100 protein-coding genes, 1 tRNA gene, 2 pseudogenes and 1 riboswitch (1 of these 104 only partly in view) are annotated in these 115343 nt (G+C 43.2%); of the genes and pseudogenes, 50 read left to right on the forward strand and 53 right to left on the reverse strand.

Going from position 1 to position 115343, the window contains the following annotated elements; all coding sequences use genetic code 11:
- Together glyQ and JMX07_RS01520 are read right to left on the reverse strand one after the other, a co-directional pair.
- Positions 1 to 696 carry the 5' portion of a glycine--tRNA ligase subunit alpha gene (glyQ, locus tag JMX07_RS01515; protein ID WP_227684589.1) on the reverse strand. The gene continues 306 nt to the left of window position 1, outside the view, so the window shows 696 of its 1002 coding nt (coding positions 1–696); it begins with the start codon at positions 694 to 696; its stop codon lies beyond the left edge, outside the window.
- A 460-nt stretch (positions 697 to 1156) separates the two neighbouring features.
- Positions 1157 to 1369, reverse strand: a complete 213-nt coding sequence (locus JMX07_RS01520; RefSeq protein WP_057761485.1) for a PspC domain-containing protein — start codon at positions 1367 to 1369, stop codon at positions 1157 to 1159.
- Positions 1370 to 2116: 747 nt separating this feature from the next.
- Here JMX07_RS01520 and nadR point away from each other — a divergent pair.
- From nadR to JMX07_RS01535, 3 genes are all read left to right on the forward strand, one after another.
- Entirely contained in the window at positions 2117 to 3175 is a 1059-nt protein-coding gene (gene nadR, locus JMX07_RS01525) for a multifunctional transcriptional regulator/nicotinamide-nucleotide adenylyltransferase/ribosylnicotinamide kinase NadR (protein WP_201605753.1), read from the forward strand.
- Positions 3176 to 3301: 126 nt separating this feature from the next.
- Positions 3302 to 4033 (forward strand): nicotinamide riboside transporter PnuC, encoded by a 732-nt coding sequence (pnuC, locus tag JMX07_RS01530; protein ID WP_101205749.1) that lies wholly within the window; start codon positions 3302 to 3304, stop codon positions 4031 to 4033.
- A 222-nt stretch (positions 4034 to 4255) separates the two neighbouring features.
- Positions 4256 to 4690, forward strand: a complete 435-nt coding sequence (locus JMX07_RS01535; RefSeq protein WP_102091859.1) for a DUF962 domain-containing protein — start codon at positions 4256 to 4258, stop codon at positions 4688 to 4690.
- 213 nt (positions 4691 to 4903) lie between these two features.
- Here the strand turns inward: JMX07_RS01535 and JMX07_RS01540 are convergent, their stop codons facing one another.
- From JMX07_RS01540 to JMX07_RS01550, 3 genes are all read right to left on the reverse strand, one after another.
- Positions 4904 to 5515 (reverse strand): nitroreductase family protein, encoded by a 612-nt coding sequence (locus JMX07_RS01540; protein ID WP_057761493.1) that lies wholly within the window; start codon positions 5513 to 5515, stop codon positions 4904 to 4906.
- A gap of 105 nt (positions 5516 to 5620) precedes the next feature.
- Positions 5621 to 6334, reverse strand: a complete 714-nt coding sequence (locus JMX07_RS01545) for a pirin family protein (RefSeq protein WP_102091858.1) — start codon at positions 6332 to 6334, stop codon at positions 5621 to 5623.
- Positions 6335 to 6680: 346 nt separating this feature from the next.
- Positions 6681 to 7061 carry a DoxX family protein gene (locus tag JMX07_RS01550; protein ID WP_102091857.1) on the reverse strand — a complete coding sequence of 127 codons (381 nt, stop codon included), beginning with the start codon at positions 7059 to 7061 and terminating at the stop codon, positions 6681 to 6683.
- A gap of 137 nt (positions 7062 to 7198) precedes the next feature.
- On the opposite strand from JMX07_RS01550, the gene JMX07_RS01555 reads away from it, so the two are divergent.
- Positions 7199 to 8104 carry a LysR family transcriptional regulator gene (locus tag JMX07_RS01555; RefSeq protein WP_101205745.1) on the forward strand — a complete coding sequence of 302 codons (906 nt, stop codon included), beginning with the start codon at positions 7199 to 7201 and terminating at the stop codon, positions 8102 to 8104.
- 34 nt (positions 8105 to 8138) lie between these two features.
- On the opposite strand, the gene JMX07_RS01560 is transcribed toward JMX07_RS01555, so the two are convergent.
- The gene (locus tag JMX07_RS01560; RefSeq protein ID WP_201605755.1) at positions 8139 to 9545 is read right to left on the reverse strand and encodes a Na+/H+ antiporter NhaC family protein; all 1407 of its coding nucleotides are present in this window, start codon (positions 9543 to 9545) and stop codon (positions 8139 to 8141) included.
- Positions 9546 to 9754: 209 nt separating this feature from the next.
- Positions 9755 to 9829: transfer RNA gene (locus JMX07_RS01565), tRNA-Gly, on the reverse strand.
- Positions 9830 to 10359: 530 nt separating this feature from the next.
- Here JMX07_RS01565 and JMX07_RS01570 point away from each other — a divergent pair.
- The 4 genes from JMX07_RS01570 (at position 10360) to JMX07_RS01585 (ending at position 12793) form a co-directional block, all read left to right on the forward strand.
- Complete coding sequence (locus tag JMX07_RS01570) at positions 10360 to 11172, forward strand: M48 family metallopeptidase (RefSeq protein ID WP_102091855.1); 813 nt, start codon at positions 10360 to 10362, stop codon at positions 11170 to 11172.
- Positions 11173 to 11477: 305 nt separating this feature from the next.
- Entirely contained in the window at positions 11478 to 11798 is a 321-nt protein-coding gene (locus JMX07_RS01575) for a BolA family protein (protein WP_201570681.1), read from the forward strand.
- A 74-nt stretch (positions 11799 to 11872) separates the two neighbouring features.
- On the forward strand, positions 11873 to 12232 hold the full coding sequence (locus JMX07_RS01580; RefSeq protein WP_101205742.1) for a SirB2 family protein: 360 nt from the start codon (positions 11873 to 11875) through the stop codon (positions 12230 to 12232).
- 165 nt (positions 12233 to 12397) lie between these two features.
- Positions 12398 to 12793 carry a hypothetical protein gene (locus tag JMX07_RS01585; RefSeq protein ID WP_102091853.1) on the forward strand — a complete coding sequence of 132 codons (396 nt, stop codon included), beginning with the start codon at positions 12398 to 12400 and terminating at the stop codon, positions 12791 to 12793.
- A 203-nt stretch (positions 12794 to 12996) separates the two neighbouring features.
- On the opposite strand, the gene trxC is transcribed toward JMX07_RS01585, so the two are convergent.
- From trxC to JMX07_RS01600, 3 genes are all read right to left on the reverse strand, one after another.
- A complete protein-coding gene (trxC, locus tag JMX07_RS01590; RefSeq protein ID WP_102091852.1) occupies positions 12997 to 13434 on the reverse strand; it encodes a thioredoxin TrxC in 438 nt (145 codons plus the stop codon).
- 159 nt (positions 13435 to 13593) lie between these two features.
- Complete coding sequence (locus tag JMX07_RS01595) at positions 13594 to 14214, reverse strand: class I SAM-dependent methyltransferase (RefSeq protein WP_102091851.1); 621 nt, start codon at positions 14212 to 14214, stop codon at positions 13594 to 13596.
- Positions 14215 to 14373: 159 nt separating this feature from the next.
- On the reverse strand, positions 14374 to 15246 hold the full coding sequence (locus JMX07_RS01600; protein WP_102091850.1) for an MBL fold metallo-hydrolase: 873 nt from the start codon (positions 15244 to 15246) through the stop codon (positions 14374 to 14376).
- Positions 15247 to 15624: 378 nt separating this feature from the next.
- Between JMX07_RS01600 and JMX07_RS01605 the strand changes: the two genes are divergently transcribed.
- The 6 genes from JMX07_RS01605 to JMX07_RS01630 all read left to right on the forward strand — a co-directional run bounded on the left by JMX07_RS01605 (position 15625) and on the right by JMX07_RS01630 (position 20790).
- Entirely contained in the window at positions 15625 to 15912 is a 288-nt protein-coding gene (locus tag JMX07_RS01605; protein WP_057761516.1) for an ArsR/SmtB family transcription factor, read from the forward strand.
- Between the two features lie 46 nt (positions 15913 to 15958).
- The gene (locus JMX07_RS01610; RefSeq protein WP_201605757.1) at positions 15959 to 17662 is read left to right on the forward strand and encodes a SulP family inorganic anion transporter; all 1704 of its coding nucleotides are present in this window, start codon (positions 15959 to 15961) and stop codon (positions 17660 to 17662) included.
- 236 nt (positions 17663 to 17898) lie between these two features.
- Complete coding sequence (locus JMX07_RS01615) at positions 17899 to 18225, forward strand: beta-lactamase hydrolase domain-containing protein (protein WP_057761519.1); 327 nt, start codon at positions 17899 to 17901, stop codon at positions 18223 to 18225.
- Between the two features lie 67 nt (positions 18226 to 18292).
- Positions 18293 to 18625, forward strand: coding sequence for a TIGR01244 family sulfur transferase (locus tag JMX07_RS01620; RefSeq protein WP_057761521.1), 333 nt, complete (start codon positions 18293 to 18295; stop codon positions 18623 to 18625).
- Between the two features lie 376 nt (positions 18626 to 19001).
- Positions 19002 to 19859: a bile acid:sodium symporter family protein gene (locus JMX07_RS01625; RefSeq protein ID WP_201605759.1), complete on the forward strand. Its 858-nt coding sequence runs from the start codon at positions 19002 to 19004 to the stop codon at positions 19857 to 19859.
- A 178-nt stretch (positions 19860 to 20037) separates the two neighbouring features.
- Complete coding sequence (locus JMX07_RS01630; RefSeq protein ID WP_227684583.1) at positions 20038 to 20790, forward strand: glutathione S-transferase family protein; 753 nt, start codon at positions 20038 to 20040, stop codon at positions 20788 to 20790.
- Between the two features lie 73 nt (positions 20791 to 20863).
- Here the strand turns inward: JMX07_RS01630 and JMX07_RS01635 are convergent, their stop codons facing one another.
- Together JMX07_RS01635 and ahpF are read right to left on the reverse strand one after the other, a co-directional pair.
- The gene (locus JMX07_RS01635) at positions 20864 to 22312 is read right to left on the reverse strand and encodes an alanine/glycine:cation symporter family protein (protein ID WP_201605761.1); all 1449 of its coding nucleotides are present in this window, start codon (positions 22310 to 22312) and stop codon (positions 20864 to 20866) included.
- 258 nt (positions 22313 to 22570) lie between these two features.
- Positions 22571 to 24148 (reverse strand): alkyl hydroperoxide reductase subunit F, encoded by a 1578-nt coding sequence (gene ahpF / locus JMX07_RS01640; RefSeq protein WP_201605763.1) that lies wholly within the window; start codon positions 24146 to 24148, stop codon positions 22571 to 22573.
- 439 nt (positions 24149 to 24587) lie between these two features.
- Between ahpF and JMX07_RS01645 the strand changes: the two genes are divergently transcribed.
- On the forward strand, positions 24588 to 24836 hold the full coding sequence (locus tag JMX07_RS01645) for a YdcH family protein (RefSeq protein WP_201605765.1): 249 nt from the start codon (positions 24588 to 24590) through the stop codon (positions 24834 to 24836).
- 169 nt (positions 24837 to 25005) lie between these two features.
- Here JMX07_RS01645 and ahpC read toward each other — a convergent pair whose 3' ends face one another.
- Positions 25006 to 25572 (reverse strand): alkyl hydroperoxide reductase subunit C, encoded by a 567-nt coding sequence (ahpC, locus tag JMX07_RS01650; RefSeq protein WP_057761534.1) that lies wholly within the window; start codon positions 25570 to 25572, stop codon positions 25006 to 25008.
- A gap of 268 nt (positions 25573 to 25840) precedes the next feature.
- Between ahpC and JMX07_RS01655 the strand changes: the two genes are divergently transcribed.
- Both JMX07_RS01655 and JMX07_RS01660 read left to right on the forward strand, forming a co-directional pair.
- Positions 25841 to 26752, forward strand: coding sequence for a hydrogen peroxide-inducible genes activator (locus tag JMX07_RS01655; RefSeq protein WP_101206008.1), 912 nt, complete (start codon positions 25841 to 25843; stop codon positions 26750 to 26752).
- A 39-nt stretch (positions 26753 to 26791) separates the two neighbouring features.
- On the forward strand, positions 26792 to 27463 hold the full coding sequence (locus JMX07_RS01660; RefSeq protein WP_201605767.1) for a hypothetical protein: 672 nt from the start codon (positions 26792 to 26794) through the stop codon (positions 27461 to 27463).
- Here the strand turns inward: JMX07_RS01660 and JMX07_RS01665 are convergent.
- The 7 genes from JMX07_RS01665 to JMX07_RS01695 all read right to left on the reverse strand — a co-directional run bounded on the left by JMX07_RS01665 (position 27441) and on the right by JMX07_RS01695 (position 36213).
- Positions 27441 to 28043 carry a methyltransferase domain-containing protein gene (locus tag JMX07_RS01665; RefSeq protein WP_201605769.1) on the reverse strand — a complete coding sequence of 201 codons (603 nt, stop codon included), beginning with the start codon at positions 28041 to 28043 and terminating at the stop codon, positions 27441 to 27443. The two genes, JMX07_RS01660 and JMX07_RS01665, sit on opposite strands and share 23 nt — an antisense overlap.
- Positions 28044 to 28266: 223 nt before the next feature.
- The gene (locus JMX07_RS01670) at positions 28267 to 28818 is read right to left on the reverse strand and encodes a M48 family metallopeptidase (protein WP_320157997.1); all 552 of its coding nucleotides are present in this window, start codon (positions 28816 to 28818) and stop codon (positions 28267 to 28269) included.
- Between the two features lie 197 nt (positions 28819 to 29015).
- Positions 29016 to 30578: a DUF1513 domain-containing protein gene (locus JMX07_RS01675; protein WP_201605771.1), complete on the reverse strand. Its 1563-nt coding sequence runs from the start codon at positions 30576 to 30578 to the stop codon at positions 29016 to 29018.
- 3 nt (positions 30579 to 30581) lie between these two features.
- The gene (locus JMX07_RS01680) at positions 30582 to 31733 is read right to left on the reverse strand and encodes an imelysin family protein (RefSeq protein WP_201605773.1); all 1152 of its coding nucleotides are present in this window, start codon (positions 31731 to 31733) and stop codon (positions 30582 to 30584) included.
- Positions 31734 to 31802: 69 nt separating this feature from the next.
- Positions 31803 to 33455: a di-heme oxidoredictase family protein gene (locus JMX07_RS01685; RefSeq protein WP_413786649.1), complete on the reverse strand. Its 1653-nt coding sequence runs from the start codon at positions 33453 to 33455 to the stop codon at positions 31803 to 31805.
- Positions 33456 to 33740: 285 nt separating this feature from the next.
- Entirely contained in the window at positions 33741 to 35201 is a 1461-nt protein-coding gene (locus JMX07_RS01690; RefSeq protein ID WP_201605775.1) for an imelysin family protein, read from the reverse strand.
- A 355-nt stretch (positions 35202 to 35556) separates the two neighbouring features.
- Entirely contained in the window at positions 35557 to 36213 is a 657-nt protein-coding gene (locus JMX07_RS01695; protein ID WP_057761553.1) for an OmpA family protein, read from the reverse strand.
- 375 nt (positions 36214 to 36588) lie between these two features.
- Between JMX07_RS01695 and JMX07_RS01700 the strand changes: the two genes are divergently transcribed.
- From JMX07_RS01700 to minE, 5 genes are all read left to right on the forward strand, one after another.
- A complete protein-coding gene (locus JMX07_RS01700; protein WP_201605777.1) occupies positions 36589 to 37551 on the forward strand; it encodes an acyltransferase in 963 nt (320 codons plus the stop codon).
- 351 nt (positions 37552 to 37902) lie between these two features.
- Complete coding sequence (locus JMX07_RS01705; RefSeq protein ID WP_227684585.1) at positions 37903 to 39000, forward strand: hypothetical protein; 1098 nt, start codon at positions 37903 to 37905, stop codon at positions 38998 to 39000.
- Between the two features lie 71 nt (positions 39001 to 39071).
- Positions 39072 to 39896: a septum site-determining protein MinC gene (gene minC, locus JMX07_RS01710; RefSeq protein ID WP_201605781.1), complete on the forward strand. Its 825-nt coding sequence runs from the start codon at positions 39072 to 39074 to the stop codon at positions 39894 to 39896.
- A gap of 289 nt (positions 39897 to 40185) precedes the next feature.
- Positions 40186 to 40998, forward strand: a complete 813-nt coding sequence (minD, locus tag JMX07_RS01715; protein WP_057761560.1) for a septum site-determining protein MinD — start codon at positions 40186 to 40188, stop codon at positions 40996 to 40998.
- A gap of 2 nt (positions 40999 to 41000) precedes the next feature.
- On the forward strand, positions 41001 to 41291 hold the full coding sequence (gene minE / locus JMX07_RS01720) for a cell division topological specificity factor MinE (protein ID WP_057762631.1): 291 nt from the start codon (positions 41001 to 41003) through the stop codon (positions 41289 to 41291).
- Positions 41292 to 41376: 85 nt separating this feature from the next.
- Here the strand turns inward: minE and JMX07_RS01725 are convergent, their stop codons facing one another.
- The 9 genes and pseudogenes from JMX07_RS01725 to pilG all read right to left on the reverse strand — a co-directional run bounded on the left by JMX07_RS01725 (position 41377) and on the right by pilG (position 54535).
- On the reverse strand, positions 41377 to 41904 hold the full coding sequence (locus JMX07_RS01725) for a cytochrome b (protein ID WP_201605783.1): 528 nt from the start codon (positions 41902 to 41904) through the stop codon (positions 41377 to 41379).
- A 139-nt stretch (positions 41905 to 42043) separates the two neighbouring features.
- The gene (locus tag JMX07_RS01730; RefSeq protein WP_201605785.1) at positions 42044 to 42541 is read right to left on the reverse strand and encodes a hypothetical protein; all 498 of its coding nucleotides are present in this window, start codon (positions 42539 to 42541) and stop codon (positions 42044 to 42046) included.
- Positions 42542 to 42558: 17 nt separating this feature from the next.
- A complete protein-coding gene (locus JMX07_RS01735; RefSeq protein WP_201605787.1) occupies positions 42559 to 43554 on the reverse strand; it encodes a chemotaxis protein CheB in 996 nt (331 codons plus the stop codon).
- On the reverse strand, positions 43544 to 50419 hold the full coding sequence (locus tag JMX07_RS01740) for an Hpt domain-containing protein (protein ID WP_201605796.1): 6876 nt from the start codon (positions 50417 to 50419) through the stop codon (positions 43544 to 43546). Before JMX07_RS01740 ends, JMX07_RS01735 begins: the two co-directional genes overlap by 11 nt.
- Positions 50420 to 50449: 30 nt before the next feature.
- Positions 50450 to 51307, reverse strand: coding sequence for a CheR family methyltransferase (locus tag JMX07_RS01745; RefSeq protein WP_201605799.1), 858 nt, complete (start codon positions 51305 to 51307; stop codon positions 50450 to 50452).
- 184 nt (positions 51308 to 51491) lie between these two features.
- A pseudogene (locus tag JMX07_RS01750) lies at positions 51492 to 52778 on the reverse strand (methyl-accepting chemotaxis protein); the annotation flags it as partial.
- A 303-nt stretch (positions 52779 to 53081) separates the two neighbouring features.
- Entirely contained in the window at positions 53082 to 53612 is a 531-nt protein-coding gene (locus JMX07_RS01755) for a chemotaxis protein CheW (protein ID WP_160022438.1), read from the reverse strand.
- A 3-nt stretch (positions 53613 to 53615) separates the two neighbouring features.
- Positions 53616 to 53978, reverse strand: coding sequence for a response regulator (locus tag JMX07_RS01760; RefSeq protein WP_201605814.1), 363 nt, complete (start codon positions 53976 to 53978; stop codon positions 53616 to 53618).
- 179 nt (positions 53979 to 54157) lie between these two features.
- The gene (gene pilG, locus JMX07_RS01765; RefSeq protein ID WP_057761576.1) at positions 54158 to 54535 is read right to left on the reverse strand and encodes a twitching motility response regulator PilG; all 378 of its coding nucleotides are present in this window, start codon (positions 54533 to 54535) and stop codon (positions 54158 to 54160) included.
- A 687-nt stretch (positions 54536 to 55222) separates the two neighbouring features.
- Here pilG and JMX07_RS01770 point away from each other — a divergent pair.
- The 7 genes from JMX07_RS01770 to JMX07_RS01800 all read left to right on the forward strand — a co-directional run bounded on the left by JMX07_RS01770 (position 55223) and on the right by JMX07_RS01800 (position 63707).
- A complete protein-coding gene (locus JMX07_RS01770; protein WP_201605816.1) occupies positions 55223 to 56452 on the forward strand; it encodes an efflux RND transporter periplasmic adaptor subunit in 1230 nt (409 codons plus the stop codon).
- A 260-nt stretch (positions 56453 to 56712) separates the two neighbouring features.
- Positions 56713 to 57435, forward strand: a complete 723-nt coding sequence (locus JMX07_RS01775) for a response regulator transcription factor (RefSeq protein ID WP_057761578.1) — start codon at positions 56713 to 56715, stop codon at positions 57433 to 57435.
- Between the two features lie 85 nt (positions 57436 to 57520).
- Positions 57521 to 59650: a sensor histidine kinase gene (locus JMX07_RS01780; RefSeq protein WP_201605826.1), complete on the forward strand. Its 2130-nt coding sequence runs from the start codon at positions 57521 to 57523 to the stop codon at positions 59648 to 59650.
- 256 nt (positions 59651 to 59906) lie between these two features.
- Positions 59907 to 60677 carry a methionine ABC transporter ATP-binding protein gene (locus JMX07_RS01785; RefSeq protein ID WP_201605827.1) on the forward strand — a complete coding sequence of 257 codons (771 nt, stop codon included), beginning with the start codon at positions 59907 to 59909 and terminating at the stop codon, positions 60675 to 60677.
- 49 nt (positions 60678 to 60726) lie between these two features.
- A complete protein-coding gene (locus JMX07_RS01790; protein ID WP_413786650.1) occupies positions 60727 to 61383 on the forward strand; it encodes a methionine ABC transporter permease in 657 nt (218 codons plus the stop codon).
- Positions 61384 to 61553: 170 nt separating this feature from the next.
- Positions 61554 to 62531, forward strand: coding sequence for a MetQ/NlpA family ABC transporter substrate-binding protein (locus JMX07_RS01795; RefSeq protein WP_201605829.1), 978 nt, complete (start codon positions 61554 to 61556; stop codon positions 62529 to 62531).
- Positions 62532 to 62858: 327 nt separating this feature from the next.
- Positions 62859 to 63707, forward strand: a complete 849-nt coding sequence (locus tag JMX07_RS01800; RefSeq protein ID WP_201579144.1) for an aldo/keto reductase — start codon at positions 62859 to 62861, stop codon at positions 63705 to 63707.
- A 100-nt stretch (positions 63708 to 63807) separates the two neighbouring features.
- Here the strand turns inward: JMX07_RS01800 and ccmE are convergent, their stop codons facing one another.
- The 5 genes from ccmE to ccmA form a co-directional block, all read right to left on the reverse strand.
- Entirely contained in the window at positions 63808 to 64308 is a 501-nt protein-coding gene (gene ccmE / locus JMX07_RS01805) for a cytochrome c maturation protein CcmE (RefSeq protein WP_102091822.1), read from the reverse strand.
- 243 nt (positions 64309 to 64551) lie between these two features.
- Positions 64552 to 64782, reverse strand: coding sequence for a heme exporter protein CcmD (gene ccmD, locus JMX07_RS01810; protein ID WP_102094072.1), 231 nt, complete (start codon positions 64780 to 64782; stop codon positions 64552 to 64554).
- A 16-nt stretch (positions 64783 to 64798) separates the two neighbouring features.
- Entirely contained in the window at positions 64799 to 65587 is a 789-nt protein-coding gene (ccmC, locus tag JMX07_RS01815; protein ID WP_057761594.1) for a heme ABC transporter permease CcmC, read from the reverse strand.
- Between the two features lie 300 nt (positions 65588 to 65887).
- On the reverse strand, positions 65888 to 66544 hold the full coding sequence (locus JMX07_RS01820; RefSeq protein ID WP_201606124.1) for a heme exporter protein CcmB: 657 nt from the start codon (positions 66542 to 66544) through the stop codon (positions 65888 to 65890).
- Positions 66545 to 66679: 135 nt separating this feature from the next.
- A complete protein-coding gene (gene ccmA / locus JMX07_RS01825; protein WP_201605831.1) occupies positions 66680 to 67309 on the reverse strand; it encodes a heme ABC exporter ATP-binding protein CcmA in 630 nt (209 codons plus the stop codon).
- Positions 67310 to 67455: 146 nt separating this feature from the next.
- On the opposite strand from ccmA, the gene JMX07_RS01830 reads away from it, so the two are divergent.
- The 3 genes from JMX07_RS01830 to JMX07_RS01840 all read left to right on the forward strand — a co-directional run bounded on the left by JMX07_RS01830 (position 67456) and on the right by JMX07_RS01840 (position 70456).
- Positions 67456 to 68565, forward strand: coding sequence for a hypothetical protein (locus JMX07_RS01830; protein WP_227684587.1), 1110 nt, complete (start codon positions 67456 to 67458; stop codon positions 68563 to 68565).
- Between the two features lie 30 nt (positions 68566 to 68595).
- Positions 68596 to 69414 (forward strand): YbjN domain-containing protein, encoded by an 819-nt coding sequence (locus tag JMX07_RS01835; RefSeq protein ID WP_201605834.1) that lies wholly within the window; start codon positions 68596 to 68598, stop codon positions 69412 to 69414.
- A gap of 127 nt (positions 69415 to 69541) precedes the next feature.
- Positions 69542 to 70456 (forward strand): histone deacetylase, encoded by a 915-nt coding sequence (locus JMX07_RS01840; protein ID WP_201605836.1) that lies wholly within the window; start codon positions 69542 to 69544, stop codon positions 70454 to 70456.
- A 58-nt stretch (positions 70457 to 70514) separates the two neighbouring features.
- On the opposite strand, the gene JMX07_RS01845 is transcribed toward JMX07_RS01840, so the two are convergent.
- Together JMX07_RS01845 and coaBC are read right to left on the reverse strand one after the other, a co-directional pair.
- A complete protein-coding gene (locus tag JMX07_RS01845; protein ID WP_101206033.1) occupies positions 70515 to 71297 on the reverse strand; it encodes a sulfite exporter TauE/SafE family protein in 783 nt (260 codons plus the stop codon).
- 80 nt (positions 71298 to 71377) lie between these two features.
- Entirely contained in the window at positions 71378 to 72787 is a 1410-nt protein-coding gene (gene coaBC, locus JMX07_RS01850; RefSeq protein WP_201605844.1) for a bifunctional phosphopantothenoylcysteine decarboxylase/phosphopantothenate--cysteine ligase CoaBC, read from the reverse strand.
- Positions 72788 to 72915: 128 nt separating this feature from the next.
- On the opposite strand from coaBC, the gene radC reads away from it, so the two are divergent.
- From radC to JMX07_RS01865, 3 genes are all read left to right on the forward strand, one after another.
- Positions 72916 to 73599: a RadC family protein gene (radC, locus tag JMX07_RS01855; RefSeq protein ID WP_201605847.1), complete on the forward strand. Its 684-nt coding sequence runs from the start codon at positions 72916 to 72918 to the stop codon at positions 73597 to 73599.
- Positions 73600 to 73958: 359 nt separating this feature from the next.
- Positions 73959 to 76889: an acyl-CoA dehydrogenase gene (locus JMX07_RS01860; RefSeq protein WP_201605848.1), complete on the forward strand. Its 2931-nt coding sequence runs from the start codon at positions 73959 to 73961 to the stop codon at positions 76887 to 76889.
- Positions 76890 to 77412: 523 nt separating this feature from the next.
- Complete coding sequence (locus JMX07_RS01865) at positions 77413 to 78789, forward strand: dicarboxylate/amino acid:cation symporter (RefSeq protein WP_057761609.1); 1377 nt, start codon at positions 77413 to 77415, stop codon at positions 78787 to 78789.
- A 118-nt stretch (positions 78790 to 78907) separates the two neighbouring features.
- Here JMX07_RS01865 and JMX07_RS01870 read toward each other — a convergent pair whose 3' ends face one another.
- Positions 78908 to 79663, reverse strand: a complete 756-nt coding sequence (locus tag JMX07_RS01870; RefSeq protein WP_101206038.1) for a TSUP family transporter — start codon at positions 79661 to 79663, stop codon at positions 78908 to 78910.
- Positions 79664 to 80128: 465 nt separating this feature from the next.
- On the opposite strand from JMX07_RS01870, the gene nhaA reads away from it, so the two are divergent.
- The 3 genes from nhaA (at position 80129) to JMX07_RS01885 (ending at position 83615) form a co-directional block, all read left to right on the forward strand.
- A complete protein-coding gene (gene nhaA, locus JMX07_RS01875) occupies positions 80129 to 81331 on the forward strand; it encodes a Na+/H+ antiporter NhaA (RefSeq protein ID WP_102091810.1) in 1203 nt (400 codons plus the stop codon).
- A gap of 200 nt (positions 81332 to 81531) precedes the next feature.
- Complete coding sequence (locus tag JMX07_RS01880; RefSeq protein ID WP_201605850.1) at positions 81532 to 82134, forward strand: DUF2799 domain-containing protein; 603 nt, start codon at positions 81532 to 81534, stop codon at positions 82132 to 82134.
- Between the two features lie 77 nt (positions 82135 to 82211).
- On the forward strand, positions 82212 to 83615 hold the full coding sequence (locus JMX07_RS01885; protein WP_201605852.1) for an oxygenase MpaB family protein: 1404 nt from the start codon (positions 82212 to 82214) through the stop codon (positions 83613 to 83615).
- A gap of 132 nt (positions 83616 to 83747) precedes the next feature.
- Here JMX07_RS01885 and JMX07_RS01890 read toward each other — a convergent pair whose 3' ends face one another.
- The gene (locus JMX07_RS01890; protein WP_201605854.1) at positions 83748 to 84482 is read right to left on the reverse strand and encodes an NUDIX hydrolase; all 735 of its coding nucleotides are present in this window, start codon (positions 84480 to 84482) and stop codon (positions 83748 to 83750) included.
- 542 nt (positions 84483 to 85024) lie between these two features.
- On the opposite strand from JMX07_RS01890, the gene JMX07_RS01895 reads away from it, so the two are divergent.
- Positions 85025 to 85588, forward strand: coding sequence for an NUDIX hydrolase (locus JMX07_RS01895; protein WP_101206043.1), 564 nt, complete (start codon positions 85025 to 85027; stop codon positions 85586 to 85588).
- An 82-nt stretch (positions 85589 to 85670) separates the two neighbouring features.
- On the opposite strand, the gene JMX07_RS01900 is transcribed toward JMX07_RS01895, so the two are convergent.
- Positions 85671 to 88751 carry an insulinase family protein gene (locus tag JMX07_RS01900; protein WP_201605862.1) on the reverse strand — a complete coding sequence of 1027 codons (3081 nt, stop codon included), beginning with the start codon at positions 88749 to 88751 and terminating at the stop codon, positions 85671 to 85673.
- A gap of 296 nt (positions 88752 to 89047) precedes the next feature.
- On the opposite strand from JMX07_RS01900, the gene JMX07_RS01905 reads away from it, so the two are divergent.
- Positions 89048 to 89509 (forward strand): universal stress protein, encoded by a 462-nt coding sequence (locus tag JMX07_RS01905; protein ID WP_201605864.1) that lies wholly within the window; start codon positions 89048 to 89050, stop codon positions 89507 to 89509.
- A 99-nt stretch (positions 89510 to 89608) separates the two neighbouring features.
- The gene (locus tag JMX07_RS01910; RefSeq protein ID WP_057761630.1) at positions 89609 to 90070 is read left to right on the forward strand and encodes a universal stress protein; all 462 of its coding nucleotides are present in this window, start codon (positions 89609 to 89611) and stop codon (positions 90068 to 90070) included.
- A gap of 119 nt (positions 90071 to 90189) precedes the next feature.
- Here JMX07_RS01910 and JMX07_RS01915 read toward each other — a convergent pair whose 3' ends face one another.
- Entirely contained in the window at positions 90190 to 91125 is a 936-nt protein-coding gene (locus JMX07_RS01915) for a LysR substrate-binding domain-containing protein (RefSeq protein WP_201605866.1), read from the reverse strand.
- 231 nt (positions 91126 to 91356) lie between these two features.
- Between JMX07_RS01915 and JMX07_RS01920 the strand changes: the two genes are divergently transcribed.
- The gene (locus tag JMX07_RS01920; RefSeq protein ID WP_201605868.1) at positions 91357 to 92481 is read left to right on the forward strand and encodes a YeiH family protein; all 1125 of its coding nucleotides are present in this window, start codon (positions 91357 to 91359) and stop codon (positions 92479 to 92481) included.
- A 301-nt stretch (positions 92482 to 92782) separates the two neighbouring features.
- On the opposite strand, the gene JMX07_RS01925 is transcribed toward JMX07_RS01920, so the two are convergent.
- A complete protein-coding gene (locus tag JMX07_RS01925; protein ID WP_045453470.1) occupies positions 92783 to 92992 on the reverse strand; it encodes a cold-shock protein in 210 nt (69 codons plus the stop codon).
- Positions 92993 to 93235: 243 nt separating this feature from the next.
- Positions 93236 to 93658, reverse strand: coding sequence for a YbaN family protein (locus JMX07_RS01930; protein WP_102094045.1), 423 nt, complete (start codon positions 93656 to 93658; stop codon positions 93236 to 93238).
- A gap of 434 nt (positions 93659 to 94092) precedes the next feature.
- A riboswitch (TPP riboswitch) is annotated at positions 94093 to 94209 on the forward strand.
- A 170-nt stretch (positions 94210 to 94379) separates the two neighbouring features.
- On the opposite strand from JMX07_RS01930, the gene JMX07_RS01935 reads away from it, so the two are divergent.
- The gene (locus JMX07_RS01935) at positions 94380 to 95276 is read left to right on the forward strand and encodes an ABC transporter substrate-binding protein (RefSeq protein ID WP_201605877.1); all 897 of its coding nucleotides are present in this window, start codon (positions 94380 to 94382) and stop codon (positions 95274 to 95276) included.
- 109 nt (positions 95277 to 95385) lie between these two features.
- Here the strand turns inward: JMX07_RS01935 and JMX07_RS01940 are convergent.
- From JMX07_RS01940 to JMX07_RS01950, 3 genes and pseudogenes are all read right to left on the reverse strand, one after another.
- Positions 95386 to 96683, reverse strand: a pseudogene (locus JMX07_RS01940) (VWA domain-containing protein).
- Positions 96684 to 96858: 175 nt separating this feature from the next.
- A complete protein-coding gene (locus JMX07_RS01945) occupies positions 96859 to 97545 on the reverse strand; it encodes a hypothetical protein (protein WP_201605879.1) in 687 nt (228 codons plus the stop codon).
- A 147-nt stretch (positions 97546 to 97692) separates the two neighbouring features.
- Positions 97693 to 100662 (reverse strand): valine--tRNA ligase, encoded by a 2970-nt coding sequence (locus tag JMX07_RS01950; protein WP_201605887.1) that lies wholly within the window; start codon positions 100660 to 100662, stop codon positions 97693 to 97695.
- 260 nt (positions 100663 to 100922) lie between these two features.
- Between JMX07_RS01950 and JMX07_RS01955 the strand changes: the two genes are divergently transcribed.
- Positions 100923 to 102017 (forward strand): formate/nitrite transporter family protein, encoded by a 1095-nt coding sequence (locus JMX07_RS01955; RefSeq protein WP_201605890.1) that lies wholly within the window; start codon positions 100923 to 100925, stop codon positions 102015 to 102017.
- 188 nt (positions 102018 to 102205) lie between these two features.
- On the opposite strand, the gene JMX07_RS01960 is transcribed toward JMX07_RS01955, so the two are convergent.
- The 6 genes from JMX07_RS01960 to JMX07_RS01985 form a co-directional block, all read right to left on the reverse strand.
- Complete coding sequence (locus JMX07_RS01960) at positions 102206 to 103129, reverse strand: bile acid:sodium symporter family protein (RefSeq protein ID WP_201605893.1); 924 nt, start codon at positions 103127 to 103129, stop codon at positions 102206 to 102208.
- A gap of 306 nt (positions 103130 to 103435) precedes the next feature.
- On the reverse strand, positions 103436 to 103942 hold the full coding sequence (locus JMX07_RS01965) for a YbjQ family protein (RefSeq protein WP_201605895.1): 507 nt from the start codon (positions 103940 to 103942) through the stop codon (positions 103436 to 103438).
- 93 nt (positions 103943 to 104035) lie between these two features.
- Positions 104036 to 104476, reverse strand: coding sequence for a YbjQ family protein (locus JMX07_RS01970; protein ID WP_201605897.1), 441 nt, complete (start codon positions 104474 to 104476; stop codon positions 104036 to 104038).
- A gap of 108 nt (positions 104477 to 104584) precedes the next feature.
- The gene (locus JMX07_RS01975; RefSeq protein ID WP_201605899.1) at positions 104585 to 105142 is read right to left on the reverse strand and encodes a UPF0149 family protein; all 558 of its coding nucleotides are present in this window, start codon (positions 105140 to 105142) and stop codon (positions 104585 to 104587) included.
- Between the two features lie 298 nt (positions 105143 to 105440).
- Positions 105441 to 105677 carry a PA3496 family putative envelope integrity protein gene (locus JMX07_RS01980; protein WP_057761656.1) on the reverse strand — a complete coding sequence of 79 codons (237 nt, stop codon included), beginning with the start codon at positions 105675 to 105677 and terminating at the stop codon, positions 105441 to 105443.
- A 186-nt stretch (positions 105678 to 105863) separates the two neighbouring features.
- The gene (locus JMX07_RS01985) at positions 105864 to 107309 is read right to left on the reverse strand and encodes a hypothetical protein (RefSeq protein ID WP_201605901.1); all 1446 of its coding nucleotides are present in this window, start codon (positions 107307 to 107309) and stop codon (positions 105864 to 105866) included.
- 417 nt (positions 107310 to 107726) lie between these two features.
- On the opposite strand from JMX07_RS01985, the gene serB reads away from it, so the two are divergent.
- The 6 genes from serB to hemJ all read left to right on the forward strand — a co-directional run bounded on the left by serB (position 107727) and on the right by hemJ (position 113662).
- Positions 107727 to 108917, forward strand: a complete 1191-nt coding sequence (gene serB, locus JMX07_RS01990) for a phosphoserine phosphatase SerB (protein WP_191114239.1) — start codon at positions 107727 to 107729, stop codon at positions 108915 to 108917.
- A gap of 300 nt (positions 108918 to 109217) precedes the next feature.
- A complete protein-coding gene (locus tag JMX07_RS01995; protein WP_201605903.1) occupies positions 109218 to 110213 on the forward strand; it encodes a DUF368 domain-containing protein in 996 nt (331 codons plus the stop codon).
- 454 nt (positions 110214 to 110667) lie between these two features.
- A complete protein-coding gene (aciT, locus tag JMX07_RS02000) occupies positions 110668 to 111060 on the forward strand; it encodes an AciT family ciprofloxacin tolerance protein (protein WP_227526637.1) in 393 nt (130 codons plus the stop codon).
- Positions 111061 to 111265: 205 nt separating this feature from the next.
- On the forward strand, positions 111266 to 111772 hold the full coding sequence (locus tag JMX07_RS02005; protein WP_201605913.1) for an SCP2 sterol-binding domain-containing protein: 507 nt from the start codon (positions 111266 to 111268) through the stop codon (positions 111770 to 111772).
- A gap of 245 nt (positions 111773 to 112017) precedes the next feature.
- Positions 112018 to 113181, forward strand: coding sequence for a biotin synthase BioB (gene bioB, locus JMX07_RS02010; protein ID WP_102090479.1), 1164 nt, complete (start codon positions 112018 to 112020; stop codon positions 113179 to 113181).
- Positions 113182 to 113227: 46 nt separating this feature from the next.
- Positions 113228 to 113662, forward strand: a complete 435-nt coding sequence (gene hemJ / locus JMX07_RS02015) for a protoporphyrinogen oxidase HemJ (RefSeq protein WP_201606134.1) — start codon at positions 113228 to 113230, stop codon at positions 113660 to 113662.
- 178 nt (positions 113663 to 113840) lie between these two features.
- On the opposite strand, the gene JMX07_RS02020 is transcribed toward hemJ, so the two are convergent.
- Together JMX07_RS02020 and JMX07_RS02025 are read right to left on the reverse strand one after the other, a co-directional pair.
- Positions 113841 to 114479: a hypothetical protein gene (locus tag JMX07_RS02020; RefSeq protein WP_201605915.1), complete on the reverse strand. Its 639-nt coding sequence runs from the start codon at positions 114477 to 114479 to the stop codon at positions 113841 to 113843.
- A 265-nt stretch (positions 114480 to 114744) separates the two neighbouring features.
- Positions 114745 to 115236: a hypothetical protein gene (locus JMX07_RS02025; protein WP_201605917.1), complete on the reverse strand. Its 492-nt coding sequence runs from the start codon at positions 115234 to 115236 to the stop codon at positions 114745 to 114747.
- Positions 115237 to 115343: the final 107 nt, after the last annotated feature.

A 115343-nucleotide genomic window follows, 5' to 3' on the forward strand; every position in this document is an offset into this window, starting at 1 on the left:
CAATCCTGCATCGACCAATTTGTCGGCTTGTTGCTCATAAAAGTCAAACATCTCGCCCATCATCGGCACATCAGCGTGCTCAAAGTTATAGGTAGACTGCTCGACTTCATTTTGATGAAAAACATCGCCATACGTGACACGGCCAAATTCACCGTCTGCCCAGACCAAATCATAAACGCTGTCGACGCCCTGTACATACATGGCCAAACGCTCAAGTCCGTAAGTGATTTCGCCAGTGACTGGGAAACATTCAATACCGCCGACTTGCTGGAAGTACGTGAATTGCGTGACTTCCATACCGTTTAGCCAAATCTCCCAACCAAGTCCCCACGCACCAAGCGTTGGCGATTCCCAGTTGTCTTCTACAAAGCGCACGTCATGCACCAATGGATCAATACCAATGGCTCGTAGTGAGTCCAAATACAGCTCTTGAATGTTCGGTGGGTTCGGCTTTAATACAACTTGGAACTGATAATAATGCTGCAGGCGGTTCGGGTTATCACCATAGCGCCCGTCAGTAGGACGACGTGATGGCTGTACATAAGCCGCATTCCAGCGCTCAGGACCTAACGAGCGCAAAAACGTCGCGGTATGAAAAGTACCTGCACCGACTTCCATGTCGTAAGGCTGCAATACAACGCAGCCTTTATCGGCCCAATAATTTTGCAAAGTTAAGATTAAATCTTGAAAAGTCATCGGTTGAGAGTCTTTATCTTGTGTCATCGGAGTTATCGCTTGGGATGTCATAGTTTCGGTTTTCATAGTAAAGCCACTGTGAAATGAGTATTATTAAATAAATCTCTGATAGCGCTCGCGCGACCTATTCGGCAACGACTCTATCTGCCTGCTCACCTTACTAAAAATTGACTATTTTATCCATATTTACATCAACTAAATTTGCATAGTGGGCACAAAACCTCGGTTGTATAGCGTATTTTTAGGCAAATCATCATGGAAGTCGCACTAATACAATAAATAAAAAAATACCCAAATGCGCTAGCATTCGGGCAGGAGGAAAATTGTATCTTGGGCATCCTGATTGATCAGGCTTTTTATTTTTTGGAGGTCTACTGTTTTTAGCAACTAGGTCTAACTTAAACTTGACTCTTTAACTGGTTCAGAAAAGCTAATTTTAAAAATAACTATTAGGCTCTTATTACTGATAAGACTGACTATTGGCTTTTGGCATAATTATCCATAGGATGATATAAATTAAAATGCCCGGTACAGCTGCGCTCAACGATGAAATGATTACAAATAATACTCTCACCCATGTTGGCGACCAACCAGCATATTCTGCAATGCCACCCATCACACCTGCTATCATGCGATTGTTTGGTGAGCGATGTAATTTTGCTAACTTAGCCAAATCAAATACCTCTCTTTTTTCTATTCTTGTTTATTTTTTTATTCTATATTTTTGATTGTCTTACGTATTTAGCTAAAACATTATCTTGCTTTGTTAACTTACGAATCAGTATATCAATAATTCAGGATTTATCTGTTGAAGGTATAGCAGTACTTTGTGAGTTTATGCTACTCAAGCTTACCCTAATCTGTCATAGCACCATGCAAGTCCCTGATTTTAAATATTTATTTCAAAATGTTTCAAAATCATCTTTGTTGCTATAACCTTGCAATCTAGCTTCACGTATCTCGTTATTTTTAATTTAATCAAAGAGATAAGCTCGCTTTATAACGCTAAAATCAAGTGAAACTTTTGATAGTCTGAATAATTTTTTAGCTAACCAACTTTACTCGATTAAAAGAACCCTCGATTAAAAAACCTGCGATTCCTTGTACGTGCGATATACCTTATTTTTACAATAACCCACCTGCAAATCATCCAAAAGCTTTATACCATGCTGATAAGCAACTTAAGTTTTCAGATATTCTATAATGAAAGTTATAACACTGCTCAACTATTAGATAAGAATACCTTTACGAAGAATAGTAGAAGTAAAGAACGTGGTTGGTATTACGATTCTTAATAGATTTCTGCTTTAGATCTTGATAGATGTCTAATTTGGCTCGTTTAACTTAGACAGCATTAGTCGCATTTTTTGGAATAGACATAGAACGCTGAGATTAAAATAAAAAAATAATAAGGATAACTATGTACGATACTGGATTAATGATTGGACATTTTGAGCCCCTGCACTTAGGGCAGATGCGCAGCATATTGGATGCAGCAGGACAAGCCAAAACCTTACATATCGTTATTATGGCGCATCCATCGCCGCATCCAGATTTTGCTATTACCTTGCAAGACAAAGCACGTTGGCTACAGATGGCCTGTGCCGACTTGGCATTTATTCATATTCATACTACTCATGAGATAGAGCTACCGCTGCACGAACATCTGTATAGCACTAGCGATGATGTCAGTATTGATGTCGCTGCCAGTAATGCCAAATTGCAACGTTTGATGGACGCACTATCACTATCAGCAGAGACTGTATTGTTTATGGCGGACAACCATCCGCTCACTCACAATGACATACAAAAGCAGCTGCTTTTGCCAGTCGTTACTACGCCGCTACAGCCTAAGTTTGACTCTTATGCGATTGCGCGTGATCCAGTCGCCCATTGGTCAGCACTTCATCCGCAAGCCCGCGTTGACTATACCAAGACTGTCGCTATCGTCGGCGGTGAAAGCTCAGGTAAAACAACGCTGGTACATAAGCTTGCCAATTATTATGGTGCTAGCTTTGCCCTAGAAATGGGACGCCTATATGTCGGTACGGATTTGGGTGGTAGCGAGGTCGGATTACAGTACAGTGATTATGGCCCTATTTGTCTTGATCATGCTGAGGCAATCCGAGAAGCTAAAGCGAATGCAACGGCCCCTATTACCATCGTTGATACTGACTTTGTCACTACGCAAGCATTTTGTGAAGAGTACGAGGGTCGCACGCATCCTTTCGTGGCTGCTTGTATTGATGAGTTTCGCTTAGACCACACCATCATGCTAGATAACAATACGCCATGGGTTGATGATGGTATGCGCTCTTTAGGAACGCCTGAGGCACGCGGACGCTTTGAGCAGCGTTTGATAGATATTTTTGCGCGTCACGATATTGCGCCGCATATGATCGATCAGCCCGACTATGATGCTCGCTATCAGCAGGCATTGTTATTGATTGATCAATACATCTATGGCAAAAAATCATAAACTGTACTGAGCATATTTATAATAATTTATTCACTAGCACACGTTATTTAACTAGCACACTTTATTTAACTAATACATGACAGTTAGCACTATATTGATATCAGTATTTACTTTAGGGGAAAAGCGATGCGTATTCAGCTATTGGACAACATCACCGGAAAATGGGCGATGCAATGGATTATCATTTGGTTTATTTGCGGTGTCATTGCCTTATCTGCGGGTTTTTGGCTCACGACAGACCATACCACGCTTGATTGGTTTTATTTAGCAGTCTCGTTCATTGGTTTGGTCTGCGTAGTCTCGCTATCATTCCGCAAAAACGTCATGGGCAATGGCTTTGGTATGGGGGCAACGGCAGGCGAAGTCATCGTACAGGCAACGTCTGGCGCAGTAGGTTTGATGCTTGCTCCACTATTTAACTTTTTTACCCATGTTTACGGTATCTTTTATTGGTCGAAGCATACTGACCCTGATGGCGACATGATACCCAAGTCAGCGAGTAAAGCTGTCTGGTTAATCACTGCTGCATTCATTATCATTGGTCTTGCCCTTTTTCCTACGGTAAATGACTTATTAGCAAGCTATGGTTATGCGGTCGTACAGGATGATAGTAGTCTGTTTTTGGGATTTATCTCTTTCTTTTGGATTAATGTGATTGCCTTTGTGCTTTCTATTACCGCTCAAGCAGCTATGATTCTGCGTTATTCATTTAATTGGTGGTTATGGATTATCGTCAACTTCGTCTGGCTCATTGTGAATCTGATGTCTGGTAACTATATCTTTGCTATTCAGACTATGGTGTATCAAGTAAACGCCTTTATCGGCCTTTATGAATGGCATCGCAGCGAGCAAGGATAATGTGTTTCTTGTAGAAAAGAACCCTTGGGAGTTTGAATAAAATCTTGCTGATATAGTATCAATAGTACGAGTGAACTTGACTGTGCCGTCTATCAGATAACATGGTAGACAGGCGCAATTAGTGCTACAACTGATATTAACAATCATATTCATACTGAGATCAGTAGCGAGTCCATTAGCTAGTATCAGTTACTTATCTTATTTACTAACAGGGAGGTTAGTATGTCTCGTCAACCCAAAATGTCTAAACGTACGCTAGAGCAGTGGCTTAGTGAGTACTCTGTCAGTCACCAAAACTTGGTCAATAAAAAAATCCATTGGTTATGTGTGCCAACCATTTTTGTCAGCCTGTTAGGCATGGGCATGTCGCTATCCGTATGGTTTACCTTAGTACTAAGCGCACTGGTATTACTGTTTTATATGCGTTTATCTACGCCACTGTTTTTAGCAATGGGAATGTTTATTCTTATTTGTCTATCAGTGATGGCAGCGATGCCATGGGGCTTTAAAGCGTGGGCAGCGGTATTTGTCGTTGCATGGATTGGCCAGTTCATTGGGCATAAAATCGAAGGTAAAAAACCTTCTTTCTTTAAAGATTTACAGTTTTTATTAATCGGTCCAGCATGGGTCGCTAACAGTTTGATGCAACGTAAATAGTCGTTAATCTCTGCGTAATTTCTGCAGGAATTTAGCTTAGCTGTAGGCTATTCGATAAAATCTACAATTCTCACCCTCAACAAAAGAATGTCGCCAATAAAAAAACGCCACCCAGATATTACTGAGTGGCGCTTTTTTTACGTAAGCTTTTAGGAATATTGATATTTTGGGACTATTAAGCTTTTGGGGTTATATAGAATAGACTACTCTATCTTACGCACCAAACACTTTCATACGCTCTTCGACTGGCTTAAATGCTTTTTCTCCCGCTGGCTGCTCAATCGTTCCAAATACCAATTGTGCATTTAGCGTCCAGTCTTTGTCGATATCCCAAGCGCTGGCTACTTTTTGATCGATTACTGGATTGTAGTGCTGTAAGTTTGCGCCAACATCGATACTGGCTAGTGCCGTCCAGATAACATACTGATGCATGGCGCTGGTTTGACTTGCCCAGATTGGGAAGTTGTCAGCATATAGTGGCGCTGCTTCTTGCATGCCTCTAACGACTGCTTGATCTTCAAAAAACAGCACCGTACCAGCTCCGTTACGGAAACCATTGACACGCTCTTTAGTCGATTTGAACTTCTCTTCGTCACCAACGATTTCGCGTAATGTATCTTCGGTCATATCCCACAACTTGCGATGGTCATCGCCGAACAATACAACGATACGCGTTGATTGCGAGTTAAACGACGATGGCGTGTGCAAAATAGCATGCTCAACTATTTTCACGATTTCGTCGTTAGCTACTGGCAGTTGGTTGCTTAGCGCATAGATAGAACGACGTTTCTCTGCAAGCTGCTGTAGTGTTGTTAAATCTGACATAGTGTTTCTCCATGTTGTTAGTAAAATAGTTATTAATAAAAATAATTTTTAGCGTTAATGGTTATTGATATAAATGCTTTAATTGATAAAGAGCTTTGTTCTTGACTACATAAATAGCGGTACTTCCATCACTAGCACACGGCTAGCTACTGTTGCGTCCATCATAAAGCTCTGAATATCCCAAATGCAAAGGCCGTCACGAATAGACAGGACTTGGCCATCTATCACGACTTCACCACTGATGACAAATACGTAGACACCGTTGTTAGAGTCATTTAACTGATAAGTTTGCGATATACCTTCGTCAAAACCACCCATGCTAAACCAAGCATCTTGATGAATCCAAACACCTGCATCATCGGCATTAGGTGACAGCACTTGGCTAAGCTCGTTAGGTCGCATGATATCGCCCATATGTACCTGCTGATAACGCGGTGCGACATCCATTTTGTTTGGTATCACCCAAATCTGCAAAAACCTCACAGCCTCTGCATCGTCACCATTCATTTCACTATGGGTAATGCCTGTACCCGCTGACATCACTTGAATCTCACCAGTTTCTATGACGCCCTCGTTGCCGATACTATCGCCATGAGCGAGCTTGCCGGATAGAGGAATACTGATAATCTCCATGTTACGGTGCGAGTGTTTGCCAAACCCTTGACCGCCAATGACAAAATCATCATTAATAACGCGTAAGGCACCAAACCCCACACGCTCAGGATTATGATAATTGGCAAAGCTAAAGGTATGCCTGCTTTTAAGCCAGCCATGATTGGCATCGCCACGTGAGTCTGCTGCATGATAGATTGTTTTCATTATTTATCCTTAGCTATCAACAGATTAATCCTCTATATACTTATTATCGATTAATCTATTTAAACAATAGGCTTATTATAATTATTAATTCTACATAGATAAACAACACTAAATGCAATTAACTATTCTTTTTTATAGAACAATCAGAGCGGTTTTAACGTAATATAGATTTTTTACATATATTAGCACAGCTAACTTTATATAAATTACTTTAAGTTATGTTTATATAAAAAACTGTCTGCTGTTGAAATGTTCTGTGAAAATGTTCATGACTGTTTTTATTTAAAAGTACCCATTCATGATTGTTCTTCGTAAGCGTATAAGAGGTAGATCAGTTACTGATTGTTTATCGCTTATTGTCTATTGAGTAAGCACCCGCACCATGAGCAAAAATCATCAAAAACCCACCTGCGATCGAAATGTTTTTCATAAATGAGATCATCTGTGATTCATCAACCCAGAACTGATGAAAAAGAATAGCTGACACGATGCTAAACCCGGCGAACAAGAAAGCGATTGGGCGAGCTTTATAACCTAGCAAGACAGCGATACCACCTAGTACCTCAAACGCGATTACCAATGGTAGTAACATACCAGGCACACCTACTGACTCCATATAGCCTTGAGTAGTCGCATAATCTGTGATTTTACCAATGCCTGCAAAGATGAAAATGATTGATAATAATAGACGACCGAGCGGTGCGCTAAATTGCTGTAACTTGTCCATAATAATGCTCCAAAAGTGTGTTTAATCATGTCTCTAAGTAGAGAATAGCGCGATTATAGGCGTTGACTAGCATGGGATAAACAGCAATAATCACAAATATAAGTTCTTGGTGTAAGAACAATCATGAGGCATCGATAATGGGTCAATTAGAAGACATGGCGATGTTTGTACGCATTGTTGAGGCAGGTAGTATTACTAAAGCTGCTGAGCAGTTAAATATTGCAAAATCAGCCGTCAGCCGCCGACTTAAAGAATTGGAAGAGCGTTTAGGCAGTCAACTAATCAGCCGTACTACCCGCCAATCTAAGTTGACGCAAGCTGGTGAGCAATATTATCAGCAAGTGAATAATATCTTGCGTGCGGTTGACGCTGTCAATGAGCATGCTACTGACGCTCCCATGCGTATTGAAGGTACGCTAAAAATGACAGCGCCGTTGTCCTTTGGACTCATGCATCTGAACGATGTGATTGATAAATACGCCAATAAACATCCCAATCTGAGATTCGATCTGGATTTTTCTGACCGACGTATCGATTTGATTGAAGAAGGCTATGAGTTGGCCATTCGAATCGGCGAGCTACAAGATTCTAGCTATCAAGCAAAAAAATTGGCATTGATTCGTTGTGTGATTTGCGCCAGTCCCGATTATTTGGCAAGAATGGGCATGCCTGAGACGCTAGACGATTTAGACAACCATGCGCTTTTGCAATACAGTCTCGGTCAAACCAATAGTATAAACTTGGTGGATACTGAAGGCAGAAGTCATCATCGTACGATAGATGCCAAAATCAAAGCCACCAATGGTGAGTTCTTAGTAGATTTGGCAGTCAAAGGACATGGCATTACCTTTGTGCCGACTTTTATTGCTTATAAACAACTGGCGCTGGGCGAGCTGGTACCTGTCTTCCAACACTATCAATTGCCAACCCTAACCGCTTATGCTGTTTATCCAAAGAATCGTTTTTTGTCGCAGCGTTGTCGTTACTTGATTGATTTTATTGCCGAGCAATTCGGTGATAATCCGTACTGGGATCAGTATTAATCAACACTCTTATTATCCTTAACGATATCAATTGCTATTGATTTTGGGGCGCCGTCCCTTCTTTCACTTTACTAATCGTCAGCCCCGTAAACCCGAATAGCAGCGTCAATAGCAGTGACAAATAACAGAAGAATGCATAAGGCAGATAGTCTAATACCGGCACCCCTAACGCCTGACTGATAAATACTCCGCACACACTCCAAGGCACTAATGGATTAATCACCGTTCCCGCATCCTCAATCGTCCGCGACAGATTCTTCGGATGTAGATGTAAGCGCTCAAATGTCGAACGAAATGCTGTACCTGACAATAAGATGCTCAAGTACTGCTCACCGATCAGCACGTTAATGCTTAGTGCCGACATCGCTGCCGCAAAGATAGCTCGTCCTGATGTCGTCAATGTATCCTTAATACCAGATAGCAGTGCTGGCAGAATACCTAGTGCCGTTAATAAACCACCTAAGCTTAGGGCTAGTATCACAATCGCCTGAGTAAAGAACATACTCTGTACACCGCCACGCGACAGCATACCACCTACCTCACCCAGCTCTAATGATTCAGCAGGTGCATAGCCTGCAAACAGATAACCGCCCAGTTGACCAAAGCTTGGTGAACTATGGATATAAGTAATAATCAGTGCCGCGGCAATCGTACAGATAATCGTATAAATCGCATTAACCCGAAACAGTGCTAGTCCGACTAATACTACAAAGGGTAGTACCGAATATCCATGTACCAGACCGCTGTCTATCAGCTGACCTTGTAATATAGTCACTTGACTCAGATCAGCACTGGTCGTCTGTCCTGAGAACATCCAAAACAGTATCACCGTCAGTATCCACGCAGGGACTGTCGTATACATCATATTGCGAATGTGCTCAAACAGATCGATACCAACTACTGAAGACGCAATCGTACAAGTATCAGACAATGGCGACATCTTATCGCCAAAGAACGCACCTGATACCACTGCCCCCGCTGCTATCGCCACATTGGCATCAAAGGCATTACTCATACCAATAAACGCCACGCCCAAAGTAGCTGCAGTCGTCAAACTACTACCTAGAGCAATACCGATAATAGAGGTCAAGATAAAGGCAGAGATATAGTAATACTCAGGTGAGATCAGCTGAAAGCCTACATACATAAGCGTTGGAATAGCACCCGACATCATTAAAGCCGCAACCATCAGTCCGATAAAGAAGAACAAATAGATAGCACCAATACCGCGCATGACACCTGAGGCCATTTGCGCTTGCATGTCATCAAAGCTGAGTCCTTTATACATACCGATAGCCAGTAGCACACAGATAGCCAATATAAGAGACAGGTGCGGCACCCAGCCAAAGCCAATCATGGTGATGCCCATGATACCGATGACGATGGCGGATATAATAAAGGCGAGCTTGGCACTGATTAATGTGAGGGGTTTTGGTGGCATTGGATGCCCTTATGTTGCTATAGGTTTAGTTTGCTCAGGTATTCGGGGTGCGCATCTATTCTTCAATATCGATAATCTCTGTCTTGCTGATAGTTAGCTTTAGTTTTTGATTTCTATGTTTTCGCTATTAGCTGACTTAGGACAGATTTTACACATAAAAAAAAGCCTCACTGTGAAGTGAGGCTTTTTGCGCTTTTTCAAGCCATATTTGGAGCGGGAAAAGAGATTCGAACTCTCGACCCCAACCTTGGCAAGGTTATGCTCTACCACTGAGCTATTCCCGCTTAGTATCAATCCGTAGCGTTGTTAACAACTACTCCGTCTCGATAGGCTGGCTATTTTAGCAAATATTCTGTGGGTGTCAACACCTTTTTTAGAATTTATTTCTAATATTTTTAGCTAAATGCCCTTTTTATCGGATAAACAAACATAAGCAATTGATTTAAAAACAGGAATTAATTTTAATTAAATTAAAAATATTTCACATTGATTATAGAACTTTAAGTCTGGGATTCACTTCTCTTAGCTTTATAACGGTCATAAGACAATCGATAAAAGAAAAACTCACTATTCTTACTCTAATAAAAAGATATCACACTTACAATCATACGCTTTATTGTTACTTTTTCACCCTTGGTTTTGATTGGTTAACATTATTATACTTATGTCCAATGGCAGTTAAGGTAGACTTTTACTGTTTAAGCAGATGAATAAGCACTACTAAAAGATTAATAAACACGGCTCCCTCATCTGCTGCACTGTTTTTTAACTTGTTTGGCTTTATGTTTTTCCATCTTATAGAGAGGATATTTTTATGAAGAAGTTATTGAGTACGACGGTAATGGCCGCTTCGTTGTCAGCCCTGACCTTGACTGGCTGTACCAGTACGACCAGTACTGGCGCGGTTGGTGTTGATCGTCAGCAGTTGCTATTAGTGTCTAGTGAGCAAGTATTGGCGCTATCTGCCCAAAGCTATGCCAAAACAATACAAGACGCAAAATCAAAAGGTGTGCTAGATACCAACACCGCTCAGCTAAACCGCTTAAAAAATATTGCGAACCGTTTGGTTGGTCAAGTTGGCGTCTATCGCGCAGATGCAGCCAAGTGGCAATGGGAAGTACACACCATTAAGTCTAACGATCTAAATGCATTTGTGGTGCCGGGTGGTAAGATCATGTTTTATTCAGGCATCATCGATCGTTTGAACCTCACTGATGATGAGATTGCTGCTATCATGGGTCATGAAATCTCTCATGCATTACGTGAGCATTCACGCGAGCGTCTGTCACGCGAGTATGCGACCCAAACTGGTATCGGTCTGGCTGCTAGTATATTTGGCTTATCACAAGGACAGGCTGAGCTAGCTGGTACTGCGGGTAATTTAGGCTTGAGCCTACCCCATAGTCGCACTCAAGAAAGCGAAGCCGATCAGATCGGTCTTGAGCTGATGGCACGTGCAGGTTATAACCCTCAGGCGGCTGTTACGCTTTGGCAAAAAATGCAAAAAGCCAGCCAAGGTGAGCCACCACAATTCCTTAGCACTCACCCAACCAGTAGCAGCCGTATCGCAGAGTTACAGTCATTGATGCCAAAAGTTACGCCTCTATATCAACAGTCGCGCCGCTAATTAGCTACCTTTACGCTTTATCAGTGCGTGTTTAGATATCATAGAAGCAAAGTACAGCCAAAGCGTTGTGCTTTGCTTTTTTAGTTATAGCCAGACATTACAGGTTTTATAATTGACAAGCATTGCAGTTGATAAGCATTGCAGTTGATAAGCACTGTAGTTGATAAGCACTGTAATCAGCAGGGTTTGCAGTTGATCGATTTGGCAATCGCACGCTATACCACTTACCGTGTCTGTTATAATGCCGATAAATATTATTTGCAGATTGCTCAATCAAATTGCGCAAAATACATTGAAGGATTGTTATGAATACCACACCTACTGCCGACGCACTTCATGCCGAATTACAGGCGCTTGCGCCGCAGCATATCGAACTGATTAATGAGTCAATGTCTCATGCCGGTTACTTTGAAGGTAAAGAAAGCCACTTTAAGCTCACTATCGTTAGCGATGCATTTGACGGCAAAAGACTGGTCGGGCGTCATCAGCTGATATATGGCTTAGTCACGCCTTTACTCACTTCACAAGGCGGCCAAGTACATGCCCTCGCTATCCATGCCTATACTCCGACAGAATGGCAAGGTCAAAGCCCTGCGAGTCCATTATGTGCCGGTCAAAACAAATAGCCGATTATGTTTGCATCGCAACTACATATTTTAAATTAGCCTATATAATGCAGTTTTAGAGGGAGCAATATTCAATGAAACATCTACATATGCTGATGGCAGCGCTGACTGTTGTGCTATTTTTATATCAAAGTTACTTAGTACTCAGCGCAGACCGCCGCGCACCACGTGTGGTCAAAATAGCCACGCATATTATCTATGCCCTGCTTATCCTGTCAGGTGCAATGATGCTAATGCAATTGATGGGTGCCAACGCTCCTGTACAGTGGGTGTTTGCCAAAATTATCTTACTGATCGCTGCTATTAGTTCAAGCATTAAAGCGTTTAAGGTTGATGCGACACCTGTGCAAAGAAAAACAGGCATTCTTATCGCTGCCGTTGCCTATATTGGTATCGTGATACTTGCCTTTGCCAAGCCAGCAAACTTATTTTAATAGGCGATTTTCTATTTTAATAAGCAACCGTTTTAGAAAGCTGTCGATGTGTTGATGATATGATGCGAAAATTTTTAATCATCGATGGATTTTCAATATCTTAATTGCGCTATTTTTGCTATCTTAAATAGATATAAATACAATCACTTAGCCACTGGAGCCATTATGAAAACGTTTACGACAGCGACACTACTAGCTGGCATTTTTGCGCTCTCAGGCTGTGCCTCTACTGGTAACATCACCCCGCAATATGTACCGCCAAGTACTTATCAAAATTATAATTGCCAAGCACTTGGCCAAGAGTATACTCGTGTCAACCGCTATGTCGAAGCGGCACGCAATGAGCAGTCTACCCTATCGGCATCAGGCGTCGGTGTTGGTGTCTCTGCAGGACGCTGGGGTATCTCGCCGAATATCAGCTTTGGTCTAGGCAAAAGTAACAATACCAAAGCACGTGATGCAAAATTATCGCGTCTCTACGGTGAGCGTGATGCAATTGTCCAATCTGCCCGCATTCAGCGTTGTAGCTTTGCCAATGGTATCAAGATTTATGGTGAGTAAGCTTAAGAAATTGCAATGCTATCTGCACGACTAAGATAGTGCCTGATACCGTAAAATAGTGTATGACACCATAAAATAGTACATGAAATAGAAAAAAAGCCAATATGCAGATCGCATATTGTCTTTTTTATTGCTACGGTTTTTTATAAGAAAACATGAGCGTTTAGATAGCTTGGAGAAAAAATAATCTAGCCTGACTAATACTAAGACTGTAAGCTTTGTACCCACTGGATGATTTGATGACTTGGTAGCGCGCCTGATTGTCGCGCCACTTCTTTACCGTTTCTAAAAGCAACCATCGTTGGCAAGCTGCGAATATTGTAAGGAGCGGCTGCCTGCTCGTATTTATCCGTTTGTACCTTGGCAAAGACCACCTGTGGCAATTGGCTAGCAGCGCTCTTGAACTCTGGCGCCATCATGATGCAAGGCTGACACCAGCTCGCCCAAAAATCCACGATAGTCAGTACATCGTTCTTTTGGATAACCTTATTAGCTGTTTGCGCATTTAGCTCATGTGGACTGGCAGTCAATAATGGCTGACCACATTTACCGCATTTTGGCGCAGCGCTTAATCGTGCAGCAGGTACACGATTGGTTGCTTGGCAATGTGGGCATACTAGATGAAAACTTTGCTCACTCATTATTTAATTCCTATTATAATTATTTTGTTATTTCAAATACTGTTCATGAACGCTCTTATCTAAAGGCTATTTACGTTGCTTGCTGTAGTTATAGCTGTAGTCGTCGTTGCGTTGATTGATTACATGAATAATTTTAGCATAGTTAATTGGGCTTATCCTTTATGCGAGTTTCTGTGCCACACCGCTATACACATAGCTCATCGGCCGTGGACCGGGCAAATACGCTTCGCTCAACTCATCAATAGCAAAACCACCTTCTCTAATAAGCGCCGGAATATCGCGATTTAAATGACACCCACCTGCTATAGGCTTCCAAAAAGGCGTCAATCGATGCTGCCAACGCTCAACAGAAGAATCTGGTGCCAGTCCGTGCTCACAAAATAGTAAGCGACCGCTAGGTCTTAGCACGCGCGCCATTTCTCGGAGCGCGGCTACTGGGTCATCAATACTGCACAAGGTAAAAGTCATTACAATCGTATCAAATTGATCTGTATCAGCATGAATACCTTGTACATCGACAGCTATCACTTCAACCGGAATGCCAATGTCAGCTGCACGCTCACGAGCCAGCGACTGCATCTGAGCTGCTGGATCCACACCGATAATAGAAGAGACTTTATTAGCATCATAAAACTGCAAATTCAAACCGCTGCCAATGCCAATCTCCAACACCTTACCGAGCGCTTGCGGAACAATTTTGGAACGTGCTTTCATGACATTGCCCGTACTACAGGCAATATCTATCATCTTTGGCAACACATAGCGCTCGTAAGGGTTCATTGTTCTCTCCAGTTATTGCCGCCTTTAGCGCTTGCAGTTGGTCATACACAGTATCTAAAAACGGACAGTCTACAGGTTAGCATTCTTATAGATATCAATCATACGATACTTACGTAGAACTGCATCAGGTAATGACTTTCAGTTATTGCACTGTTTAACTTATCCACCGAGAACATTGATCGGTACTTTTAGATAGCGCGTACCATTGTCTTCTGGCTCGGGAAAATGTCCGGCATCGATATTGATTTGTACAGCAGGAATGATAAGGCGAGGCATATCTAAAGTCGCATCACGGCGCTCACGCATCTGCACAAACTCCGCTTCGTTTATACTGTCTTTAACATGGATATTTTCTAGTTTTTGCGCGGCTACTGTCGTCGTTGGGCAGTGCTGACGACCTTTGCTTGGATAATCATGACACAGATACATGACCGTATCTTCAGGAAGTGCTAGCAGCTTTTGAATAGACTGATAAAGCGTTTTGGCATCGCCGCCAGGAAAATCGCAGCGCGCTGTACCGACATCAGGTGCGAACAATGTATCTCCAACGAATACCACTGTTTTTTCATCATCAGCGGCTAGATAGGCCATATCGGCACGCGTATGTCCGGGTACATACATCGCAGTGATAGTAATGTTGCCAAGCTCTAAGGTCTCGCCTTCGTCTGTCAAAATATCAAACTGGCTGGCATCAGTGCGGAAACTCGTGTCAAAGTTAAAAATTTGCTTAAAGATTTTTTGTACTTCGGTGATATGCTGACCGATGACTAGTTGTCCGCCAAGGCTTTCTTTTACATGGATGGCCGCTGATAAATGATCTGCATGTGCATGGGTCTCGATAATGTACTTGAGCGCCCAATCTTGCTCACGTACAAACTCAATCACTTCATCGACACTGCTGGTATTGGTTCGGCCTGACTTAGCATCGAAGTTCAATACAGGATCGACAATGGCGCATAATTTTTGCTCGGTATCAGCAAGTACGTGGGTATAGGTTTCTGTATCGCTATCTAAAAAAGAATGAACTTGCATGGCGGCCTCTTTAATTATTTATACATAAGTTATTTATACATATTTTGGTCATAGGGATTTTTATGTTTAATTAACCCTTAAGTATGATATTCAGTCGTATATAATGCGTTCCTACGACTTATCTGATGCCACCAATATAACAACCACCATACAATTTATCAATTTATATAATGTAATTAATGATAACTTGCTATGTGGCGTGATATCATTGATAATCAACTATATATTGCTCAAAAAATCATGGTATTTGTTACCCTCTAATGTAAGGAATTTGTTCTGACTACTTCTATTTCAGCCGAAGGTACACCTACTCGCAGTCCCACTGACGATGGGTCATCTGATACTGCAGATTTAGTACCTGCCGATCTTGCCAAGCAAATGCAGCAAGCATCGCTACAAGCCAGCCAACTATTAAAGTCGCTATCGCACCCCGATCGCCTACTTCTTCTCTGCCAATTGACTCAAGGCGAATATTGTGTCGGTGAGCTTGAGGATTTGGTCGGGGTTGGACAGCCGAGCTTATCGCAGCAATTGGGTATATTGCGTAAAGACGAGCTGGTCGCCACACGCCGCGAAGGTAAGCAAATTTACTATAGTATCGCAAGCGAGGATGCGCTAGCTGTACTCGATCTACTGTATCAACGTTTTTGTGCGAAAGCAGAATAACGCCGTTCTCGCCTAATTATTTATACTATCTACTGTGGTGATTGATATGTCCTCTATCGTCGCTCGTCTGATTCCAGCTTGGCTGCGTCAATACCAGCTCTCAGCGTTGCCGACTGATCTCGTCGCAGGCATAGTGGTGGGCGTGTTGGTCATACCGCAGAGCCTAGGTTACGCAGTGTTGGCAGGACTGCCGCCTGTCTATGGCCTATATGCAGCGATCGTACCTGTCCTCGTTTACGCCTGGCTCGGCTCTAGCAACGTGCAAGCCGTAGGACCGGTTGCTATTACCGCCATTATGACAGCCAGTGGCCTACTGCCCTACGCTGAGCAAGGTACTGAACAGTACGCACTGATGGCCAGCCTATTGGCACTGATGGTAGGTGCACTGCTATGGATTGCAGGACGGTTAAAACTTGGCTGGATCATGCAGTTTATCAGTCGCGGCGTGTCCGCAGGCTTTGTCAGCGGTGCAGCGGTCCTTATATTTGTCAGTCAGCTCAAATATCTGACAGACATTCCGGTCACTGGCAATAGTTTGATTGGGTATTTGACTACTATGCAACGCTATGCCAGCCAGCTGCATCCATTGACCTTAGCGATTGGTATTACCGCATTTGCCCTATTGGTTGCCAATCGCTATGCAAGTGAATGGATATGGCAGACGTGGCTATCATCGTCGTATGCCAAATGGGCAGAGCGCTTATTTCCGCTTATTTTACTTGGTGTCGCTATCGTACTCAGTATAGCCCTGCATTGGAGCACGCATGGTGTCGCGACCATCGGTCGTATTCCACAAGGGCTACCGAGCTTTACGTTACCGCATATCTCAGACCTACAAGAAGCGCTGAAACTCTTGCCAACCGCAGGATTGATGGCACTGATCGTATTTGTGTCGAGCAGTTCAGTCGCCAGTACCTATGCTCGCTTGCGTGGTGAGAGTTTTGATGCCAATCGCGAGCTGACTGGACTTGGGCTGGCCAACCTGTCTGGTGGACTGTTCCAAAGTTTTGCGGTTGCGGGTGGCTTTTCGCGTACGGCTATCAATGCCGATTCAGGCGCGAAAACACCCCTTGCCAGTCTCGTTACCGTATTGGTGATGATTGCTGCACTCATAGCCTTTAGCAATGCGCTTGCCCCACTACCCTATGCACTACTGGGCGCAACTATCATGGCCTCCATCATTGGCCTGATAGATATTGCGACCTTAAAGTCCGCATGGCAGCGTGATCGCTTAGATGGCGCTAGTTTTTTAGCAGCGTTCGTCGGTGTTCTGATATTTGGGCTAAACACTGGGCTGGTCATTGGTCTAATGGTGTCATTCGCCAGTCTCATCTGGCAGTCGAGTAAGCCGCACGTGGCTATCGTTGGACAATTGGGCGGTACAGGACATTTTCGTAATATCAATCGCCATGACGTCGTAACTTTTAGCAATTTATTGATGTTGCGTATCGATGAGAGTCTGTTCTTTGGTAATAGTGAATCTGTACATCGACGCATCCTCAATGCCATGCAGCAATATCCCGATGCCAATGAAATCATCTTGATTATGGCCGCCGTCAATCATATAGATCTGACTGCTCAAGAAATGCTTTGCACTTTAAATTACGAGTTAGCGCTACAGAACAAGCGCTTACATTTTAGCTTTATCAAGGGTCCTGTGATGGACATCATCGGTCATACACCATTGATTAGCGAGCTATCAGGGCAGGTCTATCTAAGTACCTTAGATGCTGTTGATGCGTTAAAATAATCTATAGTGTAACCACAATAAAATAGCTGCGACATTAATTTCACTCAACCTCAATTACTATTCTCGCCTACAACATAATATCGCTATGATAGCGCCTGTGTTATGCTAGACGCACTAAATAGGGAATCAATTAACCTAGAAATCAGCCTAAAAAATGCTGATTTATAGTCCTTTGATATTCTTGGCCCAACCATCAATAATAAATATACTTTAACAAATATAACTGAACCTATTTTATGACCGATGATTTAACGATTTATAAGCAAATATACCCAAGCCAATGCGTTAAGATTGCTGAGCTTGGTTATCGCTCAGTGCTTAATATTCGCCCAGATGCCGAAATTGAGACACAGCCTAATAGCTGCGATTTAGCAACGGCTACCGAACAGGCAAACCTAGCGTATCAGCATCTGCCGTTTGATGATGAGCGCTTAAGTATGCTGACGGTCGAGCAGTTTGCCGATTTCTATCACTCCATGCCCAAGCCTATATTAATGTTTTGCGGTACTGGGGCACGCGCCAAGCTACTGTACCAAAGCGCGTTGATGCAAGGTCTGTTATAACAACAACCGTCGCTCGAACTCACACGTTTTATAAACCCAACAACACCAATAAAAAAAAGGAGCTCTTATGAGCCATGAAGTTAGCTTTACCGGACAAATCACGCCTGACCAAGTGCCTATGATTGCCGAAAATGGTTTTAAAACCATTATCAATAACCGTCCTGATGGTGAAGAGCCAAATCAGCCAACCAGTGCCGAAATCGAAGCAGCAGCCAAAGAAGCTGGTCTTGCTTATAAAGAGATTTCTTTTGCAGGTAATGAGCTAAATCAAACTCATGTCGAAACGTTTGCAGATTTCTTTAATCAAGCTGAGCAGCCAATGCTGATTTTTTGCCGCACGGGTAACCGCTCAAACGGTATCTATGAAGCAGCCAAGCAAATGGACTTACTAGACGACTAGTGCAGCATAAATAGACTAGAAAGTTAGCGTATTTAGCCCACAGAATTTCGTGGGCTTTTTATTGCGCTTATCATTATGCTCAAAGCGTCATTAGCCAATCACTGCCCAATCATTGCCTAATCACTTCCCGATAGCTACCAACAACCTCGACCAACCTCAATAGTCACGACAAGTGGGTTACTATACGAGCGTAATACCGCTATTATCACTTGATAGGCTTGATCTAGCTTGGTGGTTGAGACACCTAAATAGCTAGACGATTAAATACCTAAACACATGGAATGTGAGCAGCTGTATGGTGACAAGGTCACCTCGCTGCTATTTACTTTCAAAACGCCATCTTGATATGGCATTTTAGTTTTACAAGGAATGTTTGATGAATAATACCGCGCTAGCATTACTGCCACTAGCACTTGCCTACATTATGTTCACTCTAGGAGCAGGGCTAAAACTGAGTGATTTTAAGGTCATTGCCAAATATCCAAAAGCGTTCTTTGTCGGCTTAATCAATCAAGTTGTGTTGGTACCGTTGGTTGCGCTAGCAGTCGTGTTAGTAACGGCTCCGCCACCAGCGATCGCTTTTGGGATTATGCTGATTAGTTTTTGTCCCGGCGGCGTCACTAGCAACATGCTGACCTACTATGCCAAAGGAAATGTCGCGCTCTCTATCGCATTGACCGGTGTAGTCAGTATACTATCGGTCATTACATTGCCCATTTTAATCACGTTGGCTTTTGATCACTTTATGAAAGATCAGGCAAACTCTATTAGCGCGATAAAGATTGGCCTAGTCATGTTCTTATTGACCACATTGCCCGTATCTCTTGGTATGCTTGCTCGCCACAAATTTACGGACTTTATGGTACGTCGTAGCAGCCTTCTAAACGGCTTGGCCAGCGTATTTTTTGTACTAATTGTCTTCGCTGCTATTGCCTCTAACTGGCAACTACTACAAACACAGTTCACTCAAATTGGTTTAGAGCTGGTCTTTATCATTGCTATTTTATTTGCTATTAGCATCTCAATCTCTAGAGTCCTAAAGCTTAGCTGGTTTGATACCAAAACCATCTCGATAGAAACCAGTATTCAAAATAGTACAACGGCTATCACCTTAGCCCCTATCATCATGGGCGTGAGCACACTACCCGTCATCGCGCTGCCTGCTGCTTTGTACGGTGTGCTGATGTATGTCGTTGCGCTGCCTGTTATTTTCCTAATTAAAAACAAGAATTGATGATAGCGAATGTAATAAATAAAAAGCGTCCTTCTAAATAAGTGCCCGTCTAAATATTAGATGGGCGTTTTTTTGGAATAGGATTTACATAATAGAAATATGGCTCGGTTTATAGACTGGGCAATACTCAATATTGAGTACATAATAAAATGCTACTGTTATCGCTTAATAGGACTCTATGATGCTAAAACCGCTATTAATTATTGGTAATAAAAACTACTCGTCTTGGTCGCTACGAGCATGGCTATTGCTCAAAGCATTCAATGTTGATTTTGATGATCAGCTTGTTGAGTTGTTTCATCCATCAGCACGTCCAACGCTCGAAGCGCATTCGCCAACAGGTAAAGTACCTATTTTAGTCTATGGTGAAAAAGATAATAAAGTAACCGTTTGGGACACCTTAGCTATTGCTATTCATGTTAATGAGTACTTTACGGATATTGATATTTGGACAGGCAATGATAAATCTAACGCTGAAAAACGGAATAATAATCAAAGTAGGATAAATAGCGCCTATTGCCAAAGCATCGTGGCTGAGATGCATTCGGGATTGACAGGCATTCGTAACGAGATGCCGATGAATATACGAGCAACGGCTAAGATACAACCAAGTAGTGCTTGCTTAGCAGATATCGCTCGTATCGAAGACATTTTTGCCGATTGTTTAAAAGATCGCTCAGCAGACAGTTTCTTATTCGGAGATTTCACAGCAGCTGATGTGTTTTTTGCTCCAGTGGTGCTGCGATTACAGACTTATGCTGATGCATCTAATATTACTTTGCAGCCATTTACCAAGCAGTATTGCCAAACCATGCTAAATCATCCGCACATACAAGCGTGGCAACAATCAGCACTGACAGAAACTCGAATTATTGAAGAAGATGAAGCAGGCGAGATACTGTCTGTCGTTGGCGTATTGGCGAATAAATAGTATCTTACATAAAAAAACCACTTCAGCTTAGCCAGAGTGGTTTTTTGTTTGATAAGACTTCGAGCATAACGTTTTACTGCTTTTGCTCTAATGCCTCTTTTACTGCTTTTTTACCCCATGCGCTCAGATCAAGGTCCAGCTTCTCATACTCTTGCGCATCGAACAACGGCTCTTTAACCCCTGATTTCAACTGACTTGCAAAGTCGTCAAGTAGACGCTTAGCTCGTGGAAACAACATTATCAAGGCCAATAAGTTTGCTAGCGCTAGCACGCCCATCAACGGATCAGCGAAGAAGAACACTGCGGTTGCTGCAGGAGCCACTGCGCCCAAGAATAATACCGCAATCACAACAACTCGCAAAACCAGAGTCGCCATTTTGATATTCTTTTTGACCAAGAAATTAATGGCATTTTCACCCATATAATAGTTATACATGATAGAGCTTAGGGCAAATAGCAATATCGATATGGTCAGGATATACTGCGCCCAATCCCCAAGCTGGGTCGTTAGCGCCTGCTGTGCCAGTACAATACCATCGACTTCAGCACCTGGTTGATACACGCCGCTCAGTAAAATCATAAATGCGGTGGCACTACATACGATTATCGTATCAATAAACACAGACAGTGACTGCGAGATACCCTGACTAACAGGATGAGTAGCGTAAGCGGTGGCAGCAATATTAGGCGCAGAACCTAGACCTGCCTCATTAGAGAATAAACCACGCTTCATACCTTGCTCAATCGCCACACCAATACCACCGCCCACGACAGACTCAATACCAAATGCATTTTTAACAATCATTACCATCAACGTAGGCAGCTCTGTGACATTGAGCAATATAACAACAAGTGCCATACCAATATAGATTAATGCCATCACAGGAATGACAACGTCAGCTACTTTTGCAATGCGCTGAATACCGCCAAAGACAATAAACCCACCAGCAATGACCAACACCACACCCGATATCCAGCGATCAATCCCAAAGCTTTCAAGCGCAGAACCTGCCACCGTATTACCTTGGAACGCGATAAACCCAATAGAGAAAGACAGTAGTAAAGCAATAGCATAAATGACGGCAAGCCAGCGATAGTCTTTACCTAACCCATGTAAAATATAGGTCGCAGGGCCACCGCGAAAGTTACCATCAGTGTCTCTACGCTTATAAAGCTGCGCTAAGCTACACTCGACAATACTGGTCATCATGCCAATTAAGGCCACAACCCACATCCAGAATACCGCTCCCGGTCCTCCTAAAGAGATGGCAACAGCAACGCCAGCAATGTTACCGCCGCCCACACGTCCACCGATAGAAACGAGCAACGCCTGACGAGCAGAAATTCCGTCGTCTCCTACTTCATCCGTTTTGAACACACGGAACATACGTTTAAAATATTTAAACTGAGCGAACCTACCTACGATGGTAAATAATAAACCAAAAATAATTAGCATAGGCACGAGCGCCCAGCCCCACGTTAGATCCCCGACTAGGGCAAAAAAAGCTTCAATGTATTCCATACCTATTTTCCTTATAGTTCATGACGCTATGATAGGTTTTATTGCATACATTATTGCATCAACAACACGAGTTTGTAATGCAAATGTCGAATTTGTAACGTAAATACTGATATTTTCTGAATGAAATCGCGTTATTTGTTTACTTAAGAGTCCATTTTCTAATTATCAGGATTTTTTTATATAGACGTATTTATGCGATAGCACAAAAAAACCACCTCAACCGAGGTGGCCTTTTATACTGAAACTAAACCGAATAACTTACTGCATGACCAAGTATTCAAACGCTGACAGTGCCGCTTTACTACCTTCACCCATCGCAATGTTAATCTGCTTAAATGGCACGGTGGTTACGTCACCACAAGCGAAGATACCTTTACGATCTGTACGGCAGCGCTCATCGATTTCGATCTCACCAAAGCGGTTTAGATCAACGAAGCCTTTGATGAACCCAGTGTTTGGTACTAAACCAATCTGTACAAACACCCCTGATAAATCACGCTCATGAGTCTCACCTGTGCTGCGATCTTGGTAGACGATAGATGATACTTTGCCATCAGTCGCTTTGATCTCTTGCGTCTCTGCACCGGTAATGAACTCGATGTTAGTTTTTTCTTTAGCTTTGTTGATCAGTACTTGGTCAGCTTTTAATTCATCAGCGAACTCGAGTACAGTAACGTGATTAACGATACCTGCCAAATCTAGTGCTGCCTCCACACCCGAGTTACCACCGCCGATCACTGAGATATCTTTACCCTTGAAGAATGGGCCGTCGCAATGCGCACAGAAAGCCACACCTTTACCGATATTCTCTTCTTCGCCCGGTACACCAAGCTTTCTCCACTGAGCACCTGTCGCTAAGATAATACTACGAGTATTAAAAGTCTCACCAGTATTTAGGTGGATACTGTAGTTCTCTTCTTCAGTCTCGCCAATTTCTTTAACACTCACATGCTCTTTTAATGTAATGTTATATTCGGCCAAGTGCTTGACAAAGTTGGTCGATAAATCTGTACCATTGGTTAGCGGTACTGAAATCAAGTTTTCGATATCTTGCGTATCTTTTACCTGTCCACCGATACGGTCAGCGACCATTGTAACTTTTAGGCCTTTACGCGCTGTATAAATAGCAGCAGCCACACCTGCAGGGCCAGCACCGATGATAGTGACGTCTTGCTGCTCTAATTGCTCAGCATCGTCTTCTACTTCTGACAATAAGTCAGGGAACTGCTCTTGCAATTTTCCGATCAATTTAGCAGTGTCGATTAAGCCGTTAGCAAATGGCTTACCATTCAAAAATACAGCTGGTACGCCTTGGATTTTGTTCGCTTCTACTTGCTCTTGGAACAATGCACCATCAATCATTTCATTACTGATACCATCGTTTAGTAGCGCAAACTGGTTCAATGCTTGAACAACTTCTGGGCAGCTATGGCATGACAATGACACGTAGGTCTGGAACTGTAATGGCTTATTAAAGCGCTTAACTAGCTTTTGGATACCTTCATCCAACTTTAGCGTATGACCGCCCGCTTGCAGAATCGCCAAAATCAATGACGTAAACTCATGACCACCTGGGATACCGCTGAATACGATACCAGTGTCGTTTGATGCGCCATCAATGTGACTGACTACTTTGAAACTAATCGCACTTGGCAAACTATCGTCATTTGCTTCTGCATCGAAGTTGATTTTGTCTGTCGTTCCAGCAATCTTGGTCAAAAAATCTACCAATTCTGCACGTTTTGCATGCGCACCAGCACCCAATACAAAAGTAATTGGGCGTGTCATATTTTCGCTATAGCTCTTAACGGCATCTAATAAATTCTGATCTATCATGTTTGTTCCTCATTATGACTGAATATGTAACGGCAGCTGTCATGCTACGCGTCTAAATATAAAATAGTTGGTGTTAATAATTTTGTATAAAAGGTTATATATAGTGGACTCTTGCCCTTTGATGTGTCTATTATCAAGCGTTTAGCGAGTTTCGGCAAGCTGAGAAACTCAAACTTTATGTTTTATAAAACTAATCGTTTATCGCTTTAAACAATTAAATACAAATACACAAACAAATGATAGTGATGGTACATGGTCTATTTTTTCGCTACAATCGAATGGTATGGATAGCAATATGCATTATCAATATCGTGAAGTAACTACCTTTATTACCATTAAACGTTCACCCCTTCCAAAAAAAGTCTCACCATCATAAGCGTCTTAACCATAACGTGCTTACGCTTATTCTAAGCTTGCACTAAATAACAAGGATGACAACATGACAATGACAGACACATGGCAAGATCACAGTGATATTATCGATGAGCTTAAGCAAAAGGACACGCATTTTGCGAGTATCTTTGACGAGCATACGACTCTAGATAGGCAAATTAATAAGCTTGAAAACGATGTGGTCAAGCATACCAGTCGCGACGAAGAAATCGAACAGATGAAACGACGAAAGCTACAGCTTAAGGACGAGATCTATAAAACCATTGATAAAAATAAAGCACAGTCTCGCGCTTAATATTGCGTCTATACTTAGAGATATGCTGAAAAATAATACTAACAATACCTATGCTTAAGACGTAAAAAGACCCCATCAACTTATGTTAATGGGGTCTTTATTTGTAGCACTGACTTAAATCAGATGTTTAAGATACAGCGCTACTTTTATCTAAGTACAAAATAACTACTTAGATTTTACCAACTAGGTCAAGACTTGGCTTCAATGTGTCACCGCCTTGTTCCCAAGCTGCTGGGCAAACTTCACCGTCGTTTTCACGAACATACTGTGCTGCTTTTACTTTACGTAGCATGTCTTTTGCACTACGGCCGATACCGCCAGCATGGATTTCAGCAACTTGGATCAAGCCATCAGGATCTACTAAGAACGTACCGCGCTCAGCCAAGCCTGCTTCTTCAATCATGACATTGAAGCCACGAGTGATTTTACCAGTAGGATCGCCGATCATTGGGTATTGTACTTTACCGATAGCTTCTGAAGAATCATGCCATGCTTTATGCGTGAAATGCGTGTCAGTAGATACTGAGTATACTTCAACACCAAGGCCTTTTAGCTCGTCATAGTGAGCGGCCATGTCTTCTAGCTCAGTTGGGCAAACAAACGTGAAATCAGCTGGGTAAAATAGGAAAATCGCCCAGTTGCCTTTTACGTCTTCTGAAGTGATGGTTTTGAACTCACCGTTTACGTATGCATCTGCTGAAAATTCTGGGATTTCTTGATTGATGATAGACGCCATGGTTGGCTCCTCTATAGTTAAGTAAATTGGAAATTATTTATATGGTTTCTTCAATTAGCCCTCTAGCTCTCTGGGCTACTTGACAAACTATACGCGAATTCTATGGTTAATCCAGTTAAAAGTTTTTAATGTGATGTTTTGTTTTATTAAACTTGTTAAACTATTATCTCTACATTTTATCATTGGTGCTTAATTAGTAATTTGCTACCTTATAAAGGTTGACCAAACATAATAAATTGCATTAAAAACCCACTAATAGAGAGGTTTTATGATTACTTTACGACAACTTGAGTTTGCCCTAGCCGTCGCCAAACATCGTCATTTTAAACGTGCAGCAGAAGATTGCAATATCTCGCAGTCTGCACTGAGTTTGGGTATCGCAGAATTAGAAAAACAGCTAGATACTCAGATTTTTGAGCGCAATAATAAGCAGGTATTGATTACCCCTATCGGTCAAGACATCCTCACGCGTGCGCAGCGAGTGTTTTCTGAAGTGAGTGATTTGACCACGCGTGCTCACAGCCATCAGACGCCACTTGCCTATCCTATGACTGTCGGTATCATTCCGACGATTGCGCCTTATTTGCTGCCAAAAGTACTGCCTGCGCTGCGTGCTCAATATCCAGAGTTCCGCATGACTATCGTCGAACAACAGACAGAACGTTTGCTTGAGCAAGTGCGCTACGGTCATATCGATACGGCTATCATTGCGCTGCCGTATGCGGTAGATGGACTACACAGTTTTGAGTTTTGGAGTGAAGACTTCTTTGCCGTGTTCCCAAAAGACGACATACATGCCAAGCTTGAGACCATCAATGCTGATGAACTGGCGACTGCCAATCTAATGTTACTTGGTGAAGGACACTGCCTAACCGATCAGACGCTGTCTGTCTGTCATTTTGACCGTGCCCAGATGAAGTCAAGCTTCTCAGATGCCAGTTTAAATACTTTGATTCAAATGGCACTTGCCAATATGGGCACAACCCTCGTGCCTGAAATGGCGCTCGATCAGCTACACCTGCAAAACCAAAATGCCGTCGCCATACCATTGGCTGAAGACGGGCCGCATCGCCATATTGCCTTTGTCACCCGTCTGAACTATGCGCGTGTCGATGATGTTAGCTTGCTTGGTGAGGTGTTTAATAAAGCATTTAAAGATGCGGTAGCTAACAAAGAATAATCAAACCATCTTTACCACGGTCATAGTGAAAAACGACATATGAAAACTGTCTCAAATAAGCATGATGAGCTTGGCAAGTGCTTTGCACAGCATTTGTCAACTATGACCAGTGATATCTCGCCAAAGCAAGTAGATAGACTTTGGCAAAATATCGTGACGCGCTATGGTGAACCACAACGTGCTTACCATACACTCAATCACATTGAGCAGTTATTGGTACAGTTTGAGAATATTAAGCAGGTTCTGTCTGAGCCGCATATCATTGCATTAGCACTGTACTATCATGATGTAATATACGACCCAGCACGCTCCGACAACGAGCTGCAAAGTGCAGAATTTGCGACAGAGGCCTTGGGCTTTTATCTAAGCACAGAGCAATGCCAACAGATTCATGCCCTCATTATGATGACGGCTAATCATCAGCTAGATACGTTGGTAGATAGTGACAAATACAACGATGCAGCGTATCTGTTAGATATGGATTTAAGTATCTTGGGTGCGCCTTGGCCTATCTACAAACAGTATGCAAAGGCGATACGTCAAGAATATGCACACGTCGCCGATGACAACTACCGTGATGGGCGCACTGCAGTGTTGCAAGGATTACTAGCACATCCCAAGCTTTATCTAACTGACCATTACTACAATCAGTTGGAAACACAAGCTCGAGATAATATCAAGCGCGAGCTTACTTCGCTCGCAGCTTTATAAATAGCTCACTACCCTGCCGTGCTGGATGTGAATTATAGCTGGGCTCCATAATATCGATATCAAAATGACTTTGAAAACGCTGCTGGTACTCTTCCTTGCTGCCGCCGAATGGTGGCTCTTTGCGTCCAAAATCCGTGTCAAACAACAACCCAACCAGTTTACTTTGTGGCTTTAACAGCATTGCCATCTGTTGCACATATTCATCACGGCGAGATGGATTAATCGCACAAAAAAACGTCTGCTCAAGTATCCAATCAAATTGATACTGCTCAGCTGATAAGCTAAAAAAATCCGCACAGATCAAATGCTCAGAGGGAAAATCAGGATAGCGCTCTGCAAACGTCTCAATCGGTGCAGGGGCAAAGTCAACCAGCGTGACATTGGTAAAACCTTGCTCATATAAATAACCCACTTCATAGGCGTTACCTGCACCTGGCACTAGTATCGCCTGATCTTTTGCGCTCTCAGATAACTGGTCGATATAAGCTTTGAGCGGTGGTGATACCTGCCCCATATCCCAACCGATGCTGTTCTTTTCATAACGCTGCTGCCAAAACTCCGCTTGGTTGACGTTTTCCATATGACATCCCTTTATATAAACCTGCTGTTTAAACGACACGATTTGTACCGTTATTCATTATCATATCAGGCTTATTCGGGCGTGTCCCTATTTTAAAGGCGTGTCCTTATTTTAAAAATGATGATAAAAATAGGACTAGGTGCTCTGCATAATGAATGTTACACAGATGATATCGAGATATTTATTAGAACTATTTAAATGGTTAGATAGTTAGGTAATAGGTTTAATCCAGCTGCCCTGTTTTGCCCGCTAGCATGTTATGCCATTGCTGATAATCTGGCATCGCTGTGGCAACCGTTTGCCAAAACGCTCGGCTATGGTTGGCGTGATGCAAGTGGCACAGCTCATGAACGATTACGTATTCGGTGCATTCGATAGGATAGGCAGGAAGATAGACTGAAAGCCAAACTCGCTTTGCACGCGTGTTGCAACTGCCCCAACGTGTGTGCATTTTTTTCAATCGTATTTCATTGGCATAAACGCCAACGATTGGCTGCCACTTATCAAATAATGCAGGTGTGACTTCGGAGAGTTGTTGCCGATAATAGGTGATTTTTTGATCGGGGCTGAGCCTAAATGATTGCTCTGTACCCCATAACAACACTGAATTATTAGCAGTTGAAAAGTCTGATGACGTATTCTGTCTACGTTTGTATTGCTCTAATACTTGTTGGTGATTTGCAATAGCCCACGGCACCCGCTTAGCCACAGCATGCAACATTTGTGATGCGCTGACATGCATCGGTGCAGAGACCATCAACGTATGAGGCTTCAAGCGAAAATTGATATTTTTAACACGCTTTTTACTGATGTGTAGCTCGATGCCTGCTTGCCCAAGCTGCTGTCTGACAGTATCTAAATTGGTGTCTAAGCTAATGCTCTACTCCTTGGCTGACTATTACTGTCATTCTATTGATAGTCATTATTAATAGTCATACCTATTCAGCTGTCACTCTTGTTGAATGTCACGTATCACAGTGCTTGCAAATGGTTGTCAAACGACATCATATGCAGTTGACTGTCTTTGATAATCCGCTCATGAGGTTCAACATCGTCTACGTTCAATTTTACTTCTGGTAAAGCATTTACTCTTAACGCGGTTAACTGCCCTTGACCATCACTGACAATAAATCCTGTCGGCTCGGTATGTTTATCAATTGTACTCATTGAAGCACTAGAACTAGCTAACACCGAAGCCCCTGCACAATCTGGCAGATTTACATCATCAATCAGCTCTCGGGTATGTAAATCATAAATTGCTGCACAGCCGCCAATCGGTGTAGTCACACACAGTAGGTTACGCTCACTATCTACCGCCACGCTAGCGATATATTGGTGAAAGCGTTGCCATTGATTGTTTGGCATAGTGAGTGGTGTAAAGCTGGCGTCACCACGTTTATGAGTCAGCACTAACGGTACATTGATATGTTTTTCACCTTGGAACTGAATACCGATCATCACTGTGCCGTCATCGTGCATGGCTAAGTGGCGCACACTCATCTGATTATGCTCTGGAGTCACTTGCTCAAGCAATGTGCCATCATGACGATTCAGATAAACCAGTGATGGTCGCATGGTATCTAGATTTAGCTCTTCGCGTGAGGCCTGCTCGGTTTTGATACCACCATTTGCAATGACGAGCGTTTCGCTATCAGGATGCATAATCAGCTCATGCGGGCCGATACCATATGAGTCAAATTCTGCTACTTTTTTATAAGCATCATTGGCATCATAGATACCAATTTTACCTGCCAAACTCACTGTGTCGTTCTCGGTTACGTAGAGCAAGCTGCCATCTAAGCTATAGCAAGCATGACCATAAAAGTGACGGTTTACATCAGCTTTGATCGCATGTTGTACTTGCCCATTTGACGTATTAAGCACCCAAAATCTTTCACTTGGACGACGACCCATGACGACGACATCACGTCTCTGCTCGACATTATTATGCTGAGTTTGAGCTTCAGATACATTGACAGGCAGAGGCTGAACAACGATGTCGTGGACACGCTCAGGCATAGTCGTTTGCCAAACGATTTGTCTGTCAGCATCAATACCTACCACACCAAAGTCAGGCTCATTTTGGCTTGATGAGTTCTGATCTTTTGGCAGTGATGCGACGCCACTGACCCAGCTGACTGGTCGTGCTAGCATCGTTGTTGTATGCACAGCAGCATAATTAGGTACATCAATTTTATCATCACCTGCAGCATGATAAGCCTGCTTCCAGGTTGCCGCTGCTTGCTCACAAGCATAGCGCAAGCGTGAAAGCTTCGGCGTTGAAACAGGTGCCGCTCGTAATACCTGCAGTTGCGTACGAATACCCTCCACATAATCTTGTAGACTGGCATCTGGATGCTGCTGCTTACGATAACGATGGTGAATACCGACCAGCGCCGCCGTACCCACTGCTGTCAGCACTGAAGTCGTCAAAATCTCATGAGTTGACGAAGTTCTCCCAGACCGATTAGACCTATTCATCTGGTCATGAGTCTGGGCTGCTGACGTTGCTGTACTCGCTTCGATAGTAGACATTGTCTAATCGCCATCAGTGCTATTAAACCCCACACGGATACCAAGTGCTGGGATTAACTGGCGTTTAATCAGACGAGTGACATCAGTCAGATGATCATACAACGCTTGTTGGTCGTCCTTACTAGCCTCTGATAAATCTTCTGGCATTTGTGCTAATAATGCAGTCGTATCAGCAAGTGCAGTTGATAGATTATCCGAAACCTTGTTTTCATCATTGCTACCAAGAATAGCCGTCAGTACTGGGTCAGTCATGGCTTTATTGATAGTATCTAACTTAGCATTGATGATAGCGCGGCTTTGTCCAGCAGTAGCAGCAGGTAAATGACCTTTTGCTTTACCTGTCAGACCGAGTGGCTGATCAATGGCATTAGACTTCATGGTCTCAATCAATGATAGTAGAGAGTTAATCCACTGATTTAGGCCTCTATCGCTCTCTGCTGTTTTTTCTATCGCCAATAAATCAGTCGCGTTTTGCTGCCAGTTTTTCTCGATGTCTTTTAGACGCGTGCTCAACGCACTACTGGCGCTAATCACGTAAGCACACTGACCAGCGTCTAAACTATCATTGGCAAACAAAGCCTCTTCTAATCCTGGCACGCCTTGTACGATAGCGCTCTCGCCAGCAAGCTGCTCTGGCGTTAGTTTTGGATTGGCAGCGATTAAATCAGCCACGCCACTATGTACGAGTCCGCGCTCGTCAGGATAGTAGTTGATGTACAGATTGCTCATACTGGCAGTCGCAGGACCAAAGTTGACCATCTCAGCACTTGACCAAGCTTGTGCCAATACTAGCCACTGTGCACGTAATGCTTGTAGCTCATCGCCACTTACTGGAGCTTGGGTACAATGTTTCTGCGCCAGTTCGTTCAACAGATCGCTTTGCTTGGCTGCATCAGCATACGCAGGAATCACGATATCGTCTGCCACATGCGTCAAATACGTTTTTGCAGTCTCAGGGCTGATATCTACTGCAACGATTTGCTCAGTACTTTCTTTGCTGTTTTCTATTGAGCTGTCAGTAGCTGCACTGTCTTGCACAACTTTTTGGCTGTCTACATCTGCAGCTTTGTTGTCATCGGCAGGTTTGACACAACTGATCAGCAGTCCAGCACTCAATGCAGATAGCGCCATTGCCAAAGCGTGGTTTATTTTCATAGGTTTCTCGGTAATGTTATAGGTAGTAATTTATGGCGTTTTTATACTGATTTTATAATAGCGACTTTATTACAGCGACTTTAGGAACGCATTAAGCTCTGCGCGACCTTGTTTGTCCAACTTCAATACTTGTTGCTTTTGCTTTTCGGCTTCTCCGCCATGCCATAAAACCGCTTCCATCAACGTACGTGCACGGCCATCATGCAAAAACGTCGCTTGAGGATCAACTGTCTGCGCAAGTCCTACGCCCCAAAGTGCTGGCGTACGCCATTCATAAGAGTTGGCTAAAAACTCAACTTGGGCACTTTTCGGTGGTAGCTTACCGGCAATCGTACGATCAGCGAGATCATTGCCCATATCATGCAATAGCAAATCTGTGTAAGGATAAATCACTTGTCCATGCTGCTCAAGATGATCATCGTCGGTTTTTGGCAACTGATATCTTGGCGTATGACAACTTTGACAACCCATGTCATAAAAACGCTTTTTGCCAGCTAGCACAAGCTTATCATCTGCATTACGGCGATGCGGCACTGCTAGATTGCGAGTATAAAATTCTACAAATTTCGCGACCTCATCGTTTACTTCCACAGGTGGCTTACCATTGCCCTGTTCATCAGCACCTGTCGCTGCATTTAGGCAAGCGGTCTGCGTTGGCATACAGGATTCGTTAGGACGGATGTTGGACGTCAGACCCATGTCTTCGTTAAAGGCACTTTGGTTCTGAGTAATCAGCTTGGTTTGACCCGCTTTCCACCCAAATCGTCCAAGCGCACGCTTGCCCGTCTGTGGATCCATGACCCAGTTAAACTTACCACTGATATCGCTATCATTACTGTCGTTGGCTTGTTTTTTAATGTCATCGTCAGGTATTTGCTCTAGTAACCCAAGCCCAATCATCGGTAGCGCCACACGCGGTGATACCATCATGTCATCGTCAAAAGCACCGTAACCAGGTTTGGTCAAATTAAACGTTGGCGCACGTAGTGTCTCGACATATCCGTCAGCAAAGGTAACTGGTTTGTCTGTCCATTGCACCGCAATTCTCGCTTCAGCAGGCACGCCCTGAATACCGCGATCTTGTAGCTGGCCACCATACATAGGATGAACCACCTTTTCAATTAGCGAATCCTGTAGCTGCTGACGTTGCTCATCGGTCGTCGCTGGCATAGACAGACGAATCAATAAACTATCAGCATCGTCATCGACAGTCATCGGCGCGTGACCTCGCCCATCTTTGACATGACAAGACTGACAAGCGGCCACATTGAATAATGCGCCCAGTCCATCACGACTATCAGTACTAGCAGGTGCAACGACCCATGGCTGCTTGAAAAACGCATTACCAATAAAGAACGACCCTTTACGAGAAGCTGCTAGATTCGATGAAGGCTTTGAGTAGCTCTCAGCACTGCTAATACTAATACCAGAGTCACCGCCCTGCTTAATCTCTTGAGGGTCAAAGCTCACCAATTGCTGCATTGGCACGCCTGCTAGTACTTCTATATTTTTGGCGTGTTCGGACGACAGCGATTGACTGTTTTCACTGCCACTTTCATTATTTGAGGCCTGCTCTGAAGGGTCGTCAGAAACGCTATCAGATGGTTGACACGCACTGATAGCCATTGCACTGGCAATAATTAGCGCAAGCTTAGAAGGTATATGTCGTAGGATTTGAGTAGCAAGAGGAGAATCAGAAGGGTTAACATAATTGGCGTTCATAGAAATTCAGTGCCTTAGCGCTAGAGTAGAACCATTAAAATTTTGTCATACCATCTCATTGTATGTCGTCACAATCATTGCTTATCGACATATAATGAAATGGTACACCAGCCAATTGGCTCATTTAATGCTCGTAAAAATGCGTTGCCAACGGTGGCTGACAACGCACGTATTATATCTAATCTAAGTATCCAATAAACAGCGGTTACTGACCTATAACGACTAATAAAACGTCGCAAAGCCAATGAAAAGATTTTAAATAAGGGCCGCTAGCTTAAATTTTTCCTAAAACTGTGACCCTGCATCTGCGTCTAGATTATCGATACCAACTGCTTTTGCAGCGTTTTCGATACTGGCCGTCAGCTCTTGTAAGCTAGTGATACCCGCTTCAACCCATCCACGGCGAACGTTTTGTTCTTCAGCAGAGACACCTTCTTGGCTGGCTTGACCGACAGTTGCAATCATCTGGTCAATCTTGATGCCGTCTTTTTCGCCTTTTTCAACGATAACGTTAAACGCGCCTTCTACTTTGTTGAACTCAGCAGCCAATTTATCAGCAGCTTCTGTATGGCCGTTATCCGTTAGATAATCTTTGATACCGTAGCCGCCCACTGTCTTACCAGCGACTGTTGTATAGCTACCATTAAAGACGTTTTGGATACCGCGCGCATTATTGGCATAGCTTAAATGAGTCAAATCACTAAAGCATTCGTGCTCATCTTCAGTAGAGCCAGTAACAAAAGCGACCTGCATACGCTCAGAAGCCAACTCACCTAATGCTAAACTGCCCATTTGATACATAATTTGGCGCAGACCATTGTCATATTTGCGCGCTATCAAATCACTACGTAAGGTATTTTCAGTATCAGGCTGCCACTGAGCTTCCATCGCGGTCAAATCATCAACCAATAGTTGAGTTGCAGCGGTTAAGAATTCACCACGGCGCTCACAGATACTGGCATCTTCATTGACGGTCTCACCACTAGTACACTGTCCAGCTTCAGTCGCATAGTCAGTGGCTGGGCGATTACCTGCGCCTTCTTTTACACCATTGTTGTCTTGACCCCACAGCATAAACTCAATCGCATGATAGCCAGTCGTTACGTTGGCTTCACTACCACCGATTTCATTCATTTCTGCAAGTAGCTCAGGTGTAATCGTACTGGTATCTTGCTTGATACTACCGACAGTAATGCTGTCGCTATTGATGATGTTCTCTTGGCTGTTATATTCGCCTTCGTAGTCGTCACCGACATAATCAATCAGCGCTTCATCAAGTGGCCAAGCATTGATCTGCCCTTCCCAGCTATCGATGCTGTTGATAGCACGTTTGTCATTGGCAGTCACAAAGCCTTCATCAAAACGGAAAATCTCAGTTTGTGAATATGGCTGACGTGCTGCTTTATAGGCAGCCTTTGCAGCATCAAGGTTTTCTTGTGTTGGAGTGGCCACGTAAGTTTCTACCGCAGTTTGTAGCGCTTTGGCCGTGTCCAACGAATCTTTATAAGCGGCGTGTGCCATATTTGCATAACTGATAATCAATCTATCAATATGTGCTTTTTCGGCAGCAGTCATCTCTGAATTATCAGCTGTCTCTGTGTTTGCTACTTCTGTTTGCGTTTCTGTCGCAGCATTGGTGTCTTCATCGGCTTGCTTTGTACAGCCCGACACCATTAACAATCCTGCAAGTGCAACAGCTAAAGTAGTTGGTAAAAGCTTACGGCTCGTTACTGTGGTAATTGTCATACATATCCTCAAGAAATATAGCAAAAAATTCGTTTTGGTTAAGTAGCCTCAATTATTTTGATAATCAAGCCATGTTACAGCAGGCTATCTTAGCCATGCACATTGACTCTCAGTGCGCACGATAAGACGTTTAATATTGCATTAATAGCAAACACTGACAAATTATAGTGTTATTGATAATCATTATCAATATTTAATTTAATATTAACTATATCTATCAATCATCACTATTTTATTCAAACTGAAAACACAAAAAAAGAGCCAGCATATTGCTGACTCTTTTTGAAATATATGTGCTCAAATATCTAGCACATACTCAATAGTTATATAACTATTTATTAGTTATAGCTATTGATTAGTTTACGCTCTGTGGTGCGTTAACTGTTAACTCAACACGGCGGTTTTGACCACGGCCATATTCAGTGTTGTTATCTGCGATTGGACGTGACTCACCGTAAGCAACAACGTTTACACGGTTTGAAGCAACACCGCGAGCTGTTAAGTAGTTAGCAACTGAGTAAGCACGATCACGTGACAGACCCATGTTATAAGATGCTGAACCTTTGCTATCAGTGTGGCCAGCGATAGTGATTGTGTTTTGGTTGTACTGGTTCATCGTTGAAGCAAGCTTATCAAGCGTTGGCTTGAATGATGAGCTAAGGGTTGCATCATCAAATGAGAACGTGATGCTACCTGGCATAACCAAATCGATGTTACCAGTGGTTGGGTTCTGCTCAACAGTTACGCCTGTACCAGCCATTTGCTGCTCAAGTTGACGAGCTTGACGCTCCATGTAGTAACCAACGCCTGCACCTAGTGCTGCGCCGATAGCGGCATCACGACCAGTTTTGTCGCCGCCTGTTGCTTTTGAAATAGTTGCACCACCTGCTGCACCAACTAGACCACCTAGAGCAGCTTTGTTTAGACGCTGTTGTCCAGTGTTTGGATCTGTTGTACAACCACTAAGTGCTAGACCTGATGCTACTGCTGCAATCATTAAAGTATTACGCATAATATTTCCTCTTAAGTTTAAAAAATCGTGCTTTTTATAAAGATTGTCCGTTAATCTTTTTTAAGTACTTATCTACATTCCCCATTATTATGGCAACTAGAACCTATCTCTGTGTAATATTTTGTCATACCTATGTATGAGAAGTGCAGGTTATATTTCAATGATTTTATAGGTCAAATTTTCGCGCCTTGCTACCACTAGTCACGTTTACAACCGTACACTACAACATGTTTCTGCTAAAATTATATCGCTGAATTTGTCGGCTTTAAATAGTCATGATTTGAAGCTTTACGTTCATAATATTCCTGACTTGACTAGGACAGATTCAGCGATATACGGCTTATTATTAATCAGATAGACTGAAAAGGATTGAGCATGCGATTGACATCTACCATTCGAAAAATGCATAAACGTTCGCCTAAATTGGGTAAAGCTGTGTCGCTTGCAACAGCCACTGGTGTCATCGCCGCCAATAGCTTCGGTGGTAGTATTCCTTTATGGCTAATGGGCGTCGGTAAAGTCATTACTGGCGCCTCTATTGCAGACAAAGCCGTCATAAAAATTGCTACTCACTGGATCAGTAGCAACAGTGCCTTGATCGATAACATGTTGCCTCGCAAAGATTGGCGTATCAACCTACCGGACGATATCCATACCAATGGTAAATACCTGCTAGTGAGCAACCACCAATCATGGGTCGATACTAGCATCGTGCAGTATATTGGCGAAAAGCGCTTGCCACTTACGCGATTTTTTACCAAGTTTGAGCTGATTTATATCCCTATCGTTGGTCAAGCTTTTTACTTTTTAGACTTTCCAATGATGCGCCGACACTCAAAAGAAGCCATCGCCAAAAACCCTGCGCTAAAAGGCAAAGACATCGAAGAAGCCAAACGTGCCTGCGCCCTACTAAAAGACAAACCTTTTACCTTATTAAATTATTTGGAAGGTACTCGTTTTACCAAAGCCAAACAAGCTCAGCAAAAATCGCCCTATACGCACTTATTAAAACCTCGTGCAGGCGGATTATCATTGGCTATTAGCGCACTAGGTGAAGATATCGATGGCATACTAGACATGACCATCGTATATCCTGATGGTGTGCCAAGCTACGGGGATCTTTGGAAAGGCAATATCAAACGTTTGGGCGTTGATTTGCGCTACATCGACATACCAGATGCGTTGTTCGAAAGTATCAAACAAGGTGGCTACGAAAATGATGAAGACACAAAAGCTCAAATGTTCGACTGGGTTGAACAGGTGTGGCGTCAAAAAGATGAACGTATTAGCACTATGTTGGCAGATTTTGAAACCAATCCTAAAGCGCAAGATGCCTAACAAAGATGCTCAGCAATACTAAACTGGCTGACCGTTAGACCTTATAAAATACCAAGCACAGTCTATGCAAGCGTACTAAGTAGTAAATATCGATAATGAGATAAAAAGTTATAGGGCAATAAAGTTACGGGTACAAATGTCACAATAGTCATATCTTACTTATGATGCCTACTGTTAAAACAGCCATGCATCATAAGTAAATTTTAATCAAAGATGGGTTGTTTTTTAGCCTTATTCATTGATAATGTGACTAATCATGAACTCATAGATTTTCGATGTCTACTTTAATAGTAAATAGTAGTAAATATCGAATTCTGACCCATTTTTTGTGCCATTTATTACTTATAAGGTATGACTGTGCCCACCTCTACTACTAGCTCGCCGTTAGCTACCGAATCTGTTTTGAGTCAGCCTCCTTATCCAATAAGTGATGAGCCACCAAAACCGAATCATCCAAAGCCGAATCGCTTTAAGCTCACTTACGATATTGTCATGATTATTGCCATCAGTATTGATCTGCTATTGATCAGTATCGACGCTATTTTGATGAGCAATTTTAGTAGTAATGCTGCAGAATGGCTAACCATCAGTGAAGCGCTCAATTGGTATCAGAGCACTCTACATGATCCTCTACGCACTGCTGGAGGGTTTTTTACTATCTTTTTGGTCGTTGAGTTGCTATTGCGCTGGGCGATTGCCATCAAACAAAAAGTCTATTATCGCTGGTTCTTTTTCCCATTCGTTCATTGGTACGAAGTATTAGGCTGTTTTCCGCAGCTACGTGCTTTGCGACTGCTGCGAGCGGTCGTTATTGGACGACGTCTATATCAGCTTGGCTACCAAGTACTGCCGCAGACGTGGATCAACCGAATCAAGTTCTACATTGACCTGCTGTTAGAAGAGCTCTCCGATCGCGTTATTTTGACAGCGATACAAAACTTTCGACAAGAGCTAACCAGTTCAGACACGCATAAATCATTCATTGAGTCGACGATTGCAAAAAATCGAAATGAGATTGAAGCAGCCGTATTGTCCGTGCTGCGTACAGAGCTTGCACCAAAGCTGCAGGAATTGGCTGCCTCATCAGGTGGCGGCAGTATATTGGCAAGCGAGATGGGCAATGCTATTGAAGAAGGATTGGCCAACACACCTGAGTTGCGCCGCTATCTACGCATGATACCTATCGCGGGCAGCCTGATTGAATCACAGCTACATCACGTCGGGCACAATATCGGTGAGAATGTCGTCAATGCATTAAACAAGCGACTTTTAGACCCTAAGCGCTTGGATATATTAATGATGGAAATTGCTAGCGGTATTGCGCAAATAGATACCAATAATACAGCGCTAGATACCTTAATTTCTAGTATCATTGATGACAGTTTGACTGCGTTTGAAGCGCAAGTAAAAGTGCAGCAATGGAAGCACCAAGATATGCTAAATCTATAGTTTAGCTATCTAATAGCATGACGTAATAAGAGACATAATACCGTGACAGAATTATTTTTAAGGGTTTGTATATGACAGTTTCAGCTAACGATAACCAGACTGCACCAGCGCTAGCTTTCTACGGCAAGATGCTGACGTTTTCACGCGTACAGTTTAGTACAAACGATCTAGCAGCTATAGAAGCTCAGCTAACTGAAACGCTCAGCAATAAATCGAGCAATATTCCTATCCTTATTGATAGTGACGTTGAGCAGGATTTATCAGCATTGGTAGAGCTGTTATGGGCATGGGGGTTACAGCCTATTGGCGTGGTGACAGGTATGCTTGATGCGCAAGCACGTGAGCAGCGCTTAGCGATATTTCCAGCAGATGGTAAGCGTATTGAGCGTATATTACCAAGTAAAAAAGCGCCTATCCCTACCCAACCATCACCAGAGAATAACAATGCCGAAGCAGTTAATGCTAATAGCGTCGTTGATACTTCTACCACGAGCGAACCTGCTACTGAAACCACACTATCTAATATGCCAACCGAGACATTGGTAAGTACCCAGCATATTACTAGCTTAATCTATGATCAAATGCTGCGTTCAGGACAAAGCCTCAATCACGTTGGTGGCGACTTGATTTTGACCAGTAGTATCAATAGCGGCGCTGAAGCGATTACTGACAATAGCTTGCATGTATATGGCCGTGCACAAGGGCGTCTGGTGGCAGGCGCAACAGGGGACAAAGATGCCCGTATATTCTGCCAAGTCTTTAATCCTTCACTGGTATCAGTAGCAGGAACTTACTGCTTACGAGACAACTTACCTGAGCATGTCATCGACAAGTCCGTGCAAGTAAAATTCGTAGAAGGCGAAGGCTTAGTATTTACCGTGATGGATGAAGCTTAGAACGCTATTAAAAATAATACACCGTGAAGTGACTTTATAGAAAACTAAGGTAGTTAAGCTGCTCTATTCGACAAGCCAAAAACCATAGTTATAACCCTACTAATACCACGCAGAGAGGCTAATTGAGCGATACATAGGTTGTTTTTCTGCTTTAGTATCGACCTGCTATAAATTTTTGTTTATTTATGCTAGGCTAGCTTCGAAGATAGTGTATATATGTTAGGTAAATAACATGTAATTTTGCTATTTATATAAAAGATATCCCATTGATTCATAGGAGTGTGCCATTGTGGCGAAGATAGTTGTAATCACTTCAGGTAAAGGCGGTGTGGGTAAAACCACGACAAGTGCTTCTTTTGCCGCTGGTTTGGCGTTACGTGGCTATAAAACGGTTGTTATCGACTTTGATGTAGGTCTACGTAATCTAGACTTAATCATGGGTTGCGAAAACAGAATTGTTTATGACTTCGTAGATGTCATCACTGGAAATGCGCGCTTGTCGCAAGCACTTGTCAAAGACAAACAGCTTGAAAACCTGTATATCCTGCCAGCCAGTCAGACGCGTGATAAAGACGCATTGACTGACGAAGGGGTATCAGAGGTAATGGCTGAACTCTCTAAACAGTTTGACTATATCATCTGTGACTCGCCTGCTGGTATTGAGCGCGGTGCACAGCTAGCGATGTACCATGCGGACGAAGCTATTATTGTCACTAACCCTGAGATCTCTTCAGTGCGTGACTCAGATAGAATCATCGGTATTCTGCAAAGTCAGACGAAAAAAGTAGAAGAGAACCAAGGGACTGTTCGCGAGCATTTGATTATCACTCGTTACAATCCTGAACGTGCGGCTGCCAATGAGATGATGGATATTGATACTATCTCAAATGACATCCTAAAAGTTCCACTACTTGGTGTTGTGCCTGAGAGCCATTCAGTGCTTGAAGCGTCCAACCATGGCGAACCAGTTATTCATTATACCGACTCTGTTGCTGGTCAATGTTATGAAGACATTGTCGCCCGTTTTTTGGGTGAAGAGCGTCCACTACGTCATATTGACGTGAAGAAAAAGAGTCTATTACAGCGCTGGTTTGGAGGATAATGATGACTAAGAAAAAAGGATTTTGGAGTAGCCTATTTGGTACTGACGACAACAGTAACGCAGGTAGCGCGAATTTAGCAACTGAGCGTTTAAAAGTTATCGTTGCTAGCGAAAACAGATTGAACAATCGCTTAACGGTTGATCGTATCGAAAAAATGAAACGTGAAATCTTAGAAGTCGTGAACAAATACGTTAACGGTGTGCAGATTGATGATGTCAATATTAACCATCGTTCTGAAGACAGCTTAGATGTGTTAGAAATGAATATCAATTTACCTGAGCATAAGAAATAGCATTCTAACAGTACGTATTTCTACAATGAATAAAAAAAGCCCCAAGTTTGATACTTGGGGCTTTTTAATGTTTATCGATTATAGATTATTTCATACGGGCAATAAGATTGTCTTTTTTGACAAACTGATGGTATAACGCGGCTGCTATATGCAAGACCGTAAAACCAATAATCATTGGCCAGATAATCTCAGTATGCAAGTTATTGTAAAAACGAGCCAAGCTTCTATCTGGAGTCACGAATACAGGGATCTGAAAGATACCAAAAATATCAACCGGTCGACCGCCATATACTGCCATCAATAAGCCAACCAGTGGCATAGCAATCAGTATGGCATAGAGAGCAAAATGTGACAGCTGAGATATGAGCATTTGCCATTTTGGCATAGCTAACGGTGGTGGCGCCTTGGTAAAAACGCGGTTGATGACTCGGGCAATCATCCAAAATAATAGGCTCACGCCGAACGCTTTATGATATCCAATAAACATATTGCTATCTAAATTCTCATATAGCAGTATCATTATCCATGTGGTTAACAGTAAGGCTGCACTAATCCAATGAAAAATACGGCTACTAACCGACCACTTTGATACATTCGAGTTGGCATTATTCATGAGTGACTCTACTACCTTTATCAGGAATTATCTCTAATCAGTTTTATAAGCCAGTTAATAACTCTTCAACAGATGAGGTCATTAACATTACTGGCTCACTATTTATAGAATGGAGAATACCTTAAATACAGGTGAGAATCTAGCCATCTAAATCAATCAGGTGATAGGCAATTTTATCCAAATCTGGCACTAAATAGATTTCGTCATCAATCATTACTGTTTGATATAGGTAAGATGAGATTTCATTTTTATCAAAATACTCTTCCCTATCTTTGCCATTGGTAGTACTAAACTGTTCCGGTGTCTCTACATCTTTCACTTCAGAAATTCGTGCTTGCAGCTGACGCAAATCACCTGCCGTCTGTAAGGCAAAACGGTGATCAGTCGTATTACCTTCCAAAACAATCATTTTTTCTGGAGTTTGATTTTGCAGTAGCAAATTAAATACAGCCAAATCTTGTTGTTGCCAATCGTATCTAGAAACCTGCTGCTGGGACTCATTCACACTCAAAATTAGGCTGCTTGGAATGATCCAGTCCGGCTGGTTAGCTGCTGGAACAATAGTAACGTCAAGCATACCGTTGTTGGTAGTCAACAGACTCACAGCCTCAAACGAATGTTTTAAAATTTGTGTCATACGTCACTCGCAATAAGTTAATGTGAATGGCTATCTGCCCTTTCACCAATGTAATCGGTTAGTTTTTTTGCTAAATCGGTAGGGCTACCAACAAAATTGCAATACCCTGAGTCAATGATAGCCTGAGGCTGACTTGGACATGCACTCAAGCTCGGATCTTGTGCCCATAATTGACTGTTATTGTCTTGGATTAGGTCTAGATACTGAGAGCCATCATTACCCATACCTGAAAATATAATATTAATAAGCTCGCTACCATGAACATCACTGGTATTTTTGAGCAGCTGCCCAATTGCAGGCTTATATTCACCATGCCAATCTTGTTCCAATAGTATCACGCGACCTGTTGAATCACAGACAACCTGCTTATCAATAGGAACTATCAGACACTCTCCTGCACGTAGCCGCTGTGAAGAAGCGATAATCTTACAGCGCCAGTCATTGTGACGGTTAAGTATGCGGGGCAACGTACCAATCATGGCTTGATTGAAATGATGCGCCAATAAAATACAAATTGGCAGTGTGGCTGGTACGTTATCTAAAAACTCTTTGACCGCGCTAGGACCACCCATAGAAGCACCCAAAAATACGACATAATGCCAGTCAGTATCAGCACTCTTGTAAGCTGGAGCATCTACCAATATTGGCAAGTCAAGCAATTGGGCAAATTTACGCTTTAACTTACGTTGCCACTTTGCATATTCTTGTGATTCGTTTAGATACGGTGCTTGACTGAAGCCCACTAGTACTGCTGCTGGTTTGGATGCCACCGTCGCTATTGCCACACTGTCATCATAATCACTGTCTATCAGCCAAATATCGATAGCTGAGTTAGAAAGCGCACCTGTTTCCCGCCACTGTGCTCGTGACACACAGCCGACCAGCGTAAAGCCGAAGCCACGTACCGTATCTGAAAACGCCATGCGCTGGCGATGGTCTTCTGCCACCACCATCACTTTAATATCGTTTCTATTTTTTTTTCGCAGCGCTAAAACACGTGCATTATCCTTCATTAGTCAGGCTGACCCCTTCACCTAGTAATTTTTGCATTTTATCAAGCAGCTCTTTTTCTTGGAATGGTTTACCCATATAGTCATTCACACCAATCTCTAAGGCACGCTCACGATGCTTTTCGCCAGTACGTGACGTTATCATAATAATCGGAATTTGCTTTAGACGATTATTATGTCTGACTTGAGTGGCGACCTCGAAGCCGTCCATACGAGGCATTTCGATATCAAGCAATATCATGTCTGGTGTCATATCTTGCAATATCTCAATTGCGTCAATACCATCTTTAGCGACTGCCACATTGAACCCTTGGCGCTCTAAGAAACGTGAGGTTACTTTACGTACCGTCACGGAGTCATCGACGACTAGAATGGTAGATTTAGACTCTATACGTCCTCTTTTAGCATCAGCAGCTTTCGTAATATTCTTGACCAATTGCGCATTACGCATAAGGGCAATCAAATCTAAGATGAGCATGACCGAGCCATCACCCATAATAGTAGCAGCTGAAACCCCTGGAATATTTGATAACTGTTGGCCTAAAGGTTTGACAACAACTTCTATGCGCGAACCTGCAATCTGATCCACTTGCAAAGCGATATTCTGTCCAGTACGGTTTTTAATAATGATAAGCGGTAAGCTGGTATTGGTATTTACCACCAACTCATTTAACTTATTGCCTGATAAAATTTCGTTTAGATAACGTACTCGATACTCAGTGTCTTCAAAATTCAATGTGGCATCATTTGATTGATAGTAGTCATAGAGCTTCTCTGGATTCATTCGAACCACGCGCTCAATCTGTACCAATGGAATCGCATAGTAGCGATCTGCAGCACGAACAACCAACGCGTCAGACACGGCTACCGTCAGTGGTAGACGCATTGTGAAACTTGAGCCTTTACCCAACTCTGAAACGACGGATACCGCTCCACCTAGTTGACGAATTTCACTAATAACAACGTCCATACCAACGCCGCGTCCAGAAATCTGAGTCACTTGCTGACTAGTACTTAATCCAGCGTTGAAAATATATTGCATAATATCAAGGTCTGACAGACTATTATCATCTGCATCAATTAGACCCTGAGAGATGGCTTTACTACGTACTGCTTCAACATCAATACCTCGCCCATCATCTGTTAATTGAATGACGATTTCACTACCTTCACGACGGACCTCAAGGGTGATACGACCGCTACGCTCTTTGCCTGACTTCAGACGGGTTGACGTGGTTTCAATACCATGGTCGACAGCATTACGTAACATATGCTCAAGCGGTGACGTAATGCGCTCTAGGATGGTTCTATCCATCTCGTCATCAGCATTAACAATGGTCAGTTCAACAGACTTATTAAGCTCGTTAGCTGTTTGACGTACGATACGTTCAAGACGTGGTGTCAAGCGCGTAAATGGCACCATACGTGAATTCATCAAACCGTCTTGCAGTTCCGTCTGGGTACGAGATAACTGTAGCAGCAGGCTTTCGCTATCACGTGTCTTTTCTAATAATGTATGATTAATATCAACCAAATCTGAGGCCGACTCTGTTAAAGATTTAGACAGCTGATTCAAAGATGAGTATTGATCCATCTCTAGAGGGTCAAAGTCTTCATTATCGATGAGTTCCTCATCTATCTGAGACAAAATCTGTGCTTCTAGCTCGATCTCCATACGACGTAGCTGATCTGCCAAACGTTGTACTGTCGTACCCATCTCTTCGATACTGTTTGTTAGACTACTGATACCCATATCGATACGAGCACGGTTAATCGCTGACTCACCAGATAAATTAATCATGTGCTCAATTAAACCACCCGAGATACGAATCATCTCATTGCTACTAGCGCTCTGATCTTCCTCATGAGTATCTCTAAGCATAGACGGCATTTCACTGATATCTTTTGCAAGATACTGTGAATCTTGGTTTTCTTTGGCAATCAAGATTGCTTCACGCTGGGCTTGTAGAGACTCTTTAGGTATCGTTTTTAGGCTATCAGGGTTTCTACCAAATTGCTCCAACGCTTCAATTAATAGCGTAGGCGTCGGTGGATTAACATGTTGTTGAAGAATAAATACTGCATCAGCTAGCCAGTCATGACTTGCAACCAGCAACTCTAATACTTTTTTGGTGGCTGGACGTCGATTACTGACAAAGTCTGTATAAACCGACTCCATCTCGTGAGCCAAGTCAGCAATACCAGAGGCAGTGACCATTCGTGCGCCACCCTTTATGGTATGCAAGTCACGTTGGAGCGCTTGCAACGCTGTGGTATTACTCGTGTCTTTTAAGAACAAGTGTAGATACTTATTACGATTGGTAAGCTCTTCTGCCTCTTCTAAAAATACCGCTAATATATCAGGATCAGGAAGTCCGTTAGCCCATGATTGTTTAATCATGCTATCCAGACTTAGGGTACTCAATACCTCATTATCACTGTCAACAACATTGGCAGCAATGCTACGCTCTGTAGGTTCAAAATGATTTTTTGGCACTGGTATGACTAGATCGATTACCTCTGGTAACGTTTTTGCTTTTTCAAGCTGGCGCAACTGCTCAATCAGCTCTGGAGTAAAGAAAGATTTCTTATGACTCACAATATGCATCACTTGTAGCGACATCGTGTCTTGCACCATTTGCATGATTTCAAGCCACTGCACGGTTGGCGCTCTTCGGCTCTCTACAAACGACTCATAGACACTTTCTGCTTCGTGAGTCAAATCGCCAATACTACGGATACCCGCCATCCGTGCACCACCTTTAATCGTGTGCAAATGACGCTGTAGAACCTTTAGCGAATTGATATTGGTGATATCGGCACGCCACTTATTGAAGCTTTCATCTAGTGCAGTATCAAGCTCTTGTGCTTCTTCTAAAAATATTTCTAACAGCTCGATATCAGTGTCAATGGTTTCAAATTGTAGGTCAGCTGCTGGAACGGCTCTAACGATGAAGCCAACGTCTTCATTGTCATTACTTTCTTGATAGATACTCTGTAGATCATCAATGACTTGTTTATCTATTTTTAAGGAGGTACTTCCAGCTAAGGCATCAAACAAGCCAATCAGCTGAGCATGACCTGCATGCAATATCGCTTGAATGTCTTGATTTTGAGCTATATCGATATGATTACTTAAATAACGATACGCATTACCCAGCTCATCTAAAATTGTGACAAATTTTGGAAATGGTTGCGCTTTTTCCATAATAGAAGCTATTTGTGAAACTTGCTGCTCTATATAACCTTGAATATGCTCTATCTCAGCATGATTCAACGCATCATCTAATTCCCACTCAGCATCGAGCAACGTATCAATATTACTGTCTAATAACTCTTCTATCGTCGGTTTCTTATTGGTCATGACAGTAGTGTCATTAGCTACGTATTGCTCACCAAGCATGGCTTGCAATGACGCTATATCATGCTGACTCTGCGACCCATCGTCCTCTGTTGATACATCGTGCTGTTCTATATTTTGCTTATAATTATTTAGATAACCCTCTATTAATGTGGCTGACTGAGCCAATGCTTCTAAATGCTGAGCATTCATGCCTATATCTTGTTGCTGTAATGACTCCAAGCTATGCTCGATGGTCGCACTAACTTCGCTGATAGCGGCTAAAGCACTAGAACCCGAAGCGCCGCGCAAAGTATGAAATGCGCGTACGATCTCATCTGTGATTTCTATATGATGCTGTTCTCTATTGTCTTTGACAAACTGTTCGATGCAATCAAGCAGCTCTTCTGCTTCATCAATAAATATCTTACAAAATGCTTTTTCTTCCTCAGTTTGAGGGGTAAGGACAACCGCTGCCTCAGCCATTTTTTCATTGACCGAATGAAAGGTCTGCAAGGTAGAGTCTATTGCTTCATTACTGTTGTCATCATAAACATAGCCAGTCTCAGCCGTATCAGACAATGGCGTCTTTTCTTCTATCTCATCTATAGAGCTATCTACTGATTGTGCAAACAACGCAGAATAACTAAATCCATTACCCTGCTGTTTGCTATACGCATCAGCACATGCAATCCATACTGGGACAACAGCTGGATAGTCTTGAGTACCCTGTTCAAATGCTACAAGCATATCAGGATAAGCTGCCAGTACATCTGTAATCAACTGACGCATATCAACTGAGATAGCGACACTATTATCTAAAACACGGTTAAGCATGTTTTCTATAGACCATGCCAGTTCCGCTGTATAGTTAGCGCCTACCATGCGGCCCGAACCTTTCAAGGTATGGAAACCACGACGAATATCTTTTAATCCCTCTAGATCGGTCGAATTTTCCTGCCAGCTTTCATACAATGGCACAATTTCTGCCAATACTTCATTGGCCTCTTCTATAAATATCTCTTTGATATCAGGATCTGCATCGTCGGCATCAGCTGGTAGTTGATTAGTCTCTCTAATAAAAGGTGCAAGACTCTCTGGAATATCCAACGTAGAGAAATATTCGTTGATATTCGCTTCTTTGTTATTCGAGTCAGTAACAAACTCAGTACTATCGTTATTAGAATCGTTATCAACATCATCAATTTCTAGTAGCGATTTTTCTAATTCTGCATCATCTGACATAACCTCTTTAGGAGCAAGTTCAGTTAGCGTCAGACCAGTGTTGACCGGCTGCTGGCTCATAAGATTACTACTTTGTAAAATAGTAATAGCAGGATCAAAGCTTGGTGGTCGCTGCGCTGAAAAATCTGCTACCAATGCTGGTAGAATTTTTGTGGTATCAACCACTAGATTTACAACATCATCTGTTACTGGCAATGTTTTATCTAATAAACGATTGAGTAGGTTTTCGATTGACCATGCTATCTCGCTGATACTAAAGGCACCAACCATACGACCTGAACCTTTTAGAGTGTGAAAACCTCTACGCACTTCAGTCAATGGTGTTAGATCTTGTGAGTCTTGCGCCCAGATAGGAAGAAAATCTTCAAGATCAGTAATAATTTCAGTCACTTCTTCAATAAAGATATCGTGGACATCTTCATCTGTTTCAAAGTTATCAGGCTTCACGTGTTCACGAGCCTGCTTTAGTGCATCACTTTCAGTATTGTTGGACAGACTCAACTTATCTTGTTCAACTATATTTGCATCGTCTATATTGATAACAGGGTTAATTTCGCCACTATCATCATAACGTACAACATTCGTCGCAGCTGACTCTTGAGCGAATACAGTTTCATTAAGCGTTGCTGGTGATTCGATATCAGTATCAAGAAGCTGTGTTGCTCTGGCCGTATGTTCATTTGCTAAAGTAAGCAACTGCTGATCAAAAACTTGCTGCGCAAGATAATCAAGTAATAGCTCAATAGACGTTAAGCTCTCAGCCAACGTCTGCACCAAATTCCAGCTCGGGGTAGTAATATTACGAGTAGTTAACTGTGTAAATAGACTACCGATATCATCCATAGTATGACGAATTTCTGGCAATTCCATATCGTCAAAAGCTTGACCAATACTGGTAAACTCAGTAGACGCTGGTAATAATCCTATATCTTGATGTTGTATATAATCGTTGAAATTTTGCTTTATCTTTTCTACTGCAATTCGAAGCTCACGTAGGCCATCATCGGTAGGAATAGAGTCATGTTTACTTGTTAATTCTGTCTCGTTACTATTTATCACTTCAGGCATAGTAGCGAAAGAGGTCGCATCACCAATCTTAAGAGAAATGGTTTGCTCAGTACTATAAATAGCGTTGTATAGCTCTTGCAGCTTGCGTTCAATTTGCCACTGCTCTTGCGCAAAACTCGTTTCTGATACGAGAGACTGTTTCAAATCTGCAAGGATGGATTCCACCTGAGACACGTAGTAAGTCCAGCCTCGGTTTTTGAGCTGCTCTCTGATATGTTGTAAAGGAGCTACCAAGCTATCAGGCTCATCCAGTTTGAAAATAAGCGCATCAATCTGAGTTAATAATTGCGGTAAAAAACGAGACGCTGTCGTGGTACTTTGAGATACTTTATCCAAAATAGACTGAGTACGTTTGCTACTGTGCGCTAGATAACTCAATTCGACATAGATTGCGGTGGTCAATCTTACAACTATAGTTGAAGGTACTTCATTTGATTGGGCACAAGATTCTATAACTTGATCAAGCTGACCTAATAATAGAGCATACCGCTCAGGAAGTGGTTTCTCGTTTTGGGCCAGATCGCTTAGCAGTAATTCGGTTAAACACCATAGTCTTTGTAAACCACTATCTTGTGTTGTCTGCCTGAGATACTGGCTAGCTTTTTCTAAGGTAATGAGTGCTGACGACTGATTTGTATTAGTGATCAGTAATGCTTGTACTTGCTGACGCCATACGAGTAGCAACTGCTGACACTGTTCACTTGTCAAGCTAGCAGTAGCTTGTTCTGTTGGTACGGCCACTTCAATACTATTGATAATATTTTTGTTATTCGCATGATCATTCGTGTATTCATGCTGAATATCACTAATGTTTACAAGAATATCAGTTTCTATATCTCGTTGAGACAAGGCTTGGGTCAGCTCATCAACCGCCCTACTTATTAGGCCTATATGATAGATTCCTGTACGCGCATACTGATTGATCTCTCGTTGCAACAATCGATGAGAGAACTGACCTATACGACGCTCTTTGACAGAAAAATCATCGTAATTTCGTAATCCTGCGAGTTGACTCAACTTGCTAGCAACATTTGCTAATAAGGGATGCTTAAGTATGATGAGTGCACCACTAACCTGATGATAACTTGATATCAGCTGTTCATGGTCGATGCTAGATTCACCTAATTGCCAACCGTCAGATATCTGTGTTAACTGCTGATTGAATAATGGTAGCAACCACTGAAATGTCACGATGTCATTGGGCTGGTTTTTCATAGGTTTATCCTAACTCGTCTATGCACTAATTTAGGCACTAATTTTTTGCCACACATTAACCTGTGGGTGCGCAATGCGGCGCATATTTGAAGGACGCCAGAACAACGCCTCACCTGGAGCCAATATAATATATCCCTCTAACGCGCACTGCTCTGATAACCGTGCCAAAATATCACGCTGATCAAATTTACGAAAATATAGCAGCATGTTTTGGCAAATAATCACATTCTGAAGATGCGTAGTGGGTGGTTTTTGTTCAATAATATTATGTACAGAAAAATTGACGTGTGGCTGCAATACAGGCGCTACCTGCCAACTCTCCTGCATACTATTAGCCGCTTCTGATGTGCTAGGCTTCAATCTGTTTGATGTACTCTTAGAAGGTAGCGGCTGAACAAACGGCTGACACGGTTGCGGGATTAAAGTTTGCTGCCTGTTATCGTATTGCCCCAGCCGTGCGTTTCTAATAGCCTCTTCGCTGATGTCTGTCCCTAATATTGCATAGTCTTGACATCGCTGTGCGGCTAAGCTCATGGCCAATGACCAAGCTTCTTGTCCACTTGCGCAGCCAACACTCCAAATACGAAATAAACTATCAATGTTGTCCGCTTTATGATGCTGCAATGCATACTTTGTAACAAAGTCGATAGAGGGTCTATGTCGAAAGAAGCGACTCTCATGAATGAGCACTTTATCTAGCAACTGCTGACGCAACTCATTGTTTCTCGATAATTGATACCATAATTGTTGAACGCTCAATCCATTCGACATAGCCGTACAGTCAATTGCATTGGCCAACCACTGTAGCTGTATGTCTGGCAGCACAAATCCAGTCTCTTGCTCTATGTACTTCTGCCATCGTTGCACATCCAAACTGTCGACTTTCATCAAAGTATTACCTAATGTCAGATCAACTGTATAAGCAGATGATTTGGCTTACCAACATTACCTAAGCTAGACAAATCACCTACTATAATTACGGCTTCTTTTTATCACTCTTACAGCAGCAACTTTGTTCAATATGCAGAAAAATCAAATGCTGTCGATCTTGCTCTAAAAGAATAACTAATCACTAAACGCTTTCTTTCAATGCGCCTTCCGTATCCAACACTTCATAATCTACTAGCTCGTCGTCGTTCGATACTTTGAAGCCTGTTACCGATTCCTGTAGTGCTGCTGCCATTTCACTTAGTTCACCAATAGAACGGGCTGTTGCCATCGTTCCAGAAGAAGTCTGTGAAGTAATATCTTGAATGATATTCATGGTGTGAGAAATGTGACCAGCAGACTCAGCCTGTTGTAATGCAGCGTTTGAGATGTTTTGAATCAAGTCAGCCAAGGTGTTAGAAACGCTCTGTACCTCTTCTAGTGCCTCACCCGCATCTTTCGCTAAGCGTGCGCCGCGTACAACTTCAGAAGTTGTCGATTCCATTGACATAACTGCTTCGTTGGTATCAGCCTGAATGGTTTTTACCAATGTTTCAATCTGCTTAGTAGCATTAGCTGAACGCTCAGCTAGACGCTGTACCTCATCAGCAACAACTGCGAAGCCTCGGCCCGCTTCCCCTGCCATAGATGCCTGAATAGCGGCGTTCAATGCCAAAACGTTGGTCTGGTCAGCAATATCGTTAATTAGTCCAACGATATCACCAATCTCTTGCGAAGATTCACCAAGGCGCTTAATACGTTTTGATGTTTCTTGAATCTGATCACGAATAACGTTCATACCCTCAATAGAGCGTTGTACAACTTCTGCTCCATTGTGAGAAATAGCAACTGAACGCTGGGCAACCGTTGCAGATTCCGCAGCGTTGTTTGAAACCTGATCAATTGAGACAGTCATCTCATTAATAGCGGCTGATACACCAGCAATCTCTTGTGCTTGGTGTTCAGAAGCTTCGGCCAGTTCAACAGCATTCATCTGCGTTTGATCTGAAGATTGCGATACTCGGTCAGCAGTGCTGTTAATAACCAGTACCAGCTGTCGTAATTGGTCAATTGCAAAGTTGACTGAATCAGCAATCGCCCCTGTAAAATCTTCTGATACAGTCGCATTAACGGTCAAATCACCCTCTGCCAAATCACCCAACTCATCCAGCAGACGTAGAATAGCGATCTGGTTACGTTCGTTTTCTTCTTGGATTTGACGCGCTCGCTCAGACTCAGCTTCTGCTTCTTGGCGACGACGCAAGGTTTCTTTCTCAATAAGTGATCGCTCTGATCCACCACGGTGTTTCAGTAGCTGGTACAAAGCAAACACAATCCCTAATGCGCCGATTGCAAATACAGCCGCTGGCAAGATAACGGATTGATTGAAACTATCGAAATACTGACTTACCGATGATAGCGAGTTAACTAGCCAAATCAGACAAGCCAAACTTAATAGAACAAAAAATCCTAACAATAGCTTCCAAGTACTATCAGCGTCTTTGCCATCTGCTGATGTTTTAGCCATACCAGCTACAGGTTTTTTTATCACATCACTCATCTTGCGTCTTCCTTTCAAACAGTCATCAAAGTCTAATTGTGGCTGACTTTGACAATCGTATTGTTATCTAAACAATGATTAGCAAAGCCTGTATAAATGCTGACATCGAACCCTATTATGTCAGTCGCTATTTCTCTATCGTTACTTGATAGACAGGTCTTCTATTATCGACAATTATATTGCAGCATCTGAATACTGAGGATCTTGTGCGAGCAAACTTGGCATAAATACATACCAGTCTTGGTCGTTTTTGAAAAACTTGCCATGGTTATAAGGCGCAAATGGCGACTCTGGATCTATGGCTTCTGGACGATACTGTTCTTGTGTGAACTGTTCGATACCAAGTACTTGATCCACCAGCAGTCCTGAAAAGTTATTGTCATAATCAATGACGATAACTTTCCGTTGGCTCATTTGTGTCAAGCGACTAGGGACTTGCAAAAAATGCGACAAATCCGTCAAAGGTAATAGTCGCCCACGAATGTTGGCAATACCTAGCATCCATGGCTTTACTAGAGGTAGGCTAGTATATTCTGGCATAGATAATACCTCTGATACCTGACCCATAGGGGCAACTAAGCGCTGCCCACCAATTTCAAATACCACACCTTGCCAATCAAACTCTTGGCCACCGCGGCGACCGCTTTTGCGCGCGCGTGCCAAATCTGCTAAACGCAGAAGCTCAATAAATCCTCTAGAAGCCACAAGTTACTCCATCACTTTGCGAATCATATTGACCAATCCACTTTCATCAACTGGTTTGTTCATAGATTCTTTAGCGCCTTGACGCTTGCCCCAAACTCTATCTGTCTCTTGGTTTTTGGTACTGATCATGATGACAGGGATATGAGCAGTGGTTTTACCGCGAGTAATCTTGCGCGTGGCCTGAAAACCATTCATTTCTGGCATTACCACATCCATCAAAATCACATCTGGCAAATGTTCAGCTGCCATCTGGCAACCCTGCTCACCATTGGTCGCTTCCAACACTTGAAAGTTGTTTTTGGCAAGCATATCGCGAAATTTCGCCATTTCTGATGGCGAGTCGTCAATGACTAAAACGGTAGTCATAGGAGGTTCCTTTAAGTTCTAAAATATCTGTGAAGATATATTGATATATGGTTCAGATAAAATGATTAAAAATAGCACTTATAAATCGACTGGTAGCCATTCTTTAATCATAATTATTCAGTATTGAATAATCTGGAGCGATAATATCAATCACTCCCTGTAAGTCTATATTTATTCGATTAACGGTACTGATTAATGGCATCAAAAAGCTCATCTTTACTAAATGGCTTAGTCAGATACTCATCAGAACCTACAATGCGACCACGTGCCTTATCAAATAGACCATCTTTAGATGACAACATGATTACCGGTTTATTGGCATAATCAGGGTTATTTTTTATCAGCGCACAAGTCTGATATCCATCTAGACGTGGCATCATAATATCGACAAAAATAATATCTGGATTGTTATCTACAATCTTTGCTAACGCATCGAAACCATCGATAGCGGTCACTACTTCACAGCCCGCTTTTTGTAATAAAGTTTCTGCAGTACGGCGAATGGTTTTTGAATCATCAATTACCATTACTTTTAAACCTTCAAAATTATTTTCCATTCTCATTGTCCTGTAAACGACTATTTGTTCGTAACGCTATCTAACAATACAAAATTTTCTTGGCTATTTTAAACTTTTATATCATCTCTTGTCAGATCGATATAAGTACCTACATTTGCATTGTCTGCGTTGAAATTTGTTATAACAGCGAATCTTCTGCAATTGATGCCTACTGACTAATCGCGGTATCAATATAGCGTACTATACGCACTTTATTATTATTAATCTTACAAAATCTAGCGTTATTTGAGTGCTTTGAATAAGATAACTTACCCTGCGCATATCCAAGAAAAAAGTCAAATATAACAACGATTCCAATTAACTATAAATCCATTTTCTAACATATAAATAGATTGAAATTTGAATTGAAGGTAGCGTTATTATATTTTTGTATTGTATATAACTGGCAATGATATTACTGGATAATTTTCATTTGTAATAAAAATGTATCAATGCATTTTATAGTGTTTGTTTTAGCACAGTTATTATTGCTTTTCCAGTAATTAGTAAAATTATGTTCGAACTCATTAGTATCACAAATAGCTGTTCTTATTTATTAAAGGCGTAACTTCAACTTTCCTTAATACTTGAATTATCAGCTTTCTTAAGTTTAGTAAATATCTTACAGTCGTTCCACCGCGTTACAATTCACTATATAATAATATGACGATTACAATGGTGACTGCTATGACAGCTTCTAGACATTTAAGAAAAAGCCTCTATTTATTCAGCGTGCTATTTATCGCTGCTTGTCAGCCGTCACCTATAAACGAATCAGCCGTTACTGATACTGAAGAAGAAACCGCAGACACGCCTCTTATCATCACAAGTGATAGTGTCACAATGACGCCAGAACATATCTTGAGTATCAAACCTTCAAGGTATCAGCCGAGTCTCGGATTACAAGGTAATATCGAACCTATCAAGCAGACCACATTTGTTGCGGTACATCCGATTCGTATAGAAAAAACACTGGTTAGTGAAGGTCAATGGGTAGAAAAAGGCACGCTATTGCTTGTCTTTAGACGTACGGGCACGGCTAGCAAAGCTGAAGATTTGAAAAAGCCTGAGCAAGTTAATTCAGAATCAGGGGATACTAATCAGAACACTCCAGAAGATACGCAAAACTTCGATGCTAAATCTGCACAAGCTGCGCCAGACGCAGACACTGCTGTTGTAAGAAAAACTGATAGTGAAAATGATAAAACATTAGAAGCAAATTCTGCGATAGATACTGATAGCAATACCTCTACTAATCAGGGTGCAGACGTTAATACTGCTAAACAAGGTGCACCGTATAATTCGATTACCATTCATGCCAGCTTTTCGGGTCGGGTAGAAAACTTATCTGCTGATGCAGGACAACAGCTAGCGGCGCGCGCGTCTCTACTACAGATCAGTGACGAGACCAAACTGCACTTTATGGCTACCCTGCCTATACAAGCCAAACCACAGCTTTCCGTTGGCCAAACAGTCAATTTTACCGCCGAAGGTATCTCAGACAAGTTTACGGGACAGGTCAGTAAACTGGTATCGACCAGTCAGCCCAAAAAGCTTTTGGTCTATGTTAATGTCATCGACAACGAGGTAAGTCGTGATAAGTTACTGCCAAATATGAAAGTCACAGGGCGCGTCAACTATGGTCAAATAGATGTAGGCACTATTGTACCTAAGCGCGCGCTACATGACGTCGACCTAACAGAGTTGCAAACTCCTCCTTATATGCCGCTACAACCATTGACTGCGAATGTTTGGATTATAGGTCAAGATCAGCGTTTAACACGCCAACCTATTGAAGTAGTTGAATACGATCCTACTACGCAGCAGTATTTGATAGCAGGTGTGAGCAATGATAGCTTGATTTGCTTGGCGGACTTACCTATTGATTCTAAAGGTAAAAAAGTCATTGTGTCATAATAGCTTATGCTGACAGTTACATTGCGTAGAAACATTAACAAAGCTTCTCTTGTTTTGTAACAGCATAATTAGGCAATATGACCCTACTATATATAGCATTATCCGAGTATTAAAATACGACTCACATTTAATTATGCGCTATTCTGTATATTTGAAAACGTAGAGGCTTAATAGTTTAACTATTTATCATTACCAACAACTCGTTATTACCAGAAACGTTATACTTTTTATAAATCACAATAACAATTAGAGGACATCCCATGAGTAAGCAGATTTTATTGATTGAAGACGATCCAGATTTGGCTGAGCTGATCAGCGATTATTTGACCATGAACTATTATGATGTGCATCATGCTGGTCTTGGTCAAGAAGGTCTCGACTTATTAGACACCAAAGAGCGCGATATTGACTTGGTTGTATTGGATCTTATGCTACCTGATATGGACGGTATGCAAGTATGTCAAAAGATTCGTGGCAACAAGAATAACATGACCAATAAAGTACCTATTATTATGCTGACCGCAAAAGGCGATACAACCGATCGCGTGTTGGGGCTAGAGATGGGTGCTGACGATTATATCGCCAAGCCTTTTGAACCACGTGAGCTTTTAGCTCGTATTCGTGCGGTTATTCGTCGTCATGAGCAACCAAATCAAGCCGATAGCCAATCAGACAGCTTAACCTTTGGCCGTTTGAGTGTGTTCCCTGATAGTCATGAAGTCACTATCGATGACCAACCAGTACGTCTAACCACGCATCAGTTTCAGTTGTTACACTACTTCGCCACTCACTCTGGCAAAGTGTTGAATCGTGAGCAGCTCTGGCAAGCGATGCCAAATGATGACAGCTCAGACAACATTGACCGTGCAATTGATGTACATATTTCGCGTCTACGTGCTTTGATCGAGGACAACCCACGCCAACCAAAGCGTATTATTACCGTACGCGGCGTCGGCTATCAATTTGCCACTGATCAAGTATGATCGTAAAGGATACCTAATTAGCTGACTCATGATGTAAACTCTATATCATGAGTCGGTACAAGCGTTTAATAATAGAGATCGTTTAATGCAGCAATTGGGTTTTCGTTCCGTATTTGCCAAACTATTTGCCAGCGTTATGCTGGCACTTACTTTATTTGCTGTGGCAATGGTGCTGTTGACCCAACTTGTTCATGACAAAGACGCTGGCATACGCTCAGAAATATTAGCCACACAGATTCTAGGACAAATTGATCCATTCTTACACGAATTAAATATCTCCATCAGCAAAGACAATCGTTTGCAGTCTCGTTTTATGCTGGCTGTCGTTAAGAAAAGCTTTGATATTTTTGATGAATCACTGCAAGCGAAAATGGGATTGTATGACAGCGAAGGTCGGCTGCTTATGCAAACTGACAATAGCGACCTACCCCTAGAGCTTCCCCCTACTCCGTCTTTGTTCTCGCGCGTTTTTCCGTCACTTGCAGATACATCACCTACTAAGCAAGCCCAAGTGTATAGCAGTACGGGTTACACCTTATTATACGAATCACGTCTAACGCCTAAAAAACCTGTCCTTTCTGCAGCCTTGAACTTGTTCACTGGTACGTTACTACTGCTACTCATCATGGCAGGTGTGCTATGGTTGATTGCCCGGACGATGACGTGGCGTATTGACCAGTTGAGCCAACAAATGACTCAATTGGGTGATGGTGATTTTACGGTGCGAGTGAATGCACGTGGTAATGATGAAATCGCTGCACTAGCACGTGGATTCAACCAAGCAGCACAAAAAATTGAACACTTAATTGATGCCAATAATTTACTATTAGCACATGCCTCTCATGAGCTACGCACACCGATTACACGTATTCGCCTACAGATTGAAATGATGGATATGTTGGCTGGTGCGCTACCAACTGATACCAAAGCAAAGTTCGATAAACGGGCACAAGCAATCAATAGAGACTTGTCAGGTCTTAATGACTTAGTAGAAAGCATATTATTGGTTAGCCGTTTGGATGCAGGTCATGCCTTACAGCAAGTTGAAAACTTAGATTTGTATGATCTGGTAAATCAAGAACGTCAGCACTATCCTGAAGCCACGCTGATTGGTGAGCACATCGTGATAGATGGTCAGTCATCAATGTTGACTCATTTGATTCGTAATTTACTTACCAACGCTATGCTACATGGCAAGCCGCCTGTTACGGTATTGCTATACGGTGTTCAGAGCATAGAAGAAGCCGGAACTGTGCCCGACTATCTATTACAAACAGTGCTATGCAGCAGCTTTGTCGATTACAACAGTTTAGACTTTGACGATTATGAAGAAAACGCTGATGCCAAGGTAATTGAACACCAAACTGCTAAGCAGGAAGCTACTAGTTCGGTTGATAAAAATAAATCAGAAACGACTGACTCAATAGTAGAGCTACCAACGCCGACTATCTACAAAAACGGTGAGGATATAGCTGCTAACAATGAGAATAACGAGAGCAATGATGATGCCAGCCTTGATAACGGCCTTTCAGATGAAAGCTTGATAGACAATGCTAGCAAACCCCAACCTACTACTGGCGAATCTTCACTACTTGCTGACTATTACAGCTTTACCAGTGAATTAACTGACAGAATTAAGAAAGTTATTTGGAAGGCTGTTCCAGACTCTACTGAACCTGCTAGCGACGCCGATAATACCAACAATGCTAACGTGACTGAAGTAGCATCAACAAGCTCTATAAGCAACGTAGAAAGCGAGAATACTGGCACTCTTATCGAGAACAGTGTTCAAAAATCAGATAGTTCTATTACTGATGCCGCTACTAAAAATAACGGCTCAAATAATACGAAAGATGACGCCAAATCTAATAGCTCAAACAATGAGAACTCAGGCGCAGTCGTGCGTAAAGAAGGCTTATTTGCCAAGCATATGAAAAAAGCCAAAACTGAACCTGAACGTCCTCTGCCAAAATATGCCGTGCTGGCTGTAATCGACGAAGGCACTGGTATCCCTGAAGGCAAACGAGAAGAAGTCTTCAGTCCATTTGTACGTTTGCAGCAAAAAAATAAAGGCTCTGGATTAGGGTTGTCTTTAGTCTCACAAATCGTTACCGCTCATCAAGGGCGCATTATTACAGATACGCTAAATGGTCATACTAGATTTTTAGTGACTATCCCAATTCATCATGATCCTCATTACAACTATCACGAGTAATCAATCCCCATCATTATATAGATAGCTATCACGCTGTCACCTTCACATTTGCCATTTTAACTGCTTATTCTTAATAGCTATTAATCATAAGCCGGACACGTATGTGCATATCCAAAGTGCCTGATAATATGCTATATTACCGCCCCTTATTATACGGTTATTGACTGTTGTCGTTTTGACAAGCTTCTTACATATTGAAAGAGGCCTGATGACGCGTTTTTAACCATTAAAAAATTTATTAAATTTTGAGCCCTCCATGAATGACATGATTGTCTTAAACGATGTGACCAAAAGTTTTTTAAGCGACCGATCAATCAAAGACAAAGACGGCAAACCACATTGGTTTACCGCTGTTGAGCCGACATCTCTGACTATCAAACAAGGCGAAATCTTTGGTCTAATGGGTTATTCAGGGGCAGGTAAATCTACCTTATTGCGCCTAATTAACATGCTTGAGCGTCCAGATTCGGGTCAAGTCGTGATAGATGGTACTGACCTAACCACGCTGTCTGCCAGTGAGCTACGCATTGCCCGTCATAATATCAGTATGATTTTTCAGCAGTTTAATCTGATGTCTAATCAAACGGTTTTTGACAACGTGGCATTTAACTTGAAAATCTCTGGTTATCCAAGTCGCGACATTCATAAGCGCGTCATGGATTGTCTTGCGATTGTTGATTTGACCGATCGTGCTGGCCACTATCCTGCGCAGCTATCAGGCGGACAAAAACAGCGTGTGGGTATTGCTCGCGCGATTGCCCCTAGTCCAAAAGTATTGTTGGCCGATGAGCCAACCAGTGCGCTTGACCCTGCAACGACCCGTAGTTTGCTAACTTGTCTGCGCGATATCAATGAGCAGCTTGGCGTGACTATCGTCATCGTGACCCATGAGATGAGTGTTATTCGTAGACTTTGCGATCGCGCAGCATTATTGCATCAAGGACAACTATTAGAAGTTGCGGATGTGCGAGACGGTCTGATTCAAGCAACCACCCCGATTGGCAAAGGCCTAGTCGTCGAGGACTAATGAGGCAGGAGAAATAGATATGTTAACTGGTACTGAATTATCCGCCTCTATAGACAAGCTACTTGTGTTACGCAAAGAGATCGTGAGCGCGTTTATTGATACGTTTGTGATGCTTGGTATTTCCACCACGGTCGCAATCGTCATCGGTGGACTGTTTGGCGTATTCTTGTTTTTGTCTAGTGATCGACAGTTTTTGCAAAACAAGACGTTGTACGGTGTGCTTGGCGGTATTACCAACTTTATGCGTGCTTTCCCTTTCGTGATTTTGATGATTGCAATGAGTCCGTTTACCAAGGCCATCGTTGGTACAGGTATCGGACCGATCGCTGCATCACTGGTACTTGCTATCGCTGGTTCGTTTTATTTTGCGCGTTTGGTCGAGCAAAATTTACGTGAAGTGCCGCGCGGTATTATCGAGGCAACCGAATCGATGGGTGCACGACCTTTTACCATTATTAAAGTATTACTCAATGAAGCGCGCTCAGGTTTAGTATTGTCAGTCACTATTCTTTGTATCAGCTTGCTCTCTTATTCAGCGGCGGCTGGTATGATTGGTGGTGGCGGTTTGGGTGATCTAGCCATTCGTTATGGCTATTATCGCTATCAAACCGAGGTAATGATTTTTATCGTGATTGTACTATCCATCATGGTTATCTCGATTCAAGCCTCTGGTAACTGGCTCGCCAATCGTTTAGACAAACGTTAAACCGCTTTAGAGAATACTTGACTTTACGAGCGACTAGGTTTATTTTTGGCAACACTCAACCCTTATCTCAGCTCTTACAACAAAAGCAGCATTACTATTTATAATGTTGCTTTTTTAATGTTCAGACGATAAACGTTTTACTCAACCCCATTCATTATTAAGGACATATTATGAAATTAACAGATATCAGCCGTCAGTTAGCTACCGCATTTGCCGCTGTTGGTGTATCAGGTCTAGTCTTAGTCGGTTGCAGCAATTCATCAGCGCCAGAAGCAACTAAAGAGCCAGTAACCGAAGGTACCACTGCAGAAACTGCCGCTAGCGATATCGATCCTGACCATACCAAAATCGTTATTGGTACGACTGAAGGCGATTTTGCTGATATGGTTCGTAACCAAGTGAAGAGCACGCTTGAAGCTCAAGGTTATGAAGTTGAGTTGATTGCTTTTACTGATTATGTCCGTCCTAACCTTGCATTGGCTGAAGGCGATTTGGATATCAACATCTTCCAACATAAGCCTTACCTTGATACCTTCAAAAAAGAAAACAACCTTGATTTGGTTGAAGTATTCCAAGTACCAACGGCTCCACTTGGCATCTACTCAGGTAAAAAGACTAGCCTTGACGCTGCATTCAAAGGTATGAGTGTTTCTGCACCAAACGATCCAAGTAACTTTGCTCGTGCTTTGGTAATGATGGATGATCTTGGTTGGATTACCCTAAAAGACGACATCGATCCATTGACTGCGTCAAAAGCTGATATTGCTGACAACAGCAAATACGATATCGAAATCGTTGAGCTAGAAGCTGCTCAATTACCACGCGCACGTGATGAAGTTGACTTCGCAGTTATCAACGGTAACTATGCTACTGACTCTGGTATCAAATTGACCGAAGCATTGTTCCAAGAGCCAAGCTTTGCTTATGTAAACTGGTCAGCGATCAAATCTGCTGATACTGGTAAAAAATGGGTTGAAGATGTGACCAACGCTTATAACTCAGAAGCTTTCAAAAAGTACGCTCATGAAACGTTCCCTGGCTACAAGTACCCAAAAATCTGGGGTACTGATCATAGCGCACATACGGACACTGCTGCTAAAACTGAAAGCGCTGACGCTCCAGAAACTGCAGAAGCTGCTGCTCAGTAAGACTTTAAATCAAAATTACCTAGTTTTTTAGGTGTTATGATTGATAGAAACGCCCATTACTTAGAGTGATGGGCGTTTTTTTGTCTTTAATTTTGGGAGTGCTGTCTTCCAATACCGTTATTAAAAGACTAACTGTGCATTAAATAACTATCAAAAATCACGTTACAGCCTGTTTGCCCTTTGTAGGAAACCGTCACTCACGCTTCCACTTGTTCTTGGTTTTTCTTATAGTGGACAGGCTTAATAGTAATTTACTCGTTAGACCATACTATTGATGACATTTAAAACTAATGAAAATTATAAGACACACATAACAAGGATAATAATATGAGCGCTAAAAACTATAATATTCGTACCGCTGGACAAGCAAACATCCCCATCCTAGGGCTAGGTACTTGGCAGTCAACTGGGCAAGACTGCGTAGATGTGGTCAAAAAAGCGTTAGAAATGGGGTATGAGCATATCGATACCGCTCAAGCTTATGGCAATGAAAAAGAAGTTGGCGAAGGTATCAGACAGTCAGGCGTGGCTCGTGATAAGTTCTTTTTGACTACCAAGATTTTTCCAGATGATATGAAGTTTGAGCCAGAAAAACTGGTCGCAGCAGCAAAACGTTCTTTGGAAGATTTGGGTACAGATTATGTCGATCTGTTGCTATTGCACTGGCCTGATGACCGCGTGCCATTATCTGAGACCATTCCTGCGCTGTGTGAACTCCAAAAGCAAGGCTTGACGCGTCATATTGGTGTTTCAAACTTCAATATCGCTAATATCATTGAAGCCAAAAAATATGCTGATGTGCCTATCGTCGTGAACCAAGTAGAGTTTCATCCGTTTATTAAGCAAAACACATTGCAGACCTTCTTGAATAATCATCATATTCTACTAGAAGCCTACTCGCCATTAGCGCGTGGTGATGTATTTGATAACGAAGTGATTAAAGAGATTGCAAATAAGCACAACGTCACACCAGCACAAATCTCACTAGCATGGATCTTATCAGACAAGCATCGTGTGGCTATTCCAAAAACATCTAACCCTGATCACTTGCAAGGCAATCTAGATGCCATTAAGGTTGAGTTAAGTGCAGATGAGTTAGAAAAAATCGGTAACTTAGCCAGCTCTGACGGTCGTAAAATTGAGCACCCTGACTATAGCCCAGTATGGGATGACTAACAGGGTTAATAAGTACGATTAACTGATTAGCTAAACGCAGCAAAATAAAAAGCCACCGATAATCGGTGGCTTTTTTATATGGTACGAAAGCTTATAATCATTACTGCTGTAGCGTTTCGGTCTCATGAATCTTTTCAGCAGGATTATACTGTTCAGAAGTAGGTATCGCTCCGCTGCGATTATTTTCTTTCATAGATTTGGCGACTTCTGGTGGCATATAGTTTTCGTCATGCTTAGCCAGTACTTCCCCAGCAACGAAAGTATCTCCCTGCATTTTACCCGTAGCTACGACGCCTGAGTTTTCAGCAAATAGGTCTGGCAGAATACCTTGGTAAGTCACTGGCACGGTTGATTGAAAATCAGTAATCGCAAACTCAACATTTAATGGATTGTCTGCTGCACGCTGAACACTACCGGCAACCACCATACCACCAGCACGAATACGTTTGTCTTGAGGCGCTTCGCCTTGGGCAATAGCGGTTGCATCAAAGTAGTAGTCAGTTTGCTGCCCGATGGCATAGATAACCAACATAACTGCTACTGCCGCACCTGCCAGCGTAAACATAACCCACGTCAGTTTTTTCCGACGAACTGCATTCATACCACTACCCCATTAATGAGTCACTGTTTTAGGATCCATAATCAATCTACAAAACAGAAAAATTTGAAGAAACCACCATTAGAAAAACGTTCTAAAAATGTCTTTCTAATCGTACTCTTCTAGTCGCTATATGGTAGCATTTTTCAGACAAATCAATAAGCCTCATCACTGCCTATAAGGTCATATTTTTGTCAGTGTAAGGATACGGTTTCTTACGCTAAAACCATGATATTAAGATGATTTTTATTCAGATTGCCTAATCACAGAAGTCACAGGCGTTGAGGTTTTGGTCGTCCGTTGTGCTTGACGCGCTTGCTGGATGGTCAGCTGTTTGATAAGTGACTGTCGCTGTCTGCGGCTATAGATAATAAATGCCAACATCACGCCGATCGTTATCGCCCAGCACGACCACACAAAAACCCCATGCTTACCCATGGCGAAAAACTCAGATACGCTATAAAAGTAAGGCTGCATAGTATTTTCCTAGCCGTTATTTGTGTTGACCACGAATGTATTCTTTAACCCACGCTTTGCCTTGATCACGGTATAGAATCAGCGTGTTGGTACGATAAATCGCTAATGTCGCAACCAGTAAATAGCTGCCGATAATCATCAGTAACAATGGCATCCACATATCTGCCGACATCTTTGGTGCGGCGGTCAAACTAAAGGTCGCGCCTTGATGCAAGGTATTCCACCACTCTACTGAGTACTTGATAATAGGCAGGTTCACTGCGCCCACGATAGATAAAATAGCAGCCGCTTTACCACGATTGGCCGTATGCTCAAAAGCGGCAAACAGTGCCATCACGCCCGCGTATAGAAACGCCAATATCAGCATTGACGTAAGGCGTGCGTCCCATACCCAGTAAGTACCCCATGTTGGCTTTGCCCAGATAGAGCCTGTAAGCAGACTGATGACACACAGCAAAAACCCCATCGGGGCAAGTGCCTGCGCGACCAAACTGGCCGTCTTAATCTTCCATACCAAATAAATCACTCCCAGAACTGCAAGGGAAAAATAGATAGAAATGGCAAGACTGGCCGCTGGCACATGGATAAAGATAATGCGATAGCTATTGCCCTGAAGATAATCAGGCGGCGCAAAAGCAAGGCCCCATACGCTACCAATGAGCAAACAGAGACTGGCTAGTATCGCTAACCACTTGACCCAAGGGCTAAAGATACGAAAAAACTGCTTGGTACCCACAGTGGTCAAGAAACCCTGCCAAATGCGCTGCCACAAGCTAGGGGATGAGACGTTATTCAGGTTGGGCATGGGAAGAAACCTATTACACAGCTTACTGGCGATAAATGATGTGGTCTATAAAAGCACCACTATCAACTCACCTGCTGGCGTTAAACACTGGATAGAATCTACAAAGAGCTGTTTACGTATTCAGTTGACTATTATAGCAAAATTGCCAGTTTTCACCACGGTGTTAATACATGTGATGTAGATAACTAGTTTTCGATGGCTAGGCTTAGATGGCTAGGTTCAGATAACTAGATTTATATTGCTAGGTTTAGATAATCAAATTTCGAAATCTGGACTTTAGGATTACAAAACGCAAATCATTTAATTAAGCCATGACATTTTTAAAGTGGTAGCAATCACCCATGGCATGACTAAGACAGAAATAATACTTCCTGCTAGTAATAAGGCTAGAATAGGCAAACCGTTCAGCCCAGAAGCAAATAAATCAACCGCACCTGTAGCAAAAATCAATACTGGCAACTGCATTGGTAAAGCAATCAAAGGAACTAATACTGCGCCATTCTTCAATGATAGCGTCAAACTACTGGCTACTGCTGATAGCATTAGGAGCATTGGACTACCTGTCACGATAGAAGCCATCAATATCCACGCTTCAAACCAACTAAGCTGAAATAACGGCACGGCAAGCAAACTAAGCGCCGCCACAATACCACTGCTAAAAATCCAATGAATGACCAGTCTAATCAGCACCCATAACGGTAGTGACGCTTTGGCCACGACCAATTGCGCAAGCGTACCATTATCAAGCGCAGGCTTAAATAATCCATCAACGCCCATTACCAGTGACAGCAACGCAGCAATCCACACGGCTGATACGCCCAGACGCTGCAATAGCGCAGGCTCACTACCCACTGCCAACGGAAACAAAGTAATAATCACTAAGAATAGTACTAATGGATACAACCATTGTACCGCTCCTTGCTGCTTGACTTGCCATTCGCGTCGCCACAGCTGCATAAACCCAATACTGCGAGGTGCTACGACAATAGCATTTGGACTTTTATTCATGGCTGCTACTGATCCTACTTGTATTGGGCTGTCTGTCATTATTTGTCCTTGCACATATACTGATGGTACTGATAGCAATCAAACTTATACCATATAATCTGACAAATCGAGCACCTGATTGGCGACACCGACTGCCTGATGGCTGGTCATTAGTATCGACCCGCCAGCCTGTGCAAATTCGCATAACCGCTCTTCCATACGTGCCACCATATCGACATCCAGCGCCGTGAAAGGCTCATCAAGTAACCAGAGCGGTGTCACGTCAGGAGTTAACAAGTACAATCGTGCCAGCGTGATGCGCCGCGTTTGCCCAGCGGACAAATGACTTGAGCTGATCGTTTCAAACCCTTGTAGCCCAACCCATGTGAGTGCATCGTCAATATCAGCAGCGCTTGGAGTAATACCATATAAGTTCAGTAGAAACGTCAGGTTTTGTGCCACTGTCAGATTCGGATGAATGCCTAACTGGTGCGAGACATATAAAGGCTGAACTGGCAGACTCGACTGTCCTTGATAAGTAACTTGACCTGACAAAACAGGTAACAATCCAGCTAACTGCATGAGTAACGTGGTCTTTCCCGTCCCATTTGCCCCGATTAGATGGCAAATACTACCCGTAGATAGCTGCAACGCAACTCCTTCGCACAGCGGTATCTCACCGCGCTGAACCGTCAGCTCATCAAGTGCAAGTAAAGGCGTACCCAAAAACGTCATCAAAACCTCTGGTTATTTATCAAGCAGCAGTCAATATTCATCACAAATAAAGGCAATGTTCGTGGCATAATACCCTATGCTCGCTACAAACACACAGTATAACAAATTGTCGATTACTCTGACTTCAAAAAATACGACCTCAAAATATGACTTCAAAATCTATGCCGACTTCACAAGATAGCCAAAAGCCTAATACTGCTGCAGAAACTAACAATGACAACGCAGACACCAAATTGTCAAAAGAGCCAACAGCCAGCCATTTAACAGTAGATAGTTTGATCGATGCTCAAGTCAACTTTATGCAGCAGTGGTTGCACAATCAAGCTGAGCCACTAGCGATGGAAGCTTGGCAATGGTTTGGTGCGCAGCCTTTAAACAAATATATCACCTGTGATCATTTACAGCAGCTGATGAAAGACTGGCTGTTAAATCAGCCGATGACTGAGGTGATGCGTACCGATATCCGTGATATTTTGCATACCATTATTTATCATCCAGTCAATGACAACGTGCCTTTGTCTGAGCTGGTCGATGATACCCAAGTTGAAACGCTGGCCAACTATATCGGTAGCCATGAGCAGCAGCGCAACATATTGATTCATACGCTGGTCGGTAACGAAACCTTTGCAGATTTATTGACCCAAACACTCTATCACGCTATCAACGACTTTATGGAAAGCACACTCGATAAAGCAGGTGGCGTTGGTAAATTGATGAAGCTTGGACGCAGCTCTTTTGAAAAGGCGACCAACAGAAACCTCGATGAAAAACTGCAAACGTACCTGCATCGCAATATCAAAGATTTGACGCGCAAAGCCGAAGCCAATGCACAAGAACACTTATCAAACGAAGAAGTGGCGCGTCTGATGGTCATGGGCTGGGATCGCATCAAGGACCAACCGATCAGCGAGATACAAACCTACTTAAGCGATGAACCCGGTAATAGTAGCATTGACCATATCGAAGCCAGCATCCAACAAAGCTATGACCGCCTGCGACTGTCACCGTATCTGCACAGCTTAGTCTCGGCAAGCATTGACACTTGGTATGCCAATCATCAGTCTGACACGATGGCGACCATCGCGGCAAGTTTGCACATTGATGAAGCGGCCATGAAGCAATGTAGCACTACCCTACTGCCTATCGTGTACGATGCTCTTGAGACGCCTTGGTTGACGGCTCATATTCGTGAAATGCTAGCAGCGTTCTATGCACAGCCTGCTATCAAAGAAGGTTTGGCGCACGGTCACGATTAATTTATAACCCTTACTTGTCAACATACTATTATGAGTCAATGCAATAAACTCAGCTTGTGGCAAAAAATAAAACGGTTACTGACTGCTTCCGCACCGCAGTCAGTCGTCGATGCTGCAAGCGAGCAAAGGCCTGCATCACTTGCTGACAGCGAGGTTAATAATACAAAAAATATATCAGCTGATATTCCTGATATCTCTCATGAGTTAGAGACGAATCAGGGCAGCGAACAGGATAGCAATCAAGCGCAAGCAAATACATCTCAACTTAAAACCGATAACTTAAAAACCGAGAGCGCAAATGCAGAATCTCAAAACCAAAGTGACACGCCTATCGTCGACTGCTTAAAACAATACTTCAATGACAAGCAGTGGCACTACACGCACTATCGACCCAAAACCAACGACAGCCAAAAATCACATCATTTATCCTTAAGAATGCGTCATAAGCAAATAAACTGTGGCTATCTGTTTCGGGTGCAAGAAAAAAATAAGCTGCTGGCAGTTTATGGCATTCTGCCATTTCTGATACCAGAAAGTCATCAAAGTGCCGCGATGCTACTTATTACCCAAATCAACTATGACATGCTAATCGGCAATCTAGAGATGGATGTCAACGATGGCGAAATACGCTACAAAAACGCTATCGATGTCGAAGCAGTTGGGATCGACAATGAGATCATTGAGCATTTATTGCAAAGTGTGGTTGCGATGACTACGGTCGCCAACGAGCTTTTTGGCAACTTGGTTAATAATCAAGACCCTGCTGAAGACATGCAAACGCTACTTGTCGAGCTACGTCAACAGTCAAACGCGCGCACGTTCTTTTTACCAACTCAGTTTGTTCAATAGTTCAATCCGTTCGATAATTAAGTTCATTCGATAAACTGGTTTTTCAGTCAAGCCATAATCTACGATAGCGGATACTTATCTCTTTATTTTTCTATCTAAAAACCATCAATATTAAGCTAGAAATCTTATGCTAAAAATTGCCTACTCTGACGTCTTTCGATATTCCGTGCCAGAAAAGCACCGCTTCCCCATGCAAAAGTACATTATGATTCCTGAGCGTTTGCTGGCAGAAGGAACGATCAGCCAAGATAACTTCTTTGCCCCTGCTCGCTTGAGCGAAGATGAGATTTTGACCACGCATACTGCAGAATACTGGTATCAGCTTAAAAATCAAACACTGCCGCGCAAGGCTGCTCGCGCTATCGGATTTGAGATGACCCCGCAGTTGGTCGAGCGCGGTCGTTATATTGCCCATGCAACGTATGAGTGCGCGCTATATGCTCAGCAATATGGCGTGGCTATGAATGTTGCAGGCGGCACCCATCACTCTTTTGCTAGTCATGGAGAAGGGTTTTGTGTCTTCAATGATGTTTGTATCGCTAGCAACTTACTACTAAATCGTGGACAGGCAAAGAAGATTTTAGTTATCGATTTGGACGTTCATCAAGGCAATGGCAACGCCAGTATCATGGCAGATGAGCCACGCGTTTTTGTCTTTAGCATGCACGGTGCAAAGAACTATCCGTTTCGTAAGCAAGTATCAGACTTAGATATTGAGCTAGACAATGATACCGGCGATGCTGAGTATTTACAGATATTAGAAGACACGCTACCACGCTTAATCGCTGAGGTTGCGCCAGATATGATTTTTTATCAGTCTGCTGTCGACGTGCTCGCTACTGATAAGCTCGGCAAACTTGGCTTAACACAAGCAGGATGCAAGGCGCGTGATGAATATGTTCTGCAGCAAGCAAAAGCCGCCAATATCCCTGTCGCTATCGTGATGGGTGGCGGCTATTCAGAAGATATCGAAGATGTGATCGAAGCGCATTGTAATACCTTTCGTTTAGCACAGCAGATATTTTTTGAAGAATTGGTCTAATAACATATCGCTGAAAGGTGAAGACGATTCCAGAGTTGGAATGGCTCATATGCTCTAGTTATAACAATGCCGTAATGCCTTGCCAACCAACGCGTATTCCAAGCACGATTAAAATCAATAAAATAAGCTGACGAAAACGCGCTTGCGGTAAATAGCGACGCAAACGGATTCCAACCAAAAGAGTCACTATAGATAACACACTCAAAAAAGTAATCAGCTGCCACTCACCACTGCTCAGTGCCATGATAGGCTCACGCAACACGATAATTTGGGCAATCTTTCCTAAGAAATAGCACATGTTACCGACTTTGGCGATGGTATTTTTATCGTCACTGGCAGACAACAAATACATCATCAGGATGGTCGACATTGCATTGGTCGAGCCGCCAATCACGCCTGCACCAAAACCAACGGCAATTAACATAGGCTTGGTGTTTGGTAGACGGATTTGCTTACCAAGTAAACTACTCACAACGTAGAAGGCAATGACCGCGGCCAACAATAAGAGAATATAAGCGCTATCGACCCATAGCAAGAGTTTCGCACCTAAAATACTACCTAGTAAGCTGGTAAGCGCAAGCAACCAATAGCGTCTACCGTAGTAGATAAAGTTTTGCCAAATGGTGCGCTCACCACCTACTAGCCAGGTCATCACATTAACGACTAGCGAGGGGAAAATCACTAACACAATGGCGTGTTGCAATGGGTACATACTAGCAAGCGCAGTGGTCGTCACTAGCGTTGCGCCAAGTCCGCTAATACCATGCAGCAGTGAAGCAAGCGCAAAAATGATCGTCAGCACTAGCATTTGAGTGCTATCGTTACCAGCTATATTCATCATATCGGTCACACCATTTTAGGCTCAGCGTCTGTATCTACACACTATCTACATGCTAGCTATCAGATTTAGCGCCTGTAGCTCTAACTATCTTTACGTTGACCGATTGCTTGACCGATGATGCTAGCCAGTTGCTCAGCAATTTTATCCTTACTGGTCTTCTCAAGTGTTACCGCGTCACGCTCATAGCGCTCAGAGAAAAACACCTGCATCGCATTGTCATCACTAGCAAAACCGATATCTGCGCGTGAGACATCATTGCAAGCAATCATATCCAAATCTTTTGCGACCAACTTACCACGGGCATAACGCTCGACATCTTGCGTCTCTGCGGCAAAGCCGACGACAAATAGCTCTGGATGCGCAAGAGAAATCGTCGCTAGAATATCAGGGTTTTTAACCAGACTGAGCGTCATGGCATCTTGTGTCTTTTTAATTTTTTGCGGTGCAGCTTCTTCCGTACGATAATCTGCCACTGCTGCGGTCGCGATAAAAATATCTGCTTTTACAAATTGGTTGTCATCATCAGACTGTAACGAGTCGTGATTGTCATTATGGTTATGGTCGCTTACATCGTCATCACCGCAACCACAGTCGCCATGATGATGCTCGTGAGAATGGTTGTGAGAGTGATCGTGCTCATGAGAATGGTCATGCTCATCTTCAAAGACTAATTGAAGCTCGCTATGCGTACCTTCCACACATTGCTGTGCGGCTACCAGCATATCTTCGGCAGACAGTACATCGATTCGTGTGACATTGAGCGGCGTGGGCAATGCCACTTTACCACCAGCGATTAAGACAACGTCTGCGCCAGCAGCCACACAGGCACGGGCCAATGCAAAGCCCATTTTTCCTGAAGAGTGATTAGACAAATAACGCACAGGGTCGATCGCTTCTACTGTTGGACCTGCAGTAATAACTACTCTTTTACCCGCCAGTAATTGTGGCGTCGTATTCATCGCTATGAACAGCAACACCTCATCCAATAACTGTTCAGGCTCAGGCAATCGCCCTGCTCCGACATCACCGCACGCTTGCTCACCGCTAGCTGGCTGGATAATTTGATAATTCATATCGCGCAATGTTTGCACATTTAGGTTGACTGCTGGATGTGCCCACATCTGCTGATTCATTGCAGGCGCAATAATGACAGGCGCAGTAGTGGCAAGACACACTGTGGTCAATAAATCATCAGCCATACCCATGGCCAGACGTGCAAGCGTGTTGGCTGAAGCAGGTGCAATCACGATTAAGTCGGCCCACTTGGCCAGCTCAATATGTCCCATGCCTGCCTCGGCTTGCTCATCGAGCAACGAGACATGCACCTCGTTACCCGTCAACGCTTGTAGCGTCAGCGGTGTGATAAATGCTTGTGCACCCGTCGTCATGATAACGCGCACATCAAAGCCTGCCTTGACTAACAAGCGGGCAAATATAGCAGATTTATAAGCGGCGATACCGCCAGTAATAGCAAGCACAATATTGGACATAAGCGTGGCATCAACAAAAAAGTGAAAAGATAAAATTGCGCTTATAGTAACAATTATGAGATAAATTGGGTAAGATTTTCCGTATCTATCTCAGATAACGAGTATCCACCCATTTTCAAGGAGTGACAATGGCGATCAAAGACTGGCATGAGGATGACAGGCCACGCGAAAAACTTTTAAAATTTGGTGCAGCTCATTTGTCTGATGCCGAGATACTGGCCATATTTTTGCGCACGGGTACTCAGTCTCAATCAGCGATTGAATTAGCACGACATTTGATTGATCAGTTTGGTAGCTTAGCCGAACTATTAGCCGCCCCTCAGAAGACGGTTCTTGCCTGCCATGGTATTGGCCCTGCAAAATACGCCCAAATATTAGCCTCACTTGAGATGGGTACGCGCTATCTGGACAGCCAACTCAAAACCGGGCAAGCACTCGGCCGCTCCCAAGCAGTCAAAGACTATATCAGCACTCAGTTGCGCGGTGAGCATCGTGAAGTATTTGCGGTACTCTGTCTGGATAATGCCCTCAACCTTTTAGACTTTGAGATATTATTTACTGGTGGTATCTCATCATGTTCTGTCTGTATCAAGCACGTACTGCGGCATGCGCTAAGCCACGCTGCTAGCCAACTTATCATCGCGCATAATCATCCTCATACCGATGCCAAGCCATCAACGGCAGATAACTTACTGACCTATGAGCTAAAAAAAGCCTGTGACCTGTTAGATATCTCGCTTGTCGATCACATTATCGTCGGACGTAACGACACTTTGTCTTATGCCGAAAGCTGCCTTTCCCCTTTTGGTTAGCTCTTTGGCTAGTTTTCGATAATGGCTAGCTACGTGTTCCAACTAGACATATGATGAACCTGCAAACAATTATGTTTGATACATATCATCGACAGAGCGTAGCATTTTGGCTCTTGATAGTTATCGACAACTGTTTCATATTAGTAGCCATTCTTGTCATTTATTTGTCAATTACTTACTAGACCATTAATACTAGTATTTAAAAGCTGTAGAACGTCGTAGAACCGAGCATTTAAAGATTAACAAATCATTCAATATATTTATAAGACAGTGAGTGGCAAGACGAAAAATAATTATAGTTAGCTTATTCACTTACGTACTTTTCGCATTTCTTATTCAGCGCTTTAAAGGAGATAGTCATGGCAATTGGCTTGTTTATTTTGGCAGTCATCATTCAGTTAGCCGTGGTCTTGGCCATCTTTTTGTTGTCCTTATCACGGGTCACCGGTAGCATCGTCGCCCTGATTACGGTTATCGTTACCGCAATTATCAGCCCATGGTCGCTCATTTTGGGTATACCAATGGCATTACTGTGCTTGGTCTTACTCATTGCACCGCTTCGCCAATCGTTAATCACTAAACCTGTTTATAAGGCGCTGGGCGGTGCGATGCCGAGTATGAGTGATACGGAGCGTGAAGCACTTGATGCGGGTACTAGTTGGTGGGAAAAAGAGCTGTTTATGGGTGCGCCGAATTGGGATACCTTTGCCAATTATCCTTATCCGCAGCTCTCAGAAGAAGAGCAGAGTTTCATCGATAATGAAGTAGAAACCTTATGTGCCATGCTTGATGAATGGCAAATTCAGCATAAAGATAAAGACCTATCACCTGAAGCATGGCAATTTATCAAAAGTAATGGTTTCTTAGGTTTAATCATTCCAAAAGAATTTGGCGGCTTAGAATTTAGCTCTTATGCGCAAAGTCGTGTAATGAGTAAAATCGCTTCGCGCTCGCCGACTGCCGCTGTGACCTGTATGGTTCCCAACTCGCTCGGCCCTGGTGAGCTACTGATGCATTATGGTACGGACGAGCAAAAGCAGCGCTGGTTGCCAGGTCTTGCGAAAGGTGATGAAGTGCCTTGCTTTGGTTTGACTGGCCCTGAAGCCGGCTCTGATGCAGGCGCGATTCCTGATACAGGTGTAGTTTGCTACGGTATGCACGAAGGCGAGCAAGTGCTTGGCCTACGTATGAACTTCTCTAAGCGCTGGATTACCCTAGCACCTGTCGCTACTGTCGTTGGCTTAGCATTTAAAATGCACGATCCTGAAGGTCTACTTGGCAATCCTGAAAAGACCGATTACGGTATTACTTGTGCCCTCGTTCCAGCCAACCACGAAGGTGTCGTAACAGGGCCACGTCATAATCCAATCGGCTCACCATTTATGAATGGTACAGTCGATGGTAAAGACGTCTTTATTCCATTAGATTACATCATCGGTGGTGTCGAAAACGCTGGTCGCGGCTGGCGTATGCTGATGGAATGCTTGGGCGTTGGACGTGGTATTTCTCTACCAGCTCTATCGACATCAGCCAGTGAAATGACCTATCTATCTGTCGGCGCATTCGCCAAAGTTCGCGAACAGTTCAAGATATCCGTAGGTAAGTTTGAAGGTGTACAGGACGCTACTAGCCGTATGGCGAGTAACACTTATATGTTAGAAGCGTTCCGTCATTTGGTCACTTGCGGATTAAACCAAGGTGGCACGCCATCTGTTATGACGGCCATGGCAAAATACTATGCGACTGAAACCATGCGTAGCGTCGTCAACGACGGTATGGATGTGGTCGGTGGTCGTGCTGTGCAAATGGGTCCGCGTAATTTCTTAGCGACACCTTATCAGGCGATTCCTGTCTCTATCACTGTCGAAGGCGCCAACATTTTGACCCGCTCACTCATGATCTTTGGCCAAGGTGCGATGCGTTGTCATCCTTATTTATTCGACGAGCTTCAGTTACTACAAAGCGAAGACAAAGCGGCGGCCACTGAAAAATTTGATACCCTTTTCTTCAAACATTTGGGCTACACGTTTAACCGCGGTGCAAAAGCCTTTGTCGCAGGTTACATCGGTGGTAGCGATAAGGCCCCGAGTTTCGCAGACGCCTTTACCCGTCCCTACTACAAACATGTCAACCGTTTAAGTGCGAGCTTTGCCCTAACTGCTGACATGGCCTTAGGACTACTAGCAGGGGACTTAAAGCGTAAAGAGATGCTCTCTGGTCGCTTAGCAGATATTCATAGTCATCTATTTATTGCGACTGCTATTTTGCAATTCTATGAGCATGGTAGTAAATCAGAGTCTGAGCGCTTACATGCTGAAGTTGCGCTACAAAACAGCTTGTACACGATTCAAGAAGCCTTTGTGTCATTCTTTGCCAACCTCCCGAATCGTATGGCAGCCAATGTGGTCAGCTTTGTGACCTTCCCAAGTGGACGTATCTTCACCCCAGCAAGCGATGAGCTAAAACGCCAATTGGGTGATACTTTCATGGATGATTTTGCAGCCAATCCATTCCGCGATTATCTTAAAACCATGGTTTATTACAACACCGATGCAGACGATGTAACTGGTCGTATGGAGCATGCTTATCAGACCTTGGTCGAAATCGAACCATTGTGGCAGAAGTTCAAAAAGGCAGAGCATCAAGACAGCTTTGAAGGTCTAACCTTTGAAGACCATGTGGTACACGCCAGTCAAAATGGCGGCATTACTGAAGAAGAAGCAGAAGTTCTGATTCAATATAATGCCATGCGTTTTGATTCATTATTGACCGATACGTTTGACGAGTATCTATCGGAAGCGCTAGAACGTGACAATCCGCATGCGCTTGAAAATGCAGTTCATCAACTGACTGATTACGCACAGCTAAAAAGACAAGCGCAGAGTAAAAATGGTATCGCTGTGGATACCGATGCAGCTGCCGTTGATGAGCTAGCCACTAACGAACCAACTATTAATGATCTAGACAGACCTGCAAACACAGACGACCATACTGGCGATGCCAATCCTAATCATGGTTATGAAAGTGATGGCGATGTAGAGTTAGTCAGTGAGCAAGATACTGTCAAAGAAGTAAATTCGCAGACAGATTTTGAAGAGTCAGAGCCTGAGAGAGAGGCACTCGATCATCGACATCGTGATGCTGAGTCACATCTTAACGAGCGTATGGGCAATAACCACAATCGTCATATTGCACCACCTGATGAGATAAATACGGAAGCAAGTGATAATGATATCAAACCTTTAGAGCGCCAATCACCTTTGTCCCGCGAAGAAGACGATAAGGTTTAATAATCTATTCTGTTTTTAATATTGCTATTAGAAACTGAGTATTATTAGATTTATAGTAAGAGTTTCATTTTTTATTAGCCAGACTATCTATAAACGATAGTCTGGCTTTTTTAGGTCTATTGGAAATTCTAAGCTTAATTAATCATATGAGTCTTATTCTTTTCTTTGCATTTCGATAACTTGAAATCAATGGTTCAATATCAATAGTTTGACATATTTGCTTACCCTAAAAACTCTTTCATGAATATTTTGTTTCATATGGGAAACAAACCGTTTAGAATAAATATTGACTATATTATGGGCACATAGTTGTAACGAGAAATATACATTTAGAATAAAATCAGAAAAAAATCTTGCAGTGCCCTTAGCTATTCTTTTATATTGTCCACGAAAATGTGACATCGAGCGACAATCACAGGAACTTAATAGTCATAACAAGCTTTGTAGTAAGGCTGATAAGTACAATCATGTTGGCTAATGAACACTTACTATAAAGCTGTTATGCACACAAAGGATATGAATTATGTGGAAGAATTTAGGACTGACGGGCAAGATCATTGTTGCCATGGTGCTCGGTATTGGACTGGGCCTATTTCTAAACTACTCAGGATTGAACGGCGAAGGTGGCTTTGTTAACACTTACATCACCAATGGCTTCCTTGCCATTGTTGGTAAACTATTTGTCAACTCGCTAAAAATGTTGGTCGTACCTTTGGTGCTTATCTCACTGATTTGCGGTGTATGCGGTATTGGTGATATTCGCCTACTTGGACGTATTGGTACCAAAACGTTCATTATTTATATGATAACCACTGCACTCGCTATTGCGACTGCGATTGGACTTGGCTCGCTATTCGGTATCGGTAAAGGCATGAATATCGGAACGGAAGCCGAGTTTGAAGCTGCGTCAGCGCCGCCTCTACTTGATGTATTCTCTAACATTATCCCATCGAACCCCATCAGCGCGATGGCAAATGGCGATATGTTATCGATCATCTTCTTTGCTATTTTGATCGGCGTCAGTATCTTGATGGTCGGTAAACCTGCCAAAGGCTTAGTGCAGAGCCTAGAGCTAATCAACGAAGTCATCTTAAAGATGGTCACGATCATCATGAACCTTGCACCATATGGTGTATTTGCGCTATTGACCAAAGCAATGGCAGAGCTAGGTTTAGACTTGATTTGGTCACTACTGGGTTATGTCGCGGTATTGGTCGGTTCATTGGCCTTCCACTTCTTTGTCACCATGATGATTGTACTTAAAGTATCTTCAGGCCTGTCTATCAAGACGTTCTTGGCAAAAATGCGTGAAGTACAGATCTTTGCTTTTAGTACCTCAAGCTCAAACGCGACGATTCCTATTACCTTGCGTACGGTTACCAAGCGTATGGGTGTAAACAACTCAGTTGCCTCGTTCACTGTTCCTTTTGGTGCTACCATCAATATGGATGGTACGGCTATCATGCAGGGTACTGCGACCATCTTTATTGCCAACATTTACGGCATTGATTTGGGTGTAACCGAATACTTAACCGTCATCTTGATGTCAGTACTGGCGTCTGTTGGTACGGCTGGTGTACCTGGTGTTGGTCTAATCATGCTGTCTATGGTATTTGCTCAAGTGGGTCTGCCAATCGAAGGTATCGGTCTAATCTTGGGTGTGGATCGTATCCTTGATATGTTACGTACTGCTGTAAACGTTGGTGGTGATGCTGCTGTTACTACTATCGTAGCAAAATCAGAAGGCAAAATGGATCTGGCTATTTACAACGATCCTAATGCTGGTGCAAAAGACGTATTTGATGGTCATATCGATGAAGACAATGAGCGTGAGTTCTCTGAAGTCTTTAGTGATGGCATCATGGGTAGTGAATACGATGATGTCGATCGTCGCCGCTAACCCACTCCTGCTAGATAGAAGTGCATAAAATAAAAAACCTCAGTCAAGTTGGCTGAGGTTTTTTTATGATCAATAACCAGTAAATAATAATGGTTGATACGGTTCTATCAACAACTAATTAGCCAAACACGTACTTGGTCAACATCGCCAGACAGACCAGTACAATCACTGGACGAATCAATTTGCTACCGCCTTTGACCACCATATGCGAGCCAAAATAGGCGCCGATGGTTTGTCCAACCATCATCGCTAGCCCCACTTTCCACAGTACGTTACCACCCAAAATAAAGAAAATTAACGAGCCAATATTGGTCGATAAATTCAACACTTTAGCCGCGCCTGTTGCTTCGATAATTTGACGACCACGTAATGCCACATTGCCAAGCGCAAAAAACATACCAGTACCTGGACCAATATAACCATCATAAAAACCAATCAACGGTGCCACAACTTTTTGCCACTTACTCTCTGAGATACGCGGTGCAGCCTCTACTTCACCTAATCTAGGGGCAAATAATGTATAGATACCGATAGCCGCGATTAAAAACGGAATCACCTTTTCAAGCAAGTCAGGTGGCGACATCTGTACAGCGATGGTACCGATAACGGAACCAATAAAAGCGGCAATGATAGCTACTTTGATTCGTTGCGGTTTGACGACTCCTTTTCTAATCATAGTAATAGACGCCGCTAGTGCGCCTGATGCCGCTTGCAGTTTATTCGTACCAAGCGTCAATACTGGTGGGATGTTGGCCAGTAGCATGGCAGGGATGGTCAACAACCCGCCGCCGCCAGCGATAGCATCAATAAATCCTGCCAATGCGGCCACCGCAGTAAGCATTAAAATAATCTCTAACGAGAAAGTTAAGTCCATGACACTGACCTGCAAAATATGATAAGAAGAGAAAAAGGAGTTATGAGATAAGGCTAAAATATCATTATCGATAAGCTGACAGCTTACCAGTGCTAGCAAAAGAAATAATGACACGTCGCACAGCGCTGCTCATTATAAAGATAAAACCATAAAAAAAGCCAAAAACGTAACAAAGTCTGCTAAATTTGTCTAATAACGTTCCGAATCTGCTCAGCCGAATAGCGACTGATTAAAAAGATGTAACGACTTACAACTATTGTGCTCGCCAAATCCTCTTTATAATATTGCTATTGTGAATATAAAAAAGTAGACCGTTGGCACTGGCTCAACGTATTTTGTTGTCTATATTGATAAGAGTATGAGAAACTGTTTCTGTCTATTTGCTACCCCCATATTATAGGTAGCGCAGACATTGATGGATATTTGAGGTTATTTAGTAAATTGTATTTAGCGAATGAGGATGATATGGCAATACGAAGGATTAAGGCATTTTTTGAATTTGAGGCAGCAGGCGGTATCGTCTTAGCATTGGCTGCCATTGCTGCAATGATCATTGCCAACTCCCCTCTTAATGTTTGGTATGAAGGCTTTATTCATGCACCAGTCGCCATTCAGATTGGTGAGTTTGCGATTGCCAAAGACGCTCATCACTGGATTAACGATGGTCTGATGGCGGTTTTCTTTTTCTTGGTTGGATTAGAGCTTAAGCGTGAAGTACTCATTGGCGAGCTGTCCAACGTCAAACAGATAATACTGCCAGCAGGGGCTGCACTTGGCGGTATGATTATGCCAGCGATTGTCTATCTGCTCTTTAACTATAATGAGCCTGAGTTTTGGAAAGGTTGGGCCATTCCTGCGGCTACAGATATTGCGTTTGCACTCGGTATTTTGAGTCTTTTAGGTAACCGTGTACCTAACTCTTTAAAGGTATTTTTGGTCTCTATTGCTATCTTCGATGACATCGGTGCGATTCTGATTATTGCTTTGTTTTACACCAGTGAGTTGTCGCTAGAATCATTAGCAGTAGCTGGTCTATGTTTGCCGTTCTTATATGTTCTTAATCGCCGTAACGTTACCAACATCACGCCCTATCTACTCATTGGTCTGATCATGTGGATTGCCGTACTCAAGTCTGGTATCCATGCAACATTGGCAGGTGTGGTACTAGCACTGTTTATTCCGATGTTCGACCGCACTGATCCTGAGCACTCTCCGCTTGAAGAGCTAGAGCATGATCTGCACAATACCGTCGCCTTTGGTATTTTACCAATCTTTGCTTTTGCCAACTCGGGTATCTCGCTCGAAGGCGCAGGTTTTGCTGAGTTATTCCACTCAGTGCCGCTAGGTATTGCCGCTGGTTTATTTATTGGTAAGCAGTTAGGCGTCATGTTCATGTGCTGGTTAATCTTTAAGCTTGGTATCTCAACCATGCCAAAAGGTATGGACTATAAGCAAATCTACGGTGCAGCTCTATTGTGTGGTGTTGGTTTTACCATGAGTTTGTTCATTGGTGGCTTAGCGTTCGCTGGCGACACCACTATGTTTGATGAGCGCTTGGGTATTATCATGGGTTCAATCGTCTCTGGTATTGCTGGTTACATCATGCTAAAAATGAGCTTGAAAGACAATGCTAGCGGTACATCGGTCGATTTGACTCGTCCACATTAATGAAACGTAGAGTAGCTTATAATGGTACTGCTTAATGTTGATGCCACTTATAAGCTGCTCTATTTTGTTTATATATGCGTTAACGAGATATCTGTAAGTGTCCTAACAATCAATGACAAAGCTGCATAATGTGATTAATTGCTAGCATCATTTATTTGTGTTCATAGTTATTATCGTTATCACAGCTATCGGAGCTAACCATGTACCGACCTATACACCGCGTTGTACGTCAACTGGCATTAGGGTTATCTGTTTTCGGTAGTATCTATCTGCTAGCAGGCTGTGCAACACTTTCTAAGCAAGAATGTCTCGTCGGTGACTGGCAAGCTATCGGCTATAACGATGGCGTGGCAGGTTACCATTCAGACCGCTTAGCATCTCATACAAAAGCCTGTGCCAAAGCTAGCGTCGCGCCTGACTATCAGGCATGGGAGCGAGGTCGTAAACTTGGTCTGCAACAATACTGCACCATTAATAATGCCTATAACATTGGCAGACGTGGTCGTCAGTTGAACAATGTTTGCCCGATCACTATGGCCAATACATTGCAAGCGGCTAATCAAAAAGGGCTAGATTATTACGCCTTAGACAGTCAGTTGGACAAAGACAATCGCCTCCTAGATACTTACCAATCAGAATTCGATAAGCTAGAAAATGGTGACATGCTAGATTTTGCTAATGAAAAAGAAGCCCGTGCACGGCTGCTATCTCTATCTGATGAGATTCGTGATACCAAACGCCGTATCCGAATAACACAGCATCAATTAGATTCATTGAACCAATCCAGTAATTTTTACGAATGATTGTGATGCGAAGCTATTGCAATGCAAGTTTTATGCTCTAAGGCATGTCCTCACTCTGAAAATGGTACTTGATAACTATGGATAAGAAAATCATCAATACGGCAAGTACTCCAACTGACAAACCTGACTTTCAGTCATCGAATGCTCAATCATCGAATGCTCAATCATCGAACGCTCAATCATCGAACGCTTATCAGCGTCATGGACGTACCACTGCTATCGATGACCATAGCGATTTGCAGGTTCTAAAACGCATTAAACGTTATTTATTACCAAAAGACTTTACGATCTCGCCTGCTCTACTTGATGAGATAGTAGCAGGTTATGATATTGGTGATCCGCTTGCAGACGCGTTAGCTGCACAGAGCATAAAATTTGCAAAGCCCTTACAGCATACTATTCTTAGCGATAGTTCAAACAATAATCCTGCAAGCAATTATCTTGTAAACAATCCATTATTTAGCGCACTCACTGAGCAATTTAGCAGCCATCCTGACTGGTTCGACCCAAAGCTTGCTCAGATAGGTGCGATTGCCTATCGGCGATATCCGTTGATGCTCATTTGGCTATTGCGTAACGTTGCTCTAATGGCAGGCTATAGCATTCCTGCCCTCTCGTTACCGCTCATTCAGACGGGCGCACTGATGCACGATGCGCTACCGCGATTGATGCGTACTTACGCTTATATCTTGGCCGTGTCTGAACACCCCTCATCTAATATGAGCACACGCAATCAAAACAAACCTATCGAGCAAGTATTGGCTATTGGCTCTGAAGGCTGGCGACAATCGATCCAAGTACGTCAGATACATACCTTGGTACGGCAAAATTTACTCAAAGGGAAACGCAGTGCTGCTACAGGTGTGATACCAAACGCCGAGCAACATCATAACCCTGACGGCAGTTGGAATACTGACTATTGGGGCATCCCTATCAATCAAACCGATATGATTGCCACCCACTTACAGTTCTCATTACTTATTATGCGCGGTCTACGATTACTGGGCGCACGTATTAGTACAGAAGAAGCTGAAGGTATCCTGCATCTATGGAATCTTGCCAGTTATTGGATGGGGGTTGATCTAGATCGTCTGCCAAAAGATGAGGCCGCGTGTTGGGAATGGCTCTATACCTATCTATCGATACAGCAGCTAGATTTTAAGATGGGACAGCCATTGGCAAAAGCATTGCACGATTTACCGCGTCAGCTGATGGGTGAAGACAATCGCCGTGGACGTTTTGTCGAAATGGTCAACGCCAGTGTCACCCGCACCTTAGTTGGTGATGACATTGGTGACGGCTTAAACTTACCAAAATCGAAGATACGCTTTGGCGTGTTGTCTTCAGTGCCGATTCTTTTTGCGCTCGATACTGCACGGCAGCATAATGCGTCCGTAGCCCATAAGCTAGAAGCATTCCGTGCCAAGCGCCAAGACAATATGAACTGGTGGCTTAAAAAGAACGATGATTATTATAAATAGATGACCATAGTCATCCCACTATAAAAGCATTACTGTGTTAACCTCGTTTGAAGTATCACATATACATCTACACTCGGTTGCCTTGTACTACTTTTAAATTGCATCGACTATATTATAAGTAGATGACATTTCTCAGCGTTTGTTTTCTACGCGGTAATACCATTCGAGCTGTCGATCAAACCCTGTTTCTAATAGATTAGCAATTACCCGTCCTGTTAGTCCCCACACTGTCTCGCCATCGACCTGCCAGCTCGGCGTCAGTATGGTAGCCATTTGCTCCTGCATCTTATACTCAATTTCATACTCTACCGTTGGTTGAGTGACTAACGACTCTAAGTCTGCCCAAAAAATACGTGATATTTCTCCCGCTTCAGGTACGAGTACTAGACCTGGGGCGATAAGCGCGACGATTGGACGTACGCTCATACCACTTTTTGAAGTTTGGATAGGTAGCTGACCAAGCAACTGGACTTTATTGGGTGGCAGTGCTGTTTCTTCACAAGCTTCACGCAATGCGGTAACGACATTATTGCCATCGCCTCGATCATGTTTACCACCCACACAGGAGACCTCACCCGCATGACTGTTCATATGGGCGGCGCGGCGTGTTAGTAGTAGTTTAGGTCTGCGCTCATGCGTAATAGCGACCAGTATTGATGCATCGGCAATCGGTGTCTGATATAGGCTATCTAAAACGCGGCTACTATGAGAGGCGTTATTTGCCTCGTACATTGCTGGACTTGTCAGCGCATTTAAGGTCTCGTGCTGCACTCGCTCGGCTAATTGACGAAGCGTCGGATGACGAATAAAACTTGGGACAGCAACTGACAGGTTATCGAAGCTCACAGCCTCCGGTGGGAATAACATTATAATTGCCCTATATTTTTATGGTTATTAAGCGGTATCAACAGCATCTTTCTTATTTTCTATTATTAAAATCGCGACTAGTAAATAAAACCAACAATCTATTTATTGTTCTCGGCCACGCGACTTGTCAGCGGCTTTAGTATCAATAATTACTGAACACTCACTAGACTAGCGCAATATAATAGTGGCTGCATGCTATTTATGTGACTGATTCATTGCTTATCAATGCTCAATAACGGCCCTATTAACTAATAATAGTCAGCCTATCTGTGAAATGATGCGTTACTGTTATCGTGATTCTGTCCGTCGATAATATGTGCTATCTTAAGACGATAGCTGCTCTTTAGAATAATATCTTATATAAGTCAGGTACGTTTAAGTTAGGGTTATTTCAGGTCTACACAGTCTACGGATCGTAGTACTTGTCTCATCATCCTTATGTCTAACTTATCTCGAAACGATGACAGCAGCACTTCAGAATGTAGGTCTTATAACCTATAAAAAACATCATACACAATAACTTTTATAACAAGGTAGTTGATATGCGCTATTGCCTCCAATGCGGTCATGAAGCAGAACGAAAAATCCCACCTACGGACAATATGCCGCGTTTGGTATGCCCCAATTGCCACTATATCCACTACGAAAACCCAAAGGTTATCTGTGGCTCGCTAGTCGTACACGAAGACAGAGTGCTACTCTGCCGCCGTGCCATTGAGCCACAATATGGGCTATGGACGATACCTGCAGGTTTTATGGAAAATGGCGAGACCATGGCTGAAGGCGCAGCACGCGAGAGCTACGAAGAAGCTGATGCCATCGTACTGAATCCGCATCTATACTGCATTTATGACTTACCAGATATTGGACAGATCTACTCTATCTATCTGGCCGATCTAAAAGATGGCGCGTATGGTATTGGCTCAGAAAGCCTAGACTGTGCACTGTTTAGCGAAGAAGATATCCCATGGGATACACTGGCGTTTGAAGCCATTCGCCGTACTCTAAAAAGTTACTTTGCTGATCGTAAGCAGTATAACGAGTTGTCAGAATTTCCGATTCATCAAGACAAAATTGGCAAAGATTTGAGTATCAAGCGATATTAATCAATTACCTAACCACAAAAAGCCAAGCATGATGCTTGGCTTTTTTGTGCTTAACTTTTAATCAAGAACAAACCTAATCGTCTTAGCTCTTAATTCTACAAACCTCAAAGCCAAGACCTTTTACTGCCTCTTCTTTGTCGTAAGGCGCTAGCACTGCACGCACATGCTTTTGCCCTTGCAGATATTGCTTGGCAACGCGCTGTAAATCAGCAACTGTCACGGCCAATATTGACGCACGCATTTTACGCTGCCAGTCGACACCGCGATGATGTAGATTTGCAAAACACGCTTTGATTGCTTCGCCTGCAGGAGAGCCCGGCTTATCCATACCTGAGATAATACCTAAGATAGCTTCTTCCAATTGCTCATCGGTTTGTGGCTCGTTTAAGATCCATTCGATACTGGCGTCAAAGTGAGCAAAGGTCTCAGCGCATTGCGGATCACGATAGCTAAAGAACTTAAAGGCACAAGCATTGGCATCATAGCCCGCACCGCCGCCATAGGCACCGCCGCGCTCACGAATCGCACTGTGCAAATAGCCGTTACGTAAGTAAGGCGCTAATACCATTAGTGCAGCGGTATCAGGATGGTCAGCAGCAGGTACAGTATAAGCACTAGCGTTATGATAGACATTGGTTGGTACTAACCATGCTAGATCTGCAACATCAAGCACGTCATTTTTAACATCGTCGCCATTTTCTAATGCTTTGACTGTATCAGTCGCACCATTCAACGCAGTATCTAATTGCAGGTTTGCAAACTCGCTTGGGATATTTGCTGCCACGTTCGTTATATCGTTAGAAGCCGTCGTCGCTTGGCTGTCTTTCCAGCTATCAACGATTAAGCTACTTAAACGTTCGGTTTGCTCTGCTTCACAGATGATAACGGCATGCTTAGGCAAGCTGATCAGACGTTGATGTAAGTCCATCAAGCTCGTAGCCAGTTGATCCCACTGGGCATCATCTGTACTAGCATGTGCCAAGAAATCCTTAAGCGCGTTCAATGCTGGTAAACCGCTGCGCACATACTCTAGCTGCGCTTGGCGACTCATGCCGCGACTGGCTGTTTGCATCGCATATGAATGCCCTGAGCCCGCTAGGTTTGACTGCCAACCTGCTTGACGCTGTTGCAAGATTTCTTTGATACGGTCATGCTCAGAGAAGATACTGTGCTCCATGACTTCTTTGAGCAAATCAATTGCTTCAGGTTTGCGATTTAGCGCACGCGTTGCCACGACAAAGTAGCTGCTAATCGCTTGGCTGTCATCGACGTTGGTACGTTGACTAATACGAGCGGTCACACCAGAAGAATGCGCGGCCTGCTTAGCTTGCATCTCATGAGCGCTAAGTGAGTCAGTACCTAGCTCAGATAATAGACTTAAATAAATAGGCAACAATGGATGATTAATCACTTCATTAACCGGTAGCTCGCTGGTGTTCTGATTACCAATCGCATCGGTCAACGGCACAATCACTTGATAATAATAAATGCCATTGGTGCCAGCTTCATACTCAAATAGCGTGCTGTCTTGCCCGCTCAAACGCACCTGCTTTTGCGCGCCTTCTTTAAAGCTGATATCCGTTGGTACGTCTTCTAGACCTACTTTTGGTAATAAGCTTAAATCATCTGGCGCGGCTTGACGTGCAGCCAGATCTAAGGCTTGTTGCTTCAAGATAGCTTTGTCATCAGCAGTCAAATTCATCGCGATAGTATCCAAACGAGTCTGCTCAGCTGCTGCCAAACGGGCTGTTTTTTCGCTATCAGGCGTCATCGTTACGCGTACGCGATGCTGATTGTCCAATAGATGCGTCTTAATCAAGTTCGGTAGCCACTGTGGATCGACGACTTGCTCGCGTAGCCACTGTAGATGCTCGTCTACTTCCCAAACGTCGATAGGGTTGCCATCATGAATGGCGGTACTAAAGCCCTCTAACATCAGGTTTAGACCATAAGGAATGCTATCGCCGCCGATGTGACGCTGATCAATCTCAATCTGATGCAGAATGGTTTCGATTGTCTCATCATCAACTGGTGAATTGGCCACTTCGGTCAGCAAATCAATAATGCCCTGCTCGACCGCTTCGGCATGTTCAGGGTTAGAACCGCGCAGTCCCGTATAAAAGACCATCTCATAATGACTGTCATCAAGTCCCAATAGCGGACTTGGCGCTTTACCCAGTGGATGGCTGTCAAGATAAGCACGCAATGGCGAGCCTGCATGCTCAATCAATACGCCTTCTAGCAGACGTAACGCTAAGCGCTGCTTAGGATCGGTAATCGATGGCAATAACCAAGCAACCACATGATGCGTCTGATCTGGGCCCGCTTCATCAGCAGTATAAGTATCGACTGCGCTGATTGGTGCAGACAAACGCTGCTCTGGACGCGATACATGCTTCTTGCCTGCCTCAAATTGAATCAAAGCATCTTCGTGTATTTTCGCTTGCGTCTCGGCAACAGGAATATTACCGAAGCTCATGATGACACTGTTTGACGGATGATAATGGCTCTGGTGAAACTCGGTCAACTCAGTGTGCGTCAAGTCAGGAATATCGGCAGGATCGCCGCCTGAATTATAATGATAGGTCGTCGTTGGGAACAGATGATGAGCAACGGTATGATATAGCTGATCAATCTCGCCACTCATCGCGCCTTTCATTTCATTAAAAACGATACCCTTAAACTGCGGCTTATCATTTTCATCAAGCTCCACGCGAATGCCTTCTTGAGCAAAATCGAGCGGATGGATATTTGGGAAAAACGACGCATCAAGATATACAGCAAGCAAGTTAAAGTAGTCATTTTTGTTTTGCGTTGCATACGGATAGGCTGTCCAATCAGCTGCAGTCATCGCATTCATAAATGTGTTTAATGAACGTTTAATCATTGAGAAAAATGGATCACGTACTGGGAACTTGTTCGAGCCACATAATGCCACGTGCTCTAAGATATGCGCCTCGCCTTTTGAATCCATCGGCTGGGTGCGAAAACCGACCAAAAACGCATTCTCATCACTTGGGTGTGCCAGATGATAATGCATCGCTCCTGTTTTCACATGCTGACCGATCAGCACATCCATCGATAGCGCCTCAATATGGCGATGCTCAATCAGCTCAAATGCTGGATGCAAGGTTAAATCAGCAGTAAATGGCGTGTCCGTCATAGTTATCCTTATCGCTTATTATGCGTATAGTGCCCTGACTGTCAGGGAAAATAGAGTAATAAATTGGCTAAAAAAGAGTTGGCTTAGCGCTATTAGTGGGGCTACGACATGGATAAGTCAAGGCAATAGCCATGCAATAATCCACCACATAATCTACGCGGCTATCAACTTTAACTATTAATGCGTTATAGTTACAAATTTATAAATATCCACAATTTTATTATGGATTTATCGCTTAACAAAGACGGCCTGCACTGCTACTATAAAGTTAACTATTAATACGAGTGGAGTACCTTATGAGCTACCAACACGTTTTACTGGTTACTGACTTACTATCCGATGCGGACAAAGTGGCGCTAAAAGCCAAACGTATTCTCGCAGGCTCTCCTGAAGCCAGACTGTCTGTCTTGCATATAGTCAAAGATGACATGGTGCGCTTTGGTTATGAGCTCGTGCCTGCCTCTAGCCTCTCGGGTGATGTCGATAATGAAAAGTGGCAAGAAGCACGGGCGAAATTAGCGCAATTTTTGGCACGTAATGAGCTGGAAGCAATCAACTCTGAGATCACCGCTGCCATCTCTAATAGTAAAGGTATCATTAAGTATTGCCGTGAAAAAGATGTCGATTTACTTATCATTGGACGCCATGAACGCCATGGTATTGCCGCTTGGTTGGTAGGAGCTACTGCCGATAGTATCTTGCCAAATGTCCCTTGCGACAGTTTAGTGGTGAAGCTTGATCAGCCTGTCTTGGAATAATTGGCATTACTCTAATCCGCTGCTAAAGACGACAAGCTTTACTTAACAGCGCCCTAGAGTAGTGCTATAGTAAATACTATCTGACACGAGGAAGACGCTATGAGTTACGAACATATTTTACTGGTTACCGACTTACTCTCTGATGCAGATATAGTCGCACAAAAGGCCAAGCGCATCGTCGAAAACCGTCCAGGCTCTAAGCTATCAGTTCTGCATATTGTCAAAGACACCATGGTTGGCTTTGGCTACGAGCTGGTACCTGCCTCTAGCCTATACGATGAGATTGATGATGAACGTTGCCAAGAAGCACGCGCAAAGCTGGCGCAATTCCTTGAACGCAATCAGCTAAATGCAGCAACATCAGAAGTCACAACTGCCATCTCTAGCAGTGAAGGTATCGTCAGCTACTGTCATAAACACGATGTCGATCTATTGGTCATCGGTCGTCATAAGCGTACTGGTATCGCTGCATGGATAAGTGGCGCGACAGCAGATAATATCTTGCCCAATGTACCTTGCGATAGCTTTGTAGTAAGACTGGACAAACCTGTTTCAGCATAAAATATGCTTGGATTGTCTTATGTGATATAAAGCATGTCTTAAACAAAAAAGCGCAGCGTAAGTTTTAACGCTGCGCTTTTTTATGGCTGATAAATTTTAGGTTCATCCAAACTCATCATTTAACTCTGTTGAATAATATCTATAAAGGTTTGCCAAATGGGGCTTTGGTGACGGGCTTTATGCCAGACTAGCCACCATGTACGCGATAGATCAATTCCCGCCACGTTCACTTGTACCAGCTCACCTGTTGCCAGTTCTGTCTCAATCACATGCTGCGATAGACAACCAAGACCAATATCTGCACTCACCATATGTTTAATGGCCTCAGACTGATGTATCGCCTTTACCACTTCTGCATTGGGTAGATACTTTAGCAGTTGCTCGTCGATAATTTGCCGTGTGCCTGACCCTGCCTCACGTACCAGTAGCGGCAACTGCGCCAACTGATTAATGGTCAGCTGATAGCAGTCCTCGTCTTCGCTATAGGTAGCTATACCCTGTAACCACTTGCTATCACGCTTGGCGAATATCACTAGCGTATCGGTACGCCATTTGTGCTGCTCAATAACTTTCATATCTACCGGACGCGGCATTCCTTCTACCAGTGCGATGTCTATATTCAATTGCTCAACCTCGCTAACTACCTCTTGCGTATTGGCAATATACATATCGACATTGGCATCGGGTAGCGCCTCATATAGCTTGCCAAGCAAAGATGGCAACACGTAATTACCGATAGTGGTGCTGGCACCGATATGAATCTGTCCTGCTTGATACTGATGATAATGCTCAAGCGTGAGCGACTGACCCAAGATAGCCTGTGCCTGTATATAAATCGGATGGGCATTGGGGTGTTGATTGAGCCGACGACCGACGCGCTCAAACAGTGGCATCTGTAGTCTAGACTCTAACTCTGTCAACGCGCTACTGACTGCTGATTGCGATAAGTGCAGCTCCTCACTGGCTCGACTGGTGCTACCTGTCTGATAAATACTGACAAAAACAGCAAGCTGCTTAAGCGTAATCTTTGGCACTGTCTGCACAGATTTTTTCATAATATTGATAATGCCCTATGTTGCTTTATGTCAGTTTTTAGCCTGTCTTATTCACTATGCGTATCTTTCTTCGCTACTCATGTGCGGTATATCTATTTCTATAATAGATACTAACCTAAAAAATCGATAGTTTATATCTTATTAATCTGTTTTTATTATAAATGTAGCGGGCATATACTGTCTATTCATAAGCTTATGCTTATCTTAATATAAGTAATAGGATGCCGCGTTATGCACACATTCGTCCAATCAGTCAGCAACTCCGTTCACAACTATACCCCTAATCACCGTCACTTGGCGGGATTGGTAGTCGTTCTGATTGGTAGTTTGTTTTGCTTATGGTTGGACAGCAGTTTGGATATCTGGTCAAACGGGCATATCGTTGGACTATCCTCTTTAACGCTAGCAATTTTGCTAGGTATGATCTTAGGTAATACTATCTATCCCAAATTCACTGAACGTTTAAACAGCGGCGTTTGCTTTTCCAAAGGTCAGATACTGCGACTTGCAATTATGTTTTATGGGTTTAAGCTAACCATGACGCAAGTTGCGAGCATCGGTATGCCAGCGATTATGACGGATGCACTGGTACTGACATCAACTTTTTTGCTGACCTATTGGTTAGGTACTAGGTGGTTAAAAGTCGATAAAGAAACGGTTATTTTAATTGGCTCAGGGGCAAGTATTTGCGGTGCTGCTGCTGTCATTGCTGCAGAGCCAGTCGTCAACGCGCAAGCTCATAAAGTCACTATCGCCGTTGCAACTGTGGTGGTTTTTGGCACTATCGCAATGCTACTTTATCCTTTTTTATATCATCTTGGTTGGTTACAGCCTTGGCTAAGCGCCCAGCAGTACGGCATGTACACTGGCTCAACCGTTCATGAAGTGGCGCAAGTCGTGGTCGCAGGTAATGCAATCAATACTGAGATTGGCGATACCGCTGTCGTGACCAAAATGATACGCGTCATGATGCTCGCGCCTTTCCTGCTTGTGTTATCGTTTGCGCTAACCAAAGATCGTACCGTAAATAATACCGCTATAGAAGATAAGAGCAGTAAAAATGAGACAGCGTCATTTATGACTCGTGTCAAACAAGTCAAAGTACCATGGTTCGCATTTATCTTTATCGGCATTGTATTGATACATACATGGGTGCCAATGTCTGAGAGTATCGTACGCAGTATGGTGATGCTAGATGATGTGTTACTGACGATGGCCATGTTTGCATTAGGTCTGACCACTCATCTGAGCGCGATCAAGCAAGCTGGCGTTAGACCGCTTATCTTGGGTGCTATTATGTTTGGTTGGTTGATACTGGGCGGTGGTCTGATCAATATCGGCATTAGCTTTATGTAATAAGCTAAATGTCCATTCTTAACTGCTGATGTCATTGCACAATATAAAAGGCCTCCAACTATCTATAGTCGGAGGCCTTTTTGCATCTATCATTTGGTCTAATATGATTAGTTAAAACTTTAATCTTGGACTAGTACTGACTTTAATACCATTGTCTTAAATACCATTGTCTTAAATACCAATCTCTTAAGTACTAATGCTCTAAATACCAAGTCTCTAAATGCTAAAACATAGACGAAAAAAAACGAACCCGAAGGTTCGCTTTTCTACATCTATTCATCTATCTGTCTATAAAGACAAATTAGATAGCAACGATGTTATGTGCTTGTGGGCCTTTTTGGCCTTGAGTTACAGTGAACTCAACTTCTTGGCCTTCAGCCAAAGTTTTGAAACCTGAACCAGTGATTTCGCTGTAATGAGCAAAAACGTCTGCGCCAGTTTCTGGAGCGATAAAACCAAAGCCTTTAGCTTCGTTGAACCACTTAACTGTACCTTTTTGAACGTCTGACATAGTATAATCCTACTTTTAAATTTATTAATGGTCTAGTGACCGGTAACGCTTGCAAATAGCTACTGAACGATAAATATTAAAACGAAGGATTATAACTAATACTACGAGGTAATGATTTGGTGCAGAACTGCTCTTAAGCTTGGGCGTATTATAAGGGGTACATCCCAGTATCGCAAGTCTTATCTCATGTTTCGTGTAACCAGAACCGTTTATTGGCTGATTTTGGCGCAAATTGCAACGGATTTAGGCATTTGGTAAACGGAACAAATATATCGCTACCCCACTACAGACAGCGGCTACCGCCCATGCCATCCACATCATATCGGCAGGTAAACGATAAAATAACATAATTGTTGATGCTGCCATCATAACCGTCGCTAAACACTTGGCATAAAGCGGAACAGCATGATTTTCTTCCCAATCACGGACGAATTTACCAAAGTATTTATGATTAATCAGCCAAAAATGAAAGCGTCGAGAACTGCGTGCCCAGCAGCCTGCTGCTAGCAGAATAAAAGGCGCTGTGGGCATCACTGGCAGCAATATACCGATAATACCTAAGATAAAAAACAGCCAACCAAGCGTCACAAAGGTCCAACGCAGCATTGGGCTGTTGGATTGATCAGTCTTGGGTCGGTAATAGAACGCTTTTTTATTATCGGTCATATAAGTTGTCGGTTGTGTAAGTTGTCAGTTATGCCAAATGTCGATTGTTTAGAGTAGCACCTATTATATAAGCGGTGGCATAGAAGGCTAATATAGAAGGCTAATCATGCAATATCGCCCGTCTGCGCTCAAGACTATTTATATAAGGTTTTTGCTATTGATAGGTATGTTTGGTTAGTAATTGGGTAAGTACCAATAATAAATGCTGCACTCTTTTATTAATACATTGATTGAAAGCGCTTATAACAAGCCGTGATAAACAACAGCTATCATAAAAAGCGGTTAACGAACACCTGTCATCACCTGTCATCGTCTTTCCCGATACGCTTGCATCCCATCTTGTAAGTCGTCTATGATGACGCAGTAGCTATCGATAATAGCCATTCGCAGTACGGATTCATTAGCGGTACTGATCGAAAATAATGTAATACCAATCAATCTTGTCGGGGTGCTTTGATTTAACGCTGTAGACACAGCTCACATCATCGCTGAGATACACCCGTGAACCTGAAGCAGTTAGCACTGACGTAGGAAACAAGCGTGACACGCCCTCAGAGGTCTATAAATAAGAGCAGTCTATAGATGATGTACTCGTGATACCTATATCAAACGCCGAGCATCTGACAGTTAGCATTGCGACCTCACTTTTCTTATTTAGCCTTTCTTGTTTTACTTAATCGTATCAGTCTGATTGTTTTCCATACCTAAAAAGGAAACAACCATGCAACCGACCACCAAACTTACTCTGACCCTCGAATGGTTTTTAAACCCTGATCACCTGCCCTTTATCGCTGGTGTGACCACGGGCGCATATGAGCAAGCAGGGCTTGATATCACTATTATCGAGCCAGATGATCACTATGATGGCTTTGCCGAACTACAGAACCAGAGCATCGATCTGCACGTCAATGAGCCTATCCATCTGTTTGAACATTACGTGCCTAATCTACGCGCACTAGGCTGCTTTTTTGAGACCGATGGCGGCATATTGATGCAGCAGTCTAGTATGGATAAGCTCAAAAACAATCAACCTATCCTCATTTGCACCCCTGCCGCTGAAGAAAAGACCAATCGTATTGGCTTTGAGATATTGGCTCGCTATGCCAAGAAAAATGGCTTTAGTATCAGCCGTGATAATGTGACCTTTGTACAAAAAGACTTTTATCACATCAAAAACCTGCAAGAAGACCCAAGCCTAGATGGTGCATGGCTATGCTTTTATAACTTTGAAGGCGTTGAAGCGACTCATGAAGGGTTGGAGTTTACGTTTATCGATCAGCATCTGTCACCTTATCCGAACTTTTCAGCGTTAGAGATTCTAACGACGGATGAGATCTATAGTGCGAAAAAGGACGCGATAGATACCTTTATCCAAGTGACCAATCAAATGACGGAACTGTGTAAAAACGAGCCAGCCACAGCCCACCGTATGTATTACGACTATAGTAAAACCGAAGCAGATACACTGATGGATGCGATTATTGATAATACGTTAGGTAGATTAATCACGCCGATTAAGCCAAGTGCAAGTAAGTGGGAAGAACTGCGTGAGATGTTAGCCGAGATCGATATCGTGACCTTGACTCATGAGCAATATCAGTCGCTTTGGGCGCTATAGAGATTTTAGAAGTTACAATATTTTGAATAGTAAAAAACCGCCATAGCATTTGCTGTGGCGGTTTTTTATTTAGCTGTAATCGAATAGTGAGGTTAACACAGTAATATTTTTATAGTGAAGTGACTATACCAAGTTGCTTGGCTTCTTTAAGCCACATTGGGAACTCTTCTAGCATGTTTTCATACAACGCTTCTTCGCTAATGTCATCCAAGTCATCGAGTTCAAAAAAGTCGCAATTATCAATCACGCGCCCTGTCATGTCGTCTAGTTTTTTAGGATGCCATAACCACGACCACCCAAGCCCACAAATTGCCAAAATATCGGCAGTTTCGCCGCTTCCGTCATGACTCTCGTGATACCGCGATTGTCATTTACCCCGCCATCACTGATAAATAGCACGTAGACAGGCACATCCAAGCCGTCCTTTTGATAAAACTCTGTCACGGCTTTCATGACCTCTGCTTCATTATTAATGCGTGGGCCAAGTGCCCATTTGCGCCAGCCGCCATGAGCGTTGTTAATGAAACCGTCATAATTGCTCAGTCCAATCTCGCCCAAATACTGCGGATCTCGGGCAAATGCCCAGCAGTCTAGCGCTTGGTCGTCATCGAAGTTCACTGCCAATGGTAATATGCGATTGACTACTTCTTGCACACGGCCTTTTTTGTACTGCCTATTCATTGAGCCTGAGGCATCTAACACCAACGCTACCTTTGCGGTTAATTGTTGTAATTGGCGTTTCTCAAGCGATATCGTGGCTTTTTTAGCCAGATTGACCAGTTTTGGGGCTTTGTCTAGCATGACCTTTTCTAGCGATGGTTTTGCTTGCATTGGCGTGGCGGTCGTCTCTGCTGCTTGTGGACTACTCTCTTCTACATCACCACCAAAATGCTGCACGATGGCAGCAAGTCCACCATTAAAGCCTTGCGCGACGTTAGATACCCGCCACACACCACTTTTACGATAAAGCTGCATCAGCATACTGGCCTGCTGTTGGGCAAAATCTACTGCTTGATACTCTGCCTGTGCTTTTTGTGATTGCTGCCAAATGCCAATCTCTAACGATTGAATTTGATTGAGCGGTGTGTCGGCTGATAATACAAAAAACAAGCTGTCTATATTAGTAGCCAGTTTGGATAAACTCACTTCAAACTCGGCTTGGATGCCTTTATTTGCCGTTGGTTGCGACTCGTAATGGGTGAGCTTGATTTGCTCGCATGGAGAGGTTGGCTGATTATAAAACACCATGTAATCATCATTGATCAGTTTGCCCGCTGCGTCTAAGGCAAAGCAGCTGATATCCATCTCTATTGGGCTTTGACGAGTGAACTTAAGCGTGATAGGTGCGGTATCGTCAATAGCAAGATTGCTTAAAGGCGCGCGTTGTCCGACGGTGAGATGGTTCATGGTGTTCCTTACGTTAGCTTGTTATTCCTTTAAAGATAATAGACTAATTACTAACATTAAAAAACCGCTAACAGCACAAGCTGGAGCGGTTTTTTGGTTTTTAGTCAATAGGTTGATACTATTTTATGAACAATAAGCAATCGGAATACTTTCTAAGTGAATTACGGTAAATATTCTATAGAAGATACTCATTACGTTCTTCTATATATTTGTTAGCGAGTTCTTTAGCTTTTTTAGCAAGTATAGTCTTATCTTTCTTATCTAAAATTGCATTCATTTTGTCAAGATAAGCTTCTCTTAGCGCCTTTAGTTTCTGTAAGACTTCGTCTTGCTCATTAATAGAAATTTTATCTGAATCTGTTATTTCTATTATGAAATCAGTTGCTACACTATTTGCTCTAGTCGCCCAATCTCTCTCGTCTTCATCAGCAGACCCTGAAAAATCAAAATATTGATGAAATACTAAATTAGATGCAAGTCCGTGGAGTCCACCTTTCAATTTACTACCAAGAGCTTTCTTAAGTTCGAACTGAATATTGGAATCTAATAAATCTAGCGTAGGGTTAGTTAAATAAATATTACCTAGCCTTTTTAGCCTTAATTTTTGAAGACTAACTATTGACTCTATTCTATGTAGTTCTGCTTTTAACTCAGGCAAAGACAAACCTGATAAATCTACCTTATCCTTGTTGCGAACAATCAATAATAGCTCTTCTGCAGAATAGATTAAATCACCTAGAATAAAATAGCTTTCGAGTAGCTCAACGATTTTTTCCTCTTGCTGATTGTCTCTATATAATTCATATAGTTTTGGGATGGCATCAGCCAAAGCTCTAAAAAAATTAAGAAACAAATCCAACATTTTCTGTCCTTATAATACGTCACCTATTTTGCGCGAGGGACGAGCGCCGAGTTAAGCTATTAAAGAACACCGCCTCATGCATCGCATATTAGCCTATTATTAAAGGACTCCGATGCTGAGGCCATGCTCTTTAAGCTTTTGCTTTATTTACAACGCTTTTAACTGCTCCATCTGCGCTGTCATCGCGGTCAACTGCCCTTCTAGCTCAGCCAGTTTCGCTTTTTCCGCATCGACCACTTCCACAGGTGCTTTACTGACAAAGCCTTCATTCCCTAGCTTACGCGCGATGCCTTCGGCTTGACCTTTCAACTTATCATATGACTTACCCAAACGAGCTAGCTCAGCCGTTGGATCGATTAGACCTTTCATCGGTACGAGTACGCGCAGCTGACCGACCATGCTTGATGACGATAGTGGCACTTCATCGCCTTCTTTGACGATCTCTAAGCTCTCGACTTTGGCAAGCGCTTTGAACTGGTTTTTGATACGTGATAGACGCGCATCTTCATCAGCAGAGATATTTTGTAGTAGCACTGGCAGACGTACCGCGTTACCCAGTTTCATCTCACCACGGATATTACGGACGCTCGCGATTAGCTCTTGTAGCCATGCCATATCCGCTTCGGTCTGCTCACTAATTTGGCTGGCATCGGTCTGTGGATAGTCAGCGACCACGATGCTGTCGGTGTTTTTGCGACCCAGTAGCGGCGCGATGGTCTGCCAGATTTGCTCAGTCAGATACGGCATGATTGGATGAGTAAAGCGTAGCGCCGTCTCTAGCACGTGCAGTAGCACATATCGAATTTGCGCTTTGCGCTCATCCGATACCGAGTCATCATTGAGGCTGGCTTTGGCAAGCTCAACGTACCAATCACAGTACTCATTCCAGATAAACTCATAGATATCTTGGCTGACCATATCGAGACGGTACTGAGCGAAATGCTGATGGATATCGGCAACGGTAGAGTTCAAACGACTCATGATCCATTTTTCTGGTAATTCCCACACATCAGGGTTTGCCGTTTGGTCGATAGGCTTGGCATTGCTGTCACCATCGACACAGTTCATCAGGACAAAACGGCTGGCGTTCCAGATTTTATTACAGAAGTTACGATAGCCTTCGACACGCTTGAGATCAAAGTTAATATCGCGACCCGTACTGGCCAATGAGGTAAAGGTAAAGCGCAGTGCATCCGTACCATAAGCTGGGATGCCTTCTGGGAACTCTTTACGCGTTTGCTTTTCAATCTTAGCCGCGTCTTTCGGGTTCATCATATTGCTGGTACGTTTTTCTACCAGCGCTTCTAGCTCAATACCGTCGATTAGATCGATCGGATCTAAGACATTACCTTTTGATTTTGACATTTTTTGACCATTGCCATCACGTACCAGACCATGCACATAGACGGTCTTAAACGGTACTTGCGGCGTGCCGTCTTCGTTTTTCACGAAGTGCATGGTCATCATGATCATGCGCGCAACCCAAAAGAAGATAATGTCAAAACCTGTCACGAGCACGCTGGTCGGATGGAAAGTGTCCATCACGCGTGGATCAGCGTTGACGTCTGCCCAGTCAAGCGTACTGAACGTCCATAGACCAGAGCTAAACCACGTATCGAGCACATCATCATCTTGGCGCAGTTTTACATCATCGCTTAGGTTGTATTTAGTGCGTACTTCCGCTTCATCACGGGCGACATAGATTTCACCTGTCGCATCGTCATACCATGCAGGGATACGATGACCCCACCACAACTGACGACTGATACACCAGTCTTGCAGATCCGTCATCCACGCCATATACATGTTTTTGTACTGAGCAGGGACGAACTCGATGCTGCCGTCTTCTACTGCGTCAATCGCAGGCTTGGCAAGCTCTTTGACCGCGACATACCACTGATCGGTCAACCACGGCTCAACGATCGTACCGCCACGCTCAGCACGCGGGGCTTTTAGTGCGTAGTCTTCGATATCTTCTAGCCAGCCCTGCTCGCCTGCTTGCTCTACAAGAAATTTACGAGCAGCAAAACGCTCAAGTCCTGCGTACTCGCTCGGTGTAGTCTCTAGCTCTGGCTCACGTGTTTGCAAGTCAGGATAAACTTCCATCGCTGGCAAGATATTAGCGCGCTCATCTAGGATATTAATCAATGGCAAGCTATGGCGACGACCCAATTCATAATCGTTAAAATCATGCGCTGGAGTAATTTTGACACAACCTGTACCGAAGTCTTTTTCGACATAATCATCAGCGACGATAGGCACGACTCGACCCGTAATTGGCAAGGTAATGGTTTTGCCGACCAAGTGTGCATAACGCTCATCGCTAGGATTGACCGCAACAGCCGTATCACCGAGTAATGTTTCAGGACGTGTGGTTGCTACCACTAGATAGTTTTTACCATCTTGAGTTAGTAGCTCTGTATCGGTGAAATGATAACGGAAATGCCACAAGCTGCCTTTTTCGTCGTGGTTCTCAACTTCGAGATCAGACAGCGCGGTTTGGAACTTTGGATCCCAGTTGACCAAACGCTTACCACGATAAATCAAACCATCGTCGAACAGACGAACGAACACTTCTTTTACCGCATTAGACAGACCATCATCCATGGTAAAGCGCTCACGCGACCAATCAACCGAGCTACCCAAACGGCGAATCTGGCTAGTGATATTGCCGCCCGACTCTTCTTTCCATTCCCATACTTTATCGATGAAATCTGCACGTGTCATATCACGGCGTTTAATACCTTGCGCTTCTAAACGACGCTCAACAACCATTTGGGTTGCGATACCGGCATGATCCGTACCTGGTTGCCACAGCGTATTGTCACCGTCCATGCGGTGATAACGGGTAAGCGCATCCATAATAGCGTTGTTAAAACCGTGACCCATGTGTAGTGAGCCCGTGACGTTTGGCGGTGGCAGCGCAATAGAAAACGACTCGTCTTTGTCAAAAGTCGGCTGAAAATAGCCGCTTTCTTCCCAGCCTTGATACATACCTGCTTCGACTTCCGCAGGATTATAGGCGCTCTCTAATTGGCTTAGCGCCGCTTGGATCGACTGGGTCAGATTGGTTTTCGCATTGCTATCAATGCTGGTATCGGTATTAGGATTGCTCATAATAGGGTGATCTTATTGTTGATAATGAATGTGGTCAAAATGAGATAGCGTAAAACGCTATAAAAACAGGAAAAATAGTTGATAGTGTGATTTTAACGCAGATAGGCAGATTTTGTTAGATGGTAAGGCAATTTATAAAGCCTGAAGGCGATTTATTACTCAAATTGTTAATCAATTAACAACAGCAATCAGAAGAATGGGAAATATAATAGAGATTACTTATGCAGCAAAATCATTAGCCTATAACCAGCGAGCCGACCGTGTCCCAAGATACCGAGCATGACCATGATTCTCAGGCTAATCGACCAAACGATGAGCGTACAAATGCGAGTACCACTACTCCTGTGCCTGAAGGTGACGATACGCTAGAAGAAAACAGTGATTCTTCTAAAGACATTGAGGTAGACAAGGAAGCAGACGAACCTATTAAAGCCACTGAAGACTTAGAAAACGATGACCTGCCAGAAGAAATCAGCGACGAAGACAAAGAGACCATTAAAAAGGTCGCTAGTGACGACAATCTAAGCCAAGCGAAAAGCTACGCCAGCATCTTAGTCGAGCAAGTTATCCACGCAAAAGAAACCTTTGAGCGTTCACTTGGCTCGCTATTTACCAGTGCCTTTACGGCTGGGCTAGAGATTGGCATCAGCTTTTTTATGATTCTATCAGCGTTTGCCCTACTTAATGATGTGATACCAAGTCGCTATGCCATGGTGCTGTCGTCACTGCTGTATCCAATCGGCTTTATTATCGTGGTGATTGGTCAGTCGTTATTATTTACTGAGCAGACGTCTCTCTTGAGCTTACCTGTCTTAAATAAAATTGAACCGCTACATAAACTCCTGCGGCTATGGGGTATCGTCATCGCTGGTAATATCGTTGGCGGCTGTATCTTTGCAGCATTAATGATTGGTCTGGGGCTACATATGCATCTGTTTACAGACCATGCCATCGATGTTTATGCCGAGCATATCTTAGGTTTTGAATGGTGGGTCATCTTTGGCAGCGCAGTGTTGGCAGGCTGGATGATGGGCGTGGCTGCATGGCTAGTAACCTCTGCACGAGATACGCTTAGCCGTATCGTACTGGTGACGATTATCACTGGTAGTATTGGGTTTTTAGGTTTGCATCATAGTATTGTGGGTAATATTGAGGTATTTTCAGCATTACTATATGGCAATACCGTCAGTCTCTGGCGCTACTTGGTATTTTTAGTCGTGGTACTGGTGGGTAATACGGTGGGCGGTGTGGTATTCGTCGCGGTACTCAAAAACCGTACATTCTTGTTTGAAATTGAAAAAGTCAAAGAGCAAGCTGCCGAGGCAAGAGCGAAAATGGACAGACGAAGATTCTAGACTTGAGCTAAACTGGTTTGAGTTAAACTGATTTGAGTTAAAACGAGCATTAAACGCAAAAGCCCATAACCTGCTTCATTATACAAAGCGGATTATGGGCTTAATTTATTGCACCATACATTGTTGATTTTTGCCAAGTATTGTCTCAACTGGCGCAACAGTGCGTTACTACGGTTATTTTAAACCTCTTACATTCTACGTGCTGCCAATACACTGTTTTCTATCTCGGTTCTTTTGGCTTTATTATGCTGAGTAGTAAATACTCTGACCATGATACCAGCGGTCAAGAACATGATTAGCGTATAAATGGCTGGCGTCATCGACATCTTATAGTTAGCCAATAGCGTCAGTGCCATAAACATTGAAAGCGTACTGTTTTGTAGGCCGACTTCCATAGTAATCGAGCGTCTTTGTGCAGGATTTAGACCGAACCATTTACTGGTGTAATAACCAAGCGCCATCGTCGATACGTTCAATATCAATGCCACAGGGCCAGTAGCGATTAACGCTTCAACGATAATGTCTCGTTGCACATAACTTAAGAAAAGTACCAAGAAGCTCAAAAATATCACGCCAAAACGAGACACCATCACCTGTCCCTTATCTGCAGCATTAGGGGCGTAGCGTTTGATCAACATACCAATACTGACGGGTAAGATAGTCAGAGCAATTAGGCTGATCATGGTCTTGACCACTGGTAACTGAAACTCACTACCCGCACCCATGAAATATACGAGCGAAAAACTAAGGACGATAGGAATGGTAAATACGGTAATGACACTGGCAATAGCGGTCATGGTGACCGAAAGTGCGACGTCACCTTTGGCTAAATAGGTAAATAGATTCGATGTCGTGCCACCAGGACACAGTACTAGCAACATAACCCCAACGGCATACTCTGGCTCGAGAGACATGGTGGTTGCCAAAGCAAAACCTACGAGCGGTAAAAATATTAGCTGATTGGTCAAGCCTATGGCGACTGCTTTAGGGTATTTGACGACTCTCTTAAAATCATTGGTAACTAAGGACAATCCCATCCCCATCATAATCAAAAAGATACTAATGGGAATGACTTTTGCATTTATAAACGTGACTAACTCAACACCTTCCATAACTACATCCTTGTAGATAGAGCCCTTACACGGGCAGGTTTATGACAACCTCGTCATGCTCAATCAGCCAATCCTGCTGATATCTTGGGTAAAAGCCACCGACGTTGTCAGCTCTTTATATGACACTTTTCCATACAGTCGTGTTCTTTAAACCGACAATTTTTGATAAAACTGGTTACTACGAACCGAAATAATAACGGAACGACAAAATTCAGTATATCGTTGTAAAAGTGTATGGTTTTGATTTTTCTGACTACTCGTCAGTCAATTATAGGTTTTTACACTTGAAAATAAACTAGAAATGATTTAAGCGGAGGTTTTGTGATTTATAGCAGATGTAGAGTGAATATGGTCGATACTGATAACAGCTGTACCGTAGGCAATGGCTTCGACCATACTGCCTAATTGGTTGACATTGGTTACCTCAAGACGTAATCCGTAGATATGCGTGTAGCCTTTGGCTTTTGCCTCAGTCCGCATACGAACGATGGCTTCGCGGCGTGCACGATCTAACAAAGTCTCATAGGTGGTTAAGTTTTTGCCGAAGACACTTAATACGCGAGCGATGATCATTTTGAAGTAATCTTGAGCGATGACGACACTACCAAGCACAAGCTCGCCTTCACTACCCGCTGCTAACTTGGGACGGTATAAGCGTTCGCTTGAGACAGTGATATCGCCCAATGCTTGCTCTGCTACGCTTAGCTGTGCCAAATGCTGACGCTCATGGCGCGATCCAAAGAACCAGCCAGCCGCGAATAAGAAGACAAACGGCCCATAGTTGATGAGCACTTGCGTGAGTGAATCATTCATAGCACGTTTCTCATCATAAAAAGCATCGGTGCTTTTAGCATTATAGGATTTGGTATTGTAGTTTTTAGTATTTTAGCTTTTAGTATTATAGAATCAACCAAAAGGGTTGAAGCGCGGTAAATCATCGGGTGCGACTTGGGTCTGAGTACTCACATTTTGACTAGAATGGTTGTGTCCATCACTTGGTGGGGTTTGATACTGCTGCTGTGATATCGGCGCAATCTTGACCGCTGTACCATAGACAAACAGCTCTGACGCACCTTGGGCGATGCTAGAAGTTGAAAAACGCAGACCGACCACCGCATCAGCACCTAATGCCTCTGCTTTGACAATCATGCGATCGATTGCTTCTTGGCGTGACTCTTCTAATAGCTCGGTATAAGCCGTCAGCTCGCCGCCAACGATGTTTTTTAACCCAGCGAACAGATCCTTACCGACGTGCTTTGAACGCACGGTACTACCGTACACCACGTCTAGGCGTTCGGTAATTTGATAGTTAGGTAAGTGTTCAAGGTTAGAGAGTTGCACAGTCATAGGATGACCTTATCGGTGACTTATAAAATACGTGGTAAACCAAAGCACTGTAATACAGCATAGGCAAAATAGAAACAGCACTGCTAATAGCGCTGTTTCTTAGCATCATTAATCGTTGGTATGAAACAACAAAAACAATTCAGTCAAATTGCCTTCGATGCTATTGGCCATCTGTACCATTTTGTCTTCGTCTTTACGCATCTCAGACAGCTCTGGATCTTCATCATCAATACCGCTAAGTACGATCATTGGCAAGGTCAATACTGCTACGTCTTCTGCCGTTTCTTGATCTTCAAACCAATCGCTTGCTTCATCACCATACATGGCATCAACGAAACCAATTGACCAAGCAACGATGTCTGACTCGTCAGAAAAATCAACCGCCACTTCTTCGTTACCAGCATCTTCACCAAACGGTAATTCGATCGGCGTCTCGTTTTTTAACTCAGCCATGATCGAATCGCGCCAGCGTTTGATACCGTCGATGACGTTGGCTGGAATCTCACTTACGTGACCTTCGAACAGGGCATCCATCCAGTTAGGCAATGGACGACCGATAACCGTCGCTGTCAAAAAACCATGCGCTGCGACACTATCTAGCACGAACTGGCTTTCTTGATTGTCCAAATAGTCTAGTAATTCATCAAAACTTAGTTGGTTACTCATAATTTGGTTTTCCTTATCAGATAGATGTCATCAATCGCAGTGGGCGATCGGTTAAATAAAAGAGGACGAGTACTTATTTTAAGACTAAAGGCTGCTTAGTTAATCAAACTCAAGCAACCTCCATCAGGTAGGTATTATCGAGATGAACTGGTTACGAGCAACCCTAGAAAATTAGAAAAGTAACAAATAGCAGGCAACCAATTCGACTGGCTAAATAATTTTAGTCATTAAAATAGCCACTGCTGTCAAAGTAGCCACTAAAGCACTTTAGTCCACTGAAACGACTGATGCTGACAAATTAAAAATCGTCATCATCCCAATCGTCACCGTCTTCATCGAAGTTGTCTATGTCGTCTAGATCGTCTTTTAACTCTTTAGCCAAACGCTTTTCTTCTAGCAAATTATCGATTAGCCGACGTTTTTCAAGACTACTTAAACGTGTGCGTACGCTCGTCTCAGCTTCTTCAACCATCTTTGCATCATCATCGTCGACAAAATCATCATCAAAATCGTCGTCAATATCAGCGTCACTCATGACAAACTCCTATCATTTTTAGGCAAGGGTATTAAGAATACATCAATATATATATGCCTTATAAAGTCTCTATTGAATGTTGTCAATCCTTTTTCGCAATATGGTACATTTCAACTCTACGATTAAGATAGTCCAGTAGGCTATATAACAGACAATTGTAATATAAATGACCAAATACAGTCGGCATTAAATGTGTAGCTCATCCTCATCTTCAATCATAAGAACTGCGTTGCGCACATCGGCCAAACGCTGAATCAATGAGTCGTTAGCCCCATCAAATATCGCACACTCGCGCTCATAGACAGTGGTTGGACGCATGATGTTATGTACTTGTACATGATTGCTGATTTGCTTGAGGCCGGCATTTGGCAATAGTATTAATAGCTGCTCTTTTTTGCCGATACTCTGGAGCAGGTGAGTCATTGGCTCTGACTGCACGTCATCACTCACGCCTGCTTTCGCTGGCAAAGCAAAACGCGACAGCTCAATATGCTTATCATGGATAATTTTGTTGAGCATTAAATATAGCTTGGCAAGCATTACGCCTGCGAGTGCCACTTTTGCATGGCTATTATCAGCCTTTAGTACCACACTTGCGCCATTATCTTCGAAGTGCGCTTCATTCATCGCACTCACACCCAACAGCAATGGCTGTCTTAGTAGCTCAGTCACGGCTTGATTAAGCAGCTGAGTGCAGAGTGCTAAATACGGAAGACGCTGCGCAGGTGCAAGGCGTTCAAGCATATTGAACTCATCATGGAATACGACTTGGACTTTGACGCTATCAACAGACCGTGTGGCAGACAGTTTAGACGTATGACTGGTAACTTGAGAAGCAACACTATCTGTATCCGCTATCTCGCTTTCGCTACCTTCACTCGCACTCGCTAGATTGTCAGTATCGCTACCTGTCTCTTGGTTTTGCTGATTTCTAAGATATTCGTTGACTTCGTTGTGTACATTGAATGTGCGCGCGTTCGTTACTTTATTCTCTGTAACGCTTTCAGAAGCACCACCAGATAGTTGGCCATCAGCTGGATTACCAACTGTGCCGCGCTCAAGGTCACGGCTGTAGCCGCGCTGATCGCCTTGATTGTATTGCTCACGATACAAATCCTGAATATTACGGCTCAGTGCACTGATTTGCTCTTTGGTCGGACGAGCAAGATAACCGTAGATTAGCCAAAGCAACAAATGCAGCAACATAGTGCCAATCACAAACGGCCACTGCATCGCGATGATTTCACCTTTACTAACGTCTTTCAACGTCAGGGCAACGCTACCAATCACCGCATCGCCATTGGTGGCGATTTGACGAATGGTGTCACCTTGTTGCATCGGCGCATTGCCTACTGGCACCAAGATATCATCGTTGTTGTCCTTAATCAGTATCCGTGTGACGTCTTGCTCGCTGGTATAGCGATTGGCAATAACGCTTAAACTCACACGGTCTTTATTTTCTAAAGACAACCTTGCTTCATCAATCAGCTGGGCGACCATCTGCTCGCCTTTTAACGCACGACTATTGCTGAGCTGTTGGTCAGTACTAATGACCAATAACAGCGTCTGCAAACAAAAACTAACCAGAAGAATAATGGCAAACAACCCTTGCCGCGGCGCTAAATACGTCATGATATGTTAAACTTTTTTGGAGAGAAGAAATTAAAAAACGAGGCTACTGCTCATTTTTTGGCTAATTTTTAAACAATTGTAATATGTGCCAACTATGATGCGCACGTAGTAATAAAGCGGTACTGATTATTAACGACTATCAACACCATCAATATTGTTGCTAGCTTCGCAACCTTTTGCGAATGCACTGTCGGTAAACAGCCAGCTTATCTCATCTACTATATCACCATAATAAGCCTTATAGCGTGAGCGCTTTATAAATTTATCATAATAATTTTATTGCATTTTCTATGGCTTCTTACGCCATAAAATCTGTTTTTTAGCATCATTGTTACTTTGCGCGTCATCTATAGGCGCTGCCCAGTAAAACTGTTATTATTCCTAATCTTATATGAGCATACAAGGGACAATTGAGCCATGCCAAAAAATACATCTTATTCGTTACCAAAAGACAGCAAAGCATGGCAACAAGCCGTTGATTCTATTGCGGCATTATTACCCGAAGATACCAATTTGCAAGACTTTGATGCGCTACAGTCGCTACCTGTTTTTGCGCTCATCGTAGTACTGCCGACTCAGGTATCTGCGTTAGATATTCATCAGTACGTTCAGTCGTGGGTCGATGAACAGCCAAGCTGGCATCTAGTAACGGTTGCCGAAGATACTGACGCTAGCTTCGTCAATATCACGGTATCTGATACAGAACCTACAGCGGCAGACGCACAGCGCCTACCCTTTACCCATACTCAGGTCTACCGTTATCTACTAGTACCAGTCACTGACACGCTGATGCACCCTGGCAAAAAAACCGCAGCCGCTCACATTATTGATGATCAGCTGACCGCTCGCCTGCGTCGTGACCTAACTGAAGAATATAACAATACACGCAGTGCAGATAGCACAGGCAACATAAACGTCGTAGACTGTCATATCTTGTCTGTCGGTCATATGCTACGGACGCACAAACTTGCCTGCTTTGACATGGATTCAACCTTGATCGAGCAAGAAGTCATCGTAGAGCTGGCGAAAACTGCTGGGATTGGCGAAGAAGTCGAAGCCATCACTGAAGCCGCAATGCGCGGTGAAATTGATTTTGATGAATCATTTGCTCAGCGTGTGGCCTTGCTAAAAGGCACTTCTACTGATGTGCTGGATGATATCTGTAGTCGCTTAACGTTATCGACTGGTGCGCGCACGACGATCAGCGCGTTGAAAGCATTGGGTTATCATACGGTGCTGGTCTCGGGCGGCTTTACTTATTTTGCCCGTTATATCGCTGAGCAGCTAGGTATCGATGAAGTACATGCCAATGCTCTAGATATCGAGGAAGGTGAAGTCACTGGTCATGTACAGTGGCCTATTGTCAATGGTGCCAAAAAAGCCGCTATCGTTGAGCATACTGCCGAGCGCTTAGGCATTGAGATGTCACAAGTGGTCTGTGTCGGTGACGGTGCTAATGACTTACCAATGATGGCGCTGGCCGATCTGGGTGTGGCCTATCATGCCAAACCAATCGTTCAAGCACGTGCTGATGCCGCTATCAACGTGACAGGGCTTGAAGGTACTCTGTACGCTCTTGGCTATCCTGCACTGGCGCCTACTGAGTAATTGCAGAACGCTTTATGCCATTTCATAAGCTAGGTTAATGTTTTGTCATTAATCTGGCTTTTATGCTTTAGAGCGTGGCTTAAACAAGAAAAGTAGCGCAGATAATACCGGTATATTAACTAACTATCTGATGATGTCTGACAAGATTTATCCATTTTTAGTCCAGTTAAATGACTATCAAATGCATTAAAGACATGCCTTAGTACATGATGATAATTAATACAATCTGCTATGCACACTGATGTTTAGCTAATGCTTACTTTCAGATGACACTTATTTTTAAATGATAAAGGAATGCCCATGACGGCACCACAATCTCCACGGCCAACTCAGCCGTCAGCGCCAACGCCACTAGAACAAGATACGGCACCTGTACGTACCGATAGCCCTAAGCAGCTGGTAGGTATCTATGTCAGAGGTATGGCCATGGGAGCAGCTGATATCGTACCTGGTGTCTCTGGCGGCACCATTGCGCTGATTGCAGGGATTTACGAGCGCTTGATTAACGCACTTGGTAGTATCGGCCCCAATCTTTGGACGATATTCCGTCAGGAAGGTGGCGTCAAAGGATTCGCGGCAATTTGGCGACAAGTAGACGCGACATTCCTATTGTGTTTGCTACTGGGTATTGCCACTAGCTTTGCGACGTTGGCCGGTATCATTAAGCATTTATTGGACAACCAACCATTGCTTATTTGGTCATTCTTTTTTGGACTGGTCATTGCAACGGTGTTTATCTTACTTAGTGAAATTAAGCGCTGGAATATAGGACGTGTCGCACTGTTTGCGACTGGGCTTATTGCCGCCGTAGTTATCAGTAGTATGCCGTTACTCACGACCACGCCTAGCTTACCGTATCTATTTTTTGCAGGGGCAATTGCTATTTGTGCCATGATCCTACCAGGGATATCAGGGTCTTTTATTTTACTATTGCTAGGCGCTTACGATGCGGTATTAGAAGCAGTCGATACGATGAATCTAAGTGCTATTTTCACAGTCATTGCGGGCATGGCGACTGGGCTACTGCTATTCACGCGCGCACTTAAGTGGCTACTCTCACATTATTATCAGGCTACCTTGGCATTGCTGACAGGCTTTATCGCAGGCTCTCTAATAAAAGTCTGGCCATGGAAAGTAGATGCGCTAGGCTCGCTCAACACTGAAGCTGTCCATAACGTAATGCCGTGGCAATACCCTACTGGCGCACAGTGGTCAACGACAGTAGGACTTATGCTACTCGGTGCTATTCTAGTTTCGCTATTATCTTGGTGGGGTAACCGTACCAATCGAGGCTAAATATTTAGCAAACTATCAGTCCTGCTTGCTAGTTTGGCTTGGTCTGCTAGCTAACAAACGCCTTCCTAGACTAGGGCGTGTCTTCATTTCAAAAATGGCGATAAAAATGAGATAAATTGCCGTCAAACAAGAAAAATAGCGCAGATAATATCGGGATATTAGCCAGCTATTTGACGATGTTTGGCAAGATTTAGCCATTTTTAGCCCATTTAGATGACTATCGAGTGAATTGAAGACACGCCCTAGCAAAACCATTTACGTACTCCTCAAAATAAGCGCCACTCATCACGGCGCTTAGCCTAACATCTAGCCATCAAATATCAAAAAACAAGCCAAAAAACCAAACGTCAACGGTTGTCGCAAAGTCGCCTGTACCCTCTTCAGCTTTACTCAATAACCTCTCATAATAGTCTTATTGGAATTCACCTTATGAATAGCGAGATGAATGATGTTAATGACTATATTTTCTTTTATCGGTGTAGAGGCATGGAGCGGCGCGGTATGGCTTGGTTATGGACTGCTAGCCAGTTTAGTAGTGGTGCTCGCCTTGTCGTCATATCGTTGGCTACTGCTCTATCTGTTTGGCGGGATGGCCTATTGGTTCACCGTTGAGTTGATTCAAAATATATTAGCCGGTCGTCCTATGTTGATGGAGCTATCATCATGGCATCGCTATATCATCGCTATGAGCATCAGTTGGTTACCGTTGGCAGCTTGGGTACTGTATCGGGCATTGCGCTATGATGACGTAAGTCAGTCAGTTAGCCAGCAACGTGAGCTAGAAGCCGCACGCTATATCGAACACACTCCCGTCTATGATGATAACTATCAGCCACGTTTCCGTTAAAACCGTCCTATTTATACCTCTGTTTTTTATATCAACACCTTACTTACGTCAGTGACATCGAATGTTACAAGATACTTAACGCTCTCTACTTAACTCCTAAAGAGTTGACGCCCTGTGATAGTTTATAATCCAGTTATATATTTGTCATAAAAACTGGTATAAAGTACGCTTTATTTTTATGCCTCATTTCTTTAGGAGTTCTGCTATGTTTACTGTTCCTGTATTAGATATCAAATCTGATCCATTAGATGCTTTATTGGCTGTCGTTGGCTATCGTTTGTCTATGTTAGCTGATAGCGATAACGAAGATGTCAAAGCGTTATTCGCTGATCGTCAAGTTACGATTGAGTTTGCTAGTACTGAGTCTGATATCGCCCGTTCTTTTAGCTTTGACAATGGACAGTTTAGTCAACAAAGCGGTCATGCAAAAGAAGCCGATTTGACCATCACTTTTAAAGACTCTATGACTGGCGTTAGACTGCTAACCAAAGGTAGCTTGCCTGCCTTTATGACTGCTGTACAAGAAGGTAACTTGAGCATCGAAGGCGACTATAGCCTAATGATGTGGTTCAATAAACTTGCTAAGTATATCGTTCCAGCTATCCCAGAAGAGTGCAAACCATATATCCAAAAAGCCAAACCTTACGCTTATAAAGCACAGAAACTTGCTGAGCATTGGGTTGGTATCGCCAAGCACAAACTTGGTAAATAAAAAGAATGGTGCACTGAGCGGTAGTCATTGGTAGAATGGATGATATAGAACTAGATAGCCAAACGTATAGTTACTATTTATGTGCGCTACTGTGACAATTATACATACTGTCTAGCAGTGTTCTGATTTTCTAAAAAGGTTGCGGTATAATATACGGCAACCTTTTTTGTTACCTTATAAATGACAATAGATAAAAACATTGGTTTTATTTAATACCCTCTAATTCTTATAAAAGGACTTACCTTATGGCAGGATTGCTTAGCATCTCCGAACCTGACGCCACCCAGCCAACTGATGTAGCCACTCAGCCAGATACGACCAATAGTGATTTTTTGGCTAATCTAGCCACAGACGCGACTCAAACTGATAGTAAAGTAGCTACGACGTATAGCCGTGAAGAAATCGCGCAACTGTTTGATTTACCTCTAATGGACTTGCTGTTACAAGCACAAACCATCCATAGAAAGCATTTTACTGCTAATGAAGTACAGATCAGCACGCTACTCTCTATCAAAACGGGCAACTGCCCTGAAGATTGCGGCTACTGCTCACAGTCAGGCCATCATCGCGACACCACCAAACTACAAGCAGAAAAACGCATAGAAGTTGACAAAGTCATCGCAGCGGCCAAGCGTGCCAAAAACAGTGGCTCATCGCGCTTCTGCATGGGTGCCGCGTGGAAACATCCAAGTGCCAAAGACATGCCTTATGTGGTTGAGCTAATCAAAGAAGTAAAAGCACTGGGACTTGAAACTTGCATGACGCTGGGTATGCTCGATACCAATCAGGCAACACAGTTGGCCGATGCAGGATTGGATTATTATAACCATAACCTAGATACTTCGCGCAGCTACTATGAACAAGTCGTCAGCACGCGCAGCTATGATGAGCGTTTAGATACGATAGAAAACGTGCGTAACTCTGGCATCAACGTCTGTAGTGGTAATATCGTTGGTATGGGTGAGAGCCGTGATGACCGCATCGATTGGGTACTCGAGCTGCTAAAAATGCCAAAAGCGCCTGAGTCAATTCCAGTCAACTTACTGGTGCCTATTGCAGGTACACCGATTGGTGATAAAGTATTGGCCGAAGGACAGCTGTCTGTACTTGAATGGATTCGTACTATTGCGGTCGCCCGTATTTGCTGCCCGACTAGCTACGTGCGTCTATCTGCTGGCCGCGAAAGTCTGTCAGACTCTGAGCAGGCATTAGCCTTTATGGCAGGGGCTAACTCATTCTTTTATGGTGACAAGCTTCTTACCACTGGTAACGCGAGCCAATCAGGCGATGATAGACTCATGCGTGAGCTTGGCCTCACCAAACAGTTTGCCGCACCAAGAGCGCCTAAAGTACTGCCTGTAATGGATGCGATGAATGGTCATCAAACACAAGTAGTATTGGCAGATTAAGTTAAAGCCCTCGCTAAAAAATACAAGCTAAGCAAGAGAAACTATGATGGCAGATTATTTTAACTGGATTAAAGCGGCACACATTATCTCGATGGTCTGCTGGTTTGCGGCGATATTTTATTTGCCGCGCTTGTTTGTCTATCATGCGATGAGCGACGATAGCATCAGTCATGAGCGCTTTGCCATTATGGAGCGCAAGCTGTATCGCGGTATCATGACCCCATCGATGATAGCGACATGGATCTTTGGTCTATGGATGTTAGGACTGGGCTGGGATGTCTATAAAACCCAAGGCTGGCTCCACGTCAAATTACTATTAGTAGTGCTACTGTCAGGCTATCATGGTGCTTGCGGCTTTTATCGTAAAAAGCTGATCGATAATCCACATTATAAAACGCATAAATTCTGGCGCTGGTTTAATGAAATACCAGTGTTTGCATTGATATTTATCGTGATTCTAGTCGTGGTAAAACCGTTTTAGGTTCAGAAAAATCATCTAACCTGCAAAAAAACGTCCGTCACTTTAACCAGTGACGGACGCTTTTTTTTGAATTTAATATAGCTTGTAGATTAGATAGAATTAATACCGTTAGCTGTATATTTTGAACGTGCTATTCAATTGTAACTGCTGCTAAATCTTAAATCCTGCACACTGAGTATCAGACGCTAGGGCGCATAATTTGATAAACATTGCTTAAGTCATAAACGCGATAACGAGCTGGCTCACGGCGATTTTCACCAGCATAGCTCAGTATCAAAGCCTGCTTGGCACGCTCATCGACCCAACCGACAAACAGTCCACTATGCTCAACGCCATTGTAACCATGATTGATATAATAGAGCCAGTCGCCTGCTTCAATCTCGCTGCTACTAGCATAGGGCCCTTGCGCATAAGTGCCTTTGTGTATGGTATTACGCGATACCCCTGCCCGATTAAATACAGCATTTAAATAATCCCAGCAGCCACCTTGAATAATCGTGCGCTCGTTAAGTGCCATTTTGCGTGCGGTACTGACCACCTCACGTGCTGCCATACTACTCTGCGTCTCGGCATTGCTTAATAGCGGTAGATACTCGCTATCGACATTGTCATAGTTGCCTGACAAAAACGCCGGTAAAACCGTAGGTGCTGAACGCTGTACCTCAGGATAACGATAGGACGTATTCGTCGTTGGTTGAATAGATTTTTGGGCGATAAGCATGCTCATACTATCTGCATGGACTTGCCCTACCATGCCGCAGGTAAATAGTAAAAAACCGCACGACGCGGCGACTGACGGTATAGACAAACGCGACATGACTAACTCCTTGTCAACTAAATCTCAATGACAGTATCAATAATAAGAAGGATAAATTTTATAATCCTACTTATAAACCATTTGCGCACAAATCTGCAAGCACTATTCGCCTGCGATAGGTGATAGACGGTATAAATATACTGATGGATGACGATACTGGGAAAACGCGCGTCGAGTGAAATTTAAAGTGATATTTGAGTTTGAAGTTTAGATAATACGAAGACAATAGCTATGCTTTGGTAAAGTAACAAATGGAGAAAAGATACTAATTACTCTTCATTTTAATATTTACATGGCGTTTCGTTAGCGCTTGCCCTTCTAAGATAGCTTTCGCAGCTTTTGCTTCTTGAGCACTCTCAAAACCGGTAATATGATATTTGCGGACGTCACTGCTATCGACAATCTGCAATTGCTCGCCAATCAGCGTTATCTTATCGCCATCCGTTAAATGAATATGCTCACGCTTACCTAGATTGTCATGGACCAACTCGCCAGCCCTTACCCACAATATGCCGTTACTAATCATACCGCTCATGGCTTTCTTATGCTGTTGACGCTTTTTATTGAAAATAAAGCTACCAATGATAAGCAGGGCAAGTGCACCGATGGCTAGACGCTCAGGCAATAAGCTCATCGCCATGGCGACTGCGACGGCCCCTACCAATAAGGCAGAACCAAACCAAAACATGCCATTATCAGCAGCATTTGATTGCCCTTGTAAGGTGATTTTGGCGCCATCATCAGTTAGCTTTAGCATGTGTTGTTACCTATTACGTAATGTACGAATATTTTCTATTAAAAAACTGCCTATTAGCAGCTAACAGGCAGTTATTGACACTAAAAATAAAGACAGTGTGTTATATC

Source organism: Psychrobacter immobilis, assembly GCF_904846235.1.
Lineage (GTDB): Bacteria > Pseudomonadota > Gammaproteobacteria > Pseudomonadales > Moraxellaceae > Psychrobacter > Psychrobacter immobilis_C.

Excerpts from the sequence above, each read along its gene's own strand:
- nadR (WP_201605753.1), top strand. The coding sequence starts at position 2,117 with ATGTACGATACTGGATTAATGATTGGACATTTTGAGCCCCTGCACTTA.
- pnuC (WP_101205749.1), top strand. The coding sequence starts at position 3,302 with ATGCGTATTCAGCTATTGGACAACATCACCGGAAAATGGGCGATGCAA.
- JMX07_RS01535 (WP_102091859.1), top strand. The coding sequence starts at position 4,256 with ATGTCTCGTCAACCCAAAATGTCTAAACGTACGCTAGAGCAGTGGCTT.
- JMX07_RS01540 (WP_057761493.1), bottom strand. The coding sequence starts at position 5,515 with ATGTCAGATTTAACAACACTACAGCAGCTTGCAGAGAAACGTCGTTCT.
- JMX07_RS01545 (WP_102091858.1), bottom strand. The coding sequence starts at position 6,334 with ATGAAAACAATCTATCATGCAGCAGACTCACGTGGCGATGCCAATCAT.
- JMX07_RS01550 (WP_102091857.1), bottom strand. The coding sequence starts at position 7,061 with ATGGACAAGTTACAGCAATTTAGCGCACCGCTCGGTCGTCTATTATTA.
- JMX07_RS01555 (WP_101205745.1), top strand. The coding sequence starts at position 7,199 with ATGGGTCAATTAGAAGACATGGCGATGTTTGTACGCATTGTTGAGGCA.
- JMX07_RS01560 (WP_201605755.1), bottom strand. The coding sequence starts at position 9,545 with ATGCCACCAAAACCCCTCACATTAATCAGTGCCAAGCTCGCCTTTATT.
- JMX07_RS01570 (WP_102091855.1), top strand. The coding sequence starts at position 10,360 with ATGAAGAAGTTATTGAGTACGACGGTAATGGCCGCTTCGTTGTCAGCC.
- JMX07_RS01575 (WP_201570681.1), top strand. The coding sequence starts at position 11,478 with ATGAATACCACACCTACTGCCGACGCACTTCATGCCGAATTACAGGCG.
- JMX07_RS01580 (WP_101205742.1), top strand. The coding sequence starts at position 11,873 with ATGAAACATCTACATATGCTGATGGCAGCGCTGACTGTTGTGCTATTT.
- JMX07_RS01585 (WP_102091853.1), top strand. The coding sequence starts at position 12,398 with ATGAAAACGTTTACGACAGCGACACTACTAGCTGGCATTTTTGCGCTC.
- trxC (WP_102091852.1), bottom strand. The coding sequence starts at position 13,434 with ATGAGTGAGCAAAGTTTTCATCTAGTATGCCCACATTGCCAAGCAACC.
- JMX07_RS01595 (WP_102091851.1), bottom strand. The coding sequence starts at position 14,214 with ATGAACCCTTACGAGCGCTATGTGTTGCCAAAGATGATAGATATTGCC.
- JMX07_RS01600 (WP_102091850.1), bottom strand. The coding sequence starts at position 15,246 with ATGCAAGTTCATTCTTTTTTAGATAGCGATACAGAAACCTATACCCAC.
- JMX07_RS01605 (WP_057761516.1), top strand. The coding sequence starts at position 15,625 with ATGCAGCAAGCATCGCTACAAGCCAGCCAACTATTAAAGTCGCTATCG.
- JMX07_RS01610 (WP_201605757.1), top strand. The coding sequence starts at position 15,959 with ATGTCCTCTATCGTCGCTCGTCTGATTCCAGCTTGGCTGCGTCAATAC.
- JMX07_RS01615 (WP_057761519.1), top strand. The coding sequence starts at position 17,899 with ATGACCGATGATTTAACGATTTATAAGCAAATATACCCAAGCCAATGC.
- JMX07_RS01620 (WP_057761521.1), top strand. The coding sequence starts at position 18,293 with ATGAGCCATGAAGTTAGCTTTACCGGACAAATCACGCCTGACCAAGTG.
- JMX07_RS01625 (WP_201605759.1), top strand. The coding sequence starts at position 19,002 with ATGAATAATACCGCGCTAGCATTACTGCCACTAGCACTTGCCTACATT.
- JMX07_RS01630 (WP_227684583.1), top strand. The coding sequence starts at position 20,038 with ATGATGCTAAAACCGCTATTAATTATTGGTAATAAAAACTACTCGTCT.
- JMX07_RS01635 (WP_201605761.1), bottom strand. The coding sequence starts at position 22,312 with ATGGAATACATTGAAGCTTTTTTTGCCCTAGTCGGGGATCTAACGTGG.
- ahpF (WP_201605763.1), bottom strand. The coding sequence starts at position 24,148 with ATGATAGATCAGAATTTATTAGATGCCGTTAAGAGCTATAGCGAAAAT.
- JMX07_RS01645 (WP_201605765.1), top strand. The coding sequence starts at position 24,588 with ATGACAATGACAGACACATGGCAAGATCACAGTGATATTATCGATGAG.
- ahpC (WP_057761534.1), bottom strand. The coding sequence starts at position 25,572 with ATGGCGTCTATCATCAATCAAGAAATCCCAGAATTTTCAGCAGATGCA.
- JMX07_RS01655 (WP_101206008.1), top strand. The coding sequence starts at position 25,841 with ATGATTACTTTACGACAACTTGAGTTTGCCCTAGCCGTCGCCAAACAT.
- JMX07_RS01660 (WP_201605767.1), top strand. The coding sequence starts at position 26,792 with ATGAAAACTGTCTCAAATAAGCATGATGAGCTTGGCAAGTGCTTTGCA.
- JMX07_RS01665 (WP_201605769.1), bottom strand. The coding sequence starts at position 28,043 with ATGGAAAACGTCAACCAAGCGGAGTTTTGGCAGCAGCGTTATGAAAAG.
- JMX07_RS01675 (WP_201605771.1), bottom strand. The coding sequence starts at position 30,578 with ATGTCTACTATCGAAGCGAGTACAGCAACGTCAGCAGCCCAGACTCAT.
- JMX07_RS01680 (WP_201605773.1), bottom strand. The coding sequence starts at position 31,733 with ATGAAAATAAACCACGCTTTGGCAATGGCGCTATCTGCATTGAGTGCT.
- JMX07_RS01685 (WP_413786649.1), bottom strand. The coding sequence starts at position 33,455 with ATGAACGCCAATTATGTTAACCCTTCTGATTCTCCTCTTGCTACTCAA.
- JMX07_RS01690 (WP_201605775.1), bottom strand. The coding sequence starts at position 35,201 with ATGACAATTACCACAGTAACGAGCCGTAAGCTTTTACCAACTACTTTA.
- JMX07_RS01695 (WP_057761553.1), bottom strand. The coding sequence starts at position 36,213 with ATGCGTAATACTTTAATGATTGCAGCAGTAGCATCAGGTCTAGCACTT.
- JMX07_RS01700 (WP_201605777.1), top strand. The coding sequence starts at position 36,589 with ATGCGATTGACATCTACCATTCGAAAAATGCATAAACGTTCGCCTAAA.
- JMX07_RS01705 (WP_227684585.1), top strand. The coding sequence starts at position 37,903 with ATGACTGTGCCCACCTCTACTACTAGCTCGCCGTTAGCTACCGAATCT.
- minC (WP_201605781.1), top strand. The coding sequence starts at position 39,072 with ATGACAGTTTCAGCTAACGATAACCAGACTGCACCAGCGCTAGCTTTC.
- minE (WP_057762631.1), top strand. The coding sequence starts at position 41,001 with ATGACTAAGAAAAAAGGATTTTGGAGTAGCCTATTTGGTACTGACGAC.
- JMX07_RS01725 (WP_201605783.1), bottom strand. The coding sequence starts at position 41,904 with ATGAATAATGCCAACTCGAATGTATCAAAGTGGTCGGTTAGTAGCCGT.
- JMX07_RS01730 (WP_201605785.1), bottom strand. The coding sequence starts at position 42,541 with ATGACACAAATTTTAAAACATTCGTTTGAGGCTGTGAGTCTGTTGACT.
- JMX07_RS01735 (WP_201605787.1), bottom strand. The coding sequence starts at position 43,554 with ATGAAGGATAATGCACGTGTTTTAGCGCTGCGAAAAAAAAATAGAAAC.
- JMX07_RS01740 (WP_201605796.1), bottom strand. The coding sequence starts at position 50,419 with ATGAAAAACCAGCCCAATGACATCGTGACATTTCAGTGGTTGCTACCA.
- JMX07_RS01745 (WP_201605799.1), bottom strand. The coding sequence starts at position 51,307 with ATGAAAGTCGACAGTTTGGATGTGCAACGATGGCAGAAGTACATAGAG.
- JMX07_RS01760 (WP_201605814.1), bottom strand. The coding sequence starts at position 53,978 with ATGACTACCGTTTTAGTCATTGACGACTCGCCATCAGAAATGGCGAAA.
- pilG (WP_057761576.1), bottom strand. The coding sequence starts at position 54,535 with ATGGAAAATAATTTTGAAGGTTTAAAAGTAATGGTAATTGATGATTCA.
- JMX07_RS01770 (WP_201605816.1), top strand. The coding sequence starts at position 55,223 with ATGACAGCTTCTAGACATTTAAGAAAAAGCCTCTATTTATTCAGCGTG.
- JMX07_RS01775 (WP_057761578.1), top strand. The coding sequence starts at position 56,713 with ATGAGTAAGCAGATTTTATTGATTGAAGACGATCCAGATTTGGCTGAG.
- JMX07_RS01780 (WP_201605826.1), top strand. The coding sequence starts at position 57,521 with ATGCAGCAATTGGGTTTTCGTTCCGTATTTGCCAAACTATTTGCCAGC.
- JMX07_RS01785 (WP_201605827.1), top strand. The coding sequence starts at position 59,907 with ATGAATGACATGATTGTCTTAAACGATGTGACCAAAAGTTTTTTAAGC.
- JMX07_RS01795 (WP_201605829.1), top strand. The coding sequence starts at position 61,554 with ATGAAATTAACAGATATCAGCCGTCAGTTAGCTACCGCATTTGCCGCT.
- JMX07_RS01800 (WP_201579144.1), top strand. The coding sequence starts at position 62,859 with ATGAGCGCTAAAAACTATAATATTCGTACCGCTGGACAAGCAAACATC.
- ccmE (WP_102091822.1), bottom strand. The coding sequence starts at position 64,308 with ATGAATGCAGTTCGTCGGAAAAAACTGACGTGGGTTATGTTTACGCTG.
- ccmD (WP_102094072.1), bottom strand. The coding sequence starts at position 64,782 with ATGCAGCCTTACTTTTATAGCGTATCTGAGTTTTTCGCCATGGGTAAG.
- ccmC (WP_057761594.1), bottom strand. The coding sequence starts at position 65,587 with ATGCCCAACCTGAATAACGTCTCATCCCCTAGCTTGTGGCAGCGCATT.
- JMX07_RS01820 (WP_201606124.1), bottom strand. The coding sequence starts at position 66,544 with ATGCAGCTGTGGCGACGCGAATGGCAAGTCAAGCAGCAAGGAGCGGTA.
- ccmA (WP_201605831.1), bottom strand. The coding sequence starts at position 67,309 with ATGACGTTTTTGGGTACGCCTTTACTTGCACTTGATGAGCTGACGGTT.
- JMX07_RS01830 (WP_227684587.1), top strand. The coding sequence starts at position 67,456 with ATGACTTCAAAATCTATGCCGACTTCACAAGATAGCCAAAAGCCTAAT.
- JMX07_RS01835 (WP_201605834.1), top strand. The coding sequence starts at position 68,596 with ATGAGTCAATGCAATAAACTCAGCTTGTGGCAAAAAATAAAACGGTTA.
- JMX07_RS01840 (WP_201605836.1), top strand. The coding sequence starts at position 69,542 with ATGCTAAAAATTGCCTACTCTGACGTCTTTCGATATTCCGTGCCAGAA.
- JMX07_RS01845 (WP_101206033.1), bottom strand. The coding sequence starts at position 71,297 with ATGATGAATATAGCTGGTAACGATAGCACTCAAATGCTAGTGCTGACG.
- coaBC (WP_201605844.1), bottom strand. The coding sequence starts at position 72,787 with ATGTCCAATATTGTGCTTGCTATTACTGGCGGTATCGCCGCTTATAAA.
- radC (WP_201605847.1), top strand. The coding sequence starts at position 72,916 with ATGGCGATCAAAGACTGGCATGAGGATGACAGGCCACGCGAAAAACTT.
- JMX07_RS01860 (WP_201605848.1), top strand. The coding sequence starts at position 73,959 with ATGGCAATTGGCTTGTTTATTTTGGCAGTCATCATTCAGTTAGCCGTG.
- JMX07_RS01865 (WP_057761609.1), top strand. The coding sequence starts at position 77,413 with ATGTGGAAGAATTTAGGACTGACGGGCAAGATCATTGTTGCCATGGTG.
- JMX07_RS01870 (WP_101206038.1), bottom strand. The coding sequence starts at position 79,663 with ATGGACTTAACTTTCTCGTTAGAGATTATTTTAATGCTTACTGCGGTG.
- nhaA (WP_102091810.1), top strand. The coding sequence starts at position 80,129 with ATGGCAATACGAAGGATTAAGGCATTTTTTGAATTTGAGGCAGCAGGC.
- JMX07_RS01880 (WP_201605850.1), top strand. The coding sequence starts at position 81,532 with ATGTACCGACCTATACACCGCGTTGTACGTCAACTGGCATTAGGGTTA.
- JMX07_RS01885 (WP_201605852.1), top strand. The coding sequence starts at position 82,212 with ATGGATAAGAAAATCATCAATACGGCAAGTACTCCAACTGACAAACCT.
- JMX07_RS01890 (WP_201605854.1), bottom strand. The coding sequence starts at position 84,482 with ATGTTATTCCCACCGGAGGCTGTGAGCTTCGATAACCTGTCAGTTGCT.
- JMX07_RS01895 (WP_101206043.1), top strand. The coding sequence starts at position 85,025 with ATGCGCTATTGCCTCCAATGCGGTCATGAAGCAGAACGAAAAATCCCA.
- JMX07_RS01900 (WP_201605862.1), bottom strand. The coding sequence starts at position 88,751 with ATGACGGACACGCCATTTACTGCTGATTTAACCTTGCATCCAGCATTT.
- JMX07_RS01905 (WP_201605864.1), top strand. The coding sequence starts at position 89,048 with ATGAGCTACCAACACGTTTTACTGGTTACTGACTTACTATCCGATGCG.
- JMX07_RS01910 (WP_057761630.1), top strand. The coding sequence starts at position 89,609 with ATGAGTTACGAACATATTTTACTGGTTACCGACTTACTCTCTGATGCA.
- JMX07_RS01915 (WP_201605866.1), bottom strand. The coding sequence starts at position 91,125 with ATGAAAAAATCTGTGCAGACAGTGCCAAAGATTACGCTTAAGCAGCTT.
- JMX07_RS01920 (WP_201605868.1), top strand. The coding sequence starts at position 91,357 with ATGCACACATTCGTCCAATCAGTCAGCAACTCCGTTCACAACTATACC.
- JMX07_RS01925 (WP_045453470.1), bottom strand. The coding sequence starts at position 92,992 with ATGTCAGACGTTCAAAAAGGTACAGTTAAGTGGTTCAACGAAGCTAAA.
- JMX07_RS01930 (WP_102094045.1), bottom strand. The coding sequence starts at position 93,658 with ATGACCGATAATAAAAAAGCGTTCTATTACCGACCCAAGACTGATCAA.
- JMX07_RS01935 (WP_201605877.1), top strand. The coding sequence starts at position 94,380 with ATGCAACCGACCACCAAACTTACTCTGACCCTCGAATGGTTTTTAAAC.
- JMX07_RS01945 (WP_201605879.1), bottom strand. The coding sequence starts at position 97,545 with ATGTTGGATTTGTTTCTTAATTTTTTTAGAGCTTTGGCTGATGCCATC.
- JMX07_RS01950 (WP_201605887.1), bottom strand. The coding sequence starts at position 100,662 with ATGAGCAATCCTAATACCGATACCAGCATTGATAGCAATGCGAAAACC.
- JMX07_RS01960 (WP_201605893.1), bottom strand. The coding sequence starts at position 103,129 with ATGGAAGGTGTTGAGTTAGTCACGTTTATAAATGCAAAAGTCATTCCC.
- JMX07_RS01965 (WP_201605895.1), bottom strand. The coding sequence starts at position 103,942 with ATGAATGATTCACTCACGCAAGTGCTCATCAACTATGGGCCGTTTGTC.
- JMX07_RS01970 (WP_201605897.1), bottom strand. The coding sequence starts at position 104,476 with ATGACTGTGCAACTCTCTAACCTTGAACACTTACCTAACTATCAAATT.
- JMX07_RS01975 (WP_201605899.1), bottom strand. The coding sequence starts at position 105,142 with ATGAGTAACCAACTAAGTTTTGATGAATTACTAGACTATTTGGACAAT.
- JMX07_RS01980 (WP_057761656.1), bottom strand. The coding sequence starts at position 105,677 with ATGAGTGACGCTGATATTGACGACGATTTTGATGATGATTTTGTCGAC.
- JMX07_RS01985 (WP_201605901.1), bottom strand. The coding sequence starts at position 107,309 with ATGACGTATTTAGCGCCGCGGCAAGGGTTGTTTGCCATTATTCTTCTG.
- serB (WP_191114239.1), top strand. The coding sequence starts at position 107,727 with ATGCCAAAAAATACATCTTATTCGTTACCAAAAGACAGCAAAGCATGG.
- JMX07_RS01995 (WP_201605903.1), top strand. The coding sequence starts at position 109,218 with ATGACGGCACCACAATCTCCACGGCCAACTCAGCCGTCAGCGCCAACG.
- aciT (WP_227526637.1), top strand. The coding sequence starts at position 110,668 with ATGACTATATTTTCTTTTATCGGTGTAGAGGCATGGAGCGGCGCGGTA.
- JMX07_RS02005 (WP_201605913.1), top strand. The coding sequence starts at position 111,266 with ATGTTTACTGTTCCTGTATTAGATATCAAATCTGATCCATTAGATGCT.
- bioB (WP_102090479.1), top strand. The coding sequence starts at position 112,018 with ATGGCAGGATTGCTTAGCATCTCCGAACCTGACGCCACCCAGCCAACT.
- hemJ (WP_201606134.1), top strand. The coding sequence starts at position 113,228 with ATGGCAGATTATTTTAACTGGATTAAAGCGGCACACATTATCTCGATG.
- JMX07_RS02020 (WP_201605915.1), bottom strand. The coding sequence starts at position 114,479 with ATGTCGCGTTTGTCTATACCGTCAGTCGCCGCGTCGTGCGGTTTTTTA.
- JMX07_RS02025 (WP_201605917.1), bottom strand. The coding sequence starts at position 115,236 with ATGCTAAAGCTAACTGATGATGGCGCCAAAATCACCTTACAAGGGCAA.